The organism is Aeoliella fuhlenseeensis, from assembly GCF_052161615.1.
Classification (GTDB): domain Bacteria; phylum Planctomycetota; class Planctomycetia; order Pirellulales; family Lacipirellulaceae; genus Aeoliella.
In genome coordinates this window covers 2,249,190-2,364,532 of sequence record NZ_CP197417.1, presented here as the reverse complement: position 1 = coordinate 2,364,532, position 115,343 = coordinate 2,249,190, and the positions used below count along the sequence as shown (strand labels likewise).

The following is a 115,343-nucleotide window of genomic DNA, read 5'->3' as shown; positions in this document are numbered from 1 at the left end:
CGCCATCCCCGTCGGCGTCGAGCACCACCATGTACGTCAAGTCGGGGTCAATCGCGGTGCCGCTAAAGTTCAACCGGGCCCGCTCCAAATCGAACTGATTGCGATTGCGAATAGGGCGCGTGATTCCCGCGCTATCGGTCCATGTTTCTTCGTCGCGCGTAAAGCCAATGTATCGAAGTTGAATCCGGCCTCCGACGTACAGCGAATACGGGCGTTCTTCGAGATCGGTCGAGCGAATGAAGATGCCGCGGTCGAACTCGGCACCCACTTCGTAGCCCGGCGTCCACTCCTGCGTTTGGGCCGGGAGAATCCAGTTCAGCGGTCGCACGGCTTGGTCGTTGACCGGTTCGTTGCCTGGGAGAATCTCAGAGACACGAAGCTCCTCTTCGTCGTAAGATTCCACGGCGAGGGACGAGAGCTCGCCAAATCCCCCACCGCGTTGGCCCCACTCCGTCTCTTCAAATGGCCCCTGACTGTGCGCAATTCCGGTAAGCCAGCCGCTCGTCGCGAGCGTCAGCGCGTAAAGGCACATTTTGAAGGGGTGCGAATTCACGACGTCCGTGTCGTTTTAAGCCATAGCCAACTCGCGGCAGGTCCCTCGCCGCGCACTCCTATCTTATCGACAACGAACCAGCGGATTTGCCCGCAGACTCCCCGGTGCCCGCAAAGTTTCCCTCGTCGACCGAGTTGCAGCACCCCACGGCACTAGCGGGGTTTTGTATAATCTCGGACACAGCGGTCCGGTATTAAGATGACATGCGACGGTCCAAGAGACCCGAACCTCACAAAAAACAGGAACATTCCCATGACTTTTGTTCGTACCGCACTTGCCAGTTGTGTGCTTGCCTGCCTTTCTACGTCTGCCACAGCTGAGAACTGGGGACATTGGCGCGGCGAACACGGTAACGGAGTCGCTAGCACTGCAAAGCCACCCACCGAGTGGTCGGACACCAAGAACGTGAAATGGAAGGTCGCCATTCCGGGCCGCGGATCCAGTTCGCCCGTGGTGTGGGGCGACCGGGTGTTTGTCACCTCCAGCGTTCCCAAACAAGGTGGTTCGCCAACGAGTCGGCAGCAATACGACTTCGTAGTCTACGCCCTCGATCGGGCGACAGGCGACATTCTCTGGCAGAAGACCGCCGCCACCGCGACACCGCCGGAAGGGACGCACGAAACCAACAGCTTCGCATCGGCTTCACCGACCACCGACGGCGAGCATGTGATTGCCCACTTCGGTTCGCAGGGCATCCATTGCTTTACGATGGATGGCCAGCCAGTGTGGAATCGCGACCTGGGCGACATGCAGACGCGGAATGAGTTCGGCGAGGGTAGCTCGCCCACGATCGCGGGAGACAAGGTCGTCGTGCCATGGGATCACGAAGGTCCCTCGAAACTATTTGCACTCAATAAGAACACCGGCGATATCGTTTGGGAAGTCGAGCGGGACGAACCCACCAACTGGTCGACCCCGCTCATCGTCGCCCATGACGGGCAGCAGCAAATCATCATGAACGGCCAGAACTACGCCCGGGCTTGCGATCTCAGCACGGGCAAAGAACTGTGGCGGTGCGGTGGCCAAACCGAGCGGCCGGTCGCCTCCGCTGTGGTGCAGGACGACGTGGTGTTCATCACCAGCGGGCACCGCGGATCGTTCCTCGGCGCGTTTCGTCTAGGAGGCGAAGGGGACATCGAAGGAACCTCCAACGTCCTATGGACCTACGACCGCGACACGCCCGATATCGCCTCGCCGCTGCTCTCGGAGGACCGACTCTATTTCTTCAAAGCGAAGACGGGCATCTTGACGTGCCTCGACTCGAAGACGGGTAAACCTCACTACGCCGGCAAACGCACGGGGCTGCGAACTACCTACGCCTCGCCTATAGCTGCGGGTGGTTACCTCTACGCAAGCGATCGCGATGGGACGACGGTAGTGCTACGCGACTCGGAGACTTTCGAACCCGTCGCCGAGAACCGTATTGGCGAAGTGATCGACGCCACCCCCGCACCAGTTGACAATCAACTCTTCTTGCGCGGCGAAGAGCATTTGTATTGCATCGAAGAATAAAACCACGCAGTACTCGATACTATTGCGGCAGCACCGGCGGCGGCGGCAACTGCGGAATCACGTCGGCAGCGCGAAGCGTACTCGCGTAGTGGCGTAGCAACCCATACGTCGATTGAAACGCGGGCATCGAATTAAGCGCCTGATAGCGCGGATCGGTGGCCACCATATCGAAACGAGCCAGGCTCTGATCAATTGCCTCAAGCGGAGGGTGCCCTCCCGGTGTAAAGACCTCGGCCGGTAGTGCCAAGAAACTAGTCCAGGCCGGATCTAAACGCTCGAACAATTCCGGAGATGTTTTGCTAAGCTGATCGCGTAGTACGTCCGATTCCTGAGCCGAGTATTGCTGCGCCAGGAGCGGCGTACCGGCGGGGACGGCGGGCTGGGCTGCGAGGGGCTGCGTGGCCGGCGGAATGGTGGCGGGGTCCACCGGAACGCCGGTCGGCGGACTTAACGACGCCACTAGTTGCACCAATTGGATCGCCATCGGCGGCACTACCGCGGGCTGACCGGGAGCGGGGCTGCGATAGTACGATGCGTTCGCCATTTGGTCGACTTCGATCATCGAACCATCGAGCGACGCACCGAGAAACAGTCCACGGCTTCGCGCGTAAGAGAGAATCTCCGACTGCATTTGAATGTCCGTCGCCGCCGAAGCCTGGCGACCCACGGGTCCTGCGGCCGCCGAGGCGTCGACGCCAAGTGTGAACCGGCGTGTGAGAATGCCATCAATACTCCGGCGAGTCCGAAAGACGAGCACCACGTCCGTCGACTGCACACCGGCTTGCCAACCCACGCTGCCACCTGTCAACGTGATAAAAAGCGGCGCATGCCAGCCGCGATTTTCGTCGCGTACTAGGATCACGCCACGACCAAATCGCGCGCCAAGAATAAATCCCCCTTTGACCACGTTCGGAATAATCGCCACGCCTTCGGCACCCGCGAGCAAGTTCGCTGGAATCGATTGCGCGGGAATCGCCATGACCTCGTTGAGCGTTTGAATCGAAGCGCTCACGATTTGATCTTCGCGCGAAACGACTTGCACTTGGGCAACCGACTCGGGTGTGCTCGTCACCAAGACGCAGGCGGCTCCTAGAAATAGAGACGCATAATGAACGTAAATGCTAGCAGGTCGTATCATGATGTTGGACGTTCCGTGTCGAGAGAGGGGAGCACCGCAGCCCAAGTTATGGTTCACCCCGCCACCGGGCGTCAATATCGAACCTTCCGGTCACTCAGCCTTTGCAGCTGGAAATTGCTGAGAGGAGCGCTTTCCCCCTAGGACACCGCCGAATCTTGCGAACAATTTGGCCCTAACAGAGTCACTTAGCCGATGGCATAATAGAGCCTTGCAGATCGGCAGGGCGGGCCGGGCAGTTTGTGTACTTCGAAGTCGACGACTATGGGACCTTTGCTTGGATTGTGGCGCGACACCTGGTGGGTGTGGATCGTGTTTCTAGTGATCATCGTGGGCCTTGCCTGGTTGGTCACGGTCTACTACCTCGTGTTCCTACCGGTGCTGCCGGGCGTTTTCATCTACTTCGCCTACAACCGCTACGATGCGGCCGGCAATGCGAAACCGGACGTGGATCGCTAATCGCTGGACGGGAAATCAATTCTCGAGCGAATCCAGCTGGATGTTCCCAGAGAACACCTCGGCTCCTTCGGCCTGTTGTCACGCACGTCGAACTCCACCTCGTTCCAGATCGGCACTTCCCAGCAGCGCGAGCGGATCAAGCAGTTGAAGCGGACCTCGCACGCCCCGCGTGTGACGAGTTCGCCACCGGGATTGTAGTCCACCCCAGCCCATCACATCCCGTGATCGCTCGCAGACACGCCGAACTAACGATGAAACCGCCTAAACTACTCCGATTCCTCGCGGCGGACATTGAAGCTCATGAAGTGCAAGCCCGTGTCGGTATCGATCAGGTAGCCACCCGTCGGCACCAAGTAGCGCTGCATTACGTCAAACGGTGGAAGCTCGTTCCGCTCCAGGACGTCGAGAAATCCCGCCGCGGCCCCCGAGTTTTCGCCGAGGGCTGCCAGACCATCGCGAGCCGTGTCCGACTGCGACACTTCGTACCAGTGCTTGATCGATTCGGCCGCGTTCTCGTAGTAGAACATCGCGAGTTCCTGCCCCCGAGTGAGGCGATCAACTCGGCTCTGGATTACCTTGAACTCCACGGAATCCGCCAGCCGCGGGCGAGAATCTTGATGGGCCTCGATCATCGCCGTAAACATCGACTGCGAGCTGCAGAGGATTAGCGTGTCGTCGACGATCGCGAAGCAGGGAGTAAACATCCGTTCTTCCTCAGGACGATCACGCGCAAAGGACGGCGTTTGGAGGTAGTAGGACACGCCACCCAGTTCGCGCAGCTCCATACTGTCCGGATACTTTTCAGCAATTTTGTCGAGCGCCTTCGCGGCCAGAGTCGGCTCCACCAACGTCACGCACAATGCACGTTGCTCGCCCCGCGGTTGGGCTGGCTCGTCGTAGCTGGTGACCAGTGTGGCGCGGCCGGCGAGGTTGTTGATCACCACCTCTTTAAAGTCGATACCGAGGTTGTCAGAAATGTTGCTCTCGATCGACTCTTCAAACGCCCCTTCGTAGCGGAACTGATCGACCAGCTGCACCAACCGCTCGTACACGCCCGGCGCGTCCATATAGGTGGTTGAATAGCCGTAGACGTTGGCGGGGACGTAGCTCGGCGGGGTGACATCGCCCGATTTGAACCGCAGCAGGGTCAGCACGCCCGATCGTGGGTGCCCTAGCAGCAGATGAAGGTGGGACACCATGTCCCACTTCTCGGTGGCGAACGTCATTGTGCCACCGGCTGCAAGTATTCCATCGAGACCTAACGCCGGGAATGTTGCAAAGGCGATCGTGGCCCCCGCGTTGCCACGGAACGCTCGTTTCGCCAGGGCGATCGGATCGATGTAGAACACAATCTGTGGTGGCTCTTCGAGCTGGGTGCTGCACTCACGCAGAATGGTCTGGAAGTTCTTGTTATCCGCAAGGGGTTGCTCGCCGCGAAGCGGCGCGCCCGCGTCGGCGGCTTCGACCTGATCTTCGTCCTCGACGGCGGCTTCGATGATTGGTGTGCGACCCGCCCAGCGGTCTAGTACGTGGCGAAGTAGCGCTTCGTCGTTGCTGCCAACGATGCAAGCTGCCTTCACGAGGTAACCAAACGACGAGCTACGATCGTCACCCTGACGTACAACGGTCAGCGTGTCGCCGTTGACGTCGATCTCTTCGACCACCATGCCTTCGGCCTCCCAGCGCTCGTCGAGGCGCTCGAGGAAGAAATCGAGATCGTCCTGCTCGCCATCAAAGTCGGCGAGCAACAGCACTCCCATCTCGGCCTCACCCCGGTCGATCACGCCAAACGCGACCTCACCCTTGGGGATCCGCGATAGATCCTCCCAGCTGATATTCGCGTCCTCAGGGGCGTTTTCGTCGAACTGCTGCCCGGCGAGGGCCAAGGTGTCCTCGACGAAGGGCGAAACGTCAGGGTCCTGAAGCATCGACCCAAAACCGGTCTGTCGGAACCGCTCGTGCAGCTCCCGGCCATGAGCAACGCGGACAAACATCAGCGTTTCGTGCGGGAATAACCGCATTGCCGAAGGGCGAGGCTCTTCCTGCCCGCTAGCAAGGAGGGCGGGCAGTAGAGTTGCGGTAATAAGGAGAACCGGCACAGTTTGGCGGAGTTTCATACTTCAGGCATTCCTGGCGATCGACAAGGTTGCGGCAACAATTGGTCGGGGAGCCGATGGATACGTTATACTGCATCCGCAACGGCCCTGCTGGGGATACCCCCGTCGGCAGCCCGCAGTTTCCGCGAACTTGGGAGTTTTTCGGCCATGAACCTCCAATCTTGGACAACCGCCGCATTTGCCCTGCTAACCCTGCTCGCCCTGCAGCAGCACGCTTCGGCCCAAGGCATGGGCGGGGGTGGCCAGTCTCCGACCGGCTCGAACCTCACTAGCGGCCTCGGTTTTGGCAACGCCGCCTTCTCCAATGGTGGAATGGGTGGCATGGGCGGCGGTGGCATGGGTGGGGCAGGGGGTGGCATGGGCGCCGGCGGAATGGGCGGCATGGGCGGCGGCCAGGGCCTGGGAGGCCAAGGGGGCGGCATGGGAGCCACAGGCTTTGGTACCGGCGGTCAGCAGCAGGGGGCCTTCATCGGCCGCGATAGCTCTGAAGTCACGGCCATGTTCGAAGCAATGGGCCGCCAAGGCCAGCAAGCCAATAACCGCTCGCAGCGCGGCAATCAGAATAGCAATCGCGGGCGCGACGCCAACGAGGGTGCTGATAGTATTCAGCAGCAGGTCCGCGTGAAACTTCGCATCGGCTTCGAAGTTCCCGATGCCGCCACGAGCCCCATGGCGACGGCGCTCACGCAGCGTCTAGCAAAAGTGCTCGAAGAGCGAGCCATTTCCGACTTCGACTTCACCGTTAACAGCGGCAATGTCATTGTCACAGGAGTGGCGAAGGACGACTTCGAGCAGATGCTCGTCTCGCAACTACTTTCTCAGCAGCCAGGCGTGCTGACGGTTACGAACCAAATGACCGTGGCTGAAGCGATTGCCGTACCGACTCCCCAGGAGTGAGCATCTTCACCGAGGTGCCCATCGGTGTTGGCTGGAAGGCGGCTGGTTCGCCTGGAGCCTGCTCGCCGCCGGTGATTAAGGCCGATCCCATTACCGGCGCTGAGGATTGAGAAGCCGCGGAAGGAATTCGATTCTCGGTCATCATCCCCGGTGGCACGATCGCCGCGCTGGCCGGCACCGTCGTTGCCGGCTTGTTCATCGCTGGCACCGTCACCGGTGCGCTTGGGATAGTTGCGGGCAGAGTTCTGGTGTGAACCTTCCCGGGCTGCTGTGGCTTGGTCCCCGTGCCAATCGACGACGGAGCCGCGTACCTGCCGGGTAGAGCGATGGTAGTGGCCGTTACGCCCAGCTTGTTCGCTGGCTCGGCGAGGGGCTGCTCGAAGTTTGCGATTGTGGCTTGGCTCGCTTCCGGTGTGGAGTTGAACGAAGTCCGCTGGATGGGCGATTCCTTTGGCTCCTTCGCCAACATCGTTTCTTGCCGAACCGCCCCCGTTAGACGCTGACGCGCTTGTTCGCTCACGATGAGCCCGCCCCCCTGGATGGGCTCGAAGCGAGCGATCAAGCTGATATCCGACTGTGGTCCACCTGCGGCATCCCACGGCAGCCACACACTATACGACACACCGATTTCCGATGCCTCCTCGTCCTTGCTCTCGTGCTTGGCAAGCTGCTGCGGCGGAAATACGTAGCGTTTTGTCGGGCAATTGTCGGTCTGTTCGCGACCATCTTCGGCAAACGCGTACACCACCAACTGGCCGGCCACACGAATCGGTTTGTCGGATTTGCGATTGTAGAAGAACAGGCGTCCGCCGAATCCACGCGTGCCTTGCCCGTCTTTATGAAGCACCGCTTCGGTCCAGGTCGAGACCACGCGATCGGGAACGTCGATCTCGACTTCCTCCTCGTTCCACGACTTCATCGGATTCGCCGCGGCCATCTTCTTGCCCATCGACTGACATCCCGACACGAGCGTCAGCAGTCCGCAGGCACCCAGGGCGAGCAACGTGAAATAGTGGAAGCGAGTATTCATGGCATCGACAAGGCACGAGTTACGAAACGTAGAAGCGATCAATTGGCCAGACTTCTTCGAGCTATTTGGTTGGCGGTATCACTTGGACGCCATTCTCGGTGTAGCTCGCGGGCGTCGGCTCCTGATAGGTTTGCCAAGTCGGGTCGGTCGACGATTGCGACTCGGGCAGGATCACTTGAATCCGCTGTGGTGGCGGTACGCTGCCTGGAGGCATGATCGGACCTTCCATCACCGGTTCCGCCATCGTCGGAGTCGGTTCGAGTTGAATCTCCATCTCCTGTTCAGTCGGCACGTGCGTGGGATACAGGCTCTCGGCCTCCGCACCACTCCAATCATCGCACCGGCTCTTTAGCCCGCTCGGTCCGTGCATCCGAATCACGTCGCACAGCACCCAACTCATACGGGCCGATTCCACCTGCTTGATCATCTCGGCGTCGAGTTCGCTACGAATGACGCGTGGTGTGAGGATGATCAAGAGCTCGGTGCGTTCTTCGCTCACCCCGTCGTAGCGGAACAGGTCGCCAATCAACGGGATCTGCGAGAGAATCGGGACGCTACGATGGACGTCGAACGTACGCTTCGTGAGCAAACCACTCAGCACGATCGTCTGGCCCGAAGCCGCGGCAACCGTCGAGTACGCCGTGATCTGGTCGATACGCGGTGCCCGCACCACGCTGCCGTCCACACCGGTGAAGATGGGAATACCTTCGGCTTCGGAACCGACCTGCGACTTCTCGGCCTGAATTTCCATGACCACCATGCCATCGGGGCTCACGCGAGGGCGAACCTGCAGGATAATACCGACCGGTTCGTACACCACGGTGTTCTGCTGACCGAAGGTCGTGATGCTGGTGCCCTGCACCCGCGGCACTCGCTGGCCAACCTGGATAATCGCCTGCTGGTTGTCGAGTGCCGTGATCTGCGGACGGCTAAGAACTTCGAGGCGGCGGCTTTCCTGCAGAGCTCGCAGCAGCGTGCTAACGCTGTTACTGCTCGCCGAGAACACGAAACCACCGAAGCCCAGGTCTGGATTCACACGGTTCAGGGCAAAGTTCGACAAGCCCTGGGCAGCGACGTTGCCCGCATTCGCCAGCGCGTTGGTGCTACCGTTATTGCCAAGCGGCTGATTGTTGAAGTTAAAACCAGGGGCGAGCGACGAGTTGATCACCGTCTGCTGCTCCGTAGTCACCGTCGCACCACCCGCGGTTTGCGACGTGGTCGTGGTGTTAATGGTTTGGAAGTCGTCGATCGCCGAGCGGTCGAACAGCAGCGAGTCCTGCAAGCCGAGCTCGACGCCGAATTCGTCGGTATCGTTGAGTCGCACTTCGGCGATCAGCACTTGGATCATCACCATTGCGGGGCGTTCGTCGAGCTCATCCACCAGGGCGGCGATCTCTTCGAAGTACCTCGGCGTGGCACTGACGATCAGGCTATTACTCACTAGTTCTGGAACGATCACCACTTCGCGTTCGATTTGCTCGAACGGGCTAATGGCCAGTTCCGCGGCGGCTTCCGCCTCGCGTTCGGTCCGCAGCCACTCGTTCAGAGCGAGTGCCACGTCTTCGGCGGGCGAGTTCTTCAAGCGATAGACTTCGGTGCGACGCTGACGAGTGTCGCTGGCGTCGAGCTGCAGCAAGATGGCGTAAACCACTGCTAGGTCAGCACGGCTACCCGCTGCAATGATGCTGTTGGTACGCTGGTCGACCGAGAACTGCAAACGAACCAGCGAGTTTTCGCCCGCTGCCAGGGCCGCGTTGTTGCCATCTTCGGTGGTGCCAAACAGGCCATTGAGCATCTCAACCAGGCTCACGGCGTCGCCATTGACGATCGTGAATACTTTGATCTCGGCTTCGGCGTTAGGCACACCATCCAGTTGTTCAATGAGCGCCTCGATCAGCTCCATGCTTTCGCTCGGAGCGGTGATTACCAGCGTGTTGGCCTGGGCGTCGGCCGCAATGCGAATGTTCGCCAGCACGCCCGACTCCAGCTGACGTTGGTTCTCGGGATCGATGGTTACGAATCGCAGTGCCGACACGCGTGCAGAGACAGCGGTGCCACCTTCTTGAGCTGCTCCTTCTTCGCGAGCCAGCACCGCCGTGCGGAGCACTTCGGCGAGTTCGGTCGCCAGGGCATTCTTGAGTGGGAAAATGCGAACTTCGTCGACTGCTGTCCCGCGAGCGACGTCCACCTTGCGGATCAACGCGGCGATCTCGGCCATGTCACGTGGTCCGGCGTTGACGAAGATCGAGTTCGTCCGAAAATCGGCCACCACCATTGCCTTGGGTTGCAAAGCAGCTGGTGTGCCGTCGTCGTCATCCTCTTCTTCAAGATACGCGTCAATCAATTGCTTAACGTCGCCTGCAATGGCGTGCTGTAAGGGGAACACTTCGAATCGCGTAGTCGGCTCCACCGGCACGTCGATTCGTTTAATCAGATCGACCGCCGTGGTCACGTTTTCGGGACGACCCACCAGCAGTAGCGAGTTGGGCTTGCCGAGCGGCGTGATGCTCAAGGAACCACTACGTGGGCCGAGCACCTGCGAGTACACACGCTCCAGCAGACGAGCCATCGCCACGCTTTCGACGTTCTGTAGCGGATAGACTTCGATCGAAGGGACCGTCTCGGCGCTCACCTGCTCGATGCGGTTGATGATTCCCATCACTCGCTCGACATCGCGTTTGTTACCGCGAATCAAAATGATGTCGAGGCCTTCGACGAACTGCACCTGCACGGGACCAAGCAGTGCCCCCTCGGCGTCGTCGAGCCCCGCTTCGGCAGGATCGCCGGTAAACGGGACGGCCGCCACTGCTTGATCGTCTTCGGATGCAGCATCCTGGCCACCCTGCGGCGCGAAGCCGGGTTGGGGCAGAGTGCCTGGCTGCACAGCGCCCCCGTCTTGAGGCACCGCGCCCTCTTGAGCTTGGAACAACATGCTCGCCATCTGAGCGCGAGCGCGCGGCGTGACCATCGTCCCGCCCGAACGTTGACGAATCACATCGAGCGCTTGCCGCACGGGGGCAGCCGAGCCGGGCTTGGTGGCCACAAGCTGAGTCACGCCGCCCGCCGCAACCGGCGAGTCCATGGCTTGGAGCACGCTTGTCCACGCGCGAACTTGGTTGGCGTCGCCCGAGATCAGCACGTCGCCCGTCGTGCGATTGGCTTCCACTACCACGCCCGCGCCAGGCACCATCTCGGCACGGAACGCAACACGCTGCCCATCCGCACTCGCGGTGGCGGGCAGTTGGCGCGACAGCAGTTGTTCGAGGCGGCGATGGAGTTGATCGCCATTCAGTGTATTCAATTGAAGCCGCGTCGGGCCGATACCAGCGGTTGTTGTCGGTGCGGGAAGCACGCGCAAATTGTCCGTCGCGTTCATCGTCGGTTGCGGCTGCGGCGCGCTCGCGGTGCCAGCAAGCTGCGATACCACGAACTGGTGCAGGCTTTCCGGCCCCATCACCAGGAGTTGGCCGCTGCGATCGTCGAATCCAATCCGCGATCCGGCAGGTACCTGAAATTGTTGAGCCCAAGCCGCCGCCGTGGCACGCTTCTCCGCAGCCACGGGATACGCTCGCAGGTAGGCGTCGCCGCCCGCCACAGGAGCCGCCGCGGGTTGGTCGATGCGCGCAATGGCGTCCTTGATCGTCGCGAGTTGAGTCGCAGTGCCTTGCACCAGCAGCCGCTTCGCTTCGCGGTCGGCAAACACCACGCTACCAGGATTGTTGGCAACGATGCGTCGCGCTTCGGCAGCCGCCGTTTCCAGGTCGACGTGCTGCACGGCGAATGCCTGTTGCTCGACCGCCGGCTGCTGAGCCTGCGCGCAGTTCGCCAGCAGGGCGCTCGCAACGAGTACTACTAGCGCCGGCCACCACGAGGTGGGAACTTGCTTCATGCGGTAGTTGGGGGCTTCCATATGCCGCTTCGCTCGCTTCATGAGACAATCTATTTGCGTTCTACGTGCGCTGTGGGGTTCAACCCTTGGGGGCGCACGTAGCGCCTACGATCTTTCCGGATCGTTACTACCGGAATAATCGGTAAGGTTTACCAAGTCTCGCCAGCTTTTTTGTCGCTGCCGGGAGGTAAAAGAAGCCTTAATTGGCCGAAATAGAGATGGCACTGCTAGCTAAGGCAGCGACTACAGGTTGAGCCAACAGCGCAAAGCGGGCCGCTAGCTGCCGGTGGGAGTCGCGGTGGCGGGCGCAGCGGTAAGCAGGCGGCCGTCGGTAAGCGTGTCGCCAACGCGGATGGCCATGACGCCGGCTTCGGTTTCGACGACCAGCTCCTTTTCGAGCACGTCAACCACGGTCCCCTCGAACAGACCGACCTTCACGGGATCGCCCTTCCGCAGATAGAGTCGCTCGCCAAGCGTCTGCACGGTTACCCACGCTTGATAGTCGTCGCCAATGCTGACAACGCCGGTTAGCTTGGCGTGCTCGGCGTGATTGAACTCGGGGCGAGGCGCTGGCTTAGGTCGCTCCTCGCGAACCACCACCGGCCGTGGTTCCGGCTTGGGTACTGGTTTCTTATAGGCGACAAAGGGGTCGCGCTTGACGATCCGCTCCACGTACTCCTCTGCCGAGGCCAGTGCCAGGCGATCGGACTTGCCCTCGTACACTCCCGTCTCGCGCTTGGTGCCATTCACGGACAGAGCTTCTACGGAGATGGTGACACGAAGGTCGCTAGAATCCTCCATCGGCACCAGGCGCAGTGTGGTGATTTTGTGCAACTGACCACTGCGATAAAAAGCGTCCAGGAAACGAACCACCGACTCTAGCTTGCCGGCGGCGGTCACTTCGTAGCTCAATGAATTGAACGCGTCGTTCCGCTGGCCCGAACGCCTCGGGCTAACATCGTCGATCGTTAGTTTCGCCTCCTGCAGCTTCTCAATCAGCCACGCGCGGTACTGCGACTGAGCGACGGCTAGGTTGCCCGGAAGCGACTGCTCGCGCCAATTGCGGAGCTTGTTGATCGCCACGCGAGCCTGCTGGCGTTCGAGGAAGGCATCCTGTGCCGCGGTCTCCGCCGACGTTTGCCGGTTGAGGGCCATCGTCTTCCACGAGGAGTACTTCTGCCACCCCCAGTTGCCGAACCACAGGGCGACGATCGCTCCGACGATGATTACCAGCTTCTTTTCGCGATCGTTCATCGTCGGTCCTCCTCAACGCGGGTCACGACAATGTCGTCTTGGAATTTCCAAACGTAGGGCGATGACTCGGTATCGGTGACCAGCGACTTGGGATTCACTTGCCGGCGATCGTCACGAAGTTGATTCTCGATGGCTTCAAGCACCGCGTCGTCGCGAACCGCACCAGCTAGCTCCAGCGAGCCACCTTCGCCCTGACGCCCGGCCGCTTGTTTCGCGGTGATCGACCGCAGGATGACATCGCGATCGACATCGAACTTCTCGTGATTGTCCAGTGGCTCGGGCCGGAGCGTTACGGCGACGCGATCGATTTCGTCGAGCCAGTTGACGTCAGTGGCCAGCCATTTCTCGATTTCGGCCGACTGCTTCTGTTCGGGCTCGAGCTTCTTGAGGTCCGCGAGCGTCTTATTGCGTTCGTCATTCGCTGTGGTGATTGCAGTCTCGATGCCATTCACCGTGCTGTAGATGAACCATCCGCCGCCGAGCAGCACCATCGCGGCCAGCGAGCCCGCTAGGGCGTAGGTGCGAATGGGGGCTTTTTTCTCCGGTGGCCGACGGGGCGCGAGGAAATCAAGGGGCACGTCTCGCGACGCGATCGAATGACCACATCCCAACATCCCCGAATACGCCGACGCATCGGCGGGCCAGCTCACGTCACCGGCGACGGTTCGCAAATCAACCGTATCGATGCGACGCGAAAGGGCTCGTGCGGTACGCTCGGCAACGCCAACGTCATCGTCGCTGCCGACGATCCAGACGCGCGAGTCTATCGTGTTGGCGTTCAGTTCGCTCGTCACCGCGGCGATCGTGCGGCGGATCTCGCGCGTGGCCGCCGTGGCGCGGCTTTCGACATCCCCATCCGCAGGGACCGGGATCGTACGAATCACGGCGGGCTTGCCGTCGCGGATGCCAACGAGTTCAAGCTCGCCCCCGCGTAGCGCCGCGATCAGGTGAACTCCGCTCACCAGTTCGGGCTTCGCACGCGTGGCCACCTCTGCCACTCCGCAACCACGCATCACGACATGTTGCAGCGTTAGATGCAGCTTCGTGCAGACATCGCGAGCCATCGCCAGCATCTTTTCAGTCACCCGCGCAGCCAGCACGGTGGCCGATTGATCTTCGATCGCGGGCATCGGCAAATAGTCGATCACGGCCGAGTCGTCCACCGTGGGAAACTCGGTGCTCGCACGCAGGCGGACCACATCGGGCATCTCTTCCGCGGGAACCGGCGGGACACGCAGCAGTCGGCTTTGAACATCCCGACCACCCAGCACCACGGCGACCTTCGCCTTACCCGCTTGCATGCCAGCCACCAGCGGCTTTAGCGCGCTGGCAATGTTCGCCGCGGTCGGGTCGCCATTTAGCTCCGCGGAAGCCGCCTCGCGAACACGCATCGATCCGCCGGATTCGCTCCCGAAGAGCGCGCGGACCTGTCGGTCGTCCCAGTCGAGTAGTAAGAGGTCAGCCATGAAGTTGCGCTATCTTGAGGGTCGGTGGAGCTATGTGAGTAGGTGAGTAGGTGAGTAGGTGAGTAGGTGAGTAGGTCGCTTGCATTACCGACTCACTTACTAGCGCACTCACCGTCTACCATTCTATTCAGCGGGGTGGGGGCGTGCGAACTGTTCACTCCGAAACGCCCAATTGTTCGGCGGTAAAGCCCGATCCGAGGGGGGTTAGGTCGCGAACCGAACTGATGGTCGGCAGTTGGCCCGTGTTGTCGACGATCACTTCCAGACGGGTAAACGGCCCCTCGGCCTCGTAGTAGCCAACGACCTGTGCCCGGTAGATGTCGCCCCCACCCGAAATCAGCGGCATCAATTGCTTCATCTGGTCGATCGTCACCACGCCGGTGGTCAGCAGCCAGGTCTCGTACTTCATGTCGGGCTGGTCGAGCGCTGGCTCGAACGAGCGATTCGCCAGGATGTACTCGACCGTCTGCGGCGGGAACGCCGTCGGCATCGCCATGCTCAGGCCGTCGAGGATCACCCGTGGGGCTTGGTTAATGTTGATTCGACCGGGGATGACGTCTTGCCCGCCGGCGGTGAGGTTCTCCATCATGATGGGAAGGTAAGCCTGCATGGAGCCCGGATCGTCGGCAAAGGCGATATCAACAATTGTTCGCCCTGTCTGGCCACTCTCGACCACGCGGGTCTGCACGCCGATCACGTCGAGGATCGAGTTGATTGGCACCGACCCGCCCTGCTCGTAGTCGAGTTCGAGCGAGGCCGCGTCTTTGCGCTCTTCGGCGGCGCCGCCGGCGCCCTCTTCGTCATCGCCTCCGCCACCCCCTCCGCCGCCACGTCCACCTCCGCCACCCGATTCCGCTTCAGGATCGGCACCTCCAGCGGTCGTCTCGCCAGTCTCTTCGTCGTAGGCACCACCTTGGCGATACGCGATGATGAAGCTGGCCATGTTCTCGTCGAGCACGGTCTTGAGTTGCGTGTGCAGGGCCTCGAGGTCGTCGCCGTTGATGTCGATCTTGGGAGTGCCATCGGCGCGAATGTTCTTCTCGCCACTTCGCAGCGTCAAGTAGGCCGCCCAACCTCGGTTCATACTGCCGGTCGAGTTGTCGACGTTCTCAATGGCGTACATCTGCTGCTCGGCGGCGTCGAGCTGAAAGTTTTGATTTCGATCAAACCCGTATAGCAACTCGGGGGTCACGTCGCGGATCAACAGCAATTGATCGATGCTCTCCAGCGGGCCGTTCTGCGGTTCGTAGGGCGGGTTGAGGCCGGTGTAGTAATCGCGTTCGCAGCCGAACTCGCGGGGCTCGTCGTCTTCGTCGATCCAGTCGAGGATGGCGTCGGCGATCGACTCGGTCATCCCGGGCAGTGACATCAGCAGCGTCCGTCCCAGCTTCGCCTCGGGGTTGCGTGCGTCGGCCACGAGTACCGTGTTCAGATTCAACCGAGCCGACTCGTCCTCAATGCCCATGCGATAGCCGGCGAACTCGCCATAGCTGTCGACCACCGGCGATACCACCGCGTAACGAAAACGCAGTCCGGGTTGCAGAGGGACTTCGCCGTTGATGTCGGTCAGTACCGCCTGCATCGCCGTGGGGTTATTGGTCAGGCCCCCTTGATTGATGACCGTCGCCTCGTCGAGCGTCATCAAGTAACGCACGTATTCGATGCCCGACTCGGCCGCGAGGTTGGTCTGCAGTTGCCGCTCGCCGACGTCGGCCGCTTTGTATTCGGAGAACGACCAGTCGTAGAACGCCACGGAGATGAGCGTCAGCATGACGACGACGACCAGGACCAGCAGCAAGATACTGCCCGCGCGCTGATTACCACGTGCGAAGTTCATTGCGATCCTCCGCTGGTGGATCCGCCAGAAGTCGCCGATGTGGCCCCCGAACCAGTAGTCGAACCCGCGCCTGCGCCGGCACCAGCGATGCTGTTGCTCAGGAAGTTCCACGTGGCGGGGAGAGCGATCGTAATGACGTAGGGGGGAGTCTCCTCGGTCGACTCGCTGCCATCGATGTTGCTGGTGAATGTCTCGACAAACCATATCCGCAGCTCAATCGCTTGGGGCAACTGGCCCTGCATAGCGTACGTGTCCCACGTTTCGAGGAGCGTGGTGCCATCGAAATAGCGGAACTCCATCCGCGAAACTTCCGGCGCGATGAGCTTGGGGTTGCCGGCCACGGTGGCGCCGCTTCCCATCTGATTGGCCCAGTTCAGGATGTCGCGATTGACTTCTTGCCGCACGAGCCCGTTGCCCATTCCGCCGGAGGTGTTTGGACCAGCAAGGCCAAGCGTTGCGGTGCCTTGGCCGAGCGCGTACCGCACGGTGGTGATGCCCGAGACGGCCGTCGGCGCAACGACCGCTCCGGTGGCGTCGATCTCGAAGCTGGGCCGCTCGCGAAGCACGTCGATCTGCAGTTCTTGTAAGTTGCCGTAGAGACCGAGCGGCTGCCGCAGCGGCGGCTCCTGCTGCGTGCTCTCCATCTCCGAAGCGGCTGAGCCACCGGCTCCGCCTCCTCCGCCCGAGCCGCCGCCGCCGGATCCACCGCCACCTCCGGAACCACCTCCGCCAGCAGCGTCCCCGCCACCGCCAGCCCCCAAGCTATCGAGCGAGTCGACGTTGAAGTCGGCCATCGCCTCGGCGAGTTGCATGGCGGTCGAAGTGTCTTGCGGGTTGTAAATGATGCCGCGATGAACGTCGTTGCGGATCAGGGACACCACCCCCTCGACCAGCCGCGCTTGTTCGACACGCTGCCGGCTCACTGTCGCCCGCGACATGCCGAGCGACATGGCCGATGCGAGTAGCGAAAGCAACACCACCGACAAACCGAGCGCCAGGATCAGCTCGATCAGCGAGAAGGCAAGTCGGCGGGTGGGGAACGGGCGACGCACGGGATTACTGGGAACTACTGGAGGAGGATGAAGTGGAGGACGCCGCCGCTGCGGCATCGCTTGCTGCTGCGGCTGCATTGGCGGCTTCGGCCGCCGCGGCTTCTGCGAATTCGGGATTCTGGTACCAGCGGACGAGCTCGCACGCGGGCCGTTCGCCAGGCTCAAGCGTCGTGCCGACAAGCACGCGCACCTGCAACAGTTCCTGCACGGTGGTGGGTTCGACAATGATTTGCACCATCCAGTCACCCAGCGCCTCGGAACTCGACATTTGCATGGGGCCGGCGTTGGTGATCTCGAGGGCTCCGCACTTGAGTTGGTCGAGCACCGACTGGGCGACAATACGCGATTCAAGGCTGTCGGCCGCCGAGGCAGCGTTGTTAAACGACCGGCTCACGACTTCTCCGATCCAAGCCATCGAAACGCCCAGGATCGCAATGGCGAGGATCACTTCGAGCAGCGTGAACGCTCGCTGCGAACTTGTAGATGAGCACGTTCTTCCGACGACGCGTAGGTCGTCGGCTATTTTGGTTTGTAGAAAGGACTTTTTCATCATCGCAGGTCCCTCGCCGAGGGGACATCGTTCACGTCGGCCGTGCAGGTCATGCCGCGGAGCGAGACTTGCACTTGCTTGCCCGAGTCCTCTTCGAGTATTACGACCGCGTCGTAGGAGGTCCCATCGGCGTTGAACACCACCGGTGGCGACCACTGGCCGTCGTCGATGTGCGGCATGGCGGTCGCCCCCATCACGTCAACGTGCGACGCCGCTTCGAGCGACCGGAACAGAATTCCCTCGGGTAGCTCGCCCGTCGCTCCGGCCGGCGAGGCACCTTCTTGCGGTGCCAGCATGTCGCCGACCGACGACAGACGGTAGTCGCGGCCACCGATCACGCAGCTAAACGCCATCCGCTGGCCGCCCGATACCGCCTGCAATCGGGCATCTGACCACGAGGTGCGAACCTGGTCGACTCCCTTGCGGAGCTTCGATCGCAGGATCGAACCCTCTAGCGAGAGCACCGTGAAGCCCGTGATGACCACCAGCAGCGCAAGCACCAACAGCAGCTCGATGAGCGTGAAGGCGGTTCGGCGTTGGTGGGCGGGTTGCAGCATAACTTCTATACACAGGCTAAGCCGCGAGGGGTCGCTCGCGGCTTAGCCAAATAGCTCACTAACTTGGCGGGGACGTTACTTTTCCCAATTGCCGATGTCGTCGTCGCTGCCATCCTGGCCGTCCGGTCCCACGGACCAGATGTCGATGCTGTTGGGATTGTTCTTGCCCGGCGAAGCCAAGCGATACTCGTTGCCCCAGGGATCCTTGGGAACGCTCGTGTCGTCGATGTACGGGCCGGCCCAGTCCTTCTCGTCCATGCCCGAAGGAGCCTTGATCAGGTCTTCGAACGAGGCGGGGTACTGCTTGGTGTTGGCTTGGTACAGCAGGGCCGTCTTCTTAAACGACTCGACTTGGCTCTTAGCGGCCTGCGAGAAGGCCTTTTCCTGCGTACCGCCGAAAATCGAGACGGCCATCGAGCCTAGCACCACCAAGATGGCGAGCACGAGCAGCAGTTCGATGAGCGTAAAACCACGGCGGCGATCCTGCCGGCGAATGCGGGGGGACAACATGATGATCTCTCCTGTATCAATCGTTAAAGGCACGCTACTCGAAGCGAGTAGGGAACGGGGTTCGCAAAAGTTCTCTATAAGATATTCGTGTGAGCCGGGCCGTCCTCGGCCCCGGACCATCGTCATTCTAGCAAATGTGATTCTATCCATTTCTGCTAAGGCTTGCGTCTGGAACGGCTCACACACACTTCGTCATTCGTCATTCGGGCTTCGACATGGGCACTACACGGTGGTTCCCATCTTGAGCACCGGCAGCAGCAGGGCCATGACCACGATCAGGACCACGATGGCCAGGATCACCAGCAGCAGGGGCTCCAGCAGGCGAACCGTCAGGTCGAGCTTCCGCCAAGTCGCCCGCTCCAGCGAATCCGCTATCTGAGTTAACACCGATTCGAGACTATTGGACTGTTCGGCGACCGCAATCATTTCTACGACGTTCTTCGGAAAGTGCCCACTCTTGCCCAGTGGCTCCGCGAGACTCTGGCCCGAACTGATGTTTTCCGAAGCGTTTTGTACGGCTGCCATCAACACTTTATTGCCCGTAGACTCAGCCGAAATGTCGAGCGAACGGACGATCGGCACGCCACCATGCAGTAGCGTCCCCAGCACTCGGCAGAAACGAGCCACCGCTAGGCTGAGGTAAATGTCGCCCGCCATCGGCACCTTGATGCGAAATTGATCGAGCTGCCACCGACCGCGTTCGGTCTTCAGGTGCCGATTCAAGAGAAACCCAGCACCGATCATGCCGGCGAGCAGGAACAGGCCGTACTGCTGCAGGAACGTGCTGAACGTCAGCAGCGCGGTGGTGACGCCTGGCAGTTGGCCCTGCCGTTCGAGGTTGGCAAACAACGTCTTAAAGTTCGGCACGATGAACACCAGCAGGCCGGTAACGATGCTCACACCGATCACCGACAACAGCACCGGATAGGCAAGGGCACCCATCACCCGGCTTTTCAGCTCACCTTGTTGCTCGGCAAACGCGGCGACACGTTCTAGAGCATCCTCCAGGAAGCCACCCTCGCCACCCGCGCGGACGATGCTCACCGACAGCTCGTCAAACGCTTTGGGATTGTGTGCCATCGCGTCGGCGAGCGTGGTACCATCTTCCACGCGACCGCGAACGTCATTCAGCACCGCCTTAAGCTTGGGATGCGAAGTCTGCTCGCTGATCACTTGCAGCGATCGCAACAAGGGCACGCCGCTGCGAAGCAGGGCCGCGAGCTGAGCGTACACCGGCACGACAATCCGCACCGGCACCTTGATCGCCTCGCCACTGGCAGCCGCCGCCATGGCCTTCTTGTCCGCCGACACCTTCACCGGAAACAAGTCCCGCCCCGCAAGCTGCGACAGCGCATCGCGCTCGCTATTGGCCACCAACGTGCCTTCGACACGTTGTCCAGTCATGTTGCGAGCGATGTAAGCGAAGTCGGGCATGGAGGAAGGAGTGAGTAGGTGAGTAGGTGAGTAGGTGAGTAGGTGAGTAGGTGAGTAGGTGAGGCGGAATGATCAACAGGCAAACCCGTTGGTCATTGGTCATTGCACATTGGTCATTCTAAAACGAGTCTCCCTTCGTCACCCGCGCGACTTCGTCGACCGTCGTCACACCCTTCAGGGCCTTTTTCCACGCGTCTTGCCGAAGTGTTTGCATTCCGTCTTTCAGCGCGGCTTGGCGGATTTCCCAGCTACTCGCGCGGTCGTGGGCCAGTTGTCGTACCGAGTCGGTGGTGGGGCAAAGCTCGTAAATACCTTGGCGACCGGCGTACCCAATGTCGCGACAGCGCTTGCAGCCGCGCGGCGTGTAGAGCTTGCCACCCGCCTCTTCAAAGTCGTCCCAAGGAAAGTCCTTGGGCATGTCTTCGCGCTTCGGCTCGTACGCTTGTTTGCACTCCTGACACAACCGTCGCACGAGCCGCTGGGCCATCACTGCTTCGATGGTACTGGCGACCAAGAACGGCTCGATGCCCATATCCACAAGTCGCGTGTAAGCGCTCGGGGCGTCGTTGGTGTGAAGCGTGCTGAACACCAAGTGACCGGTGAGGGCGGCCTGGATGGCATTCTCGGCCGTCTCGTGATCGCGGATTTCGCCCACCAGCACCACGTCGGGGTCGTGCCGCAAGATCGAGCGGAGCGAAGCTGCGAAAGTCAGGCCGATCTTTGGATGGACCTGAATCTGGTTGATGCCTTCGAGCTGGTATTCCACCGGGTCTTCGGTGGTGATGATCTTCGTGTCTTCGCTTTTAATCTCGATCAGCGAACTGTAGAGCGTGGTCGTCTTACCCGAACCTGTCGGACCCGTGACCAACACGATGCCGTGCGGCATGCGAATGTACTGCCCGAAGTCCTTGTAGAGCCCCTCGTCCATGCCGAGTTTTAGCAGCGAGAACTCCAGCGAGCCCTTGTCCAAAAGACGCATGACGATGCTCTCGCCATGAATCATGGGGATCACGCTCACACGGACATCCACGTCGCGGCCTTGCACGCGGATCTTGATGCGGCCGTCCTGGGGCAAGCGTTTTTCCGCTATGTTTAGCCGCGCCATGATCTTCAGACGGCTGACGATCGCGGCTTGGAAGTGATTGATTTCCGGCGGCATCGGCTGGGCGTGCAGGATGCCGTCGATGCGGTACCGAATCTTAATGCCCGAGCCCTGGGCTTCGATGTGAACGTCGCTCGCCCGCGTCTCGACGGCTTCGAGCAGAATCTCGTTCACCAGCCGGATAACGGACGCCTCTTGCGCCTCGGCCGCCAGTTCGGCGTCGTCGGCGTTGATCTCGTCGAGCAGTTGGATCTCGTCCTGCCGCGCGGCGAGCAGCCCTTCGACCGTTTCGCTACCGACGCCCAGGTGGTTCTTGATGCGGTCGGCAATCTGCCGCCGTTCGGCTAGCACCGGCTCGATGTGCTTGCCCGTGTAGTTGGCGAGCTCGTCGAGGCCGTACAGGTCGAACGGATTATTCGTCGCGACGACGATTGAACCATTCTCGCGTCGCACCGGGAAAAGGTCATAGCGATGAATGAGTCGCTGAGGCATTTCGCTCAGCAAGCTGAGGTCGCACTCGCAATGCTCGAGGTCGATCACGTCGACGCCGATCTCTTCGCCGAGCGCCGCCAGCACGTCCTCCTCGCGACACCAGCCGCGATCGACGGCCGCCATCTCCAAACGCTGCGGCCCGCCATTGGCCGCTTCGTTGAGCTGCGTCACCTGTTCGGCGGTTAGCAAACCGCGCTCGACAAGAACTGCGCCTATTTCCACTTGGTCGCGCCTGAAAGTTTAGAAGGAGGGAGTTGCGAAGCCACGAGACTGGCTTCGGGAGGGGGCAGCATTTTAAGGTCTCGCGCTGTCCCTAGGTATTTAGACCCCGGAGACGCGCGATAAGTTTCAAATTTTCTCTATTATGTTCAACCTTGCCCCTCACCACAAACCTTTGTGGTGAGGGAACTTAGGTTGAGTTGCAAAGTCCGGCTGGCCCGGGTATCCGCGTGACCCTAGTCGGCTCAGGTCCCCGGAGTATTCGCTAGCTGAACTCTGGAATCTTCCGGGGCCGGGGCCGGCCCGGCACGCCGGAAGATGCGTTGATTACTTATTCCGGCTGGGGACGACTACCGCGACCGCCGCGCTGGCCGCCAGGGCCACCTTGGCCTTGGCCAAAGCCGCCGCGACCGCCGAACTGCGGCTCGGGCATGTCGAACTTCGACCCCATCATCTCTTCGAGCTTCGCACGCTGCTCGGGGGTCAACAGGCTCTTCAGTTCTTCCTCGGCATCGGCACGCATCTTGGCGATCTTCTCCTGCATCTCTTGCTGGAGCTCCTGGGCCTTGGCGACCATCTCTTCGCGTTGCTCGTCGGTGATGCCAAGCTGCTCGGCCATCGCGCCGCTCAGCGCACCACTCAAACCGCCTCGCTGCACTTGCTGCTGAACGTTGATTTCCTTGAGGCGCTTCATCTGGTGCGGCAGCAGCACTTCGCCCATTCGCTGCTCGCTCATTTCTTCAATCTCGGTGCGGAGCTGCGCGAAGCGCTCGGCGCGCTCCTCTTGGGGAATGTCGCGCATGTCTTCGAACATCGCGCGAACTTCCTCGCGCATGTCTTCCCCCATCGATTGCAGGTCGGCTACTTGGTCGTCGGTGATCTCGAGTTCGTCGCGAACTTCCTGCGTCATTAGCAGGCCTGCCATGCCGCCACCACCGGGGCCACCGAAACCGCCTCCGCCAAACCCGCCGCGACCCTGGCCACCCCGACCGCCCCCGAATTGGGCCATCGCATCCGCACTACACAGGGCCATCGTGGCAAGCAGCAACAGCGCCAAAGGAACCAATCGCAAACGAGTCATGGGTTAGTCTCCAGTACGGGGGTGTAATCGAGCTCCGCGTCGGGCCGGCCGGCCCCGGCGAGCTCTCAGGGTAAGTGTATCAGATGCGCCAACGGCGAGGTCGCGCGGCGGCAATCTATCTAACCCCAAGCAGTGCAAGCGGTTTCGCGCGAAAGAGGTCATCGCGAGATAGCTCCTTTGTTTCCCCCAGCGGTTTCTATTGCCAGTTCCGGGGAAGCGGCGTAAGTTGCTGGTAGTTAAGGCGTTAACTCGACTCAGGCCTGCAAGCTTCACCCGCCATGATCGACAAACAAACCATCGCCCGCGATTGGCTCACCCGGTACACCGGCATGCCCCTGGGCGAGTTCGGCGACTACGTCCTGCTCACCAACTTCCGCGACTACGTCCACCGCTTCAGCCAGCGGTTTGGCTGTAAGGAATACGGCGAGGACCGCCCCATGCAGGCCGCCACCAACTCGGCGGGCCTGTCGATCATCAACTTTGGCATCGGTTCGCCGAACGCCGCGACGGTCATGGACCTGCTGACCGCTTATTCGCCGAAAGGAGTTCTGTTCCTGGGCAAATGTGGTGGGCTCAAGGAGTCGACCGAAATCGGCCATTTCATCCTGCCAATCGGGGCGATCCGCGGCGAAGGCACCTCGAACGACTACCTGCCGCCGCTCGTGCCGGCCCTTCCATCGTTCAAGCTGCATAAGTTCGTCTCGGAGAAGCTCGTCAACCACGGCCTCGAATACCGGACGGGGGTCGTCTACACGACCAACCGCCGCGTATGGGAACACGACGAAGCGTTTAAGCAGCAGCTCCGCGAGTACTCCACGATTGCCATCGACATGGAGACCGCGACGATTTTCGCGGTGGGGCATCGCAACCACATTGCACGTGGTGCTTTACTACTAGTAAGCGACCTACCAATGTCGCCCGAGGGAGTGAAAACCTCCAAGAGCGACGAGGCGGTTTCCCGCGATTGGTCGAGCGTGCACTTAGATATTGGCATCGAGTCGCTCACCGAGATCGACGAGAAAGGCGAGACTATCAAACACTTTACGTACTGATTGCGCGGATTTCCCTCATTTGGGGTTAGCGCCTGCGATTCTCCGCCAAGCGTTAAAATTCGGAGAAAACGCGCAAATAGGCTGGCAACGAGCGCATCTTTGGGTAGTATGTGGTCGGCGGGCTGTTTCACTTGGGGTGCCGCGTGCGCACCCTTTTTCCGGGCGGAAAATAGGCACCTTTGGTTTTTCGTTTTGGGGGCGATATATCGCCACCCGGAGAGGAGTGATGGTCTAATGATCTGTCGTTATTTCTGGACTCTCGCCTGCGTGGCTGGGGTTTCTTTCACAAGCGCAGCACCTGCTGCCGTCTTGATTCACGAGACGTTCGAACACGCGGACGGCAACTTAGTCGGCCAAACCCCGACTCCTGGACCTGGTGCCGCATGGGCGGCTCATAGTGGTGGCGGTGCAAAGCCAATTCAAGTTTCGGGAGGTGTCGCCACAGTGGTGCAAAGCACCGGCTCGGGCGAAGACGTCAATACCGCTTGGACTCCAGCCCTATCCGCGGGACAGACGGTATACGCCGGCTTTGACCTCACCGTGTCAGGGTCGACTTTTAACAATACGAATTTCGCGCACTTCAATCGCACCGCTACGACGTTCAACGGCCGTCTATGGTTGGCACCGACCGTGCCCGCAGGTTCTGGGTATCGACTGGCGGTTTCGGGCGATAACAGCATCACCGATGGCGATGGCGAGGCATTTTGGGGCTCCGACTTGACCGCGGGAGAGCAATACCGCGTGGTAGTCGCGTTCGACTTCGATAGCCAAGACAGCACTTTGTGGGTTGACCCCACAAGCGTGAGCAGCACCAGCGTCGTAGCCACTGATGGAACTTTTTCGGACGCTTTGATCGCATTCGCGTTTCGGCAGGCATCGGATAGCAATTCGACGCAGGTGTTCGACAACTTGATTGTCGCGACCACGTTTGACGAAGCCCTGGGTGCCACGCCCATCCCCGAGCCCAGCACCGTGCTGATGACTCTCATGGCCGCTTCGGCCGTGGGTGCCGTGGCGATGCGCCGCCGTTTGGGTTAGTTCTTGATTTTTCAAAAGCATCCGCGGGCCTGTCTTAGAGCAGGCTGCCAATAGGTTTCAAAGGTCACGCCATATCGTCGCGGTGTGGCGTGGCCTTATACCAATTTACCTTGCTAGGCGAAGCCTCCGAGCCGCGACCGCATGGAAGCGTATCGGTGATCGTGCAGTTCGGCCGACAGCAGCGCTTCGAACCAAACTTTTAAGTCTCAATTTGAGCATTCCCAGAGGAAGAGGATTCATGATGAAGTATTCATTTGCGCTAGCCGCGGCTGTAGGCCTGTTGGCCGGCACAGCAGCACCGCTCGCATCTGCGGCGCCCGGTGACCTGATCATCACCGAATTGATGCACGATCCGCTCGATGAGAACGCATGGGAGTGGCTGGAAGTTCGGAATACTACCAATGCTCCTATCGATCTCAACAACTACTGGCTGGACCGAATTGGGGATAGCGAACCGTCCGCTTCAGCATTGCCGAATGTTCGCAACACTTTAGTTCCCCCCGGGTCGTCCGAAACAATGATCAATACGATCATTCCAGCCGGGGGCGTAGCAGTTCTGTTCGATGGCTTTTTTGGCCAAACAGATCCGCGTACCAACAGCATTCAAGCTTTCAAGGATGCCTGGAGCTTGACGAACGAGATCGTGATCCCTGTAGACTTCTGGCCTGGCCTAACAAGCACCGGCGACAATACCAACATTGGTATCTGGGAGAACTCCACAAGCTATCGCGACTCTTTCGTGGACAACGGGAACGGTGGCCGTGTTATTGGTGACTTCTCGCTTGCAACAGCGAGCGTTGACTACGATGGCACTCTAGCAAGCGGTTGGCCGCCAACGAGCGATGGCTTCTCCATCCAATGGAGCGGCAATGGAAGCAACGGAGACGGCGGACAGTGGTCCAGGAGCGCCGTTGGCACCAGGGGAGCAATTGAAAGCGACGCTTCGTATGTCCCCGCGGGTGGGGCTACGGTGAATAATGTCGCCGACTTGGGCAATCCAGGGTACGTCTTCGGAGCAACACCTACGCCAAACGGCAGACTTATAGTTAGTGAAGTAATGTTCAACCCGGCTTCTGATGACGAAAGTTGGGAATGGATCGAAGTCTACAATAACACTGGGGCTGAAGTGAACCTTGCCGGTGGTGTCTTGGATGACGGCAATGCCAACATCTACACTGAAGCAAACATTGCTGCGGGTATCATCCCAGCAGGAGGCGTAGGAATTCTTTACAACGCCGAACTGCCGCTGGCAGATATTGAAGCCGCCTGGGAACGTCAGTCTGGCAACCCCGATTTTGGTTCGATTGATATCAACTTCATTGCGGTTGCGAATATGGAAGCCCTGAACAACGGCCAGGGATCGTCCACCAGTGCTTCGATTCTAGGACCTGGTGGTTTGAACGGATTCAACGACATTATCTCGGTCTGGTCGAGCTTCGAAGATTACGCGGCTGTTGCTGGTGTGCCGACAGGCGACCCTGCGGGGTTACTCGGTTTGCTGCGATTCTCTCAAGTAGGAACTTGGCCCGTCTTTGAATTCGGAAGTTCGTACAGCCTCACCGATATCTCCGCCCCCGATGCGAATGGCCTGGATGCGAATGGTGGCCTTTGGGCCGCTTCCCTGACCGGTGATGGTCATTCTTACAATGCAAATCCGATATTCGTGGACGGCGACTTATTGGTTCAGGAGGGTGGCGACGTTGGTAGCCCCGGCGTGTTCATTCCAATAACCGACACTGCTCTTGCTGGCGACTTCAATGACGACGGCGTGGTAAACCTTGCCGACTACACAGTCTGGCGTGACAACCTGGGTGCCGATGAGTCGACCATCTTCCCAACAGGTACGGGCGACGCCTCGGGCGTCGTTGACGCTGGTGACTACGCACTTTGGAAGTCGAACTTTGGACTTTCCAATGGTTCGGGAAGTCTGGCCGCCGGAGCGGCTGCTGTACCCGAGCCCAGCACGTTGGTGCTGTTTGGTTTGTTGGGTATCGCCGCCGTGGCGGTTCGCAAGGTTCGTTCGTAACCCTGCCCAAGATCAACAACGGCACAACAGAACGTAAACGGGCGACATGGTGCACTAGCGGCACCATGTCGCCCCCTGGTTCTGGCAACCGCCAATTTGACTGGCAGCGCAGCGATAACGCGAGGCTGCCAAATGTTGGTTGCGAAGTTGTAGGCGCACGATGCTAGTAGGGCTATCATTTGATGGGATACTTGTTGGACAAGTATTCAAGGGTGGCGTTTGACTTCAGGTGGTTTCATTCCGGTCCGCATGTTGAGTAAGAGGAATAGAGATGGAACTGCTCGCAAAAAAGACGACGCGACCACTTGGGTTCACGCTGGTTGAGCTACTCGTTGTGATCGCCATCATAGGCATCCTAGTGGCTCTGCTGTTACCAGCAGTTCAAGCAGCACGCGAATCGGCGCGGCGCATCCAGTGCGTCAACAAGCTCAAGAATCTCGGCTTAGGCTGCCTGCTTTACCACGACGCGAAGAAAACACTCCCTCCCGGCATCTGCGTTCCGATCGGCAGTCAATCGGGAGCCGTATTCAGCTCAAGCTGCCCCCCAGGCGGTTGTCCAGACCAACCAATCCCCGATCGCTGGGGATCTTGGTTTACCTGGATCTTGCCATACATTGAGCAGGAGAATCTCTACGGTCAGCTCGACCTCACCCAACGCGAGTACGCTTATTGCAATGGGCCCAATTCGCCAGGCGCGACCGAGATCGATGTATTCCTCTGCCCGTCAGACTTCATCGAAGAGAAAGTGTTTCAATATAGCGGGCAGTACTACTTTGCGGTCAACAGTTACTTTGGCAACGGCGGTACGCGCGCGTGGCCGATCAGCAATGCTACGTTCAACGGCGTGCTGTTTTACAATAGCAAGATCCCCGCACGACGCATCACCGACGGCACCTCCAATACCATCCTCGCTGGCGAGCGATATAGCCTCGACCTCACTTGGAAAGACACAACCCCTCTGGCAAATTACCGGGGTTGGGCATGGAATAATTACAACTCGGGCCAGGATGTTTTGTGCGATTCGGCATGGCCGATCAACGGAACGTCCGCCCAAATCGGAGCTACGTCCCGCAAAACCAATTTCGGTAGCGGCCACCCAGGCGGAGCCAATTTCGCATTGTGTGACGGCTCCGTTCAGTTTCTCTCACTGGAGTCCTCTGGGGACTTAGTCACGCTACAAAGAATGTCCATGCGTGAAGATGGGCAGATCATCCCAAACCAGTAGACCGAACAACGGAAAGTTTTGCAAATGCAGCGTATCTGCTACGTAAGCATCTTAGGACTGATGCTTGGTTGGATCTCGGGATGCAATACCCAACCCGTTCCCGAAATTGTCCCTGCCGAGGGTATTGTTCTACTTAACGGAAAGCCCCTTGCGAAAGCGCAGGTCCGATTCATCCCCACGATGGATGTGGGGCCGGAGTTCATCGCCACCGCTATCACTGACGATGAGGGAAAGTTTAAGCTCGATTCAAACGGTCAACCGGGCGCAGCTGTCGGCGAGCATCTTGTTGCCGTTTGCGAAAGCGATCCGCCGCAAGAGTTGCTGAGCGAATCCAAGCAACGCGAATTGGCCGTTTATCTGCGATCGCTTCAAAATCGGCCGATCCCGCCAAATTATGGATCACCCGTTGGTAGCGGCTTGTCGGCGACCATCGCGAAGGATGGCGCTCCCATCGAGTTGAAATTGAGTCGTTAGGTGAGGCTCCACTCCACGAGTCTTTCTTGAGATATGCCTCTATTGGCTAATCCGGCAATCGGCGTACCGACTCTACTTGCGTCGCCTCATGCTGCGGGTACGGAAATTGGGAGCTGCACCATTCGAAAGCGCCAGGTAGAGCCAAAACCGCCGCAGCCAAACAGACGTAAACACATGAGCTCCGTCACCTGAGGGAGCCGTCCGAGATAGGGCATCGCTCCCACACAGCCCCGCAGAATTCGTTGCGACCGAAAATTGCCCCAACTACAATTGGTATCTGTCGATACAGTAGTTTCAGCATGGGGGTGGCGGAATGGTCAACGACACTTATCGGGTGGAGGCCGATCGCAGGCAACGTCCAGCTCTCAGAGCCACTGCTACGCGAGCGTTCACGCTGGTTGAACTTCTCGTCGTGATTGCGATCATCGGCATTCTAGTGGCCTTGCTTCTACCCGCCGTGCAAGCCGCTCGCGAGTCCGCGCGGCGGACCGACTGCAAGAGCAACATGAAGAACCTCGCGCTCGCCGCCCTCAACTACGAGTCGGCCCAGCGCAGGTTCCCACCCGCAGCGCAGGATCGCACGGGCAACGCCTGGAGCAGCACGACGACGCCGCCGCCATTGGCACGCCACAACGGCCTCTCGTTCATGCTCCCTTATCTGGAGCAAGGCAACACGTTTTCGTTGATCGACTACGACTGGGACTGGAACAACAACAATCCCACGAGGAATGAGACAAACACCAAACAGGACTTGGCGGGCGTGCTGATCTGCAAATCGTCTCCGCAAGGGCGCGAACGGTTTCACGTCACCGACTACGTCCCGATGAACCGGATTGAGATGATTCCGGGCAAGGCTCCGAACACCACCTACGATCCACCTGGTGGCTCGATTGGCGACCTAGTAAGGCGCGGTGATATCCAGAGCTACGGCAACGCCCCGAACTGGGCACCCGTCTGGGACGGAATTCTGCAAGTCGATCAGCTGATGATGAGCGGTGCCAATGTTAGCACCACCGATCGCCGGAAAGTGACCACCGGCAAAGTGGTGGATGGCCTCTCGAATACCTTTCTGTTATTCGAGTCCACCGGCAAACCGACGATCTACAAGCTTGGCCAAGATATAGGCGAAAACTCCAGCGCCAACAGCGACTTCCGCTGGGCAAGCCAAGCAACCGTCATGAGTTTACAGTTCTACTGCAACCAAAATCAGATCATCAATTGCTCCAATCGCAGCCGGATTTTCAGCCAGCATAACGGCGGGTGTAACTTTGCCTACGCGGACGGATCCGTGCAGTACCACACCGACGACCTCGACCCGCAGACATTCGTATCGCTCTTCAGCATGCGGGGCGAAGAGGTCTTGGCGAACGAGTAGACAAAGAATCCTACCTGCGGGCTTTTTCTCCACCGGCATGCATGATTTCCTCGCTCCCCCATGGTAAGATGTGAACACCCAGGTCCCCCACCTTACCTCGACGTAACTCCTATGCTTCCATCGTTTCGCAACTACGTAATATTTCTATCCGCCGTACTGCTGTTGTCTGGCGTTTCGGCTAAAGCTGAAGAAACTACACCGCTCCGCATCATCACCTTCAATACCGAGATCCTCACCGCCCCTGGCATGCGTGCTGGGCAAGTCGAGCGGTATCGATTTGACTTCGCTCGGGGTGAGCATCACGAGCGGGTTGCCGACATTATCGAAGTGCTTCGGCCCGATATCGTTAATCTACTCGAAGCCACGAGCAAAGAGTCGGTCGATCTGGTCGTCAAGATTCTGCACGAGAAGGGTCTTACCGAGTACACTGGCTACCACGTCGAAAGCAACGACAGCTACACCGGCATGGACGTCTCGTGCATCACTCGCCTCAAGCCCGACAAGATTGATGGCAAAGAAATCCGCACCTACTTCTCGCCTGGCGACGATCCGACCTGGCGGCAGGCCTACTCGTTCACCAGTTTCAGCGGCAGTCGCCAAACCGGCACGTCGTCCATCTCCCGCAATGGCGTTTACTTCTTCACCGTGAACGGGCACAAGCTCGGCTTCCTTGGGCTGCACCTCAAGTCCAACCCCGAAGACGAGTACTCGAACGCCCAACGGACGGCTGAAGCCGAAGTGGCTCGCCGCATCATCCGCGGCGAGATTGAGAAACGCGGTTACATGCCCATCGTGCTGGGTGACCTCAACGACTACGACCCCGACGTCCCCGACGCCGACGACACGCGCGCCCCGAAAACGAAGGTGCTCGCTAGCCTCAAGGACTACGACTCCGAGAAGCCCGGCGCCGAACTGGTCAATGTGGCCGAGCGGATTCCCCGCGCGAAGGACCGCTACACCTCGCATTGGGACTGGAACGAAAACGGTGCCCGCGACCCGCAGGATGTCTACACGATGATCGATCACATCCTGCTTCCGAAGGAACTGATGCCGTACGTCGATCGCGCGTTCATCGCTCGCTGTGTTGGCCTCGAAACTTCGGACCACTATCCCGTGGTCGTCGATCTCAAACTACCGGCCAAAGAGTAGCTGGTTTTCCCAGCGAGTCTTCGAGAGTTCAGGCGGCCTCCGCTATCTGTCCCCGTCAGGCGAATCGACTTATAATCGGCTCCGCATCGCGACCGAGTTTCGCGTGCATTGCTGAACTTTAGCCGAGCCTGGCATGAACTCTGTCGTTTCAATGATCGACCACGCCGTGCTGCAACCAACGCAGCACGACGACGACGTACGCGCCGCCTGCGAACTTTGCAATCGCCTCGGTGTGGCGAGTATCTGCGTCAAACCATCTCATGTGCCGCTCGCCGCCGAGTGCCTTGCGAATTCCAGCGTGCTGGTGAGCACCGTTATTGGCTTCCCCCATGGCGGGACCACAACGGCCACCAAGGTTGCCGAGACCATCGAGGCGTGCCAAGCTGGTGCCCGTGAGGTTGACATGGTCGTGAACCTGGGCAAAGTATTCGCCGGCGACTGGGACTACGTGGCTCAGGACATTCGGGCCGTGGTTGACGCCGCGCGAGCGAATGACGCGATCACCAAAGTCATTTTCGAAACCGGCCTGTTAGACGACGCGCAGAAGATCAAGCTCTGCGAACTAAGCGAACAAGCCGGCGCGGCGTTCGTGAAAACCTCCACCGGCTTCGGCTACGTCAAAGCGGATGACGGCCACATGGTTGGTACCGGTGCCACGGAGCACGACATCGCCCTGATGCGCAAACATACGAGCCCCGCCGTCGCGGTGAAAGCCTCGGGTGGAGTCCGCAGCTACGAAGACGCCAAACGGTTCGTCGAGCTCGGCGCGACACGATTGGGTACCAGCTCCACCCAAGCCATCGCCGACGGCAGCAGTTCGGATGCTGCTTACTAAAGTTATCATCGACTGCAATTGAATGACCAATGACGAATTAACAAGGACCAACGAAGACGGCGTCCCATCCGCTTGCGTCCTTGGTCATTGAAAATTGGTCATTGGTCATTAAAAGAGCTACTCCACGCAATTGACCGTCAACCAACAATTTCCCATCACCATCTAGCGACAGCCTCCAACAACCAATGCTTGATCTGCACGACAAAATCAACGAAGCCGTGTCCACCATTCGCAGTCAGTGGAGCGGTGTGCCGCGTGCTGGGATTATCCTCGGCACCGGCCTAGGAAGCCTTGCTGACCAAATCGAGGTCGAGGCCTCGTTCGAGTACGGCGACATCCCACACTTCCCGGCTTCGACGGCAACCAGCCATCGTGGTCGGCTCGTGTGTGGCAAGCTCAATGGACTGAGCGTCGTGGCGATGGAGGGCCGGTTCCATCAGTACGAAGGCTACCCGCTCAAGCAGATCACGCTCCCCGTGCGAGTGATGAAGGCTCTTGGTGCCGATGTGCTGTGCGTATCGCAAGCCGTGGGGGGAATGAATCCCTACTACAAGCCGGGCGACGTCATGGTGATCGACGACCACATCAACCTGATGGGCGACAACCCGCTGGTGGGCGTGAACGACGACCGCCTCGGCCCGCGTTTCCCTGACATGTCCGCGCCGTACGACAGCAAGCTCATCGACGTAGCGCTCGAAATCGCGCGTCGCGAGAACTTCGTGGCTCACAAGGGAGTGACCGTCGCCGTGACGGGACCGTGTCTCGAAACGCGTGCCGAGTACCGCTTCCTGCGGATGATCGGTGCCGACGTGGTTGGTATGTCGACCGTGCCCGAGGTGATTGTCGCGGTACACTGCGGTCTCCGCGTGTTCGGCGTCGCGGTCGTAACGGACATGTGCCTACCGGACGCTCTCGAACCAGCGAACGTTGAAGAGATCATCGCCACGGCCGGCCGCGCCGAACCCAAGCTACGTGCATTGTTCGAAGGCGTTCTCGCTCACCTCGCAGGTAACTGATGTCCGATACGTTTACGCAAGTCGCCGATGTGGTCGCTGCGGTCGAAGACCACTGGGCGATTCAACCGAAGGTCGGCATTATCCTCGGCTCGGGGCTCGGTGGGCTCGCCGATCGCATCGCCGACAGCGTGACGATCGACTACACCGCGCTCCCCCACCTGCCGCGATCCACCGCCATCGGCCACGCGGGTCGATTGGTGTGTGGCATGCTCGCCGGAGTGCCGGTGGTTGCCATGCAGGGCCGATTTCACGCGTACGAAGGCCACAGCATTCACCAGGTGGCGTTTCCCGTGCGAGTGATGCATGCCCTCGGAGCTAGTACCCTAGTGGTCTCGAACGCCGCGGGGGGACTCAACCCGATGTACCAGGTGGGGGACATCATGGTAATCGATGACCACCTGAACTTGATGCTTCGCAATCCGTTGGTGGGCGAGAACGACCCGAGGCTCGGCCCACGGTGGCCCGACATGTCCGCGCCGTACGACCGGCAGCTTGCCAGCCTCGCGCAACAAGTCGCCCGGCGCAATGACTTCATCTGCCACCGCGGAGTGTACGTCGGCATGCTCGGCCCCACCTACGAGACCCGCGCCGAATACCGCATGGTTCGCCGAATCGGGGGCGACGTGGTCGGCATGTCGACGGTGCCCGAGGTGATCGTCGCGGTGCAGCTTGGCATGCGAGTGCTCGGGCTGTCGACCGTTACCAACGCGTGCTCCCCCGACCAACTCGGCGAAACCAGCGGCGAACAAGTCATCGCCGCCGCAGCCGGGGCATCCGAGAAGCTCATGACGATCGTCGAAGGAGTGCTGGCGGGAATGTCCAATGTTGAATGACCAATGACCAATGACCAATAGACATTGACCAACGGCCCTTACTCACCACTCACCACTCACCACTTACTCACTTACCGCCCACTCAATAACCATGAACCCCACCTTCCTCATAGCCAAGAAACGCGATGGTGGCGAACTCTCCGATGGCGAGATTGCCGACTTGGTGAATGGCTTCGTGGCGGGCGAAGTGGCCGATTATCAGATGGCGGCGTTTGCGATGGCCGTGTGTTGTCGCGGCATGACCATCGCCGAAACCGCATCGCTTACCGAGCACATGCTCCACTCGGGCGTGACGCTCAACTGGCCCGACTCGACGAAGCCGGAAGTCGACAAGCACTCCACCGGCGGCATTGGCGACAAGGTCTCTCTGCCTCTCGCGGCGATGCTCGCCTGCTGCGATCTTCGAGTGCCAATGATCTCGGGGCGTGGACTGGGAGCGACCGGCGGCACGCTCGATAAACTCGAAGCCATCCCCGGCTTCCGCACCAACCTGTCGCTCGACGAGATGCGCGACGTGGTCGAGCGAGTCGGCTGCGTGATTAATGGCGCGACAGAAACCCTTGTCCCCGCCGACCGCCGGTTGTACGCCCTTCGCGACGTGACGGCGACCGTCGAGTCGATCCCGCTCATCACCGCCAGCATCATGAGCAAGAAACTCGCCGAGGGACTCGACGCCCTGGTGCTCGACGTGAAACACGGCAGCGGTGCGTTCATGAAGACACTCGAGGACGCGCGAGCCCTCGCTCATTCCCTCGTCGACACCGGCAAGCGAATGGGTGTCGCCACGGTTGCCTTGGTGACCGACATGAACCAACCGCTCGGCCGGATGGCAGGCAACGCCGTGGAAGTCGACGAGTCAGTAGCCGCGCTCGAAGGCCGTGGCCCGGCTGATTTGATGGAGATCACGCTGGCCCTCGGTGCCGAGTTGCTCGTACTCACCGGAAGAGCGACGAGCCTTGAAACGGCTACCAAGCAGCTTCAAGCGACCATCGACGATGGAACCTCGCTCGCCAAGTTCCGCGAAATGGTCGAAGCCCAAAGGGGCGACCTCGACGCCCCGCGCCCCGTAGCCCCAAGCCACGTCGTGGTGAGCCCGCAGGCCGGGTATGTCACCGCGATCGACACTCAAGACGTTGGCCGCGCTGTGATCGAACTGGGCGGCGGACGGCGACGCCAGGGGGACGTGCTCGATCTGTCCGTCGGCCTCGAAATGCTGGTCCGCCTCGGCGACAACATCGACGAAGGCCAGCCCATCGCCAACGTGTTCGCCGCCGCCGACCAATCGCAAACCGCAAGCGAGATGATTCGCAAGGCGATTACGATTGGCGAGGAGCCAACATCGGCACCGGCGCTCATTGTGGAACGTGTGGAGTAGCGCGTAACCACCTGCTCAGAGCGCATTGTCAATTAGCAGTAATACATTGAAAAGCCGTCTTCGTTTTCGCATTCGCACTTTACTTGCGGGTGCAACGGTACTCTGCATTGCCTTGGCCGCAACCAAGCATTCACAATGGTTTATTCCCATGTCGGGAGGTGAATGGTACTGCGACCCCACAGCAATTGATTCCGACGGACAAGGTGGGGCAGTGGTATTCTGGAGCGGTCGTCAGATTACGGCCGATCTTCGGGTATCGATGCTCAAACATGTTGACTCGGCAGACTTTTCTGGAAACCAAGCTGACCATCTGCGGCTGCCCCTCTCCGGCGACCGCGTAAACAAGATTTACGCCCTAGATGCCATCAACCAAAAATGGGGCATTGCTCAAAATCGCGCGGTCGGAGTCTCCGTTTACCTCGAACGAGATCACTTAACAATCGACACGGGTGGAGGTCGGAAAGCCATCGAACTGCCGGTATTACCGGATGGGGCTCAGATGAGACTTCTATTTGCCCAGGAACTTGGAAGTGGAGTGACCTGGTACGGGCCCGGTACGAGTGGTCCAACTTCCATAGCCTCTGTGGTCTGCGAGCTTCATGAGAAAAGCTTGGTCATTGCGGAAGTCTATCTCGAAGTACAGTACGAATAATTGTTTTAGGGGCGCCTGATCTGCATTTGCCGCGCGGTCGATTGTTTTGACTGCGAGGCCAAGAACTCCTCCATCCGCTCCAGCTCCGTATAAAACTTCACGCTCGGATCAATCCGCTCGGCTTCGAGCCAGTCGAGGCGTTGTTCCATCATCGGTTGTTCGGCGAGTCGGGGCAGGGCGATGCACCACACTAGCGCGATGACAACCACGCCAGCGAAGAGTTGCACCCCCTTCAAGACTTGAGGCGTCATCACTCGCCCCCTGGGGGAAAGAGTACGCCAAACATCAACCACGCCATCAGCAGCGTGAGGCACAGGTTGAGCGTTTGGCCGCACACGTACAGCACTAGCGGCTTGCCACCCTGCATCTGCGGCAGAAGTTGACGGAAGTTGGTTTCGAGGCCGATGCACACAAACGCCAGGCAGAAGAGCCAATTGCGAAGCACCTTGGTCGAATTGCTGATCATCGCGTTGGTGAGCGCTTCGCCCGCTTCTCCCGAGGCGCTTAGCACCGAGAACACGATCGACGCCGCGATGAATCCGAGCACGAACTTGGGAAATCGTTTCCAGATCTCCCCAATGCCGACCCGCTGGCCATCCTCGCGGGCGTCCATGTAGGTGGTCCAGTACACGGCCACGCAAAACGCCACGACGCCAATCAAGATGTTTTGAATCATCTTTACCGTCGCAGCGACTTCGAGCGCCGTATCACCGAGCACCGCACCGGCCGCAGCGACCGCACCCGTGGAGTCGATGGTGCCGCCGAGCCACGCACCGCCAACGTAGGGGTCGAGACCCATCGCGCGGATGGCCATCGGCTGCACGACCATCATCACCACCGTAAACACCAGCGAAAGGCTAATGGCGAGCGACAATTCTTCCTTCTTCGCCCGGCACGCGGCGGCCGTCGCAATCGCCGCCGATACGCCGCACACCGACATGTCGGCCGAGATCACCATGTTGAGCGTCGGCGACTTCATCTTCAGTACCCGCTGACCGAACCAGAACGTCGTGATCAACACGATGGGCGTCACCACCCACGCGACGCCAATGCCGGGAAGCCCGAGCGCAATGAGCCGATGCATGAGCACTTCCGCGCCCAAAAGGACGAGGCCCGTCTTGATGTAAAACTCGGTGAGCACCGCGGGCTTCAAGAAACTCGGTGTTCCCACGGTATTGCTAATGAGCAGCCCCACAACGATCGCCCACAGCGCGTACTCCAGGTTGTACGCCTTAATGACCTCATGCCCAGCGAGAACGAACGACAGCAGCGCGAGAAGGAACACTCCTACAAACGCCGGCACGTATCGCGCGATGCTCACGCCACGAAGCTGCTGTGCGACGGTAAATAGCACGCACAGAACACCACCTGCAACCACGCTCCCTATCACCGGCCACGTCCACCAGGCACCATCGCCGATGAGCGCGGTCATCGGCGAGGCCCGCCACTTAGCGGGCTCGCCCAGATACTCGCCGATCCAATCTCCAAAAACGGCTACCAGCACCAGCGACCCTACGAGCAAGAACCCGCCACACCAAATCGCCAGCCAGTCGTCATGGGCGAGCAGCGGCGAAATCGCGCGCGGTGGGGGATCAATATTTTCGCGTGGAGAGGTGTAAGGCATCGCACTTACTGCTGGGTTCGAAGTCGAGGGTGGAAGATTCCGAGTATCCCGAAACGCCACCTCCGAAGAAAGGGCAGCCAGCCTCGATCGCGGCGAAAAACATCGAGAAAACGTGGACCTGAACTATTTTCACTTTCTTTCAGAATGTGACTAGAAAGCGCGCTTTGGGTATGTTCTCATGAACACGTTCCACTTCTTGAGTGGTTTGTGTTCTTTGACAATTTGATACTGATTTTAGTGAAAACGCCGGCCCATTGGCGCCGGGGTCGAGGTACGTGCGGAGGCTGTGTCATCCTGAGGGAGCCTTAGCGACTGAAGGATCTCGTTCGCCAATTCGCATCGTTGTCTCAAGGACGAGATCCTTCCGGGATCTCCACTCCCGTCAGGATGACAAGCCATTGGATAGCTAACCAGATGGAGTAAAGTCGCACCTGCGGTTTACCCCTGCGACTTTACTCTCGACGGTCACTTGGCGAGTGGCTTCGCAAAGTGCTCACAGAGAAGGAGTTGCGTCGTTAGCCAATCCGGGCTGCAAAGGAGTAAAGTCGCAGTCGATGCAATACTCGCAAAGTGCGACTTTACTACGAGGCGAGTTGGGCGTCGCCCCGCTTACACACTTTCGCCAGCTAGCCAGCCCGTGCTGAAGGCGGCTTGGAAGTTGTAGCCGCCGATCGGGCCGTCGATGTCGAGCACTTCGCCCACCAGGAACAGCCCCGGCGAGCATTTGCTTTCGAGGTTGCTGGAGTTGACCTCGTCGAGCGCAACGCCCCCGGCGGTCACTTCGGCCTTTGCAAAGCCAAGTGTGCCAGTGAGTTCGAGCCGTGTTGCTTTAAGACTTTCGACGAGTCGCAATCGCTCGGCCTTCGACAACTCGGCGGCGGTTCGCTCCAGGGGAATGTTCGACTCGTGGAAAAGTGACTCGACCAGTCGATTCGGAAGCCACGTTTCGACGAGCCCACGCACCTGCCGCCGACCATTGAGGGATTGAAGCTGCTCGACCAGGTGCTCCCGCCGCACGTCGGGCAGCAGGTCGCACTCGGCCAAAAGACCGGCAGCACGCGGACGAGCGGTCACCTCGCGACTCACGTCAAGCACCACCGGCCCCGAGAGTCCAACGTGCGTGAACAGCACGGAGCCGCGGTCCGAAGCGAGGGGCTTTTTCTCGTCGGGCGATACGATCGACACGCGAATGTCGGGGAGCGTAAGACCTGAAAGCTCGTGGGTCCATTCGTTCTTCGTCTTAAGCGGGACCAGGGCAGGGCGAGGGGGAACAATCGAGTGCCCCAGGGACTTGGCCCAGACGTATCCATCGCCGGTGGTCCCACAACCTGGGTACGACTGCCCGCCGGTCGCGATGATGACCTGCGATGCGTGAATCGCCCCGCCGGGGGTATCGACCACGAAACCGTCTGCTGATCGATCGATTGTGAAGACGGGCGTGGAGAGTTCGAGCTTCGCGCCGCTTCGCTGAAGCATGGTGAGTAGCGTCCGCTGCACATCGAGGGCACGATCGGAAGTCGGAAACACTTTGCCGGTGGATTCGACCTTGGTACGGAGGCCTTCGCGATGGAACATGTCGACGAGTTCTTCGGGCCCCAAGGCTGCGAGGGGACTGCGAAGGAAGCGGGATTGATCTCGCGGGAATGCGTCACCGAGTGCACGGCGATCGGTGGCTTGCGTCAAGTTGCACCGCGTGCCGCCAGACATCAGGATTTTGACGCCGGGCTTGGTGTTCTTTTCGAGCACCAGCACTCGCTTGCCGCGCTCGGCAGCGCGAACGGCGGCAAAGAGTCCAGCTGCCCCCGCACCAATCACGACGACTTCGGCGAAGCGATCACTCTTCACCGAGAAGTTCCTCAGGCAACTGCTCGAGGATCTCCTCGGGCGACTGCTCGTCGAAGGGAACTTCCTCGCCGCGCAGCCCGCTGATGGCGTTGGCGGCCGCCTTTTGCTCCGACTCTTTCTTGCTCTTGCCCCACGCCGGAGCAAACCGCCGGCCGCCGACTTCGGCAGCGACTTGGAAGCACTTGCTATGGTCGGGACCCTTCTCGTCGAGCAAGCGGTAGTTGGGTGTGACGCCATGCTCGCGCTGGGCGAGTTGCTGAAGCTGGGATTTGTAGTTGCGACCCATCTCGCCCGCTTCGGCGAGGTCGATCTCGGGACCCATCAAACGGAGGATGAAGGTCTTCGCGGCGCGTTCGCCACCATCCAGGAAGATGGCAGCCACCAGGGACTCGAATACCGCGGCGAGCACGCTCGAGGGAACTTCGGGATGTGTAGTCATTCCCTTACCGAGGACCAAGAATTCTTCGAGTCCCAAAGCAGCACTGACCTTCGCGCAAGTGACGCGGCTCACCACAATGGATTTGAGGCGTGTCAGCTCGCCTTCTAAATGCTCGGGGAATTCGCGATAGAGCTGCTCGCAAACCACGGCTCCTAGAATCGCATCGCCGAGGAACTCCATCCGCTCATTGGACGCGAGGCGATTTTCGGCACCTGACGCGTGCGTTAGAGCCGACTCAAGGAGTTGGCGATCGTTGAAGGTGTACCCAATACGAGCTTGGCAAAGGTCGAGGTACGACTGCACCTCGGGCATAGAATTGGTAGATGACATCCGTTAGAAACCCGCCGGAGCGGCGGTCGCGTAGCTGGACCGGATGGTTTTCAGCCACGTGACTATCACTCCGGACATAGAGAGATCGGAAACTCGACTGTCCTAATGTCAACGAGCATAAACGGTTGAAGCCTTGCGGTCAACTGAAACGCCAGGGTTTGGGGCGCACTCGCGCCGGGCGTTTACGCTTCTCCCGGCGGCCACTAAACTGCGTAACTCGCGTCCGCAAGCCAATTTATAGCGGCGAAGCATGATCAATACCCTCTTGCTCCCCGAACTCCGCGAAATGATCGCCACCAACGATCAGGAGGGGCTGCGCGAATTCGTCTCGGCACTCCACCCCGCGAGGGCCGCAGAGTTCATGGAGGGACTGATCCCCCAGGAAGCCTGGGAGGTCCTGCAAGCCTCGGACCCTGGGCGGCAAGCCGAAGTGTTCGGCTTTTTGCCGGACGCCATGAAGGTCGAGATCCTGGAGACCGTCGCTCCGAAGGAAACCTCGTCCCTGATGGCCGAGCTTCCCGCGGACGACCGCGTTGACTTGATCAACGACGTTCGCTCCGACGTGGTCGAGGAAATGCTGCCGTTGCTCCCGGTAGCGGAGCGTCGCGAAACCCTGCGCCTGATGGAGTTCCCCGAAGGCACCGCCGGCAGCGTGATGACCACGGAGGTCGCCCGGCTGAACGAATCGATGACCGTGCACCAGGCCCTCGAAGCGATCGCGCGGTTGAGCGAGGACCTCGAAACGGTCTACTACAATTACATCGTCGACGAAGACAATCGCCTAAGAGGACTGATCTCCGCTCGACAGCTAGTAGTGAACTATGGCAAGCCGAACGTCAAAGTCTCGGACTTGATGCAACGCGATGTCGTCACGGTTCTGGCGACGGACGATCAGGAAACGGTAGCGGCGAAGGTGGCGAACTTCGACTTCATCGCCATTCCCGTGGTCGACGAGCAGCAACACCTGCTCGGAATTATCACGCACGACGACATCATTGACGTTATGCGCGAAGAGGCGACTGAAGACGCCCACATGGCGGCGGCCGTCGATCCGCTGGACGATAGCTACCTCGACACGCACTGGTTTACGCTAGCGTGGAAACGAGGCATGTGGCTGAGCATCCTGTTCTTCACGGGGCTCATCACGGCCTTTTCGCTACAGAATTATCAAAACGATTTCGCGAAGGTCTCGTGGCTGATCTTCTTTCTACCTCTCGTGATGTCGAGCGGAGGAAATTCGGGAAGCCAATCCGCAACGCTCGTGATCACGGCCATGACCCATGGCGATGTGAAGATGTCGGATTGGTGGCGCGTGATCAAACGCGAGCTATTGATGGGTCTGTGCTTGGGAGGGACCCTGTCGATCGCGGGATATGCCGCGGCCGTGTTACTGCTAAAGGTCTATGCTGAAGCAGATCCAGATTCGGAATTGCCGTTTCAGCCACCGACGTTTACCGAAGTATTGGTGATTCCGATCACCCTCGTTCTCGTGGTATTCTGCGGAACTCTTTGCGGAGGAATGCTGCCGATGCTGTTCCGCCGCTTCGGTCTCGACCCCGCGCTGATGAGCAACCCGTTTGTGGCGGGTATCAACGACATCGCGGGCATCGTCATCTACATGAACGTTGCGATACTGCTACTCGATGCGTTGGGCTAGTCGTTAGCTCTACACATCCAGCACAGGATGTCCGACGTACATCTGCAAAATCTGGCTCTGTACCTTGATGGCGCGAATCAAGACCCAGATTTGCTCTTGAGTGAAGCTCTTCGGATCGCTGTTCGCCAGGTCTTCGAGTTCCTGGGTCATCGCGGCGTGCTGGTCGGTGGCGAGCTGCAAACGCAGGCCGGTTTCCTTCCAGGCGCGGTGCAGTGTCGGACGATCCATCAGTTCGTTGAGGTTGGCGTACTCATTGGTGAGCAACAGGCACAACCGCGCGACATCCTGAGGACTCGCCTCGGGCTGAAGGTCTTCAATCTGTTGGGCAAGACTGTGGCAGTTCATCGCAGGGGCCTTTTCAGCGAGCGGCAGATTCACGGTGCAAACATTCGAGAGTGATTGGGCAAAGGGATCGAGGTCGAGCAGTGACTCGCCGCGAACGTTCAAAGGTAGGTTAGGAATCGCCAACAGCCACCCAGGCCACTGCAAGGCGCGGAAGTCCACACGCTCCAAGTTGCGGTTCCACAACGTTTGGCAACGCGGGGTGTCGCGTGCTGGCTACCCTGAGGTGACAAAACCGCGGCTGGCCGGTGGGGTGTGAATCCATCACGCCGATTTGGCGGGTTGGGACGCTCTACTTTCGGCAAAATCGGTACGCCGGGCGGGCACGCTGGCCTCCGTAAAATCATCAGAAAATCTCTCGTTTTTTGGAGCGTCGCGGCGGGCGGGAAAACGCACTTTGTGGACACCGGCGCGGCAGGGGGCGAGAATGCTCTCTGGCCTCCCGTTGCAGCCGGTTTTACTCCCGAGGTTTGTCCCGCCATGCCACGTTGCCAGATTTGCGAAGCGTATTTAACTCCGCTAGAAGTCGCCAATTCCGATTGTCCGACCTGCCGCCAACGACGCGGAACACCCGCTGATTCTGTTGAGTGGCACAGCGTGGCGAGAATGACGAACTTAGCGGAAGCCGGATATCTAGTGAGCTGCCTGGAAGCCGAGGGAATCGACGCCCGGCTCGTGGAGTCGCAGTCGTTTAGCGCCCTGGGTGGTAGTTGGTCGCATAGCTACGAATTGCAGGTGCCCCTAGAAGCCCGGGCCCGAGCGGCGGAGATCCTGCGTGCGGAGGCGGAGCAGTTTGCGGGCGAAGGGGCCGAATACGACGAATTTGGCGAACCCATCGAGGACGAACCGGTCCATCTGGTGTTCTGGCGTCCGGTCGCCTTGATGGCTCTGGCTGGTTTGGCGACACTGTGGCTCAGCCAGCGTGTGCCAGACCCTAGGCAAAGAACGCTCCCCCACCGCGACGCGGCGGCTCTGGGTGCGGCGATTGAAGCCCTGGGCGAACCACTGGTAGTGAAGTCGGAGACCGGGCAGACGAAGCATCGGCTTCGGTACTTCTCGGAGCACCGAGTTTGGTACCTGGAGTCGGACACCAACGGCGATGGCCGACTCGACCGCCGGCAACGCTTTGCGCTTGACCCCACCGCCCAATAACTACTGCCAACCAACGCGAACTCTATGGCTCGACTCGGCGTCAACATCGATCACGTAGCAACCGTCCGCGAAGCACGTAAGACGAACGAGCCCGACCCCGTGTGGGCAGCCACCCTCGCCGAACTCGGCGGGGCGGATGGCATCACGCTCCACTTGCGCGAGGACCGTCGGCATATTCAGGACCGCGACGTTCGCATCATGATCGAGACGGTGGCCGTGCCCACGAATCTCGAACTGGCGACGGCGGACGAAGTGCTGGCGATTGCGTGCGACCTTCGCCCTACGCAGGCCACGCTGGTCCCCGAGCGACGCGAAGAAGTGACAACCGAAGGTGGTCTCGATGTCGTCGGGCAGCGAGAGCGAGTCACGGCCGCTGTGAAGCGTCTTCAAGACGCGGGCATTGTGGTCAGCTTGTTCCTCGACCCCGATCCACAGCAAATCGAGGCCGGAATCGCCACGGGGGCCGAAGCAATCGAATTGCACACCGGTGCGTACGCCCACGCGTCGGCGAAGGGGAAGGCACTCGACGAACTTGCGCAGCTCCATCAATCGGCGGAACTCATTCGCCAGGCCGGCATTGTGCTCAATGCAGGACACGGGCTCACTTATCGCAACGTGCGTCCCGTCGCGGCGATTGCCGAGATGCACGAGCTGAACATCGGCCACAGCATCATCGCTCGGGCCATCATGGTGGGGCTCGAACAGGCGGTGCGGGACATGAAACGCCTGGTGTCGGAGTAGATTCGGCACCAGCGGCGACCTGCGGTTGTTACGCATGTCGCCCCTAGCCCAGATGCCGCGACTCTCGGTATCATACGCACACTTCCAATCCACCAGCTTGAGGCCAGATGATGACCACCAAGGGCGAGGCGTTTGCAGGACTATCGGTAGCGCTTACCACCCCGCTAAAGAATGGCGAGGTCGACTACGATAAGTTCGGCGAGCAGATTGAATTCCAGATCGCAGCGGGCACCCACTGCCTTTGCCCCGTCGGCACGACGGGCGAATCGCCGACGCTCAGCCACGAAGAGCACGAGCGGGTCATCGCGTTCGTCGTCGAGAAGTGCGCCGGCCGCATCAAGGTGATGCCTGGCGTCGGAAGCAACAGCACGGCCGAGGCACTGCGACTCACGAAGTTCGCCGAGCGCGCGGGTGCCGACGCGGCGCTCCAAGTCGCTCCGTACTACAACAAGCCGACCCAAAAGGGTTTCTACGAGCACTTCAAGGTGCTGGCCGAAGAGACGGGCTTGCCGCAGTGCATCTACAACATTCCCGGTCGCGCGGCGAAGAACATCGAGCCATCGACCATCATTCGCCTCGCCGAGCTCGAGAATATCGCGCTGGTGAAGGAGGCATCGGGCTCGCTCGACCAAGCGTCGCAGATCATCGCGGCAACCAATCTCACGGTGCTGTCGGGCGACGATAGCCTGACGCTGCCGCTCATGGCCGTTGGTGCCCGAGGAGTGGTGTCAGTGGTTGGCAACCTGGTGCCGGGCGACATGCTGAACCTGGTCGCCGCCGCGAATGCCGGCAACTACGACGAAGCTCGTAAGTGGCACTACAAGTTATTCCCACTCTGCCGCGACATGCTGGGCCTTTCGACCAATCCCATTCCGGTGAAGGCCGCAATGCAGATGCTCGGCCGAGATACCGGCGAGATGCTGCTGCCGATGACACCGCTCGACGAAACCGAAATGGCGTCGCTTCGCAAGACACTCGTCGCTTACGGCCTGCTGTAGGACAAGTGGCGTAAGCTTCCAGCTTGCGATGCTTACCCCACTGCTTCGCCAACCAGCTTAGCTCCTTCGTTCATCGGTCCGGCGATGAGGACCGAGAGTTCGTCACCTGTTGATTTCGCCAGCAGCGCGTCCCGCAGTCGAATTGCCTCGACTTTGTTCGGTGCGAACGCGAATACCGTCGGCCCCCACGAACTTTGCCCCACACCCGTGGCTCCGAGCTCTCGCAATTGCGTGACGAGCGCGGCGGTTTCGCGAGTAGAGTAAGCGCCACCTTGCACCGCGGCGAAGCAAAGCCCGGCGAGATGACCGTACTCATAAATAGCGGCGGCGAATCGATCGAAGTCGCCATTCTCGACCGCCGGGGCGAGCTGGTCGAATGCGATCTGCTGCAATTGCTTGGTGGTCCCGAGAGGCACGGGAGGCAACTTCGCAAACGCCGCGCGCTCTGCTTCCCCCGCCATGCCGGGACTGTTCTGCGGTGTGATGAGCAGCACTCGCCACTCGCTCGGCACCTCAACTCGTTTGGCAAGCGTACCGACTTCGTCGCTTGGCGACTTTCCTGCATCTACTAGCAATCCTCCGAGCACGAAGCCGTGCGTCCCCACCGCGGAGCGCAAACCACGACCCGCGGCTAGCGACAACTCGTCGGGAGACTTCTCGCCAATCACAACACAGCACTCGGCAATTCCGCGAGCCACCGCTAAGCCAAGTTGCGTCCCCACGCCGAACCCCGCGTGCTGTGGCGGTTGCTCCGTTAACTCAATGCGGCATGCTGGCAAGGTATCGAGCTTCCACCGAGCGGCGCATGACTTGGCGACCGTCGCGATGCGATCGGCGAGCGGACCTGCGGCTACGAACTGCTCGGCGGGAGAGAAGCGAAGCGTAAGCCGAGGCTTGTCGATCATCATGCCAACGCCGCCAAACTGACGCGGGTGCACAGGGCCCCACGCCCAGAGTCCGAAATGCAGCCGCGAACCGCACTGAATGGCAAACGAAGAGTCGAGCTTCATGGCGGCTTTACGAGTCGAGCATGGTGCGGGTGTCTTGTTCGCTCATTTGATCGTTGAGGAACTCCTGCAACTCGGCGAACGCTTGCCGCTCTGCGCCACCCGCCGTCTTGTCGACGATCGTCGCGTACTCGGCGTAGTGATCGAGCACCGTCTCGACCGACATCAAGTGCAATCGGGTAGCGAGGATCGCCGCCTCGATCACAGCGTGCCGTGCACGATGGAATCCGAAGAAGTCGCAAACGCGCCCTTCGTCCGTCACGCGGCACACCATCTCGGTACGGGAGTTCGAGTCGTCGAGTGAATCGACTTCGAACGCGTACCATCGAACACACTCGGCGAGCCGCTCGGGGTAACCTTCGGGGCCCGGCACGAGCTGGGGTGGATCTTTCAGGCGACCAATCGCGGCACGGGCAATCAGCAACACGTCGTCGGTCACATGCAGAATGCCTCGCTTGGCGCGGCTAAGGTTCTGGTAAGTTTGCGATGACTGGTAGGGGCGCAAGAGCAATCGCGTGATGGGCCAGTCGACTTTAGGCCCCATCGCTGCCACGTGCGTCGACCCATCCTCGTTCGAGGTGGTCACTACGCCTTCGAGCAGCGGGCAGTCGTGGAAGTCGGCCATGATGTCAAAAGGTAACCGGGCGGGTCGGCATCGTCCACTCGGGGGCGGGCGGAGCGAGCTCGGACTTGGCGAGTTCGGCGGGATCGCCCGTATATTCGATACCGGCGATACGCAAAAAATTGGCCAGCATCGCGTAGCCGCACTCCGTGAGCACCGACTCGGGATGAAACTGCACTCCCACCAGCGGAAGCTCGCGATGCGCAAACGCCATCAACGTTCGCTCGTCGATGGTCCAAGCCGTGGGAACAAGAACTTCGGGTAGTGTGGTCACGTCTGCCACCAGCGAATGGTAGCGCCCCACTTTGGTCGGCGTGGGAATGTCTTGGAACAGGCCCTCGCCAACGTGTTCGATCTCCGAAGCCCGTCCATGCCAAGGACGACGCCCGCGAACCACTCGCCCGCCGAGCGCCTGCGCAATGGCTTGATGCCCGAGGCAGACACCGAGCATGGGCGCCTCTTTGTGCAGCGATGCCACCAGCTCCAGCGACACTCCCGCTTGGTCCGGTGTGCAGGGGCCAGGCGAAAGGACAACGGCTTGCGGCTCAAGTTGCCGAACATCGGCGACGCTCACCGCGTCGTTACGCACCACGCGCGTCGGCACCCCCAGCCGCTCGAAATAGCGAGCCAGGTTGTGGACGAAGCTGTCGTAGTTGTCGATGACCAGAATCATAGTCGTGTTACTCGCGGGCCTTCAGCATCCCACGCGCCTTGTGCCAAGTTTCTTCGTACTCGCGCCGCGGGTCGCTTTCAGCAACAATGCCGCCGCCGGCCGACATTTGCCACCAGCCACCACCGGCGGTGATGGTGCGAATCAACAAGTTGCTGTCCATTGCCCCGTCGAAACCAATGTAAGCCAGCGAGCCGCAGTAGGCGCCACGGGCCGTGGGTTCGAGCTCGGCGATGATCTGCATCGCGCGAACTTTGGGCGCACCGGTAATCGAGCCGCCGGGGAACGCAGCGCGGATTAAGTCGATGGGCGTGCATCCCGTCTGCAATCGCCCCTCGACCACTGAGACCAAGTGCTGGACGTAGGCGTACGACTCGAGCCCGCAAAGCTGGGTGACGCGAACGCTGTCGGGCTGGCAGACGCGGGCGAGGTCGTTCCGCAGCAGGTCGACGATCATCAAATTCTCCGAACGATCCTTCGCGCTCTGCGTCAGTTCGTCGCCGGCGAACAAATCGGCTTCGGGCCGCGCGGTGCGGGGGCGGGTACCCTTGATGGGACGTGTTTCCACCGCATCGCCACGCACTTCGAGAAAACGCTCGGGCGAGGCACTCGCCAGTTGGTAATCGCCTAGATCGAGGTAGCCCGCGAACGTCGCCGCGTTGCGCACGCGAAGTCGTTCGTAGAGTTCTACCGATGTGCTACTGGGTGGCATTAACAGCCGCTGCGACAGGTTCACTTGAAAGATGTCGCCCGCGTGGATGTACTCCACCGCTTTCGCCACGGCCGACAAATAAGCCTCGCGTGAGAAGTCGCTGGTAATCCCTTCGGAAACGGGGAACTGCGGAGCCGTGATTTCAACCTTATTTGAACTCGCGACCAAATTCGGCTTCGGCGGCGACGTGAGACGCTCGTAAAACTCGTCGCAACGCGCGGTCGCGCGGCGAAGCCGGTCTTCGGGATTGGAGGCGGGGAAGCCTTGCGAGATGATCCACGCCGCGCCGCTCTGATGATCGAACGCCACGACCACGTCGTACAGGCCCATGGCGAGTGCCGGCACTTGGAACTCGTCGTATTGTGGGCGAGGGAGTTGTTCGAGGCTGTGGCACAACTCGTACCCCAACAGCCCCGCCGCACCACCTTGAAACGGTGGCAGATCGGGCAGCGTCGGCACCTGGAACGGTTCCCACTGGCGGGCGAGTTCCGCGAGCGCGTCGCTCCCATCCGCCGGCACCGTGATCCACTCGAACGGATCGGCCGCGACGAACGAGTAGCGGCCCAAGTCGCGATGGTGCATCGCACTATCGAAGAACACCACGTGCGGTAGCGCGGCTAGCGAGCGAAACGCGCTGAGGCTCGTCACCGATTCGGGCAGCGCGCGGACCACCGGCGTACCGGGGGTGCCCGGCACTCGTTCGAACTCGGAAGTGAGCGGAGCAGCAGTCATTCGCGGGTGGGTCGTTTCGCTTTCAGGTAGTGCCGGGCTTCGTCGCGAGTCAGGTGCCCCCAGTCGAGAGGTTCGTCCTGCTGGTACTGTTTATCGAGCACGACGGCAGTGAGGGCTTTGCACATCTCGTAGCCCAGGTAGAACGCGTGGCTCGCATCGAGGTTCGCCGGCGGAGCGCCACTTGAACCACTTTTCAACAACCGATCCATTAATGCGAAAGGATCGCGATCGGCAAGGTGCAGGGCGTGCGATACCAGATGAACTTCGCCATTGTTCGTGAAAATACGAAAATTGTTGTCCTTGATTTCGGCGGCGAGCCGGTCGAGGTCTTCGGTCGTTGGCTCGGTGACTTTGGGATCACGGAGCGTGACCAGTCGCGTGTCGAGGTGCTTGGGAAGTACACCGTGGTGAATGGCGTGATGCACCAACTGCCGGCCGAGATCACACTCGCGAACACTGGAGCGGGCCCAGTTGATCACTTCGGTCGTAAGCACGCTGCGAATGCCGAGTTCCTGACAAATGGCGAGCAGCATCACGTTGACGCCGGCCGAGTCGACGTCGGTCAGTTCGGTCAAGTTACCGATGCCCATCATCATCTCGGCGTCGGGATAACGGCGACGCGTCGTCATGTACCGTTCGAGGCTCGCGGCGAATCCAAAGCCAATCGGTTCGAGGATCGGATCGATTCGCAGCGGCACGCCGCGCGTGGCAAGGTACTCAATCGTTTCGTCGAGCCCCGCGAGCGTCTTGGGATCGTCCGGAACGGCGACGACTTCGGCCCCCCAGTCGATCGCCGCCTCGCGATTCGAGCTGTTCACCGAGAGCACGAGTTCCGCCCCCGCCTCGACCGCGGGGGCAATCTCACGCGGATCGAGGCTGTCGATCGACACGCGCAGGCCAAGATCACGAACTGCACGCACAGCGTCCGCCACACCAAGCCACGGCCCGCCGGGATCGCAGCCAATGTCGATCAAGTCGGCACCGCTTGCCGCGTAGCGTTTGGCGATCGTCAGGATTTGTTCTAGCGACAGCCGCGGACAGTTGTTGATCTCGGCGAGGATCTGGATGTCGTGCTCGCCGTAGCCGGTGAGATCGCGCTGTTGTCCAAAGTGCTCGGGCAGCCGTCGCAAGTCGCGGGGGCCGAACTCGACAGGGCGTTCGCCGGCGAGCGCGACGATCGGCGCCGCATTACCTTCGCAGTATCCTGGCAAGATGATGCGAGTAGCTTTAGGATCGACGGCGAGCTTCTTGGCGATCCACTCGGGCGTCATCAGCGCCGCGACGGTGATCGGTAGAACGCTGATCGTGTAGTCGAAGTCGAGCTTCGTGGCGAGCGACACCACCGCATCGCGGAGCGCGTGCTCGGCGAGTCGACCGGTGACGAATTGAAGGTGCTCGCGGGACACAGTTGCTACAGTCTTTGGAGTATGCGAAGCGTGGAAGGGCAGGGGGCTACTCGCGGTAGCTCCCCGCGAAGCCGCCGTTGATGGGCAGCACGTGCCCAGTGATGAAGCTGGCCGCGGGCGACGCCAAGTACACGGCAGCCGCGGCGACGTCTTCCGCCGTGCCCCAACGACCGACGAGCGCCTCGCCCCGTGCGCGGCGATCCCAGTAGTCGCTGCCTCCGCCGCTCCACTTGGTGCGAATCCATCCCGGTGCCAGGCAGTTCACGCGAACGGTTGGTGCGAGCGACTTGGCAAGGCTCTTGGTGAACGCCATGACGGCTCCCTTGACCGTGGCGAACATCTCGCCGCTGTCTCCTTCCATGCCAACGTCGGCTTGGTCCCAACCCATATTGAGGATCACGCCATGACCACGCTCGCGCATCTGCTCGCCGATGGCGCGTGAAAGGTCGATGGTCGCGCGGACATCGACCTGCCAGAGCGCGGCAAGCTTCTCGTCGAACGACCAATTAGCCGCTTCGCCCGTCAGCACGTCGACGCCGGCGTTGTTCACGAGGATATCGAGCGGGCCAACCTCCGTGACAAGTTGCTCGCACGCCTTCGGATCGGCCAGGTCGAAGGTGAAATGCCGCCCACCTGCGCCGGTGGCAGCGATCAACTTGCGTACCTCGACCATGCCAGCCGTGTTGCGGCGGGTATGGAGATGAACGTCGGCTCCCGCAGCGGCAAACGCCAATGCGATTGCGCGGCCAATGCCGCTGGAGCTGCCAGTGACGAGCGCAGTTTGCCCCGCTAGTGGCTGCGGGTTTTTGATGTCGGAAGGCGAGGGAGTCATGAGGTTGCCGTTGTTCATCCGCTGGCCGCGGCCTACCATCTAGGAACTGCCGCGAGAACTCAACGAACCTCTACTATACAAGGTCGACCAGACCATGTCGTCGGACCCCCTGCCAACCGATACGATTCGCACCAGCCCACCTGCGAGGGCATGGTGGAGACGGTGGTTTCCGCTGGTGTGGTGGGGGTTTTTGCTGATCCTCGCGGCGGCGATTGTCCTACTCGGCGAGCGAGCCGTCGACTCCGATGTCCGCGTCGTGGCGCTCATCGTGCTGGCGAACCTAGCCTGGTTGGTGCCGCTTGTATGGCTCCTGTTCTCTTGGCCGCCGATCAAGTCGCTTCCTGCCGGCAAGCGGTGGCTGTTGCGCGGCGTGGTCATGGCGGTCGTCGCCGCCGCGTTCTCGAGCATCGATGTCGATTACGATGGTGATGGTAGGTGGAAGGCGCTACGCTTCACGTGGCAAGCGGATCCTGACGAACAACTGGCAACACTTTCCACCACGCGTGTCGCCGAGAACTGGCAGACCACGCCCCAAGACTATCCCCGCTTTCTTGGAAATGGGTACTGGGCCGAAGTCGAAGGGGTGAATCTCTCAGCCGATTGGAAAGCATCGCCGCCAGAACTTTTGTGGAAGCAACCGATCGGCGCGGGGTGGTCGGCGTTTGCGATCGTCGGCGAGTACGCGCTTACCCAGGAACAACGCGGTGCCGACGAGCTCGTGGTGTGCTATCACGTCCCCACCGGCGAAGTCGTTTGGACGCACGCCGACCCCTCGCGGCACGATCCGGGCGACATGCAAGCGGGGCTCGGAGGCATTGGTCCGCGTGCAACGCCGACCATTCACGAAGGCCGGGTCTACACGCTGGGTGCGCGGGGTACGCTAAATTGTCTCGCAGCGCAAAGTGGCGAGGCGATCTGGACGGTGGATCTAGCTACGTTCGGACTGAAGCCACTGGTGTGGGCCGATTCGAGCTCGCCACTCATTGTGCCGGGCGCTGGCCTGGTGGTTGTAGGTGGCGGTCAATCCGCCGACGGACATTCTATTGTGGCGGTCCGCCTAGAAGACGGAAAGCTTGCGTGGCAGAGCGGCCCGCCGATCACGTCGTACGCCTCACCCGTCTACGCCGAAATCGCCGGCGTGCCCCAGATCGTCGTCGTCAACGAATCGTCCGTCGGCGGATACGATCTGAAGAGTGGCGAAGAGCTATGGACATTCGAACAACCCGGCAGTTCGTCCGGCAGCGCCTCGTGCTCGCAGCCCATTCCGCTGCCCGGCGATCAGATTCTCGTCAGCAAGGGTTACGGCGTCGGCGCAAGGCTCGCTCAGATCGAGCGCGACGCCGACGGCAATTTCGGGGCTAAGTTGCTATGGGACAAGACGGTGCTTAAGACCAAGCTGTCGAACTTGGTGATCCGCGACGGCCACGCGTACGGGCTCGATCATACGTTTCTCTCCTGCGTCGAGATCGAGTCGGGCCGAGTGAAGTGGAAGAAACGCCGCTCACCGGACTTTGGGCACGGTCAGGTGCTGCTGGTGGGTGACAAACTACTGGTCACCACGGAGTCGGGCGAAGGAGTTCTGGTCGAGTGCACGCCTAAGAAGTACGTGGAGCTCGCCGCAATGCCGATGCTCGACGAAGGGGTTTGTTGGAACAATCCGGCGCTTTCGGGACCGCTGCTGCTAGTTCGTAGCGACCGCCAGGCCGCGTGCTATCGCCTTCCGCTTGGGGGCGACGCGGCCGACGATTCGGCGAAAGAGTGAAGCAGACCTCCGAAAATGTGCCCCCACTTGGCGATACCTCACGCTTGGGGGAGTGTTAGATGACTCCAGCGGCGGATTTTCCATTTCAGACCTACGTAGCCACTTCCCATGCCTAAAGTCCTAGTGCTTCGACTGCTGTTCGCAGTCGCCCTCGCCCCGTCGCTTGCCGTATTCGCCCAAGGTCCACCGCCAGGAGGCGAAGGTCGCGGCGGCCGTGGCGGGTTCGGTTTTCCTGGGATGCCGGGCTTTGGCGGACGAGGCGAGACGAAGCTGGTCGAGAAGTTTGACGAGAACAAGGACGGTTGGCTAAACACCGAGGAGCAAGCCGCCGCCCGCGAGTCGCTAGCTTCGGGCGACGGGGGCGAAGGAGGCCGTCGGCGCGGACCGCAGTTCGGTCGCCGCGGTGGTGGCGAGCCTCCGAAGCCGGGCCGCAAAGTATCGCCGGACGAAGTCGAACAGTTCGCCGACGAACCGCTCTACTCGCCAGATGTTTTGCGGACCATCTTCATCGACTTCGAATCGAAGGACTGGGAGAAAGAACTCGAAGCGTTCAAAGGTACCGACGTCGATGTCCCCGCCACGGTAACCGTCGATGGCAAGACCTATCCTGGCGTGGGGGTGCACTTCCGCGGTGCGTCGTCCTTCATGATGATCCCGGCGGGAAGCAAGCGCTCGCTCAATCTGTCGTTTGATACCGTCGACGACGAGCAGCGACTCTACGGTTACAAGACACTCAACCTGCTTAATGGCAACGGTGATCCCTCGATGCTGAGCAGCGTGCTCTATTCGGAAATGGCCCGCGAGAACCTGCCGGCTCCCAAAGCCAACCTGGTTGAAGTCGTCATCAACGGCGAAAGCTGGGGCGTGTTCGCCAACGTCCAGCAGTTCGACAAGGTGTTCCTGGAAGAGAACTTTGATTCGAGCAAAGGCACGCGTTGGAAAGTGCCCGGCAGCCCGATGGGCGATGGTGGGTTGCGTTATCTGGGCGATGACTTGGCCGAGTACAAAACACGCTTCGAGATGAAATCGAACGATGGCGAGAAGGCGTGGAATGCGCTCATTGAGCTGTGCCAAGTGCTAAACGAAACGCCGACCGAAGAGCTCGTAGAAAAACTGGAGCCGATGCTCGACATCGACCAAGCGATTTGGTTCCTGGCGTACGACAATGCCTTCGTGAACAGCGACGGCTACTGGACTCGTGCCAGCGACTACTACTTGTATCGCGATGAGAAGGGTGTGTTCCACCTCATTCCGCACGACATGAACGAGGCGTTCCACTCGGGTCGCGGTGGCCCTGGCGGCCCAGGAGGCTTTGGACCTCCTCCCGGCTTTGGCCCCCCTCCGGGTTTTGGACCTCCTCCCGAAGGCGCTACTCCCGAAGGAGCACCTCCCCAAGGCCCACCCCGCGAAGGGGAGGGAGGGCGAGGTGGCTTCGGCCCTCCGCCCGGATTCGGTCCTCCCCCCGAGGGCTTTGGCCCTCCTCCCGAAGGCTTCGGCCCTCCTGGCGAGCGTGGTCCTGAGGGACGCGGTCGCGAAGCGGGACGGCGCGGCGGTCGCGGAGGACGAGGTGGTCGCGGTGGCTTTGGCGGCCCTGGGGGCCCCGGTCACGGTGGCGTGGATCTCGATCCTCTGGTTGGGCTTGATAACGAGCGGATGCCGCTGCGTAGCCGACTGCTGCAAGTTCCCGAACTCCGTGAGAAGTACCTGGAGCGTGTTCGGTTCATCGCCGAGGAGCAACTCGATCCGGAGAAGTTCGCCAAGCGCGTGGATCACTACCGGCAGTTAATCCAACCTGCGATCGAGCAGGACACGCGCAAACTTTCTACCACCGAAGCGTTCGTCAACGCCACGGCTTCGGATGAGAAGGCCGCGGAAGGTTCGCTTCGGCATTTCGCCGCCGAGCGGAGCAAGTACCTGAAAGAGTACAAAGCCCCCGCAAAGCCGGCTCAGGAAGCCAAAGACGACGAAAACTAATTTCGCTCCGGCCCCTTGGCCCGAATGCTTATTTCATAAATTTTTGTGAGGAAACATTTCCACCACCCCGCCGGTCCGGCTATAATGCGGCCCGGCGGGATGGCTACCGGTCCCGCAATCGACGCTCCCTTTCTCCTTAGGAGTACGGACCCATGCCAGGCGGAATGTTGGTTCTTCGCGCAGTTGTTGCCACGTTGTTCGTTAGTTGCCTCGCGAGCGCATCGTGCTCACGCGGTGCCGAAGTGAAGATCGACGTCAACGTCGATCGGCCTACCGTGGCGATCAGCCCCGTGCTCTACGGCTTGTTCTTCGAGGACATCAACTACGGGGCCGATGGTGGCCTCTACGCCGAGCTCGTTCAAAATCGCTCGTTCGAGTACTACCCGGTCGATGGTTGGGCACAAAACAGTCGTCAGTTGCACCCGCTGTTTGCTTGGTCGAAGGTCGAGCGCGAGGGTGGCAAGGCGGAACTCGCGGTGAAGACCGACGAACCGCTCAATAAGAAGAACACGAAGTACCTCGAACTCAAGCTTGCCGGCGACGGTCAGGCCGGTGTTCGCAACGAGGGCTTCGGTGGCATCGTTGTTGAAAAGGGCGCGAAGTACGACTTCTCGGTCTACGCCAAACGCACCGAAGATCATGACGCCCCGCTGGTGGTAACGCTCGAGACCAAGGATGGCGAGGTTCTCGGTTCTGCAACTATCGATGGCATCAGCGACCAGTGGACCAAGTACGAAAAAACCATCACGGCCAGCGACTCGGCCGCCGACACGCAGCTAGTGCTAGTGACGAATGGCGGTGGCAAGTTAATGCTTGACATGGTGTCGCTGTTTCCTCAGGACACCTTCAAAGGCCGCAAGAATGGGATGCGAAAGGACCTGGCTCAGTCGCTTGCTGACCTAAAGCCCGGTTTTCTGCGTTTCCCCGGTGGGTGCATTGCCCACGGTCAGGGCCTCGCCAACGCCTATCGCTGGAAAGACACCGTTGGCGATGTCGCCGAGCGTAAGCCGAACTGGAACTTGTGGGGCTACCATCAGACTTACGGCCTTGGCTACTTCGAGTACATGCAGTTGTGCGAAGACATCGGCGCCGAGCCTCTGCCCGTCGTGCCGCTGGGCGTGGCGTGCGGCTTCCGTCAGCCGTTCGATTTCGCGCCGATGGAAGACCTTCACGAATGGATCGACGACGCCCTGGATCTAATCGAGTTCGCGAACGGTCCGGTGGATAGCGAGTGGGGAGCTCTTCGCGCGGCGATGGGTCATCCCGAACCGTTCAATCTCAAGTACCTCTGCCTCGGCAACGAGGAGCACGACACGCCGGAAGTTCGTGAGCGATTCCCGCTGTTTGTCGACGCGATTCGCAAGCAGTATCCCGACATCAAACTCATCGGTACCTCCGGGTTGGGCCCCGAGATTCCATTGTACGACTTGATGACACGTACCAACGTCTACAGCTCGGACGAGCATTACTACATGCAGCCCGGCTGGTACCTTGATAACGTGCGTCGCTTCGATGCCTTTGATCGTGCGAAGCCCAAGGTGTTCGTGGGCGAGTACGCGTCGGAAGACAACCGCCAATTCAACGCGGTGGCCGAAGCGGCGTACCTGACCGGCATCGAACGGAACGCCGACATCGTCGATATGGCGTGCTATGCCCCGCTGTTCGCCAAGTACGGATCGACCCAGTGGACCAAAGCCGACCTCATCTGGTTCGACAACCAGCAATTGGTGAAGACGCCGAATTACTACGTGCAGCAACTCTTTAGTAGGAACAAGGGCGACGTTTACCTCGACAACACCGTCGAGATGTCCGAGCGTGCCTTGTCCGACGAGAAGTACGCAGGGCGTGTCGGCATCGGCACTTGGCGGACCGGCATTGAAGTTGAATCGGCCTCGCTCGATGGCAAGCCGCTGGACTTCTCGACTTGGGAAGTCGAACAAGGCGACTTCGTCCTCAAGGATGGTGTCTACGCCCAGCGCGACCGCAACATGGAAGCCGCGGTGAGCATTGCCCCCGAGTCGGCGACGGGCGAGAAGTCGGTCTTCAAGGTTCGCGCACGGAAGACCGGAGGGAACGAGGGCTTCCTGCTAGTGTTTGGCCATGGTGACAACGGCAACTACTGGTGGAACGTCGGCGGCTGGGGCAACACCGAACACGCCTTACAGCGAAAAGGTGGTCAAGATCGTCTCGCGGCCAAGCGCGGACGCATCGAAAACAACCGCTGGTACGACCTCCGCGTCGAACTCGAACCGGGCCGCATTCGCTGCTACCTGGACGACGAACTGGTACACGACTACCAGCCTCTGGCTCCCGAGGTGGTCGCTTCGCCCACGTTCGACAAGTCGACAGGCGAACTTTTGCTGAAGATCGTGAACCCTGGCACCGAGGCGGTCACGGCCAAGGTGAACTTGCAAGGCGAACTCTCACTGGGCGACGAAGTCCAGGTGACCACACTCGCCGGAGCGCCAGAGGCGATGAACAACCGCGAGTCGCAGCCCATCGAGCCCGTCGAATCGACCATGCCCGCCACGCCGACGATGTCGATCGAACTGCCACCCACTTCGGTGCAGTTGCTTCGCGTGAAGGTGAAGTAGCACCGTGCGGTGGAACGCCGATCCTCATGGTGGCGGCACAGTGTGCGGATGTTGGCACCCATCGTGGGATATCAGATCACACTGGTTTCGCAAAAGTGGTGTTAATTGGCCCGAAAATCGACGCATGCGCGCGAGCTTTCCGGCTTGTACCTGAGATATCATGGGGCGATTGATGGCAGCAAGCATCCGTTGCCATAGGTTCTTCCATGACCACACAGGTAGCCCCGCACATGAAGTTTCAGTTCCCGTCGGAATCCAAACCAAGCCGGCGTAGCGTTCTGGTGGCGATGTGCTTTCTCCCCAGCCTGCTGGCCTCGCGCTGGTCGACGGCTGCGATGAAGTCTCCCTCCCAGGGATCCTGGACACTGGCAATATTGCCTGACACGCAGATCTATTCGCAGAATTTTCCCCAGCACTTCGACGCGCAAACGCAGTTCCTGGTCGACAACGCCGAGAAGCTGAACCTGAAGTACGTCCTGCACGAGGGCGATATCACCAACCGCAACACAACCGACCAATGGGACAACGCCCTGAAGTCGATGTCCATGCTCGATGGCAAGGTGCCTTACGCGATGGCCCCCGGCAATCACGACTACGGGCCGAAGGGCAACGGCGCGACGCGTGAAAGCTACTTCAACGAGGATCGGTACTTCGGCCCCAACAGCTCCTACGCCGCTCAAGGGTCGATTGGTGGGTTCTTCGAGGAGGGGAAGACCGACAATACCTGGCATGAGTTCGAGGCAGGTGGCAAGAAGTGGCTGGTGCTTGCCCTCGAGTGGGGCCCCCGTGACGAGGTGGTCGAATGGGCCAATAAGGTGGTTGAGGATCACCCCGATCATCAGGCAATGCTGGTCACCCACGCCTACATGTACTACGACGACACCATCTACGACTGGAAGAATAAGGGGCCCAAGCAAAATTGGAACCCTCATGCCTATGGCGTCGAAAAGGCCACTGGTACCTCGGTCAACGATGGTCAGGAGCTTTGGGAAAAGCTCGTCTCAAAGCACCCCAATTTCCGGATGACCTTCAACGGGCACGTGCTCCAGGACGGTGCCGGTTTCCGCTCGACGCCCGGTGAGCATGGGAATCCCGTTCATCAGATGCTGGCTAACTACCAGATGAACAAAGAGGGTGGCCAGGGCGATATGCGGCTGCTAGAGTTCCTGCCCGACGGCAAGACGGTCAAGGTCCGCACCTACTCTCCCGTGCTCGATCGCTACGACGAACGCCCCCATCAGCAGTACACGCTGAACCTCGAAGAGCTGGCCAACTTCACCAAGTAGCAGACCGGAGAGTCGTCCTACGAAACAAGCCGTGGTGTTCCGGAATAGAACACCACGGCTTTGCTATTTACGGCGATGAAATGGTACTTCTAGTGCCGCAGCATGACGACCGGCAAGTGAGCCAGTCGCAGTACGCGCTCGGCGACCGAACCGATCAGTAGCCGGCGGAAGCCGGTGCGGCCGTGCGACGCCATCACGATCGCGTCGGCTTTGATGGCTTCGGCCTGCTCGACGATGCGATGCCCCGCGTCGCCAAAGGCAACGTGAAAGTTCAATCCGTTGTACCGCGGGTCGGCGAAGTACTTGGCAAACGCCTCGTTGACGTTCTTCCGCTGCACGTCCTCACTGAGCGACTCCCAAACCACGCCTGGCGTGGTGACATCCAGATCGGCCGCCACGTGAAGCACGTGCACTTTGTCGCCGGCGTCAGCCATCGCCAGCGCTTCGTCCACCGACTTAATGCTGTCGTCGCTGAAGTCCACCGGCACTAGGAGCACCTTGTTCTCAAACCAGTTTTTCATTGCTAGGGTTCCTTAGCCGCATGTTCGAATACGATTAACTCGAGCCGGTCGTTACCGGAGTGATCTCAGTGCCACTCTCGGCGCCACTTTCGGCATTCGAGGTCGAATGAGCCTCGCGTGGCCGGACCGTTAGCACAGGGCAGTGGGCCGTACGCACTACGGTATCCACAACGCTGCCTAACAGCAACCTGGAAAGCCCTGTCCGCCCGTGCGATCCCATGACCACAAGGTCCACGTCGTGTTCATCGGCAAACTCGATGATCGTCCGCGCGGGGGTGCCGAGCAACAGGTGTCGCTCGAACTCCACTTCGGCCGAGGGTGGCGAAACGGCTTCAAGTAGCACCTGCGACTCGTGCTCGATCTGCTGCGTGAAGTCGGCCAGGTAACCCATGCCGGTGTACTCGGTCGTGTAGGCGGCGCTTTCGTCGACTACATGCAGCAAGTACAACCGGGCGCCGGTTTCCTCGGCCAGGTACGATCCGTAGGCGAGGGCCTCTTCGCTGGACTTCGAAAAGTCGGTGGGGCAAAGGATTGCGCGAAGTTTCATGGCAGTCTCCAATCGAAAAGAGAGGGTGCCATATCGCTTCAAATCGAACGCTTGGCACCCGAGGGTGGGGGTAATCTTTATCAATGCAAGTTCGATGCCAGTCTCCTGAAGCGCCGGACGCTTAGAAATAGGCAAGTTTCCAACTCGCTGGTGAGCCCGCCATGAAAAATCTGTGCGTGTTCGCACAGCATTCCGGCGAAATGACTTGAATTGCGAGACAAGGGACCCCACAATCGTGGACTGGTGCGGAAACAACCACCCTCGCACACGACGGTGGTAGGGAGAGGGTATCGAAGACGGGTGAGGCTCGATGATGGACCAATCGCGTGAAAAAGGCCAACGCGACGACCGCCACGAGCGCGAGGCCCGGTTGCAAGCCATCCTCGACACGGCGGTCGAAGCCATCATCACCATCGACGAGCGCGGACGCTGCGAGTCGATGAACCGTGCCGCCGAACGCATGTTTGGGTTTTCCGCGGACGAGGTGCTCGGCCAAAACATCTGCATGTTGATGCCCGAGCCCTACCGCTCCGAGCACGACGGCTACCTCGAGGCCTACCTCACCACGGGCGTTCGTCGCATCATTGGCATCGGCCGCGAAGCGATCGGCCGCCATAAAAGCGGTCGCGAATTTCCGATGCATCTGTCGGTGAGCGAGATCCTTCTCGAGCGTGGCCGGCTCTTCACCGGCATCATTCGCGACCTTACCGAGCCAAAACAAGCCGAGCAGCGGGTGATCCAAGCCGAACGGCTGGCGCTGTTGGGCGAAGCCACCGCGCGGCTGGCCCACGAAGCCCGTAACGCCTTGCAACGAATCCAAATCGCCGTAGAAGTCGCCCGCAACCTGGAAACTGAAAACCCGCCGGTTCAGCATCAACTCGATGCCATCGAGCGCGCGAGCGATGCGCTGAACGCCCTGCTCGAAGAACTCCGCAACTACGCCGCCCCGCTGCACTTGGAGCGTAAGGCCACTTCGCTTGCGTCGGTGTGGCGCGAGGCTTGGAATTCGCTAGACCATCACCGCTGTAAACGCGACGTTCGCCTGATCGAAGAACTCCCTGACAACCCGATGGAGTGCCGCATCGATCGCTTCCGACTCAGCCAAGTGTTCCGCAACTTGATCGAGAACGCTCTGGCCGCCTGTAGCGATCCGGTGGAGTTTTCCATCTTCGCCGAATCCTCGGCACTCGATGGCGAGCCCGCCTGGCGGGTGATGGTTCGCGACAACGGCCCCGGCCTCAACGACGAGCAGCGGGCCCGGGTGTTCGAGCCGTTCTACACCACCAAGGCCAAAGGCACCGGCCTCGGCATGGCCATCGCCCGCCGCATTCTCGAGGCCCACGGCGGCACGATCGCGGTGGCCGCTAACCCGAACGGGGGTGCCGCGTTTGAGTTGACCGTGCCGGTAAATCCCCCCGTCTCGAAGTAAACGCGGCAACGCGACGCCCACCCCAAGTGTGCGTGTGCCAAAGCGGCGCACTCGCGCGCGACGTTCGCACGCTTTCGCGAAGTTGAAATCGCCCCGATACGCGAAGGCCCGCGTTTTCGCGACCTTTCCCGCGATAGCCAGTTTGGTATGCGAGTTGCCTAACAGAAACCAATGGCAGCCGACACTTCGGTTCAGCGTCATTCGGTCTTGGAGGACTCGGTCATGCTCACGCCTTCAACTACTCCTGATTACGAGCGTTTTTCAGGCTCTCGAATCTTGGCGGAGATGGTGGACGAGAGCATCCACCCCGCGATTGAGCGGGTGGACTGCGATTGGCAAGGCGACGTCCTGACACTGCGGGGAGTAGTTCCTACGTTCTACTTCAAGCAACTAGCGCAGGAGGCCGCCATTCGATTGCAAGGAGTTTCGCGAGTCGACAACCAGATCGAAGTTCGGGCGTCTGGCCGAGATTGGCACAGCCCTTAACAACGAGGGGTCGCCACACCGGCGCTACGCGGCAAGTGGCGACCATCCTCGTTGGATCGCTACGACCTTTGAGGTTGAGGAAAGGAGTTGGACAAATGGTCGGACTAACTGCACCACGGCCGAAGACCGCCCCCACCCGTTGGGAGGGTCCTCGCGCCCTGTACGACGAAATGGAACACATGGTTTCCCGACTTTGGGAGGAAGGCCCCGACGCCTTGTTCGGTGGGCGTCATGTTCCTTCGCTCGACATCGCCGAGACAGACGCGGCGGTCGAGGTGAAGGTCGATTTGCCTGGCGTCAAAGCCAAAGAGATCGACATTCAGCTCAACGGTAACATGCTGACCGTCAGCGGCCAGCGGACCTTCGAGCGCGAGGAAAAAGGCAAAACGTTGCACTACGTCGAACGACGCCAGGGCACGTTTAGCCGGACGGTTTCGCTGCCATGCCCCGTTGAGGAGGATGAAGTGGTTGCCGAGTATCGCGATGGCGTCTTGGTCATCACCCTCCCCAAAACCGAGGCGGCGAAAGCCAAGCACATTGCCGTTAAAACCTGAGGTAGGCGGACCCCGGGTCAATTACGGCTTGTTTCGGGCCCGGAAGCGCATGGGCACTTCCGGGCCTCTGTTATGATCTCGGCTTTTCGCGCAAACTGCGCGTCGGCCACACCGCTATCCATCACCTGCAGGCGTGATAGAATCGACCAATCATGGAACTCATTGGTACCCGCGCCACGGCTCGGCGCATTTTACGGCAGATCACGCCTCCCGTTCGCAAGCTGCTGATGTACTCAGCGCTCTGCTTGATCTTCGCCTACTTCGTAGCGTTCGTGCCCGAGTATTCGGGGCTCTCCGACGCAGGCCATCGCGCGCTGTTCATCCTGGTGCTTAGCGCCGGGCTCTGGATCACCGAAGCCATGCCGGCATTTTCGGTCAGCCTGTTGGCGATTGGTCTTTCGATCGCCATGCTCGGCCAAGACGCCGCCGGCAAACCCGACTGGGAAAAATACATCGCCACGTGGGGCAGCCCCCTGATCTGGCTGTTCTTCGGCGGCTTCGTCCTCGCCGCAGCGGCCAGCAAGACCGGCCTCGACGTTTGGATGGCGGGACAAGTCGTGAAACGGCTCGGTAGTCGCCCCGCCCTGGTGCTGATGGGCATCATGGGTGCGACGGCGCTGCTATCGATGTTCCTCTCCAACACCGCGACCGCCACGATCATGGTCGCCATTCTCACACCGATGCTGTGGGGGGACGAGCAGAACCGCCCCAAGGCCCGCGCGCTGCTCCTTGGCGTGACATTGGCCTCGAACCTCGGCGGCATGGGCACCATCATCGGCACGCCACCCAATGCCATCGCCGCCGGAGCACTCGCGCGCGCCAACGATGTCAACTTCGCCGAGTGGATGGTGTTCGGCATTCCCCCCGCGCTAGTGCTGCTCGGCATCACATGGGGTTACTTGGTGATGCGCTACCTGGGCAGGGGTGCCTTCACATCGTCACCTGAATTCGCCCTCAGCGCCACTCGCACGCGCCCGAATACCCACTACGCCCAAACGCTGCTGGTCGTCGTTACGTTCTTCACCACCGTCATTTTGTGGCTCACCAGCCCCTGGCATGGCCTGCCGACAACGGTCGTCTCGCTGATTCCGATTTGTGTCCTCACGACCACGCTGGTGCTCGATGCCGACGACGTGAAGGGACTGCCGTGGGACGTCCTGCTATTGATCGCAGGTGGTCTCTCGCTGGGCGTCGCCGTGAACGACAGCGGCCTCGCCAAGTGGATCGTCGCCCAGATTCCGCTCAGCGGGCTCAGCATGTTCGCAGTCGCCCTGGTGATGGCCTACGGTTGCGCCTTCCTGGCAAACCTGATGAGCCACACCGCCGCGTCGAACGTTATCATCCCCCTGGCACTGGCCTTGCTCGGCACCGAGTACTCGCGGTACGTCATCCCCATCGCCATCGCCGCTTCGTGCGGAATGTGCCTACCAGTGTCGACGCCACCCAACGCCATCGTCTACGGCACACGACAATTGGATTCCAAGGATCTGCTCTTCGCGGGTCTGATCGTGGGGCTACTCGGGCCCGTGATCGCCGTCGGCTGGACTTCGATTGCCATGCAGTGGGGCTGGTAATGCGTTAACCAGCGATGCCACCAAACGCGAGCCCAACCAGATAAGCCAGGCCCGCTGCGGCGCTACCGACGACGAACGTCTCGATCCCCGCGCGTATCCAGGACTCGTTGATGAACCAACTTTTGGCAGCCCCCACCAGGAAAAACGCGACGCCTGTCATTACGGCACTCGAAGCGTAAGGACTGCCGAGCGTTACGCCGAACAGTGGATGAACCAAGAATGGCAACAGCGGGATGATACCCACCAGCACGAACGCCAGCATCGTGACGCCCGCCGCACGAATCGCCGAAGGGCTCGTCAGTGGCAAACCCAACTCTTCGACCAACATGGTGTCGACCCAACGCTTGTGATCGGCGGTGATCACCTCGACCACGTGCTCTAGTTGCTCTCCTTCAAACCCCTTACCGGCGAAGATCTGCCGAATCTCCTCGCGCTCTCCCTCGGGGTATTTGCGGATGTGTTCCTCCTCCATCCGGCGAGCTTTTCTTCGCAACTCTTCCTCGGCCTTGGTCCCCAGGTAGTTGCTCGCCGCCATGCTGAAGCCATCGCCAACCAGATTGGCAAAACCCAGAATGATGATGACCCCCACCGAGAGCCCCGCCCCCGCCACGCCCGACACCACGGCAAAGGTTGTCACCGTGCCATCGATTGCACCGTACACAAAGTCGCGCAAGTAGCTATGCGCCATTGGCGCCTCGAGCCGAAGGCGAATCCGCTCGGGCGTATGCGCAGCCTTGAGTTCAGCTTTGGAAGTCTGCGGCTTGGAGTGATTTGGCGTCGACATCCATGTATCGTATCCCCCAAGATGCCGGCGGGGCAGGGACGAGCGTGGCATTTAACCCTATTTTGAAAGCTCAAAACGCGAAGCACAGTTTCGAGCCGTCCAACAATCAGCGCCTAAACATCACCTTATAGCGGCAGGGCGCAAGCCCTCCGGCCTGTCCCTGTGACATTACTCCACTACAGATAGAACAGTTAGAGAACAACAGGAGCAAACGGAGAAAACAGAGAAGGACAGGAGAAGAAACCGCTTATCCACGCTGGTGGACGCTAATCAAAAACCTCGAAGCGATCCCGAGGATTTGCACCCAACTTTAACCTTGAATTTCTTCGTTTCCTTCTGTTCAAAATTTATTGGAACAGAACGGAACAAAGGAAACGAAGAAGAATGGGGTTCCATCAGCGAAGATTAGCGTCCATCAGCGGTCCGTCTTCCCGCTAACCTTCCTACGCCCGACCCTAGCGCTCAAACCAACTCGCCCGGCTCGATCTGGTACTTCTCTAGCAGTCGGTACAAACTACGTCGACTTACTCCAAGTGCCTTCGCGGCGCGAAGTTTGTTGCCCCCCGCGTGCTGCAGCGCTTGCACCACTCGCGCGCGGGTTAGGCTAGCGAGGTCGATCTCCGGCGCGACGATCGTTGACGCCGCGGGCGAGTGGCCACCCAACACTTCTGGCGGCAGGTTCTCGCGCCGCAGCACTTCGTCGTCCGAAAGAATCTTCGCCCGCTCGATCGCGTTGATCAATTGCCGCACGTTGCCAGGCCACGAGTACTTGGCGATCGCGTCGCGGCACTCGGCGTTGAACTCCCACCCCCGCCCAGCAAAGTGATCGGCCAGCAGCAGCACGTCGTCGGTCGTTCGTGCCCGCAGCGTCGGAAGCACGATGGTCATCATGTTGATGCGATAGTAGAGATCCTCGCGAAAACGCTTCGCTTCGACCTCGACGGCCAAGTCGCGATTCGTGGCGGCGATCAGACGCACGTCGACGTGGCGTTCCTTGAGCGATCCCACGCGCCGCAACGAACCATCTTCGAGCACCCGCAATAGTTTTGGCTGCAGGGCAGGGGAGAGCTCGCCGATTTCGTCGATGAACAGCGTCCCGCCATCCGCCACCTCGAACAGTCCCGGCTTAGAACTCGAAGCTCCGGTGAACGCTCCCTTCTCGTGACCAAACAATTCGCTTTCGAGCAGCGGCTCGGGGAGCGCCGCGCAGTTGATCACCACCAGCGGCTTGTCCGCGCGGCAACTCGCCATGTGCAGCGCGCGAGCCACCAACTCCTTACCCGTGCCACTCTCGCCTTGAATCAAAATCGGTTTATCACTCGGGCCAGCTCGCTCGACCAGGCGATACACTTCCTGCATCGCCGGCGAGTTGCCAATCATCCGGTGCTTGGGAAGGTCGCGCTCGATGATCGCGCGAAGCTGCGTGTTCTCCTTGCGAATTTTCGAAGCATCGCCCGCCTTCGCCACCACGGCTTCGAGCTGTTTCATCCGTACGGGCTTACTGAGAAAGTCGTACGCTCCCAGTTTCATCGCCTCGACCGCCCGCTCGATAGTCCCTTGCCCGGTGAGCAGGATCACTTCGATCTCGGGATTGTCCTCTTTGATCTTGCCGAGCAGCTCTAGACCGGTCATCCCCGGCATCACCATGTCGACCACCGCCACGGCAAACCCACGCCCGGCAAGCGTCTCGAGCGCCGCCTCGCCACATTCGGCGCTAGCCACGCGGTAACCCAGAGAAGTGAAGTACGACTGCATCGCCTCACGGAGCTCGGTGTCGTCGTCCACGAGCAGCAGGTCTAGTTTGGAGTCTGGCATGGAGGGCAGGTAAGCTGGCGCGGGGAATCTGCGAGGCTGCTACGGAAGCAACCTTTGTCAGGCGAGTGCTGCAACTTGGGTGCCGATGGCAAAATGCGACAATTTCGCATCGGCAAGCGATCCGAACGGGTGTGCAAGCGTGTGCCACACGCCAGTTGCCCACCACCACCGTGCGTTATCGCTCAGTCCATCGTAGCATCTAGGGCCTTACCAGCGAAACTAGCCCCGCGACTCCTGTTTCAGCCGATCGACCAGCATCGTATCAGCGATAAGCTGTAGCACGTGGTACGTGATGATGGGAAGCGCCGCGAGGCCACCAAACATCAGGGCGACTTCCAGCCCGATCATCAGCGTCTTCTGGCTCCCCGAGATCGCCACCGCTAACTGATCGCCCCGCGGTGCCCCCAGAACTCGGCTGCCGTACCAGCCCATCGCGAACAGAAGCAAATGCAGCGCAAGGGTCACCACGCCGAGCCCCAGCCATGCCAGAGGACCGAGTTCCGCGGGATCGATCTCGCGGAGCATCACCCCGGCGCTGATCGCGCTAAAGAACACCATCACCAGGATGCCAAGTTGCGCGACGACGCTGAGCACCACGCGGTACTTGGCCGCAAGTTCAAGCACCAATGTCGAGCGCCTCATCACCTGCGCCGCCGCCACAGGCACGAGCACCAGCACGACGATCACTTCCGAGATTTCCCGCGCATCGACCTTCACGCTCGCGTCCGACAGCAACCACAACCATCCGGGCAGCACCAAGAAGCAGGCGAAGTGAGTCACTAGCGTCACGAACAGCGCGATCGCATCGTTGCCACCACCTCGCCGCGTCCACACCGCCGCCGACGCCTGCGTGCAGGGAACGCTCGCCGCGATGAGTAACCCCATAGCGAGAGGCTCGGGCAACAGTCGCCCCAGCGGCCAGGCGATAAGCGGAGCCACGACCATGCTCAGCACCAGCGCGAGCCCCACGGCATAACCACTCCGCGCCGCGCGGGTGAGCTGAGTAAACGACATCGGTAGCGCGGTCACGAACATCACCACCGCCACCACCCACGACCGCGGAAGGTCCAGCAGCCCCTCGAGCCACGGCGCACCCCCCATCCCGACCGCCAACACCAACCCCAACAGGAGCAAAAACCAGTGGCGTTCGAAAAAGGACATGAAGGGGAGTTCCAACTCAGCAGAAACAGTATCGCGGTGCAGCCCCTACCTTGTCGACCAGATCGCCAGCCCCGTCAAGTGCCTTCACCGCGCCAACCCTCCACTGTTCCCAGTCCGAAACAATTTCCCGCAAAATGGCCACACGTACACGTTGGCCATTGACAACAACGTGTACATCTGATACAATACATCCTGTTAATCGCACGCGTGGGGCGTGCAATGGGTGTAGGCCGTATCAAGCCTGCGCCGATACGGCAATTCACGGCCGGCCATTTTGTGAAGCGTTGCCATCCGTGTCATTTCGACAGGAGCGCAGCGACTGAGAAATCTCGCTTCCAGTAGTACGCGTAACGTCACTTCGAGTCCTGTTACGCGAGTCGGAATGCCTCACTTCGTAGCATGGCCGCCCCGGCCGTGTCCAACATCGCACTCACGTAAATACACGGTCGAGGCGACCATGCTACGCGCTTGGCGTCGTAGCGTCTTTACGCCTTGGCGTGAGGAACAAAACCACGCTGCGCCAAACCAGCTGGCAATTAAAAGGTCAGAACAACTTCGACACTCGAAGCGCCGCACGCGGCGCAGGCTTGATACAGCCTACGCACTCACCATGAGATAACCAACACCAATGGCGAACGAGATCCTTCAGTCGCTGACGCTCCCTCAGGATCACATGACTTCCAAGGATCCATCCTCAGTCCCCCTTCCACATTCCACCCTCCCCCTTAGTAAAGTCGCACCTGCGGGTTACCCCTGCGACTTTACTCTTTTCGAACGAAAGAGCGAACGATGACTTCACCCGAAAAAACACGGCACTTTTTGAAGCTCGCGAGAGACGCGGCAAAAAATAAAGTCGCACTCAATGCAATATCGGGCGGAGTGCGACAAAACGTCGAGCGAGCTACTCGGCCTTCGCAAGATCCGCCAAGCGGCGGGCTCGCACCTTATTGCCCGCTGCCTGAGGGCCTGTGCTTGACTCTAGGAGCTTCTGCGCACCAGCCACATCGCCCTTGGCTTCCAAGGCCCGCGCGCGATTGTACTGCGCACCTTCGCGCCAGTCGTCGAACGCAGCCGCCTTTTCGAGCCAGTTCTCGGCAACCTGGAAATCACCACGGTCAAACGACAACAAACCTTGCCAGTAGGTCGCGTTCTGCTTCGCGGCAGTCCAAGCTCGGCGTACATCGTCGGACTGAAGGGCCTCGATCGTCGCGTCGGTCGGGCGAACCGATTCGCTCGTGTAGAGCCGGCCCGCGTCCCGCTGGTCGTCGATGGTCGTTTCCAAGTTGCCACGGCTGGCGTCGATCGACTGCCCCGAGTCGCCGCGGAATGCGAGCAGTCTTGCCTTCCACAAATTTGGCTTATGCACGAATGGCTCGAACGCCAAAGCCGCCCGCGTCCGCGTGTTGAGCGAAGCATTCAACTGATCGGCGAGGATTTGAAACGGATAAGCCCACAACGTCACCGAACTCACCCCTGGCTGCTCCTTGAGCTTCGCGGCGAGCGCGTCGGCGTCGACGTACATGAACAACGCCGCATCGCCTGTGAGTCGCTCCTCCAGCAGCGCTGCGCGGCGAGACAACGTGAGCGGATCCGCCACGATTTCGAGCTTGAGTTCGGCGAGCTTAGCATCCTTGGGCAGGTACGGTGCGTCTTCCAGGTTCAACTCGTCCAGCAGATCCGGCTTCTCGACCACTTCGCGAAGCGTCGCCGTCTGGCCCGCATCGTTCAGAATCGCCAACCCCATCTGAGGATCGTAAAGTTGCAACTCGTCATCCACGACCGCTCCGCACCACAGCGGGCCTGCATCGCCACCGACGCGAACCAGCACTACCGGAATGCCCTGCTGACGACACAGATCGGCGAATACCCACGCACGACCTTCCGCCGACGCACGACCATGCACGAGCGATTGCCACGGGAGGAAGGGCGGAAGCTTCTCGCTCGGCAGTTCGAGCTGCAAGTTACGAACCGTCCAGTCGAACAAGCGATCGGCCCGCGCCCGCGGCTCGAACACGTCGGCCGTTACCCAGTTGCTAATGTCGCGGGCCCAGGTCGCTTCCTGCAGCAACCGGCCCTCGTACCCCTGAGCTTGCACCGCGCGGAGCTCTTCGGTGGGGAGCGAGAAAGCGGAGCGATCGAGCGCTTCGACACTGGCCAGAAGTCCCAGCTTCTCGTCCTTGCGGAGCGATTCGGGGAGCGTGTCGAGCAGCTTGGTAGGGGTCCACGCGACCGTGGCACCCGTCTGCCGAAGCCACTGGTTCAGACGCTCGACAATCTGCTCGGTGGCCTGCTGATCGGGACTTGGTTCCCACCCCAAGAGCGGCACGCCGCGCACGGCGTATCGTCGCAGGTCGAGCACCAACTCGCTGAATCGCGAGTCGCGATAGCGAAGTACTTCGAGTCGCAATGGAGTGTCGAGCGGCAGTCGCCCCAACTCTTCCTCGTTGAGCGCCGACAAATCGACCATCAGCGTGTTGGAGTCGATCACTTGCGCCACGGGGAGTTCAAACGCCGTGACCGAAAGGATTTCGCCCTCGTCGCTCATCATCTCGTTGACCATCGCGTCGATGACTTCTTGCCGCTGTGCTTCGGGCAGACGCATCACTTCGCGCATCTGCTCGGGCGAGAGTTGCTGGCGCCCTTGATTGAACTCGCTTTGAATCTCCGACTTTTGATTGGCGTACCACTTCACGAAGTCGCCCGCACGCACGCCCACTTCCTGAAACCGAGCATTGCGTCCAGGGACTTGCAGCAGGTTGTAAACCGGCGGGCCGGTGGTGGTCGACGAGACGAGCGCGGCCATCACGTCCTGCCCGTCGCTGCTATGACTGGAGTCGAGGATCACCGACGGCGGGCGGAGCTCGGTAATCGAGAGTTCGGGAAGGTCCGCGAGTTGATTTGCCGCGGTCGCGAGGAGTGTCTGGCTGCGTTCGTTACTGGAAGTGATCTTGCCAGAGCGACCCGACGAACCAACGCGTCGATTGTCGCGATTGCAACCACCTACGGCGATCGATCCAACGACCGCGACGAGCAGCAAGGCCGAGGCGGCCAACTTGCGGGGAGCGTTTTGCATGAGGAGCCCAGTTCCGACTTGCTTGATTCCGACTTATTGAAACTCACTCACCAAAACCGCGCACCAATTCTCGAAGCGCCACGAGTCGTTCGATCATCGCTGGCAGCCGATCGAGCGGCACCATGTTCGGGCCATCGCTCGGCGACTTGTCGGGGTCGGGATGCGTCTCGCAAAATATCGCGTCGCACCCTACCGCTACCGCAGCTCGGGCCAAAGGTTCAACCATCGCTCGATTGCCACCCGTCGTCGCGCCGAGTCCACCTGGCTCCTGCACGCTGTGCGTCGCGTCGAACACCACAGGAACTCCCAGCTCGCGCATCTTGGGGATCGACTGCATGTCGTTCACCAGCCGACCGTACCCGAAAAACGTGCCCCGCTCGCACAGCAGGATGTTGTCGCACCCAGCGGCGGAGAGCTTGCCGACCACGTGTTTCATGTCCTTGGGGGCAAGGAACTGCCCTTTCTTCGCATTCACGGCCTTGCCGGTTCGCGCCGCGGCGATCAGCAGGTCGGTTTGGCGGACCAGAAACGCCGGAATCTGGATCAAATCGCAGACTTCGCCCACCGGTACTGCCTGCGTGGCGTCGTGAATGTCGGTGGTGGTCGGCAGGCCCGTTGCTTTGTTAACCCGCTCGAGAATCCGCAGACCTTCCTCTAAACCCGGACCACGGAACGAATCGATGCTCGTCCGATTTGCCTTATCAAACGACGCCTTGAACACCAGCCCCACGCCCGTACGCTCGGCCATGGCGACCAGCTTCTCGGCGATCGCCAGGGCCGCGTCGGCCGTTTCCAGCACGCACGGGCCGGCGATGACGAGCAGGGGTTCGTCGGGGCCACAACGAAGCGAGCTAATCTGGGCGGGAATATTCGTCACGGTCGGGGCTCGCGGGTTAGAAATCCATTCTGGGGTCGAAATCCTGGCGACTCTCGGATGTCTCAGGCCGTTCGTAAATGATGACCGACCCCCGCCCGACCATCAATCCCGCTTACGGCATCGCTTACTCCCCGGCTGCGAATCCGAGACGCGTGGCAACTTCCGGCGTCACAATGACTTGCAGGCGTTCGGGCAGGGAGTGGATCTCCACCGGCAGCATCCCTCCAGGGTCTCCATCTACCTGGAACGGAATCGATGCGCCATCCGCGCTCTCGATGCGAAATCCAGTTCGACGGGCGGTGTAAACGTGGTCGAGCAAATGATGCCGGCGGGCGAGCACGTGCCCCAGGTACCACAGTCCCGATTGCAGGGTGCCGCGCTCCAGCACGCAGGCGTCGAGCAACCCGTCGGTCCCGACAGCGCCGGGGGCGATCGGCAGGTTCATCGCGTAGCGGGGCAGGTTCATCGCGAAAGCCCAGGTGCCTTCGGCGGTGAACTCTTCGCACGAGTCGTCGAGCGAAGTCACTCGCAGCTTGGGGAATTGATAGCCACCAATCGACTTGAGCAGCGGCAACGCGTAGGCCAAGTGGGTAATATTGCCACGGCGATGCTCGTGAACTTGCCGAACCACCTCGGCATCAAGCCCGGCGCTAAACACGATGGAAAACAGCCGATCCCCGGCCCGCGCTGCGTCGAGCGCCACCACCACGCCACGCGTCAGGAGGTCGACCACGGACTTCGGCGTGCGGAGGTGCTGCAAGTAGCGAGCCAGCAGGTTCTCGGTCCCCAGCGGCAGCACCGCGAGCGGCGTGCCGAGGGGTGTGTGGTTGAGCGCGGCGGCGATGGTTCCGTCGCCACCCGCAGCCACGACACCTCGAAGCGCACCATCGCTCAGCAAGCGCTGGGTCGCGTCGTGGAGTTCGGCAAGGTCGTTGATCACCTCGACTTCGAGCCGTTCCGCGGCGAGCGCCGCGATCACTTGTTCGACGATCGCCCTTCCGCGACCCGCCCCCGCCTTGCGGTTCACCAACATCAGCACCTTCGCCGCCGCGGGGTTGAGCGACCGCGACTTCCTCGGCGGGGCAAAGCTGGCGTGGGGCGTGGCGTCGGGCATACCGCTCGTCGATTTCCTCAACTTGTGTCTCAACTTGAGAACCACCCTGCGGCGTGTGGCTCGAGGTCGACGGTGGCTCGACCCAGGCGAGCGGCACCTCGCCACGCTCGCAAGTACTTGATTCGTAACACCTTACCACGGCCGAGTCTCATTTTGAACCAGCATCACCGCCTATTCGCTTCTGTTCCCCGCATTTGTACCAGGGGCCTTCATCGTGCAGCAGTTTACCCCCGCGAAATGGCGCATTGGGCGAGTTTCCAACGGGACCGCGAAGGAGCACGATTGAACGTTCGAAAGAATTTTCGTCTCACACTAAAGCGTTGTCGCCCAAGTAGTTGCGACGAGCTTAGCAGAGCCAACTCATGGTGTTGTCAGACATGTTGGCACAAGAGGTGCCTTATAAGGGGCTGTGGTTCGACGGCTAACAGAGCTTTCGAACGACCTACAACCTGCTGGCCCGCGGGGCCTCGAATGAATTTTGGTGTGACGGTTGACTTGCCCCTGACCGTCATGCCAGCTCGGCGTGTGTCCGGCTCATTCGAGGCCCGCTTTTTTTGCGCGGTACAAGAGGCCAGCAATCGAGCCAAGCACCACGAACATGGCGATCGATTTTGGCTCAGGGACTTGGGTGGAAGCGAGCACCGTGCCGGGGAGAGATCGCCCCAGATTGTCCCGCCACACGGTGTAGTCAGCGAGATCGACCTTGCCGTTCCCATTGCCATCCGAGTCCAACGTCGTGGCCGAGCCGAACTGGGTTTTCCACCACAGGTAGTCGGCCGCGTTCACAACGCCGCTCGCGTTGAAGTCGCCGGGGAGATTCATAAGCTGGCCGTCACCGAGGTTCTGCTGCATGATGGTCAAATCCGCATTGTTGACCAAGCCATCTCCGTTCGCGTCTGCGGTCAGGTTCGCGGTCGAAAAATCTCCCTGTCCCGCTGTCCAGACTGCTTGGTCCGCGGCGTTCACAATCCCATCGAGATTGAAATCGCCGGTCACCAGCGGCACGCGGACCCATTTATAGAAGATAGGGGGCCGCCAACTTGGGGCGCTCGACGTGCCAAAGTTAGCGATCGGGGCTGTTGCCACTCCCGAATTTACTTGCCCTGGAAAGACGGCAGACGCTGTCGGCAATGTGGCCAATTGGTTCAGAGAGGACATGCCCGTGCTGACTTGCCCAAATACCGTGTAGGGACTCGCTGGATTCCCAAATGCAGAAGAGTTGTCCGTTACGTTGATGAACCAACCGACCGTCGCGCTATCGAGTGCCGCCGTTCGTGCCGCGGCTATTGTGCCAGGAGAATTGGTAAGTCCATTGCTGACGTCGTACTCGTTCTTGATCTGGCCGAACAGCGACTGCATCCCGTAGAGATGCATGGCCGAGGGACTGAAGGGCTGCGGGTAGTAGAAACTGCCGCCTTGGATGAACTTTGCAGATCCCGACGCGGAGCGGTGCGAGTAGGAACCATCGTACGTTCCGATATCGACGTACCGAAGGAAGTTGGCTACGTGCCGTGGAGAGGCCTCGCCGAACAAATCGAGCTCGGCTACGCCCCCGTCCCAATAGAGGCGGACGCGGTGCGTTACTTGAGCCGCATCGCAATCCACCTGAGCAGCGGCGGCGAGTGCGAGAAACGACATAACCACAACCTGAAGCACGCCACGCAGGCGCTGACGGCGAAGAGGGGTGGGCATGTTGTGTATCGCTCTCGGTGTGCTCTTCCAGTTCCAAACCTCCAGCCTACTTGTGCCCCCCCAATCTGTCCACGATTCGGAGAGTGTTCCGCGAGCCAATAGGCTGCTAAAATCCGGCGTTTCCCGCCCGGCGGAGGCTGGGGCTTTTCGCGACTCCTGACCGATTGTGACGACCATGCCGACTTTTTCAGGCCCCGCCTTTCCCGACGTGGAGACCATTCGGTTCGAGGGACCGGATAGCCGCAACCCGCTGGCTTTCCGTCACTACAACGCCGAGGAGCTGGTCGAGGGGAAGTCGATGCGCGACCACCTGCGGTTCAGCGTTGTGTACTGGCATACGTTCCGCAATCCGCTCGGTGATCCGTTCGGCGTCGGTACGGCCGTGCGCCCCTGGGACGATGGCACCGAGTCAGTCGAGAACGCTCAGCGCCGGGTTCGCGTGGCGTTCGAGTTCATGGAGAAGCTCACCGCGCCGTACTACGCGTTTCACGACCGCGATGTTGCCCCCGAGGGAGCCACGCTCGCCGAGAGCAACAAGAACCTGGACGCGGTTGCGAAGGTCCTAAAAGAAGAGCAACAGCGAACCGGCATCAAGCTACTGTGGGGCACGGCGAATCTGTTTTCGAATCGCCGGTACATGCACGGCGCGGCGACGAGCCCCAATGCCGAGGTGTTTGCCTACGCCGCGGCGCAGGTGAAGAAGGCCCTCGAAGTCACGCACGATCTGGGAGGCGAGGGCTATACGTTCTGGGGTGGGCGCGAAGGCTATCAGTGCCTTTGGAACACCGACATGCATCGCGAACTTGACCACCTCGCGAAGCTACTGCACATGGCGGTCGACTACGCCAAGGAGATTGGCTATACGGGTCCGTTCTACATCGAACCGAAGCCCATGGAGCCGACCAAGCACCAGTACGACAGCGACGCCGCGGCGTGTTTGAACTTCCTGCGTCAGTACGACTTGATGGATCACTTTAAGCTGAACCTGGAGACCAACCACGCGACACTCGCCGGCCACACGATGCAGCACGAGCTCGAAGTCGCCGGTTCGGCGGGATCGCTCGGCTCGATCGATGCCAACACGGGCGACGTACTGCTCGGCTGGGACACCGATCAGTTTCCCACCGACATCTACCTCACGACGCAGTGCATGCACTCGATCCTTAAGTACGGCGGACTTACGACCGGCGGCGTGAACTTCGACGCCAAGGTGCGCCGCGAAAGCTTCGAGCCGCTCGACTTGTTCTACGCGCACATCGGCGGCATGGACGCGTTCGCTCGCGGTTTGAAGATCGCGGCGGCGATTCGCGCCGATGGGCGATTGCAATCGATTGTGGACGAGCGTTACTCAAGCTGGTCGTCGCCGCTCGGCAAGGACATCGAAGCGGGCAAGCACTCGCTTGCGAGCCTTGAGAAGCTCATGCTGGAAAAGGGCGAGGCAACGGCCAACGCCAGTGGCCGGCAAGAAATGATCGAGAATCTGATCAACGATTACTTGTAATCGTTAAGCGGCGACGCCACTGGGTACTCGCAGCACGTTGGCGTAGAGTTTCGCCAGACGCTGGGCCATGGCGTCGCTTGAAAACTCGCGCAAAACCCGAGCCTGAGCGCTACCCGCGTATTGCTGCATGAGATCGCGATCGTGGTACAGCGTACGAATGGCGGTGGCGAGGGCTTGTGCGTCCTCACTGGGAAACACAATACCATCGGTTTGATGTCGCACGGCTTCCTTCATTCCCCCGGCGTTGCTCACTACCGGGCAGATCCCAGCCGTCATCGCTTCTACGAGGGCCATGCAAAGCGCCTCGGCCCGGGACGGCATGGCGAACAAGTCCGCCGCCGCTAGTAGCTTGGATGCTTTCGGCTCGTAGCCGCGCAAGAAAACGCGACCTTGAAGCTGCGGCTGCGCGGCGAGTCGCTTTAACCTCGAATCGAGCACGCGACCGACGAGCACGATCTGCAACTGGGGAAGATCCAAGCAGCGTTTAGCCGCTTCGATCAATAGATCCGCCCCCTTCACGCGGCGCAAGTTCGCGACCATCATCACCACGAACGCATCAGGTGCGAGCCCAAGCTCCCGTCTCACTTCGTCGCTCGGCAGCGCCACCTGCGGGGGGCCTACCGTATTGTAAACGACGTGACATCGATCAGCTGGTATTCCCGATGCGACAAGGGAATCGGTCACGGCCTCCGACTCGCAGGCGTGCGCCGTCACCAATGGCGAGTGGTAGGTGATCCATTGCTCAGGATTCCATCGCTGCGGCGGCGTAGCGATTCCGCGATAGGAAACGATCGGTACGCGCGAACCAAGCGTGCTTGTTGCCAGCACGGCGTGCGCCAGTGGCCTGGGATAGAACGCATGAACCAGGTCGGGCTGCGACTCTCGAATTGCGCGGCGAACCTGCTGAATCCCTGAGAGTGCGACCTTGCCACTGCGGTTGTAGGGCAGCACCCGAGCGACGCCCGTCGGCACGTCGCCACCAATCGACATGCTCCAAACTTCCATGCCCGGCTGTTTGGCGAGGGCCGTGTTGATGGTCGATTTCGCGCCGATGGTGAGAATTCGCATGGCAGCGTGGAACCACTAGGCGGCGGAGGTGGCAGTTTGGCGAAGGCTGCTAATCACTTGGCGGTACACGTGGTCGACCGACAGGTCGCGCATGCAAGCGTGGTGCCCAAGCGGGCAGGTTCGCTCCATGCAGGGCTGGCAATCGAGGTTGAGCGTGAGGGTTTGCTCCAGCTCGTAGTGCGTCACCGTGTGCTCGGGCGACGTCGGACCGAAGAGCGAGACCACTGGCTTACCAAAGGCGATGCCGAAGAATCGTGGACCGCTGTCGGTTGTCAGCAGCAAGCGAGAGCGGCGGATGCACGCTTTCGTCAGCCCCAGCGGTACATCAAAGTCGGCAAGGCTCACCACTCGGCGATCGGCCGCTTGGCGGACAATGGCACGAGCGATGTCGCGCTCGGCGGGGCCGCAGTTCACCAAGACGTGTAAGTTCTCTTCGTGGGCCAAACGCCGGGCGACGGCGGCGAAGTGCTCGGCAGGCCAGTGCTTGGCGGCACCAAACGCTCCCCCCGAATTGATCACCACCACGCGATTATTCACGGGCAGCCCCAACACCCGCCACACGGCATCGGCGGCGGCTTCGTCCTCGCCGGTGGTGGCGAGTTCCATCCGCGGCGGCTCGAGACTCCCGCCGCCCGCGTAAGCAATTTTGAGGTACGAATCGATCGTCGCGGCACCACCGGTGTCGACCTTGGTGGTCATCAGCCAGCGGCGAAGGCTTCGTGCCGTGCCAACCCGCTCGCGAGCACCGGCTCGGTACGCCATCCAACCGGTCCGCAGCGAGTTGGTAAACAGAACAATGCGGTCGGGCCTCGCGGCACGGAGCCGGGCAAGGGCCGCCGATTGTCGCAGGTCGCCCTTCTTGGCGTCGGGCGAGTAGAGGATCTCCTCGTCGAGCCATGGCGTGCCTGCAAGAACCTCGGCGACGTAGGGTCGCATAACGCCGATCAGTTGACCATTCTCACCCGCCACACGCCGGAGCGCGCGCAAAGCAGGGGTCGCCATCACGACATCGCCAATCCAGTTGGGCAAGAATACCGCCAGCCGCATCAAGATACTCCTTCAAAGTTTCGTGCGCGGCAGGATAACCGTAGCTGGCGAAAAAGTGCAACCTCACCTCGACGAGCAAACTGTGGGAGGCGTCTCCGACCCCGATTTTGCCTGAGAACGTGCGATGGCCGGGCGACGTATGCTAGCACTCGCGATCGGACTGGGGCGGACTCACCACGTCAGTCCACGAGCTCGCAAATCCGCCACCAGTTGGTCATGGCCCACGTACTGCACGGCGTCGAGCCCCGCGGCGATGGCTCCTTCGACGTTCTCCAGCCGGTCGTCAACAAAAAATACGGCAGAGCCCGGCACGCCCGCACGCTCGACCGCCACGTCGTAAATCCGTCGGGCCGGCTTCATGCTCTGGGCTTCGAAGCTGGTGAGGTGGACCTCGAACGCCGAGTTGAGCACGGGGAACCGCCCTTCCGTGAGAAAACGCCAATGCACCGGGTTGGTGTTCGACAGGATCCCCAGCCGGTGCCCCGCGACGTGGAGCTTGGTCACCAGGTCAAAACTCGCCTGAATAGGAGCGAACATGTCGGCCGCCGCGAGCTCGAACGCCCCAAGGTCGGGTTCGACGCCCAGGTTGTCGCAGAAGTAAGCGAAAAACTCGGGCTCGCTCACTAGGCCATGCTCGAACTTCCACAGCAGGCTCTCCTGCTCGTGCGGCCCGAGGATCAGCCGCGCGACGTCGGCGTAGGGCACCTCGGCCAGCGCGGCGAGTTGTTCGCAGGCCCGCTCGTTGGAGAAGGTCAACAGGACGTTGCCGAGGTCAAAGTAGAGAAATTGCGGAGACATGGGCGGTATAGGCTTCGGGCAGTGGGTGGCTACAATAGCAGACTTCGATTCGACTGTTTTACCTCACTCTGGCATCGATGAGCACTCCCGAGTTACGCCTGGCCACCGAGGCCGACCTGCCCGCGATCAACGCGATCCACGCGCACTACGTCCGCGATACCTGCTCGACGTACGCGCTGGAGCCCTTAACTTCCGAGGCTCGCACCGCATGGTTTACGAGCCGCGCGCCGATTCATCCGGTGACCGTGGTCGAAGGAGAGGGCGAGATCCTGGCGTGGGGGTCGCTTGGCACGTTCCGCGTGCTCTCGGGCTATAACACGACGGTCGAGAACTCAATCTACGTCCACCCTGACCATGTGCGGCGTGGTTTGGGCTCTATCATTTTGCAGGATCAAATGGAGCGTGTCCGTGAACTCGGATTGCACTCCATCATCGCCGTGATCGACAGCGAGCAGGTCGCCAGCATCCGGCTCCACCTGAAGTTCGGCTTCCACGAAGCAGGGCGATTCACGGAAATCGCGCGGAAGTTCGACGCGTGGCACGACACGGTGTTCATGCAGTGGGTGGTCGAGACTTCCTAGTGCGTAGCCGGATTCGCCAGAATTCGGACTTCACTCGCAGCACACCCGAATTCTGGCGAATCCGGCTACGAGTGACTCTTACACGCCGAAGTTGCCGTGGAAGTAGCGCATGATTTGGCCGTCGACGTCGAAGACGTGGGCCAGCAGAGCGGCGCGGACCCACATGCCGTTGCGGGCTTGGCGGAAGTACATCGCGCGGGGATCGTCGTCGATTTCGGGCGGGATCTCGCCGAAGTGCTGGTCGCGCGGAAACGGATGGAGGATCGGAGCGTACGGTTTCATCCTGCCGACGAGCTCGGGAGACAGGCAGTAGCGCGAGAAGTCGATGGCAGCGGAGTGCTCGGAGTCGGCCGCCGTGTCGTGCTCTTTCTGAATCCGTGTCATGTAGAGGGCGTCGAGTTGCTCGATCACCGGCCGGCCATCGAGCTGCTGCTCGAACGAATCGAACTCGTAGAATCGCACGTTCCGCGCTTCGAGCCTTTGCCGCAAGTCCTCCCGCATGACTAGCGAAGGATGATCGGGGGCGATGAACACCAGCCGCACATTCTCGTAGTTGGCGAGCAGCATGGCGAGCGAACGGACCGTACGGCCACGCCCGATGTCGCCGCAGAAGGCGTAGGTTTTGCCGTCGAGTCCCTTGGTCAGGTTCTCGCAGCCGGGAAGCCTTCGCAGGTCTTCGAACCGCGACGTGTGTGCTGAGTCGTTGGGTCCGGCGAAGCTGAAGGTTCGCTGCAACGTGTAAATATCTAAGAGCGCCTGCGTCGGATGCTCGTCGGCACCCGAGCCGGCGTTGATGATGGGCACGCTTCGACTGCCCGAGCGTTCGAGGTCGTTCATCAGGTACGCACAGCTCTCGGCCAGTCGGGCGAGCGGCGACCGCATGACGATCAGGTCGAAGTAGCTGGAGAACATGCGAATCGAGTCGAACCGCGTCTCACCCTTGGTTTCGGACGAAGTCGAGGCGTCGCGAACTTCGTTGCACGTGATGCCCAGGATCTGGCACGCCGCCATGAACGATAGGAACGTGCGGGTCGAGGGCTGCGTGAAGTACAGCATGGCCCGCTTGTGGTGCAGCAGGTTGATCAGAAAATCTTGCCCGGCGCGGTGCTTCGAGATCAGGCGGATGGCGTCGGCGACGCCGCCGAGTTCTTCGAGTAGCTCGACCGAAAACTGGCCGGAGAAGATCACGTGCCGAAGCCGCCCGCTGCGCTCGAGCTCGGGCGTTTTCACTTTCGTGGGTCGTTCGAGACGCCCCGCGTAATGCAACAGGTCGCGTTCGTCCTGAGTGCGGGGAACGTTGGATTCGCTGGCGGGGGGCTGCATGAGGGCGTTCATCGCGCGGGCCTCGGATTGTCGTGGCACTTCCGAAGTTATCGCACACCGCAGCGGGGAGAGTCAACGGGCTCGGATATCGAGAGAGTTTCTTCGTTTAACGCCCAGCCGTAGGCGCCGGCTACTCATGCTTCGGAGGTAGCCGGCGCCTACGGCTGGGCGTTAAACATTTAATCCGCGACGCGCCATCTTGCCTGAAATAGCCACACAATGATCCCCAGTAGCGCGCCGTTGTAGGCGAGCGTGGTCGCCAGGTAGCCGAAGAAGATGTCCATGTCCTTCCAACTCGAAACCTTCGCGTCGGGGGGACGGATTTCGGTGTCGAACTCTAGCGGCAGCGCGAACGCGGCGGCGAAGGGGCTGGTGACGCTGGTGAGTCGCACCACGGCGGCGGCCTCGGTACCGGTGAAGAACGTCTCCGAAAAATACCGCGCCGCGAGCGGGGCGACGAACAGCGTGATGATGATCAGGTAGCTCGCCATCAGACTTTGCGAGGTTTTCGAAAAGATCACCGAGCAGAACAGGGCCGTCATCGCCGTGGTGATGCACGTCAGGGCGAAGATAACGAAATACCCCAGCATGGTGCCGAGGTTTGACCAGTACCCAACTGGCATGAGGCATGCGAGCAGCACGGGCCACATCAAGAAGCTCGACAGCACGCTCGACACACGAAGGCCCGAGAGCAACTTGCCCCACAGCATTTGCCACGGCGTGATGAGCGTCACCAGCAAGAGGTCGAGAGTCTCGCGTTCGCGCTCGTTGCACACGCTGCCCGCCGAGAACACGGGGCCGACCAGCATGTTGAAGAGCAGCACGTAGCCGATGTACCACGGGGCGTATTGCGGGAAGATGTAAAGGCAGACCGCCATGATGGGGAGCGCGAGCAGCATCGAAATCTGAATCACCAGCCGCAGCATTAGAGTGCCTTGGCTGAAGATCTCGCTACGCATCTCTTTGTCGTAGATTGGGTTCGCACCATCTTCGAGCAGCGTGGTTCGCTTGGGCGGCGCGAACAGGCGATCGGGGAACTCGTCGCGCTTGATGTAAAGGCCAACGGCCTCGCGGGCTTCGTTGTCGAGGTCCACCACGTCTTTGCCGCCGCTGCCAAAGTCGGCCGGGTGCAGAAGCCTTCGCGTCGTGGCGAACCAGAACACGGCGGATAATCCTAAGCACACCGCGGGCACGACGGTCGTGGCGAAGAACACCCGCGCGGTGCCTTGGCTTCCCAGGGCGTTCCACACCAGCACGCCGACCATCGCGAGTGGCAAGATCATCAGATAACTCACCAGCAGCGACGCCGAGGTGCGGCTGAAGTAGCTGCTCGCCCACAAGCAGATCATGCCCGACAGCGTGACCGACGAAATCATCGCCACGTACGCACCGATCACCTCGGTGTAGTGCACACCGCCAAGTGGCAAGCAAAGCATCACAATCGGCAGCGAGCAGATCATCAAGATCGCGAGGTGCAGTAGCGCCGCGAGGAGCTTGCCGAGCACAATCGCCCCTGGCCTCAGCGGACTGGCGAGCAGCATCTCGTAACTCTGCCGCTCTTTCTCACCTGTGATCGCGCCGGCCGCAAAGCTCGGGGTCATGAGCGAGGCCAGCATGTACTGCCCGAAGAAGAACAGATTCACCAGCCGCTTCGCTTCCTCCGGCTGAGCAAAATCGAGCGTCTGCGACTGCGGCCACGCGAGATACACCACGCCACCCAATAGCGCCACGTACGCAAACAACAACACAAACGCCCGGAACAGGCGAAGGTTGCTGAGGAGTTCGTACTGGAGGACTGGGTTTTGGGTGAGGTACATGCGAGTTGGGAGTTGGAGAGGATTGCACCTTCTACTGGAGCCCTTGGACGGCACTCAACGCCTTGGCACCCGGTCGCGAAACTTGCGGGTGCGGATGTTGACTGCAAACTTTCGCTAGCTCCAAGAGAGACGCGCGAGGGCGAACTAGAATCGTATTGGCAATCGCTTCGCCGAAGTAGAAGTTACTATCTGCGGCAATCTCGATAAATAGCGCGTCATCTGAAAGACTCGACGATTCAACAAGAAGAAGGATGCTAGCCTCAACATCCTCGTCCTGCTGATGGTAGAAAGTCGCGATCTTCTCGCTCAGCCGTTCCTGGTCTGTAGCAAGCGGTGTAAACGGAAGGTGATAATCACCCAAGTCATTATCGCCGACTAGACACCGATCAGCAGCCTGAACGAAATCCGATAGGCTTGCAAAAACGATTCGCGATTCGCCATCATGTCGAAGATGAAGCACGGAGCCCGCAATTGGCAAGTCGGGAACATAGCAGTGATAGTCGCTCGTATCCGCATCATCGAGAATAATCGCACCGGTCTGCTGGATCAGTGGATGAAACTCACGAAAAGTGGCTGTCAGCTGAGCAACTTCAGCAGGGGGTAACAAGTTAAGTCCAAGCTGAGTTCGTCCTGAATACGCGCCGCTCCTAACTTTCTCGAAGTAGCGTTCTACCTCAATAGGAATCGCTGGCAAGACTTGAAGCAGCGGAGATAGGTCGTCGTTCATTCCTCTGATCCACTACTCGACAATCTCAACCTGTAATTCCATCCGCGTAAATCCTGCCCAATCCGCGTTCATCCGCGTCCTACTTCTTCTTTCATCCTGACCTGCGCCAACTCAATACTTCCGTGGCCGGACTTTGCCCATCACCCGGCTTGGCAGGCCGTGCAATCGCAAGAAGCCTTCGGCGTCGGTTTGGTCGTAGCTGCCGCCGCCTTCCATGCTGGCGATCGCGGCGTCGTACAGGCTATTTGGGCTGGTGCGGCCGTGGATTTCGATGTTGCCTTTGTAGAGGCCGAGCTTCACTTCGCCGGTCACCGGCTTTTGGGCTTCCTTGATGAAGGCCATCAGGGCGTCCATCTTCGGCACGAACCAGAACCCGTAGTACACCATCTCGGCGACTTCGGGCGCGATGCGATCGCGAAGGTGAACCAAGTCGCGGTCGAGCGTCAGCTGCTCCAGCTGCAGATGCGCCGCGTACAGCGCGGTCATGCCGGGGGCTTCGTACACCCCGCGGCTCTTCATGCCGACGAAACGGTTTTCGACGATATCGATGCGGCCCACGCCATTGCGGCCGGCGATCTCGTTCATCGTCTTCACTACTTCGAGCGCCGAGAGCTTCTTGCCATTCACGCTCACCGGAATGCCCGCCTCGAAACCGATGGTCACTTCCTCGGTTTTGTCCGGCGCGTCTTGGGGACTGACCGTCATGCCGAAGTCGATGATCGAGACGCCATTCATGTTGGGGTCTTCGAGATCGCCTGCCTCGTAGCTGATGTGCAGGCAGTTCTCGTCGCTGCTGTAGGGCTTCGACTTCGACGCCTTCACGGGGATGTTCTTGGCTTCGCAGTACTCGATCATCTCGGTGCGGCCGGGGAACAGGTCACGGAACTTCTTGATCCGCCACGGCGCGATGATCTTGATCTCTGGCTCCAGCGCCTCGGCGGCGAGCTGGAAGCGGCACTGGTCGTTGCCTTTGCCCGTCGCGCCGTGAGCGTACGCCTCGGCACCGACTTCGCGGGCCACTTCGAGAATGGCCTTGGAGATCAGCGGGCGGGCGATCGATGTGCCCAAGAGGTAGATGCCCTCGTACTTCGCCTGCCACTGCATGACGGGGAACGCGTAGTCGCGGCATAGTTCCTCTTGCACGTCGACAATGCGAGCCGACGCCGCGCCGCAGTCGTTCGCCTTCTTGATCATGGCGTCGCGGTCTTCGCCGGGCTGGCCGAGGTCGACGTACACGCAATGAACGTCCCACCCTTCGTCCTGCAACCAACCGAGGATCACCGACGTGTCCAAACCGCCCGAGTAAGCGAGCACGCAACTAGCCATGAGATTCGAATCCTAAGCACGAAGGGTTAGAGGGAGGGCGACCGGAAAACGACGCACCGCCACCGATTGTGGTTCGCTCGCGGGGGATTGGCAAGACGCGGGGAATGCGGCCTCGTCCTACACCCTCTCCCCCGGATTGTTTCGGGGGCCGGTTCACACTAGAGGCTGCATTGGGGAAACAATCTGGGGGAGAGGGCCGGGGTGAGGGGGCAGGGCGTGCGAGCAAACTCCCCCCTCACCCTAACCCTCTCCCCCAAATCGTTTGCGATTTCAGCCTCTTCGCCACCCGAGCACCGCGCGCCAACGACTCGGGGGAGAGGGGACTAGATGGAATTAATCATTCCCCCACCATCTCTCCCACCCGGATATCCCGGAACAGCAAATCGGTCGTCGGATCGTGGGCCTGCAGGCAGAACGTGCCGGGCTTGAGGCGCAGGCCGTTTCGCGGGTTCTCGTGGGGCGGGCGGGTGTCGGTCCAGTCGGTCACCTGGATGCCATTCACCCACACGGCGAAGTGCGGGCCGTTGGCGTTCACGGTCACGTGGAACCACTCGTGATCGTTGGCGTTCACCAAGCGGGCGTTGATGCGGCGGTAGATGCCACCGGTGCCACAGTCCTTGGGCTTGGTGCGATCGCCACCCGTGTACTGATTCTGCACCTGGCACTCGTAGCCATTCATCTTGTCGCCCGGGATCGAACGGAAGAACACGCCCGAGTTCAAACCCTCGCCGTTCGTCTTGCATTCGAACTGCAACACGAAGTCGCCATACTCGCCTTCGCTCTCGGCTTGCCCCGCACCGCCGATGATCTCCAGCTCGCCCGCCTTGGTGACCGAGAACTTGGCCGGCCCCGCGAGGTCGGTCTTCCAGCCGGCGAGGTCCTTGCCGTTGAAGATCGGCTTGGTACCCAGCGGCTTGAGCAACACGCGCTCAAAAGTGACGGTGCCTTCCTTCTGCTGCAAACCGATGTATCCCTTAAGTCGAGGGTGTTCGCTGTCGTCGGTAAAGTCGGTAACCAACTCGCCATCGAGCTTCACCTGAATGTGCGGACCCTTGGCGATGATGTGCAGCCGATGCACCTGATCGCTGACTTCGATCTGTTCGAGCTGCCCCTTGGCGTACGTGGCTTTCTTGTGCTCGACGATGCTGCCGGTGGGGAACGGATTCGACGGCGGGGCGATGTTGATCTCGTAACAGTCCGTCGCGGGATTCTTGGGTTCGAGCTCGGTGCGAATGAAAACACCGCTGTTGGCACCTTCTGCCGATTTGTAATCGACGATCAGTTCGAAGTCTTCCCACTCCGGGGTAGTCATCAACCAGCCGGGCTGCTCGGATCCGGCGACGATTCCTCCCTCGTCCTTCGCCGTCCACTTCGAGCCGGCAGTCGCCTTCCATCCGAAGAGCGAGCGATTGTCGAGCTGAATCCAATCGCCTGCGAGCAAGTCATCGTCTAGCCAAACCGCTTCTCGCTCGGCGCCGACTTCGCTCCAAGTCGGCTGCCAATCCTTCGCATCGGGAAACTCCGCCCCCACCGAACCCACGGCGAGCAAGGCAACCAATAGAAGCAAAGCACGATTCATAGCAAACACCGAGTCGGTCTAGGTTTGTTTTTGAAACAGAAGGTAACGAAGAGAACGAAGGAAGGATTCAGGACCGCTGATTAACGCTAATCTTCGCTAATATCTTCATTAGCGTTGATTAGCGTCGATCAGCGGTCCACTCTTCGTTTCCTTCGTTCCCTTCTGTTAATCATTCAATCCACCGGCCTTGGCCGCACGGTTTGGATTTCGAGTTGCACCAAACCGGTCAGTCCGCCGGGGCCCTCCGCGGTGGCGGGGTGGGTGACGTCGATTATCAGTTCGGAGTTGGGCAAAAGCAATTCGCGGATTTCGTGCCGCCATTCTTCGTGACCAGCGTGCGGCGGGAGCGGCGTGCCATTGAGAGAAATCGTGGCCGAGGTCGCCAGCCCCTCGATCGACAGCCACACTTGCTGCCCCGGTTCGAGGCCCGTCGGCTCGTGGAACACCCGGCGGTAGCGGACCGTGCCGCGGAAATCGTCGCCCAACAGCCCCGACCAATCGGCCGGCATCTGCTGCTTCCCCTCGCGCACCGTGGGCGCACCGGCGAGTTGCTCCAGCACCTCCAGCCGCCAGGGACCACGTAGACGGATGAAGTGCATAGTGGGGCTTTAGGCTGTTAGCTATAAGCTGTAGGCCAGAAGCTTTCATGCTTACAGCCTAAAGCCTACAGCTTATAGCCACGGTCATTCTGGTACAAAATGCTGACGGACGGTCACTTCGCGCATCTGCCGACTATCGGGCTCGTAGGCGCGGAGTTTCACCTGCACCGCCCGCAGCGGCACGGGGTAGGGGGGAGAGGTTTCCCGCTCGCCCGGATCGTCGGGGCCGTAAAGCAGAAGTCCCTGACCAGCTGGGTAATCGCCAAAGCTGTCGAATCCGTCTGTACCTTCATCGATTAATGGTGTTCCAGTCGGATTGCCATTCCCAAAGAAACGCCATCCGCCGTTAACAACCTCATCAAGATCCTGATTCACTCCGTCGTTCTCGTAGCCGAAGTTCCACGTGTCGTAGACGCGAGTGAGGGCAGAGTCCACGGGAAGCGATCTATTGTTGGGGAGGCCGGCCAGAGTGGATAATGTGACCGCAGGAAGACTCACGTTGTTCACGGCAGCATGGAGTGCGGCGTATCCCAAATCGGCGTAGGCTCCTTCACGAACTACGAGTGGGTTGTCGTTGCTATTCGGGTCGTTCACGGAAAGATACTGAGCGAATCCGCTCCACCATCCAGCACTACCGGGCCCCACTGCTGTGAAATCAAGCTCGGATTGGCCAAGATCATTATCACGACGCAGCAAAGCACGCCCATTCGTTCGGAGGCCATACACGGGGGCATTAGGATCGAACACCTGCACGTCGAACGCCAAGGCATCCGCTAGCATGAGATCGGCACCAACTCGCGTGGTGCGCTGACCTGTAACGCCTAGGGGAACCAGGCCAGTCGTCACATAGGTTATTTGTCCATTCTCGTTGGTCATTGCACGAGCCGTCGCACCGCCCTCAATTGCGACGAACGGTCTTCCCAGATAGCCGCTGCTGGGATCGGTCACGTTGACACCAAGTACTGACGTTCTCGACTTCAACAAAGTTCCTTGCGCTGACGTCGGAACATTTCCACCAGGGTAGGCTTCTGCGTCGGCATAGAACCGGACCGCATTGCCATCATCAGTAAAGCCCTTAGATACAGTAACATAAGGGAATCGCCGGCCAGCACCTTCGACGTACCCGTGATGCTCAAACCGATTCTTACGGTCGGTAAGGTCAGCGAGGGTGTTGGCAACGATGGTCCAGCGACCGTCATTGCGAATGGTCGGATCGAAATTAATCCGAGCGGAAATATCATACCGCTCTTGAAAGGCTATCAGTGCAGCTAGTGCCTGGGCCTCTGTGACGTTCGCTCGATCAAGAATGCGAAGAACTCCTGGACGGCTCTTCGGTCCACCGCCCACGTCGTAGCGATAATCGAGCCACGGCGCGACAAGAAGCGTACGACGATAAATTGTTCGAAACCCCGCTTCGCCAAAAGAGCTTAGTGCATCGTACTCCTCAGGCGGATTTTCCATGCAGAACCAAACTACTTCTGCCACCGGCGAAGAGATTGACTGCGAAGCCCAAGCGACAAACGGATTCTGCCCTCCACTTGCTCCAACATTGCCGAGCGGTGCCGGCCCCGTAAAAGGCTCCTTCTCATTCCGGGACGTAAACGCAAGCACGTCGTCGTGGTCGCCAAGTCCACCGGCGTTGGTCACCTCACCGTCGAGAACTGGCACGTCGCTCGACGGAATGGTCGATATCGAGTAGTCGATTTCCGGCCCAATAGCAGTGGATGAAGTATTAGCGCCTCCGACGCGACCATCCGTCAACAGACTCGGATAAAAATCCGCGTAAGGCCCTTCCACAATCTCAAAATATCCAACGTCCGACTCCGGCCTCTGCCAGGGGATTACCGGGCAGGTGGCTCCTTCGAGGTCGCGTTGCAGGACGTTTCGCACGTGGCGAAGCTGTGTGCCGACTTCGATTGCCGAGCGGCGTTTCGACACGCTTTCGCTGAGCGTCGCAAACACGCCCACTACCACCGACATCATCACCAGCGTGATGCTGATAGCGATCAGCATTTCGACCAGCGTGAAACCGGCGGCTCGAGGGGCGAGGGGCGAGGGGTGAGAAATGGAAAACGGTCGCGCGGCATGGGCGCGCGATGGGCGCTGGGTAGAAAAGATGGTTACGATCACCTGGGATACCTCGATTCTCGTTGGCCGTGTCGCCCGGGGCCCCTGGCGCGACAGGCCGTTCCTAATTCTCCATTGCAACCCGACGTAAGGTGTTTGTCAAGAAAGAGTTGAAGCGAGCGGGGCGATTTACCTGCCAAGTTCCGCACCCGGCAGCGGGAATAAAGGCAAACACCGGCGACCAATCTAGAACATTCGCCCCGTACGGCGATAATTGGGGGATTCGCGGCGAACTACCTGGCAACCGCAATTCTCTACAATCCTGCCAACCTTCGGACGGCTCGACTATGAACTCTACGTCCCCGGCCCGCGTTTGGATCGCTGCTGTGGCGATCGCCCTCCTCGCCTCGGCACCCGTGCACGCCCAGCAGGCCAAATCGTCGGCCGCGGCCGTCGCCCAGTACAACGTAGCGGCTCGGTACCAGAAGCTGGGCGAGTTCGACCTGGCGCTCGCCGAATGGCAGAAGCTCGCCAAGGACCATGCCCGCGACCCCCTCGCCGCGACGGCCACGCACTACACGGGCATCTGCCAGTTCCAGCTCGCGAAGTATCCCGAAGCGACCAAGTCGTTCGAAGCGTTCCTGAAGTCGAACCCGAAGCATGAACTCGCCGAGCAAGCCGTCGCGAACCTTGGCCTAGCGCGCTACAACCAGGCCCAGAGACTCGAAGGGGACGCCGCGAACAAGCAGTATCAGCAAGCGATCGCCGACTTCGATCGCCTAGCCAAGCAATTCCCCAAGAGCGAACTCGCCCCGCAGAGCCAGTTTTATCGTGCCGAGTCGATGTACGCCCTGGGGCAATTGAAAGAAGCCCAAGCCGCCTACCAAGATTGGCTCGCTAAGAACAAGGAGAACGAACTCGCGCCAAGCGTCTGGCTGGCACTCGGAGTGACGCAAAACGAACTTGGCGAGACGGACGCTGCAATTAAAACGCTCGAAGAGCTGCTCGCCACGACGCCGCCGCAACCGGTGATCGCCCAGGCCACGCTGCGACTGGGCGATGCACTCGCCGCGGCGAACCGTCCGAAGGAAGCAGCCGAGCGTTACGCGGAGGCGATCGCGCTGGGTGGCGACATCGACGCCAGCTACGCGGCGAAGGCGAGTGCCAGCGCATTGTTCAATGCCGGCGAATTCGTCGCGGCCGCCGAAGCCTACGAGAAGCTGGGCGACATCGCCTCGGCCGGCAAGGCGCTCTACCAAGCGGGCGACTACGCCAGCGCCGCCGCGCAGCTCGCCAAAGCGTCCGCCGCCGCCCCCGCCGACGCCGACCTCGCGCACTGGTGGGTTCGTTCGCTAGTCGAAGCAGGGGAACCTGAAGCCGCGATCGAGGCCGCCGATCAAGTTCTCGCGAAGCAGAAGTCCGCCGACGTGCTGCTCGACAAAGCCGAAGCCCTCTACGCCATCGACGCCCGCCGCGGCGAATCGCTCGCCGCCTACATCGTCGCCGCCGATGCGGCGGAGGGAGAACTCGCAGCCGAGGCTCGCAACCTAGCGGCGGCCACGGCCCTTGAGCTGGGTGATCTCGCTGCGGCCAAACAGCAAGCCGGGCTGATTCTCGCAAAGCATGGCGACTCCAGCTTCGCGACCGACGCCCGGCTCACGCTCGCCGAGGCCCAGCTTCAATCGGGCGAAGCCAAAGAGGCGGCCGCTACGTTTGCCGAGTTACTTAAAACAGCCACGGACGAGCAGCGTGCCGATTGGTCGGTACGGCTCGCATGGGCACAGAGCACCGCGGACGACGAAGCGGGCGTTCTCGAGACGCTCGCGAATCTGAACGCACCGCTCGACACGTCGGCGGGTCAGCAAGCGGCGTTCCTCGTCGGCCGCGCGAAGTTCCGCACCGGCGACTTCCAAGGAGCCATCGCCTCGCTCCGCCCCCTCACCGAACAGAACCCGCCAAGCGACTGGACCGCCGAATCGCAATTGCTCGTGGGCCGAGCGCTGCAATCGAGTGGCGACGCGGCCCGCGCGATCACGACGCTCACGCAGTTAATCGACAGCGGGCCCGCCGCGCAGCTCGCCGCCCAGGCGCATTACCGCCGCGCCGAAGCCGCGACCACTGCGAACGAACCAGCCAGCGCCATCGCCGACTACGACAAGCTGGCGAGCACGTGGGCCGACAACCCCCTCGCGCCCTACGCCCTGTACCGCGCGGCGACGCTCGTGATGAAGCAGGGCGAACACGCGGACGCCGCCACGCGGTTTGCGAAGCTCGTCACGGATTTCCCCGACCACGCGCTCGCCACCGAGGCGAAGCTCGGCCAAGCGACGTGCCTCGCTCAAACCGGCGAGAACGACGCGGCGGCCAAGGTGCTCGCCACGCTCGGCACCGACGATCCTCGTGTCGCACTCGCGCTCGGCTCGACGCTCGCTGGGCAAAAGAAATGGGACGAAGCAATCGCGACGCTCGAAAAGGTCACCGCTGCGCCGGGCGAGTTCGCCGATCGCGACCGCGCGTGGTACGAACTCGCCTGGGCGTATCGCGAGGCAGGGCAGGGGGATAAGTCGCGCGCGGCGTTCGAAGAGCTCGCCACGGAGTTCGCCGATAGCCCGCTGCACGCCGACGCCCTGTTCCGCGTCGCCGAAGGTTACTACGAAGCCGACGACTACGCCGAAGCCGCCGCGCGATACACCGCGGCCGCCGACGCCGCGAAGCAGGACGCCGAACTCCACGAGAAGTCGCTGCATATGGTTGGCTGGTCCGAGCAAAAATCGGGTGACCACGCCGCTGCCGCCACGGCGTTCTCCGCGCAACTCGCGGCCCACCCCGACGGCCCGCTCGCGCCGGACGCCAAGTGGATGGCGGGCGAAGCGCAGTTCGCCGCTGAGAAGTACCCCGAAGCCCTCGCTGCCTACACCGCCGCGAAGGACGCAAAGCCGAGCGCCGAATCGCTCGCCCCGCTCGGCATGCTGCACGCCGGGCAAGCCGCCGCGCAGCAAGAAGACTGGCAAGGCTCCATTGATTGGCTCTCGCGTGCCGTGAACGAGTACCCAGAGTTCGATGGGCGGAATGAAATCGACTACGAACTTGGCTGGGCACTTTCGAAGCTCGGCAAGACCGACGAAGCCATGCCGCTGCTCACCAAAGTAGCCGACCGCGATACTTCGCCAGTAGGTGCTCGGGCGCAGTTCGTGGTCGGCGAGTTGCAGTTCGCCCAGAAGAACTACGAAGAGGCCGTGCGGACGTTCTTCAAAGTGGCCTATGGGTACGGCGACGGCGAGGCTCCCGAAGCGTATCATCACTGGCAAGCCGAGTCGCTGTTCGAAGCCGCGCGTTGCCTGGAACAACTCGACCGCGGAAGCGCCGCGAAGAAACTGTATCAAGAACTGGTAGAACGTTTCCCCGAAGAAGCCAAAGCAAAACTAGCCCAAGCGCGACTCACCGAACTCGGCGAGTGAGACTGAAGGAAACCTCCGGGTGGCTGGGGACGAGTTCCGCGAGCCCCCAGAAGTAAAGCACCAACATCACTGGGGGCTCGCAGGACTCGTCCCCAGCCACCCACAACTTGCCAACAACTCCCTCGGCATATTTTATGCGAACCCTCTACTTACTCGCCCTCCTCGTCACGATCACGCTCGGTTCGATCGCGTCGGCTCAGGAAAGTCCGTCGGAAGACCGCGCGAACGCGGTGCTCGGCGCGCCGACGGACGCCGAACTCGCCGAGGCCGCACCACCGCCCCAAGTGCCGTCGATGCCAATCCTCGATCTCTTGATGCGAGGCGGGGCGCTCATGATTCCGATTGCGCTCATGTCGTTGGTCGTTGTGGCGGTAGCGATCGAGCGGATGCTCGCTCTCCGCGATTCGCGGGTGGTGCCCGAGGGTTTGGTCCGCGAGCTCGGTCGTCTTGCCGAGTCGAGCGTGTTCGACCCGCGTCAGGCGTACCAACTTTGTCAACGTTACCCGAGCTCTGCCGCGCGCGTGATTCGCGCGATGCTGCTGAAAGTGGGTCGCCCCCATGCAGAAGTCGAATCCGCGGTGGAAAACGCCTGCCAAGCCGAAACCGACGCGCTCTACTCGCCCGTCCGGACGCTCAATCTCGCGGCGAACGTCACGCCGCTGATTGGTCTCTTGGGTACCGTGTGGGGCATGATCCAGTCGTTCTTCGTCACCTCGCACCTACCCGACTCGGCGAACAAAGGCGAAGCACTCGCCCAAGGTATCTACATCGCCCTCGTGACCACGTTCGCTGGCTTGGTTGTCGCCATTCCCGCGGCGATCCTGGCCCACTATTTCGAAGGCCGCATTCTTCGCCAGCTGCGCGAAGTCGAAAACCTCGCCGCGTCGCTGTTGCCGCAGGTCGAGCGCTACGAAGGCAAATTGCGCCTCGACAAAACACGCCTCGAAAGCGAACCCGCCCCCGCAACCGCCGCCACCCCACAGCGAAGCACAGCTCCAAGACCAGCGACGTAACGCACCGCGAGCGTCCCACCATTGGTCATTGGTCATTCCATCAATTGGTCCTTCCCCCGCCATGCCCGTCACCGTTCGTAAAGGCCTGTCCGAGAACACCCTGAATCTCACGCCGCTGATTGACATGGTGTTCTTGCTGCTGATCTTCTTCCTGGTCGCTACGCGATTCGAGGAGGAAGAGCGGGACATGGCAATCAATCTTCCCAAGGCAAGCGCCGCCGAGCCCACGATCTTTCCGGGCAAGGAGATCTTCGTCACGATCACCCCCACCGGCGAGTTCTTTCTCGACGGCCAGCAATACACCGCGGGCAGTCTAGAACAGAAACTGAAGAGCCTGCACCAAGACAATCCCGGCAAGCAGCGAGTGAAGATTCGCGCCGACGAGAAATCGCTCACCACGCACTTGGTGACCGTGATGAATGCGTGCAATCAGGCGAGCATCCGCGACTATACGATCGCTACCGAGTAACGCGTCACTGAGTAAGTACCCACCGCCCGCCCCGCCTACATGCCCACCAAGCGCCACATCCGCAAGCTCACTCCGCCCAGTTCGACGGCGCTCGACGATCGCGCGAGCACCGTGCAGTGGGTGCTGGGCGTTTGGGCGGCGCTATTGACAGTGCTGATCGTCATGCTCGGCGGCTTCGACGACACGCGATTCTTCTACAACGGCTGGGTGCGACTCCTCGGCATGCTTGCCACGTGGGGCCTTTTGGCGTGGGCCGCGAACTCCAAAGGCCGACGCATGTCGCAGCGGTTGCGACTTGGTGCGGCGGCGAGCCTGGCGTTTCATACGGCGGTGGCCATCGCGCTGTTGTTCGCGCACCTGACGTTCGTGTTCACCGAGCCCGAAGTCGACGTCGTGCGGAACATTGTGATCGAGCCGAAGGAAGTGCCGAGGCTAGTCGACGTCACTCCGCCCGTGGAGACGGAAGAGCCCGCGATCGAGAAGCCGGTGCCGACGGATCAGCTTGCCCAGCAAACGCAGCCCGCCACGAGCCAGGCAAAGTCGTCCCCCGACACGCCCACGCAAGAGAGCACCGATCCGCCCGAACTCGCCAGTAGCGAAGCGCCGCAGTCGCTGGTGCAGCGTCGACCGCGTACGGCGCTCGCGCATCGTGCCAAGTCGCCCGGCGAGAGAAGTCGCCAGACGGAGTCGGCGCAGATGGCAAGCTCGGCCCCCGAGCCACTCGTTCGCCCTGAGCAAATGACGCGCCCCGAGCCAACGGCGACCGCCGCAACCGCCGAGCCCTCGCCCGCCGCGCAAGTTGCCAAGGCACAAACCACTCCGCGCGAGCAGCAAGTAATCGAACCGCAGGAGCAGCTAACTCCTTCGCCCGCGCAAGTCGTCGAGCGACGTTCGAGCGACGCGCCGCAAGTTGCCGAAGCGGTCGCCCAGCGTCGTCCAGTCTCACCGGCGGAGGTTGTTGAGCCCGCGGAGTCGAACCTCGCCCCGCGAGTCACCACGCCCGAGATCAACCAAGTGGCGGCGGAGCCTTCGCGCGTCGAGCGGCCTCGCACACCGATGTCGTCGCCACAGGATGTTCCGGAACCGCAGGAACTACGCACTGCTCCGCCGACCGCGATTGCTCGCCGCGACACGCGTGAGCCGGAGTTGCCTTTGGCTGCGACGCCCACACCATCCGATCGCCGTACGCCCGTAAATGTCGCCGAGGCCGTGACCACCACACCCGAGGCGATCCAACCTGCGGAGACCACGCGTACGGCGTCCGTCACCGAACAATCGATGGAACCGATCGCCGCGGCCATTGGTCGCCGCGAGCTCGTGAGCCCCAGCGTTGCCGAGGCCACCGAAACTCCCCCCGACGCCCAGGCAGCGCAAGCTCCGACGCCCACCCCAACTCGCCGCCGCGACACCGCGATGGCCGCCACGGTCGCGCAACCTACCGAGCAGCCCTCGCCCACGCCGTCTGCCGCCGCGCTCGCCGAGTCGACCCCAACGCCCGAGCCGATCGCCACGATTGTTTCACGTGAAACAATTGGCGAAACCTCGTCGAGCCCCGCCCCGCGAGTGCTCGCCGATTCACGTGGCGGAACGGGTTTGCGGGGCGAAGGACTCAACTCGCTGAACGACGCCCCCGCCGAGCCGACCTACTCGGCTCCGTTCGCCGCGGCGAGTGCGAAGCGAAGTCGCAGCACGCAAACCGAGCGAGGTCCGGCGCTCGCTCCGAATCCTGTGGCGGAAGTGGCTCGGTCGCGAGCCGGTGCTTCGAGCCCGATGTCGACCCTCGTCGCCCAACCGATCCCCGATGCCGTCGCCGCCGGTTCTACCACGCCTGACGACATTAGCGCGTCGAGCAGCGCCGCCATTGAGCGGCAGTTTTCGAACGTCAGCATGGGCGACGTGACCGCCGCGCGGGGCGAAGCCGAATTTGATACCGGACCACCCCAGATCACGCCCGAGCGCGGGGGCGGCCGTGGTGCTCAAGGTGGACGCCTCGCGATGCGCTCGCCAGAGACCTCGCGCGGACTCGGACCTCGGCAAGCCTCGCAAGCTGCCATGGCTCCCTCGGCCGCCGGCGTCGCCGCGGCTCCTTCGCCCGCCAGCGCTTCGCCCTCGGCGGGCGCGGTGGCTCGCGAGCAACTGCAAGCGGGCGGAGCGCCCTCGGCCACCATCGCCGGCCGGCCCAGCGAAGCGGACGCCCCGCGTCTCACGCAAGCTCGCGTTCCTTCGGGTGCAACTTCCGGCGGCGGGGCTTCGTCGCCAAGCGCCGGTCCTCCACCTTCTGCGACGGAAGTGGGCGTTATCCCACCGCGTCCTGGTGGATCGATCGCGCGAACGCGTGACGAGCGTAGCCGTGCCGACGGACCGAGCGTCGCCGGGGCACCCAGCACTCCTTCACCACGCGGCGTCGCGGGGGCGGCTAGTCCTGCGGCCGCCGCTGCGGCAATGGTTGATCCTGTTGCAGTCGCGCTCGTGACGCCGCTTTCATCGGACATGATCGAGCCTTCGGCGGGCGCGGCGGCTCCTTCGACGTCGAGCTCAGCAGATGTCGCACCGAAGCGCGAGACGCTCATGCCCGTGGAACTCGGTGCCGGCGGGCTGGCGTCGGAGCCATCGTTCGACGCGGGCATTCCACAACGCATCGCTCGTCGTCAAGCAAACCCACTCCGAATGACTCCCAGCCGATTTGCGAATCGCAGCGAGGGAGGACTTCCGACGCCACCAGGTCGCCAGCGCAACCCCGCCCCCGCATTCGCCTCGCGCGCCGATCGCATCGACTCCGCGCCGCTGATGAGCCCCGACGATCCGCGACCCAAAACCGAAGCGGCCATCGAGCTGGGCCTCGAGTACCTGGCACGCATTCAGCAACCCGATGGTCGGTGGTCGCTTACCGAGTTCAGCGACCTTCCGGTTTCCGAGGACGAAGTTCCGACCATTCAGGCCGATGGTGCGGCGACGGGGCTGGCGCTCTTGGCGTTTCTCGGTGGCGGTTACGATCATTATGACGACAAGTACCAAGCCGTGATCCAGCGCGGGCTCGACTACCTCGTTGCTCAGCAATCTGAGGAAGGCGATATCTTCCCCGAACGCAACCTTCAGGGCCCCAACGCCACGAGGTTCTACAGCCACGGCATCGCGGCTCTTGCACTGTGCGAAGCGTACGGAATGACGGGCGATCCGGAGCTACGTGCCCCCGCGCAAGCGGCCCTCGACTACATCACGCGCACTCAGCACCCACAGCACCACGGCTGGCGATACACGGTGGGGCTGAACAGTGATCTCTCCGTCACGGGCTGGCAAATCATGGCGGTGCGAAGTGGCGAACTCGCGGGTCTCGAAGTCAGCCAAGACACCTACAGCCGCGTACGGCGTTTCGTCGAAGAGTGTCGTTCCACGGCAGGTGGGCAGGAGCTGTACTGTTACAATCCTTACGTGAATAGCAATCGCGAAGGGATGAAGCACTACAATAAGCCGAGCACTGTGATGACCTCGGTCGGCATGTTGATGCAGCTTTACCTCGGCACGAATCGCGAGAATCGACTGATGCAACGCGGAGCCGATCACTTGAGCGAGAACCTTCCCACCCTCACGGGCGAGTACCTGCAGGCTGCGGTCGGCACGCCGGGCAATCCGCAGCGGGATACTTACTACTGGTACTACGCGACGCAGGTGATGTTCCACATGGGTGGCGAGCACTGGCAGGCGTGGCACGAGCACCTGCATCCGCTTTTGGTCGACAATCAAACGCAGGAAGGTCCGCTCGCCGGAAGCTGGAACCCCCAGAAGCCAGTGCCCGACATGTGGGCGAACCAAGCGGGACGAACGTACGTGACTTGTCTGAACCTGCTGTCGCTCGAAGTGAGCTATCGCCACTTGCCGCTGTATGAGATGACGGGGAAGTAGCACCTTCGAGCCGGGTTGCGTTAGCGCCCGGAGCAGATTTCGAAGACTCCGGGCGCTGACGCAACCCGGCTCAAGCTGCTCTAGATCAACGCGGCTCTAGATCAAATCTAGCGGTGACTGGGGGCGGTTTTGCTTCTTCGAGCAATCGCCGCAAATGCCGCTGATGATCAAGCGGTGGCCGGTGACACGGAAGCCGTATTCGCGTCCCACGGCATCGCGAAGGGCGACGAGCTCGTCACTCGCGAACTCAATGAGCTTGTCGCACTTCTTGCAGTGCAGGTGGTCGTGCTGCGGATAACCATAGTCGTGTTCGTAAACCCGGCGACCCGACAGGTTCATCGCTCGCAGCAGTCCTGCGTCGACCAGTTCGTCGAGCGTTCGGTAAACCGTTGCTCGGCTGATCTTGGCTCCGGAGAGCTTGCTGACATCGGCGATCAGTTCGTCGGCGTCGAAGTGGTCGTGCGAGGCGAAAATCTGGTCGACCAGTTGTAGCCGCTGCTGAGTGACCCGCTTCCCCCGGCTCTGCAAGTACTCGACGAATCGCTCACGTGGCGACGAGGAGACTTCGATCGATTCGAGGGCGTATTCGCTGGACATTCGCAGTTGGCTAGCAGGGAGCCGGAGCCGACTGACGGGCTCCCGCTCGATCCGGTGGCTACTTGGGCCCGCACGGCGAGCCTTCTAGCACAATTCTAGGCGCCAGACCGCATGCCAACAACCGTCGAGAAAATGCGGAGGATCGACGCCGGTCGCCCCCTGAAGGCGAGTTCCTCGGCGATTTCCTACCGCGAGATCGTTACCCGATCGAGTCGAACATCCGGCTCAGAGCCATGTCGAGCTTGTCGGCGGTGTCGTAGTTGCCGCTGGCGATTTGGGCTCGCAGCGAAGTCACTAGGTCGGTGCGAATGCCATCGCTACCCGAGGACTGCGAAGCAGCTAGTGCCGCCGGCGACAGGTCGAGCTGGTCGACGGGCTGCGCCGAACCGGTGGTCCCTACGTTATGAGCACGCTGGTTGAAGTGCGGGCCATTGAGGGCTTGAGTGCCGTGGATTTGTGTGGTGCCGTGAATTTGCATGATAAGGTTCCCGCGGCCAAAAGTGCGTCCGTTCGCGGCCAATTACTAAAGCTTTCTAACTGAAGGGTCAAGGTCAACCTGATGCCAACTTCGCCATTCCATAGTGCGAACGGACTGTCAGGTTTGGGTACGTCGGGGGTCGCTCTCGAGTTCACTTGCGTGGCGGGGAGTCGAATCGCAGGAGAGTTTCGGCTTCGCTGGTGCGATCGCCGTCCCTCGCTGCTCCTTTAAATCGGCGATGCTAGCAGGGCACTCGACATTTCCCTGCGGAGTCGCAATCACGCGTAAGGTGCCGCGTGTACGAGCTTTGCGGGTGCTGCGCGGGCAGGTTAGGATAGGCATGTGGCGACCAGGCAACATGAGCCCGCCTGACCGTCGACGCCATCCGTGCAATCAGCTCTACCCGGCGGACGCCGGCGGGGTAAAACGGAACCGCTAGCAGTTCTGCGGGTTGGAATTACTATCCTCGCCCAATTCCCCATGGTCCGGCATTCCGGAGAACCCCACCATGTTCGCCCGACTAATTGTTGCGAAGCTCGTGATCGCCGCGGCTGGTGCTTTTGCCTCGGCCGAGGATATCCGCGTCGCCGACCAAGGGTTGTTCGAGCGACTCGACGCCGACGGCGATGGACGGCTCGTCGCAGACGAACTGCCCAAGGAGCAGTCCCGCCTATTCGCAAGGCTCGTTCGCCAAGGAGACAAAAATCGCGATGGCGAGCTTAGTAAGTTGGAATGGCAAGCGGCTACGACGCCTCGTCGTCCCGAAAAGCCGATCGAGGAGAAGCGCCCGAACGAACTCCCCGGTGCCGACGCCGCTCGCTTAGTCCTGCTGATGCTCGACACGGACGAGGATGGCGTGTTGACTCGCGAGGAAGCCCCGCGTGACCTTCGCGGCGTCTTTGATCGCATTGTGGAGCAGTACGATCGCAACGACGACGAGCGCATCAATCGCTTGGAACTTGCTCGAGGTGGGCCTCAGCTCACTCGGATGTCGCAGCAAACCGTTCGGCGGCTCGACATTAATGTGGACCGCGAACTCAAAAAGTTCGACCGCCAGCAAGGTTCCGCGGCGATGCGATTCACGGAGGCTCCTTCGCGTGGCGAGTTTCTCCGCGATCCGCAGCAATCGCTCGCCCTGTTCGAGGAACTCGACAAGGACAAGGATGGCCTCCTGGCGCTCGACGAAACGCCCGCGGAAGGGGCGGATCGTTGGAAGCGCCTGTTCCGCCTCGGCGACCGCAATCGCGACGGGCTATTGAGCCGGGACGAGTTTCGCGGAGCTACCCAGCGTGCCGCGCGGCGGATGGAGATGATGTCGGCGGAGTAGGGCTAATGTATCGGAACCTATCCAGCGATTAGGAATACTTCGGCCCGCGGTCGCCAGCGTCGCGATGATGGCGACGTAGCCAGCCGCCGGGCAGGGGACTTGCGTCCCCAGTGGAGCGGCCAAAACGCCAGGTCGCATCTCGCCGAAGTGCGACTTCCAGATCGCATAGTCAGACGCAGTGATTGTGCCGTCGCGGTCGGCGTCGGCGGGCAGGTTAATGCCGGTCTGGCCGAGTGTGTCGCGCCACCAAGTGTAGTCGGCGAGGTTCACGGCACCATCATTATTGAAGTCGCCGGGAAGTCGCATCGCCTCGAAAACCACAGCCCCCTGTCGAACCTGCGATTCGCCTTCGAGAACAAACTGAAAACCTAGATCCGGCGCGCGGTTCGCATCGAACACGTAGCCCATCACGAGCGTCGCGCCGGGCACGAGTGTCGTCGCTCCATCGACGTGCAGTTCCGCGAGCTGGTGGGGCGAGGGATTCGCTTCAAGCCAGTCGCCGTCGTCGGTTTGCTGATCGGCGAGGCTTGTCCATCCTTGGCTATCGGGCACCAAAACGCCCGACGCCGAGACGATACGATAGCCTTCCAACTCGACCGTGAACGCGGTCTCGTTGCGAAGCTCGGCCCGACCGGTTTCAGGGTCGACCACCAAGTTGAGCGTCACGTTGCGGTGCGCGCCAAGATAGATCACCTTGCCTTGCAGCACTTGGCCTGATTCGGTGGTGTACTCGAACAGCAGGTCCTGATCGGGATGGTCGCCAAAGCTCGTGGGCGTGGCAGGGGCGAAGAACTTGCCAAGGGAGAGTTGCACACCCGGCTCGACGACGATCGAACCGGTGTCCTTGAACTCGCCCATCTGCGTGGACGATGAGTTCACCTGGAGCCACCTGCCATTCTCGTGCGTATTCAGCGATGTCCAGTGCGTGGGGTCGAGCTGGCCGGATGCCGACCGCACGGCGTAGCCGTCGAGTGCGACCGATGTCATGCGGGCGTCGTTCACTAGGTACGACTCGCCCGTTTCGCGGTCGATGATCAAGCTCAGGTGGTTGCCCCCCGCGGACGGCAGCGTGTCGATCCAGTTGCCCTGCCCCTGCAGTTGGTCCTGCGACTTGAGCCAGTCCACAAGCCAGATGTTCGAAATAGTTTGCAGCGCGTACGCTTCGCGCGGCACCCAGCTGTCGAATTCGCCATCGTCGTAGATGCGGCCCGTCGGAAAGCGATTCTGCATCTCCTCAATACGTGAAAGCCGCGATTCCGACCAACCGTTTGCGTCGTACGGCTTGCCCGAGTCGTAGCCGAACTGCTTGGCGTAGTAGTCCATCTCCAGATAGATGTCGTAGCGAACAAGGCTCCAAGTGGTTCCCTCAGGGTAGTACTGATCGGGCAGGTACTCGCCGCTCGGTCCGCGCTGGAACATCGTCTGCTGCAGTGGTCCGACTGGGATGCTCGCCATCGCATCGTACACGGTACTCGCATTGAAACCCGCGGACTGGGGAACCGTCTGGTTCGCTAGCGACTGGGTAATGAAAGGCTGGATCGTTAGGCCCGTGGTGGCGTGGTAGTCGTTGTGGGTGCGTCCGTGATTTTGAACGAAGCCCAGCTCGTCGGCGTTGTAGCCCTTGATCCACGACTTGACCGCTTGCCCGTCGAGCACCGTCTCGTTGCCAAGGTCCGATGGCCGCGCGAAGGAACTCACCAACAGCTCACTCCCCTTGGTTCGCCATCGCGGGCTGTTCTGGTGCTCGGGCATCATGGCCACCGCGACCGATAGCACTCGCGAATTCCAGGCGTTCTCCTCGGCTTTGGTATCGCCCGGCGTGTTGACGGTACCATTCGCACTGGTCCAGTAGGGGACGTTGTAGTTCACAAACCGGTTCGCTTCGTGTACCACCATGTTGGTCACTAGGCTTTGTGTCTCGGTGGGCAGGTCGTCCCACATCATCCACGCCCCCTCGGCGAGATTTGCCGTCCACAGCGCCGACTGCCAGACATCGCCCCACTGCACACCGCTGGCGTTGGACTTATGCTCGAGCGCGGCACCGTGGATCATCTCGATCGTGCGGTTTCGGAACGCCTGCTCATCGAAGCCTGTGAGGTCGGCGTCGTACGCCCCCGTCTTTAGTAGCGCCGCGGCACCGTACACCGTGTGGCTCACGGTGCGAATCTCCCGTTCGTTGCCCTGCACCATGTCGTAACGACGACCGCTTGGCGTGGCGGGGTTCGCCACCGCCTGCATGTTCTGGTCGACCCAATTCAGGTTGTAGCCAGCAAGGCGATTGCTCACCGTCCGAATGCGCTCTTGGAACGGCGTGAGCTCGGGCGTCGTAAACCGATCCCAATCGATTGGCACGACGGTTTGAGCCTCGGTGTGACAAGCGATTCCGAGCATCGCACCACAGCACGTCGCGTGAAAGATCGCAATAAGCCAGCGACTAGAACTCCAGCGCAACCACAATGGGTCCTTCGAGTTGCGTGGAGGGGGAGAGTTCGGTACCCAGGATGGTTTCAGCATTGTACTTCGAGGGGATCGTGATGGTGTCGTGAGTCACTTGAATGAGGTAATAGCCAGGGCGAATCATGCCCGCGATTTTGGGCATGTTCGCGGGCAGGTTGTTCGGATCCATTTGCAGGCGCGCGATGCCCGACGAATCGACGATGCCATCGGCCGAAGGGATCAGATCCACCAGAAACGGAGCCGGTCGGAAGACAACCTTCGCACCGGCAAGTGGCTGCCCATTTCGGGTAACTCTGCATTCCCCCGGCAGGACGGCAATCGTGGGGTCGAAGATCGCGGTGCGAAAGCGCGTTTCGAGTTCCTCTGGCGAGATTTTCTTATCTTTATTTGCGTCGCACTCGGCGGCCGCCGTCGCTAGGTACGGCGTCTGTTTCCACTCGTCGGCGGTGAGCGCCCCGTTCTTGTCGACATCTGCCGCGTCCATCAAGCGGCGAGCCAAGTCCGCTGGATCGGCGGCGATCTGCGCGACACTCCCCGGTCGGCTATTGCAGCCCAGGGTGGTAGCTAAAATGCTCAAAGCACAAGCGGATGCGATTCGTCTCATCGAAGGGCAATCTGATGCCTAGGGGAATAATGTCGGTCCGCACGCCGCGGCGCGGCTTACAAGCCAGCCGTTGTGCTAAGCCCGCAGTCGCCACCATCGCGACCGCCGTGTTGGGCGTGAATCAATGGATCGACGTCGTAGTTTATGGACTGCGTCGATCCGTCGCAGAACGACACGATCCAAACCCCCGGATGCGCGCTGCCAAACGTGTCGTAGGGGCCAAGGCCAATCGTGTCTTGCAGCGGCGCACCACAGGCACCGCGGAGCGAGTCGTTGTTGAAGCCGGTATGAAGGGTCTCCGAATCGTTGTGGAACATGCCGGTGTCGTAGGTTTGCGGGTCGAGGAACTTCTCGCCGACGAGGTAGGTCTTTGTGGTGCCGTCGACGATCCGACGGTAGGAAATTTCACCTCGCTGTATCAGTACGCCGTCCGTGGGGCGCGACCAAATGAACGTCTTCAGGTTAGCCGTTTCCGCGATGGTCTTCGGGAATCGGGCAAAACCGAAGCCTGTCTCGCCGGAAGAAACGGAAAGCAGAATCGTACCAACGTTGCCTGCGTAGTCGGTGCGCGCCGTGGAGGCAAGCGTGTTGTAGTTGAGACCCCGGAACACGAACTTGCTATCTCGTTGAAAAAGTCCAGCGGGGCGGCGGCTGGGGCAGTTCATCGTGTCGATGGGGGTTTGCTCGCGGAGCGTCGCGGCGGTCTTCTGCGCGGGAGAGTCGTAGGGGGCCACAGCACCGTCCGAGCCCATGTCGAACAGCGTCTGTTGCTCGATGAAGGGGAGGATGCTGAAGGTCCAACCGCCGGGTTGCGACTTGCCCGCTCCGGCATCGGGATCGCCGGTCCAGTAGTAGCCCCAACCACCCGAAGGGAAAAATTTATAGGTATCGTGGTGCATGATGCAGCCCAGCGCGAGCTGCTTCACTTGATTCTGGCACTGAGTTCGCCTCGCCGCTTCGCGCGCCGCTTGCACGGCCGGGAGCAACAAGGCCACGAGAATGCCAATGATCGCGATCACCACCAGCAGCTCCACTAGCGTGAAGCCACTCCGCGGGTGTAGGCGATAACGCTGCTCGTTCGATGTCATGATTCGATCTTCCAGAGTTGACTTGAGGACACGCCTTTGTTCCAACGCGGGTCGTTCATGAACGTTTTGCCGAGCGCCAACGCATGGCAGCGCCCAGAGCAATGCTGAGTAGCGCGAGCGTCGAGCAGGGGGGGGACGGTACCGAGGTGACTTGCCCCACGCTGGCTAAACTGCCGGCCGACTGACCAAAGTTATTCTTCCACACCGAGTAGTCATCACCCGTGACGGTGCCCGGTGTCAGGTCGTTGGCCAGAACTGTGTTGCTGCCGAGGTTGTCGCGCCATACGGTGTAGTCGGCCAGATTGACCATGCCATCGCCGTTGTAGTCGCCATCGAGTCCGCCGGGTCCGATTGGCGTGGCACTCGACAGCGGGCGGAAAACCACCGCCCCCGCGAAAGGCAGCGACTCGCCGGCGATGAGGAACTCGAATGTCACGCCCTCCTGATCGCCAGCCGGATTGAAGATCTGACCCAGGCCAAATCCATTGGTGGTTTGCAGCTGGATATCGCCCTCGGCCTTCACTTCGGTCAGGCGATTCACGGTAGGGTTGGCTTCGATCCAGTCGCCACCCAGCGTCCCTTGATCGGCGATGCTGGTCCAATTCGCGTTGCCAGTTAGCAAGGAGCCGTCGGACGAACTGACGGAGTAGCCATCGATCTTAACCGTTTGCCACGAATCGTTGATGATCTGGGCCGCGCCGGTCGCATCGATCTCAAGTACCAAGTTATTGAACTTCTGAACGCCGCCGGTGAAGTTCACGGCCCCCGTGACAAGCGTGTTGCTGTCGGTATCGGTGTACTGAAACACTAAGTCTTCGACGGGCGTGCCGAGTGGCGGCTGGCCCGGCTCGTACGGCGCGCCCAGCGAAAGCGTGTTGCCCGAAGCCAGCGTGGTGATGTTGGCGTTGACCTCGGAGAGCCGGCCCGGCGTGGGATTCGCTTCAAGCCAACTCGACGGGTTCACGCTGTGCAAGCTGGTCCAGGTGCTGGGGTCGAGCGACTGCGAACTTGAGCTGATTGTGTACCCATCGAAGTGCATGGCCGCCGCGCCGCCAGGATTGGTGATGGTCGCGCTACCGGTCGTGCGGTCGACGTTCAGCACGAGCACCTGTTGGAGCCCGAGTTCCAGCGTCTTTCCCAGACCGCCGTCTTGGGTCCCGACAACGTACTTCTGACCTAGTGGTACGGCGGGCAATCCCGAGAGGTCGATCGCAGTGAACGCACCGGCAATTGTCGTGGCATCGAGCAAGGTCCAAGAGCTACCAACGGTCGGCGTGTAGCCACCACCGAGCTCCACGCGGTAGGTTCCGTTGAGCGTGGCCGCGCCGTTAACGGTGATGGGTAAGAAGCTGCCACTGGTGATCTCGGTGACCAGCGTGCTGTTCGCCCCCAGAGTAAGTGCCGACGTGGTGATCGAAGCGTTGGGGCCCGCCATGCGAATGAGGCCACTCGTGCCCGTCCCCGAAGTCAGGGTGACGGTCGAGAAGGTGCCACCGCTCTCGACTTCCAGCGATCCGGTCCCCGAGGTACCAATCTGTGTGGCCCCCGAAGTGCTGGCGATCACAACGTTCAGCGAACCGCCGTTCTGGATTTGAACGTGCCCGGAAGTGCCCGAGGCGGTGCCGAGTGCCAGGGCTCCAACGTTCGGCGCCGCGCTATCCACGAAGGCAGTTCCGCCGTTGGCGATGCTGGCGGTCTCTCCGAAGTTGGCGTTGGGCACCTCGTCGCCGAACGGCCCGGTCCAGTTCGAACCGAGGTTCCAACTGCCCGTGATGGGATTCTTCCATTGCACCGCTTGGGCGTTACCGTTGGTTGCCCCCCACACACCAGCCAAGCTGATGCAAGCAGCAAGAGTCAGAAGTTTGCAAGGTTGCATATTGATGTCACCGATGAGCAGTTGCGAAATGAGTTACCGCTAGCCCCGCCTCAACGAAGCTCTACTTCCGATCCTGTCGCCAGGCACGCCCGGTGATGCCATATGCCGCGAGCAGGCAGATCCACGTGGCCGAAGGTTCCGGTACATTCACGCCTGCCGAGAGGTCGATGGTTAGTGGATGTTCTTTCCAGAGGCGGAAGTCGGCGAAGTTCACGATGCCATCCGCGTTCAAATCACCCTCGCCGCGCGTCGAAACCGTCTTGTAGAAGTTGTCGGCGATGATTTGCAGATCCACCATGTCGCAGGTACCCGACTCGTTGACATCGCAGCCTTGAATTTCTGGAGGAGGTCCCATTCCAGGGTTCTCGAACAGCCACGAAATCTGCGAAGCGACCAATCCTTCGTCGTAGATCTGCACCTCATCGACGTCGCCCGTGAAGCGATCGATGTAACCCGCCGACCGTCGCTGTGCTCCAATGCTCAGCGTGTTAAGCCCCGTGGGAAGCGCCATCGTTACGGTGGACATGCCCACTTGCACTCCATCCATATACAACCGCAGTGCCGACGGCCCGTGGTACACCGCCGCTACGTGGTGCCAGGCGCCGTCCGTGAGGGTGGCGTTGGTGTTGGGTGCCTCGGTGGCGTGGAACGTGCCAGGGCGACGAACGGCCTGCAAGTCTTTGCCTTCGGCTGTGGGTTCAGTCCCCAACGTCAGATACTGGTCACTCGCTCCGCGATTGATCATGCCGACGATCGCGCCTCGGTCGACTTGCGTAACCCCCACTCGCACCCAAGCGGAAAGCGTGAGCGGATACTGGGTAAGGAGCTCGGCCGCGTTGCCAGTGACATTGCCAATGAGCGCCTGCGTGCCATTGAACGAGGCGTAACCGCCAAGGATGCCTCCGGTTTCGACAAAGGTCGGACCACCCACTATAGCCCCCAGCGCGGGGGCATTCGCCAAGTCCGAGGCAGCACCGGCCGTGCCGTTGTTCACCAAGCCGGAGGTCCCATTGTCGAGACTCCAATGCGTGAGCATCGCGGCGTGCAATCGATCCGTAGACAAAGCAGTCAGCAGCACGAAGGCGAGCGAGCGAAGAACAATCGAGTGTCGCATCAGATAGGGCTCCTTGAGGAAAGGATCGCGATCGGTAGTGTGTTGTCTAAGCTTCAGGGTCCAAGTCATTGCCACGGCCCACTGCGTGCGCGCAGCGGTAGCACGGACAGGGTTGAATCGAATCGGGATTCCACGGAAAACGCGTAGGAAGGCTACTTGGCAGGCAATTTGGTTGCTGGAGTTTCGCCTGGATCGGAAAGAGTCAGCATGGGATCAATCAGCAGCACATGGTCAAACGAAATGGTGGTGCCACCATCCGTCGAAACAAGCGTCAAGAAGCGATCGCCCGGCGAAAGCTCGAGGCGGATGTCTTCACCCTCCAGGTCGCGTCCAAAGTTTTCGCGGCTGTACTTCAACGCGCCATCGACGTAGATCCAAAAGTCCGCCGTGCGCTCGGGGACGTTCTTCAGTTCTTCGGGTGGCTTGAGTTCTTGGGCAAGGTCAAGGTTCACTAGCGTGGCTTCGAAACCAATCACATCGCTCTTGAGGCCGTGCGTGCATTGCTTCAAATCGAACGTAATACCAACGTTGGGATGCATCCCGATCGCGCCCACACGCGCGGTGCCAATTCGACGGAGGATAAATGGCAAGGTTCCGGTGCCCCAGAAGTCGCCTGTCGTGGTGGGCAATTCGCCCACGCCACGGCGTCGCGCCCAAATCGGCCCGAACGTGACTCCCATTGTCTCCGGCAAATCGATGGCATGCCCCGCCGAGGTCGCGATGGTCCGCGCCCCGTGCGGCGAAGGAACGAACACGCCATCAATGGCCGGGTGGCTCTGTGAGTGATGAAATTTGAAGTCGGTCGGGATGTAGCCCGGACCTTCCGTCCACCGCCAGGGACGTTGATCCCAGGTGCCGGTCAGTGCGTCGATTGCCCCGGCAAGTGCTTCTCCTTTGCCGTCGCCACCGTTCACAAGGTCGACCACGGAGAGGCTATGCTCTTCGAGCAATTGGTCGGCCGTCGTCGGTGCCACGGGGACCACGCGTTCGAAATCTTCCCACTCCACTTCCACACCGGTTGCGAGCTCGCCATTGGAACCGATGCACGCTGTCGCGCCGTGGTCGAGGAATATCGACTCGACGCGGCGGTTCGTCGGATTGCTGGGAGCGACAATCACTTCGCCTTCGAACACTACCACGTTCGTGTTCGAAGCCTCGTCGATCGACACGCCAAACTCGGTCCCTAGATCGACGATCTCTGCCGAAGGCGTGGCGAGGCGGAAGTTGCCATCCTCGGCTCGCCCCGTCACCCGGCCACTCTCGAGAATTGCCGAGTCAGGCCCCGTTGGAATAAGCACCGAGGGGCCATGCATGATCGCAATCGCCCCCGAAGCAAACTCGACCTCGGCGAGGCCCGAGAGCAACTCAATCACCTGCCCGGCCTTCAGTCGCAGTAAAAACTCCTGCGGCCCCGAAGCGTCGCTCCACGTAGCGTCGGGCGTCGCGCGGGTCAGCCTCGCCACCCATGCGTTTTCCTTTTCGGCACCAAGCGTGTCACTTCTGGCGGCGACGCTATCGGGCGTCGCGATCGCTGGTGGTCTCAGCTCTACCACTTCGTCGCCACCGGGCGTGCGATACAACAGCGTCGCCAGTGTCGCCGTGACGCCTAGTAGTACCGAACAGGCAACCATCAACCACCCATTGACACTCCGTTGCGGCGACTTCGACTTTGCACTGCGCTCTTGTTGACGCACATGACGCGGGGCGGTGGGTGAAAGCGACGGTGTCGGCGTTTCTGTCGCGTTCCATTCCAGAATCGCCATTTGCTCGATGATGCCTAAGGCGTAATCACGCACTTCGGGCGATTCCGACAGCATGCCTTCAAGCCGCGCGTGTTGTTTGACATCCAAATCTCCTGCGGCCGAAAGCAGCAGGAGGGAGCACAGCTCGTCGAGTTCTCGTCTTGTGGTGCTCATCGGGATTGCCTTTCCGCAAGCGATCGTTCAATGCACCGGAACAGCAATCCATGAATCCGCGTTAGAGACCGGTATATCGCGAACACCGAACGCGATTGTGACTGGGCAATCTCCGCCGGCTTTTGTTCCTGATAGTAGCGCTGCTCAAGAAGTTGCCGATCTCGGCCCGAAAGCTTCTGCACGCACTCGCCCAGCGCCGCTTCCCGTTCGTCAAAACTCCCGGCCCGCTCCGCCGATTCTTTCGCGAGAAGGTGCAGCACTTCGCTCGAAAGGGCGAACTGGCGGTGATGCGTTTCGCGGAACTTCAGTACCTGTAAGTGAGCGATCCGGCAGCCCCACGCAAAGAAGTTGGTCCCCGCCGAGAACTCGCCGAACTTCTTCCACATGCAGTAGGTCGTATCCTGAAACACGTCGTTCGCATCGTTGACGTCTAGCACCTGCGATCGGATGTAGCCATAGATGCGTCGCGAGTGGCGAGACATCAATGTGACGAAGTCGTCACATCGTGACTGCATCTCCTCCTCGGGAGACGAAATAGGGTCGAAAGCGTTCATGCTCGGATTTAGTTTCGAGTATCCCGCCTGGGATGATCCACTGGTTGTTCGTTGCCGAAAGTGGCTGAAAATGGATAGCGGCGCCCCTGCGTAGCACGCCAAACGCTCACTCCCCGCTTGCGATGCCTCCCGTCCACCAAACGTGCTTTGTCGCAATACCAGTAATACCCGGTGGGGCAGGCCCATTTTACGAAAAAATTTCTCAGAAAGCCGACGCAGCGATATTCGGGACACCGCATGCGGTTTTGGCAGTGATCGGCCTTGGTGTCGCCTGAGTCTCCGACAATGGAGGCGCTCTCTCGGATGGCGGTGGGAGCGCTCACACGTGCAGATGGCACTGTGGGCTACGGGACGTCCGAAGGTGGACGCCCTACCTAAATCGCTCGAGCCGAGCTCAGCAACTTATGTGATGGGCTCATCTGCAGCCTGTACGAGTTTCTTCCGTAGTTGCCGAGCGGAGATGGCCACACTTTTTCGCCATGCGGGACTTTCCTGGATCGCGTCCTTCTCTAAAACTCGTTCCGAAGAATATCCGAAGACGCTCGCGCAATTCCAAATGCCATCGCCAGAGAAAAGTGAAGGTACCGAACCACCTGCGCAAAGCGCTTGGGTCTACGTACATATTCTGAACGCACGTAAACGCCCTAGATGAACCAACTCCAAAGCGGGCATCCCGAGCGCCCCCATGATTGACATGTGAGCCGCGTTTTTCGGCCCTTGGCTGAGAAGCGTCCCCTGCAACAACCCCCTCCGTGGCGGAGGCAATCGACTAGCCATTCTCATGGCCATTGGAAACCCATGGCTTCCGCATTGGGCTAGGGGGACAGCAAGTGCCAGCTCCGAGGCCGCCTATTTCGTTCCTGCGGCTACTTTGGCACCGAGAGCGACGAAAACGGCTCCGGCGGTGCGGTCCATCCAGCGGCTGAAGGCGGGGGTTTCGCGGAGGCGGTGCGAGACCGTGCCCGCCAGCCAGCTCAGGGCCAGCAGCCACACCAGGGCGATCAGGGCGTAGGTGATGCCGAGCACCACGAAAGGGGTGTAGCTTTCGAGCATCTCGCGGCGGATGAACTGCGGGAAGAAGGCGATGAAGAACAAGCCGACTTTGGGGTTCAGCACGTTGGTCAGCACGCCCGAGCGGAAGTCGTTCCAAGCGGTAGTGGTGCCGGTGCTGGGAGTCTCGATGGAGGGGGCGTCGCCAGCACGCTGCACGAGTTTCGAGATGCCGAGGAACACCAAGTAGGCGGCCCCCAGGTACTTGATGAGAGCGAATGCCAGGGCCGACTGGGCGATCAACGCCGAGAGTCCGACCGCGGCGATGAAGGTGTGAACCAGCACGCCGGTGCTGATGCCGAGCGTCGAGAAGAATCCGGAGCGACGACCCTGCGCCACCGAACGATTGAGGACAAAGAAGGTGTCAATGCCTGGCGTCATGCTGAACACGATGGCGGCGAGGATGAATGCCCAGTAGTTGTCGATACCTGCCATCGTGGCGAATCCTCAAAGGGAAAACGAAGTTCGTACGTCGATCGCTTGGTGTGAGGCTTGATTCTAGTGAACCGCGGCTTGTACTAGAACGGTCGGTAATGCATGCATCGCAGTTTGGGATGCGCACGCGATGGGTAGACGCGATTTGTATTCTCTAGGTTCGTGTGGGGCGCTAACGAATTGCGGATGCCAATTTCCGCATGATGTGGCGATGGCGAGTCGATTCAAGGCGGCTTGAAATAAACCGGACGCTAGCGCGTTGCGGCTGATAGCGCTTCGCGAAGCGCCAGCATCTCCCCCCGAGTGGGTGTCCACGATGGTAGGTTTCCTAAACATCGCTATTCTGACGCGCTGAGAAAGGTGCGCAGCCGACGTCCGACCGTCGCCGACTTTCCGCGGTCCTAGTGAGACTTGAGAAGGATAATGAAATGAGTGTTCGATTCGCTGCTTTGACGTTACTAACCATGCTGGCTATTGGGGGAGTTCACAACAATGCGATGGCCGCGCCGAAGGTGGCCGGCCCTTCGATCGACTTCAAAGGAGACTACTTCACGGTTCCGAATGGCAATGGCGTTCCTACCGTCTCTTATTGGCAAACCATCTGGGGCTCGCCCTACCAAGCGCCGACTTGGGGCGCCCCGGCTTCCATTTTCCCGTATCCACCAAGCTTGGGGGACAACGGATTTGGTGCGGTGCTCAATGCGTTCAATGACTTCATTACCGTCGGCAATGGTGGCTCTTTTGGTGGCAGCACCCTTCGGTACGGCGCCGCGGCGGCGTACATCAGCTACGACGACGAATCGACGCCCACTGACAACATGGTGATGACCACCGTCTATGGTCACGACCTGGAGCCCGGAACTCCTGGGGCACTTGCCATTGGCGGTTACGACACCACGGGAATGTTTCCGCAGTTATCCGACGAACACGTAACCGGTGGTTCGGGCACGGTGTACTCGGCCACCCCGGGCCAGTTGGTGCCGATCTTGGAGCTGCCGACGATCTTAGGGGCAGGTGCCGACCTGTCGATTTTCCAAGGCGATCGCAGCCTGTCGGTTTGGGTGTTCCAAACGACCATGCCGTTCGGCGAATTGGTGCCCGAGCCGAGCACGTACGTGATGCTAGTGAGCGCGGCGGTGATGGCCGGCGTGGCCGCACGTCGACGCCGCTCGTAGTTGTGTTTGAGTATTGCAGAGCATTGAGCGCCGGGCTTTGACTTGAGGGTCGAAGCCCGGCGTTTTTTTGTGGGGGGAGTCATGTGCCAAACTACGCATTGGCCGATCTGCGACTGGGGGCTCGCGGGGCTCGTCCCCAGTCACCCTAAGCTCGTCACCACGCAACCCCGAACTCTTGGCGGCTTGGATGGGGATAAGGGGGCTACATAGACTCCTGTTGGCTTCGCGACTCTCACCTTGGTATCGGTGTTGCCAGCGTGCGACGGTTTCGGCGGGGACGCTGGGGCAGGGCGGGCGGTGGGGGCGGTTTGGGGCTTGTTTTGTCGGCCTTTCGGCAAAGTGCAAAAAAAGTTTTCGTTTTGGCGCGAGGTGTGCAGTGAACCTGGAACAAATCGACCGTGTCCACCGTATGTAACTGTGCCAGGTTGCCTTCCCCAATCCGGAGGCCAGCCGGTTGCGGTGTGAAACCCGCCGGGTCCACGGAACACTTAGGGAGGCCCCGATGTCCGCCATCAACGAACACTTTGCCGCATACCCCAACGACTGGCTTCAGCCAGTGCGTTACGACCACGCAGCTTATCGGAGCTTTGCTTCGAAGCTCGACTCGAGTCTCGCCGATTTGGTCGCCGAGCATGGCAGTCGCCGGACGCACCCGGTGCGTTCGACCTCGGTCACGCTGGAGCGACACGACTTGGTCGACTCGCAGACGGCCGACTCGCAAACCGAGACGCCGCCCGAACAGACTTCCTGCTAGAGGTTTGCCAATAAACCCTGCAGCGAATGCTGAGATTCGCTGCACGCTGAGTCTACTCCCCGGCCTCCTTCCGATCCGCTTTCCCCCCTTGGCGGATTCGAAGGAGGCTTTTTTTATGCCCTGTTGCAGGGAACCGCGGCGAAGTATGCTGCAAGGGTTACGTTCAGTTTGACGCCAAGTCGATTTCGGTGCGACCAAGCCCTTTGTCTCAGCACCGTATTGAACAGGAGGAAACAGAGAAAACGGAGAGGATAAGCGCGGAGTCGGAATGGTAGAGCACTAAGTCATCGCTAGTAGCGTTCCTGCCGATCCGTGCTACCAACTCTTAGTTTCCTTCGTTTCCTTCTGTTAGTACTTTTTGAACAGAAGGAAACAAAGGTAACGAAGAGTGTGTATAGAGCGATGGCAGAACAAGATTTGAGGCCAATACCATTCGGAGAGAAGTGAAGATTCGTGTTCGCATCTACTCTGTTACCTCCGTTTCCTCCTGTTAATCTTCTTGATCATCTGGGAACGGTTACCCCTTTACGATCAGCCCCCTTCAAGCAGGTGCGATGAAAGTTCTTCTAGCCAGCCCCCGAGGTTTCTGTGCGGGGGTGAACATGGCGATTGATTCGCTGGAGCTGGCGCTCAAGGCGTTTGGCCCGCCGCTGTACGTGTACCACGAGATTGTCCACAACAAGTACGTGGTGACCCACTTCCGCGAGAAGGGAGTGGTGTTCGTCGACCATCTGCACGAAGTGCCCGAAGGAGCGACGCTACTGTTCTCCGCGCATGGCGTGTCGCCCGAGGTTCGCCAAGCGGCCCGCGACCGGAAGCTGATGGCGATCGACGCGACCTGCCCGCTGGTGACCAAGGTGCACCTCGAAGCGATCAAGTACGCGAAGCAGGGCTATACGATTTTCTTGATCGGTCACGAAGGGCACGACGAAGTGGTCGGCACCATGGGCGAGGCCCCCGAGGCGATCGTGCTGGTCGAAACCCCCGAGGACGTCGCGACCTTGGAAGTCGCCGACGAGTCGAAGGTGGCTTACCTGACGCAGACCACGCTGAGCGTCGACGACGCCACGCGAATCATCCGAAAGCTCCGCGAACGATTTCCGCAGATCGCCAGTCCGCCCAAGGACGACATTTGCTACGCCACGCAGAACCGGCAGGAAGCAGTGTCGCTGTTGTGCGACGAGGCCGACTTAGTGCTGGTGCTCGGCAGCCAGAACAGTTCGAACAGCCAGCGCCTGGCAGAGCTCGCCCGCGAACGGGGCATCTCGGCGCATTTAATCGATGGCGCGAGCGACATCCAGCCTGAATGGCTCGAAGGAGTCCAAACCGTGCTCGTCACCGCCGGGGCGAGTGCACCGGAAGTGGTGGTCGAGGAGTGCCTCGATCTACTGCGTGACCATCACGGCGCGACGGTCGAGGTCCGCACAACGCGCGAAGAGCACGTGGCGTTTCCGTTGCCGAAAGAACTTCGGGCGGTGGTTTTGGAGTAGGGGCGATCGGATGTTCGGAAGATCGATGGCTAACGTGGCTGAAATCACGACGTCTGCTGAGTTTGCTTCTGCGTTAGAGACTGATCGCCTTCTCGTGTACTTGACCGTAACCTGGTCGATACCCGAGCGTCAATCGCGGCGTGTTTTCTATTCGGCCGCACAGACATTGGCGAAACTTCACAAGAACCTATGTGTGAAGGCTCTATCTGTGCCCGAGGACGACGATTGGTGCCAAACTTGGCTACGAGGTCTTGGAAACCCCGAATTTGGCAACGGATATGCTCTCGGAGTTGGTAGCGTACTCTGGTTAGAAGCGGGTGAGCTACGAGATTCCATCGTGAGTTGTAATCAGGTCGATGCTAAATGGCTGGTCGAGCGTACGTGCGCCATTTGGCCCGCGCACCTAGGGTAGCGTCGAGGCTCGTGGAACTCGCCTCAACGCAACCCTAGGCTACGGTGACGGGACCGCTTCGGGGTACGGTAGGGCGGCCCGAACTCTTGCGAGTCCGGCTACCATTTAGCTACTTCACGGGTTCGACTTTCATGTCGAACACGTCGGCGAGGAAGGCCCAGGTGTCGGCTACTTCGTCGATGCGTTTGGAGATGG

93 protein-coding genes (2 of these 93 cut by a window edge) are annotated in these 115,343 nt (G+C 60.8%); 37 read left to right on the top strand and 56 right to left on the bottom strand.

Annotated features, from left to right (window positions below; all coding sequences use genetic code 11):
• Positions 1-532, bottom strand: the 5' portion of a protein-coding gene (locus SH292x_RS09150; RefSeq protein ID WP_442485297.1) for a porin. Its footprint begins 938 nt before the window's first position; only the first 532 of its 1,470 coding nucleotides appear in the window; the start codon lies at positions 530-532; its stop codon lies beyond the left edge, outside the window.
• 273 nt (positions 533-805) lie between these two features.
• Here SH292x_RS09150 and SH292x_RS09145 point away from each other — a divergent pair, with 273 nt between their 5' ends.
• Positions 806-2,065 carry a PQQ-binding-like beta-propeller repeat protein gene (locus SH292x_RS09145; RefSeq protein WP_442485296.1) on the top strand — a complete coding sequence of 420 codons (1,260 nt, stop codon included), beginning with the start codon at positions 806-808 and terminating at the stop codon, positions 2,063-2,065.
• A gap of 19 nt (positions 2,066-2,084) precedes the next feature.
• Here the strand turns inward: SH292x_RS09145 and SH292x_RS09140 are convergent, their stop codons facing one another.
• On the bottom strand, positions 2,085-3,203 hold the full coding sequence (locus SH292x_RS09140) for a lipid-binding SYLF domain-containing protein (RefSeq protein WP_442485295.1): 1,119 nt from the start codon (positions 3,201-3,203) through the stop codon (positions 2,085-2,087).
• A 261-nt stretch (positions 3,204-3,464) separates the two neighbouring features.
• Between SH292x_RS09140 and SH292x_RS09135 the strand changes: the two genes are divergently transcribed.
• The gene (locus SH292x_RS09135) at positions 3,465-3,659 is read left to right on the top strand and encodes a hypothetical protein (RefSeq protein ID WP_442485294.1); all 195 of its coding nucleotides are present in this window, start codon (positions 3,465-3,467) and stop codon (positions 3,657-3,659) included.
• 266 nt (positions 3,660-3,925) lie between these two features.
• Here the strand turns inward: SH292x_RS09135 and SH292x_RS09130 are convergent, their stop codons facing one another.
• The gene (locus SH292x_RS09130) at positions 3,926-5,776 is read right to left on the bottom strand and encodes a hypothetical protein (protein WP_442485293.1); all 1,851 of its coding nucleotides are present in this window, start codon (positions 5,774-5,776) and stop codon (positions 3,926-3,928) included.
• A gap of 147 nt (positions 5,777-5,923) precedes the next feature.
• Here SH292x_RS09130 and SH292x_RS09125 point away from each other — a divergent pair, with 147 nt between their 5' ends.
• Positions 5,924-6,673 (top strand): hypothetical protein, encoded by a 750-nt coding sequence (locus SH292x_RS09125; RefSeq protein ID WP_442485292.1) that lies wholly within the window; start codon positions 5,924-5,926, stop codon positions 6,671-6,673.
• Here the strand turns inward: SH292x_RS09125 and SH292x_RS09120 are convergent.
• From SH292x_RS09120 to SH292x_RS09065, 12 genes are all read right to left on the bottom strand, one after another.
• Positions 6,618-7,703, bottom strand: coding sequence for a hypothetical protein (locus SH292x_RS09120; protein WP_442485291.1), 1,086 nt, complete (start codon positions 7,701-7,703; stop codon positions 6,618-6,620). The genes SH292x_RS09125 and SH292x_RS09120 overlap by 56 nt on opposite strands.
• 61 nt (positions 7,704-7,764) lie before the next feature.
• Complete coding sequence (locus SH292x_RS09115; protein ID WP_442485290.1) at positions 7,765-11,634, bottom strand: secretin N-terminal domain-containing protein; 3,870 nt, start codon at positions 11,632-11,634, stop codon at positions 7,765-7,767.
• 234 nt (positions 11,635-11,868) lie between these two features.
• Complete coding sequence (locus SH292x_RS09110) at positions 11,869-12,846, bottom strand: hypothetical protein (RefSeq protein WP_442485289.1); 978 nt, start codon at positions 12,844-12,846, stop codon at positions 11,869-11,871.
• Positions 12,843-14,312: a hypothetical protein gene (locus SH292x_RS09105; RefSeq protein WP_442485288.1), complete on the bottom strand. Its 1,470-nt coding sequence runs from the start codon at positions 14,310-14,312 to the stop codon at positions 12,843-12,845. Before SH292x_RS09105 ends, SH292x_RS09110 begins: the two co-directional genes overlap by 4 nt.
• A 154-nt stretch (positions 14,313-14,466) precedes the next feature.
• Entirely contained in the window at positions 14,467-16,149 is a 1,683-nt protein-coding gene (locus tag SH292x_RS09100) for a general secretion pathway protein GspK (protein ID WP_442485287.1), read from the bottom strand.
• On the bottom strand, positions 16,146-17,201 hold the full coding sequence (locus SH292x_RS09095; RefSeq protein WP_442485286.1) for a hypothetical protein: 1,056 nt from the start codon (positions 17,199-17,201) through the stop codon (positions 16,146-16,148). Before SH292x_RS09095 ends, SH292x_RS09100 begins: the two co-directional genes overlap by 4 nt.
• A 4-nt stretch (positions 17,202-17,205) precedes the next feature.
• On the bottom strand, positions 17,206-17,754 hold the full coding sequence (locus SH292x_RS09090) for a type II secretion system protein (protein WP_442485285.1): 549 nt from the start codon (positions 17,752-17,754) through the stop codon (positions 17,206-17,208).
• Positions 17,751-18,308, bottom strand: a complete 558-nt coding sequence (locus tag SH292x_RS09085) for a prepilin-type N-terminal cleavage/methylation domain-containing protein (RefSeq protein ID WP_442485284.1) — start codon at positions 18,306-18,308, stop codon at positions 17,751-17,753. The genes SH292x_RS09090 and SH292x_RS09085 overlap by 4 nt, the downstream gene beginning before the upstream one ends.
• Positions 18,309-18,383: 75 nt before the next feature.
• Positions 18,384-18,818 carry a type II secretion system major pseudopilin GspG gene (gene gspG / locus SH292x_RS09080; RefSeq protein ID WP_442485283.1) on the bottom strand — a complete coding sequence of 145 codons (435 nt, stop codon included), beginning with the start codon at positions 18,816-18,818 and terminating at the stop codon, positions 18,384-18,386.
• 222 nt (positions 18,819-19,040) lie between these two features.
• The gene (locus tag SH292x_RS09075; protein WP_442485282.1) at positions 19,041-20,252 is read right to left on the bottom strand and encodes a type II secretion system F family protein; all 1,212 of its coding nucleotides are present in this window, start codon (positions 20,250-20,252) and stop codon (positions 19,041-19,043) included.
• 118 nt (positions 20,253-20,370) lie between these two features.
• Entirely contained in the window at positions 20,371-22,035 is a 1,665-nt protein-coding gene (locus SH292x_RS09070; RefSeq protein WP_442485281.1) for a GspE/PulE family protein, read from the bottom strand.
• A gap of 361 nt (positions 22,036-22,396) precedes the next feature.
• Positions 22,397-23,146, bottom strand: a complete 750-nt coding sequence (locus SH292x_RS09065) for a hypothetical protein (protein ID WP_442485280.1) — start codon at positions 23,144-23,146, stop codon at positions 22,397-22,399.
• A gap of 278 nt (positions 23,147-23,424) precedes the next feature.
• On the opposite strand from SH292x_RS09065, the gene SH292x_RS09060 reads away from it, so the two are divergent.
• The 12 genes from SH292x_RS09060 (at position 23,425) to SH292x_RS09005 (ending at position 36,196) form a co-directional block, all read left to right on the top strand.
• Positions 23,425-24,198, top strand: coding sequence for an AMP nucleosidase (locus SH292x_RS09060; RefSeq protein ID WP_442485279.1), 774 nt, complete (start codon positions 23,425-23,427; stop codon positions 24,196-24,198).
• Between the two features lie 234 nt (positions 24,199-24,432).
• The gene (locus SH292x_RS09055) at positions 24,433-25,236 is read left to right on the top strand and encodes a PEP-CTERM sorting domain-containing protein (protein WP_442485278.1); all 804 of its coding nucleotides are present in this window, start codon (positions 24,433-24,435) and stop codon (positions 25,234-25,236) included.
• A gap of 238 nt (positions 25,237-25,474) precedes the next feature.
• Positions 25,475-27,262, top strand: coding sequence for a lamin tail domain-containing protein (locus tag SH292x_RS09050; RefSeq protein WP_442485277.1), 1,788 nt, complete (start codon positions 25,475-25,477; stop codon positions 27,260-27,262).
• A 271-nt stretch (positions 27,263-27,533) separates the two neighbouring features.
• A complete protein-coding gene (locus SH292x_RS09045; RefSeq protein WP_442485276.1) occupies positions 27,534-28,487 on the top strand; it encodes a DUF1559 family PulG-like putative transporter in 954 nt (317 codons plus the stop codon).
• 24 nt (positions 28,488-28,511) lie between these two features.
• On the top strand, positions 28,512-28,961 hold the full coding sequence (locus SH292x_RS09040) for a hypothetical protein (RefSeq protein WP_442485275.1): 450 nt from the start codon (positions 28,512-28,514) through the stop codon (positions 28,959-28,961).
• Positions 28,962-29,274: 313 nt separating this feature from the next.
• Positions 29,275-30,336: a DUF1559 family PulG-like putative transporter gene (locus SH292x_RS09035; protein ID WP_442485274.1), complete on the top strand. Its 1,062-nt coding sequence runs from the start codon at positions 29,275-29,277 to the stop codon at positions 30,334-30,336.
• A gap of 111 nt (positions 30,337-30,447) precedes the next feature.
• A complete protein-coding gene (locus SH292x_RS09030; RefSeq protein WP_442485273.1) occupies positions 30,448-31,485 on the top strand; it encodes an endonuclease/exonuclease/phosphatase family protein in 1,038 nt (345 codons plus the stop codon).
• 133 nt (positions 31,486-31,618) lie between these two features.
• Positions 31,619-32,320, top strand: a complete 702-nt coding sequence (gene deoC / locus SH292x_RS09025) for a deoxyribose-phosphate aldolase (RefSeq protein WP_442485272.1) — start codon at positions 31,619-31,621, stop codon at positions 32,318-32,320.
• Between the two features lie 185 nt (positions 32,321-32,505).
• Positions 32,506-33,336 carry a purine-nucleoside phosphorylase gene (locus tag SH292x_RS09020; protein WP_442485271.1) on the top strand — a complete coding sequence of 277 codons (831 nt, stop codon included), beginning with the start codon at positions 32,506-32,508 and terminating at the stop codon, positions 33,334-33,336.
• Positions 33,336-34,169: a purine-nucleoside phosphorylase gene (locus SH292x_RS09015; protein ID WP_442485270.1), complete on the top strand. Its 834-nt coding sequence runs from the start codon at positions 33,336-33,338 to the stop codon at positions 34,167-34,169. The genes SH292x_RS09020 and SH292x_RS09015 overlap by 1 nt, the downstream gene beginning before the upstream one ends.
• 91 nt (positions 34,170-34,260) lie before the next feature.
• A complete protein-coding gene (locus tag SH292x_RS09010; RefSeq protein ID WP_442485269.1) occupies positions 34,261-35,544 on the top strand; it encodes a thymidine phosphorylase in 1,284 nt (427 codons plus the stop codon).
• A gap of 46 nt (positions 35,545-35,590) precedes the next feature.
• Positions 35,591-36,196 (top strand): hypothetical protein, encoded by a 606-nt coding sequence (locus tag SH292x_RS09005; RefSeq protein ID WP_442485268.1) that lies wholly within the window; start codon positions 35,591-35,593, stop codon positions 36,194-36,196.
• 5 nt (positions 36,197-36,201) lie between these two features.
• On the opposite strand, the gene SH292x_RS09000 is transcribed toward SH292x_RS09005, so the two are convergent.
• The 4 genes from SH292x_RS09000 to rnc form a co-directional block, all read right to left on the bottom strand.
• The gene (locus tag SH292x_RS09000) at positions 36,202-36,447 is read right to left on the bottom strand and encodes a hypothetical protein (RefSeq protein ID WP_442485267.1); all 246 of its coding nucleotides are present in this window, start codon (positions 36,445-36,447) and stop codon (positions 36,202-36,204) included.
• Positions 36,447-37,820, bottom strand: coding sequence for a YeiH family protein (locus SH292x_RS08995; protein WP_442485266.1), 1,374 nt, complete (start codon positions 37,818-37,820; stop codon positions 36,447-36,449). Before SH292x_RS08995 ends, SH292x_RS09000 begins: the two co-directional genes overlap by 1 nt.
• A 609-nt stretch (positions 37,821-38,429) precedes the next feature.
• Positions 38,430-39,665 (bottom strand): NAD(P)/FAD-dependent oxidoreductase, encoded by a 1,236-nt coding sequence (locus SH292x_RS08990; RefSeq protein WP_442485265.1) that lies wholly within the window; start codon positions 39,663-39,665, stop codon positions 38,430-38,432.
• Positions 39,655-40,434: a ribonuclease III gene (rnc, locus tag SH292x_RS08985; protein ID WP_442485264.1), complete on the bottom strand. Its 780-nt coding sequence runs from the start codon at positions 40,432-40,434 to the stop codon at positions 39,655-39,657. Before rnc ends, SH292x_RS08990 begins: the two co-directional genes overlap by 11 nt.
• 250 nt (positions 40,435-40,684) lie before the next feature.
• Between rnc and mgtE the strand changes: the two genes are divergently transcribed.
• Positions 40,685-42,091 (top strand): magnesium transporter, encoded by a 1,407-nt coding sequence (gene mgtE / locus SH292x_RS08980; RefSeq protein ID WP_442485263.1) that lies wholly within the window; start codon positions 40,685-40,687, stop codon positions 42,089-42,091.
• Between the two features lie 9 nt (positions 42,092-42,100).
• Here the strand turns inward: mgtE and SH292x_RS08975 are convergent, their stop codons facing one another.
• Positions 42,101-42,619 (bottom strand): hypothetical protein, encoded by a 519-nt coding sequence (locus SH292x_RS08975; RefSeq protein WP_442485262.1) that lies wholly within the window; start codon positions 42,617-42,619, stop codon positions 42,101-42,103.
• A 420-nt stretch (positions 42,620-43,039) separates the two neighbouring features.
• Here SH292x_RS08975 and SH292x_RS08970 point away from each other — a divergent pair, with 420 nt between their 5' ends.
• The 3 genes from SH292x_RS08970 (at position 43,040) to dapA (ending at position 45,324) form a co-directional block, all read left to right on the top strand.
• A complete protein-coding gene (locus SH292x_RS08970) occupies positions 43,040-43,585 on the top strand; it encodes a hypothetical protein (RefSeq protein WP_442485261.1) in 546 nt (181 codons plus the stop codon).
• A 24-nt stretch (positions 43,586-43,609) separates the two neighbouring features.
• Positions 43,610-44,326: a pyridoxine 5'-phosphate synthase gene (locus SH292x_RS08965; protein WP_442485260.1), complete on the top strand. Its 717-nt coding sequence runs from the start codon at positions 43,610-43,612 to the stop codon at positions 44,324-44,326.
• 107 nt (positions 44,327-44,433) lie between these two features.
• Positions 44,434-45,324, top strand: coding sequence for a 4-hydroxy-tetrahydrodipicolinate synthase (gene dapA, locus SH292x_RS08960; protein WP_442485259.1), 891 nt, complete (start codon positions 44,434-44,436; stop codon positions 45,322-45,324).
• Between the two features lie 32 nt (positions 45,325-45,356).
• Here the strand turns inward: dapA and SH292x_RS08955 are convergent, their stop codons facing one another.
• The 6 genes from SH292x_RS08955 to SH292x_RS08930 are packed head-to-tail and all read right to left on the bottom strand — an operon-like array spanning position 45,357 to position 51,344.
• Positions 45,357-46,334: a hypothetical protein gene (locus SH292x_RS08955; RefSeq protein WP_442485258.1), complete on the bottom strand. Its 978-nt coding sequence runs from the start codon at positions 46,332-46,334 to the stop codon at positions 45,357-45,359.
• A 7-nt stretch (positions 46,335-46,341) separates the two neighbouring features.
• Complete coding sequence (locus SH292x_RS08950) at positions 46,342-46,956, bottom strand: DUF447 domain-containing protein (RefSeq protein ID WP_442485257.1); 615 nt, start codon at positions 46,954-46,956, stop codon at positions 46,342-46,344.
• A 4-nt stretch (positions 46,957-46,960) separates the two neighbouring features.
• On the bottom strand, positions 46,961-47,626 hold the full coding sequence (locus SH292x_RS08945) for an anthranilate synthase component II (RefSeq protein ID WP_442485256.1): 666 nt from the start codon (positions 47,624-47,626) through the stop codon (positions 46,961-46,963).
• Between the two features lie 7 nt (positions 47,627-47,633).
• Positions 47,634-49,067, bottom strand: a complete 1,434-nt coding sequence (locus SH292x_RS08940) for an anthranilate synthase component I family protein (RefSeq protein ID WP_442485255.1) — start codon at positions 49,065-49,067, stop codon at positions 47,634-47,636.
• Positions 49,064-50,473, bottom strand: a complete 1,410-nt coding sequence (locus tag SH292x_RS08935; RefSeq protein ID WP_442485254.1) for a DUF6513 domain-containing protein — start codon at positions 50,471-50,473, stop codon at positions 49,064-49,066. Before SH292x_RS08935 ends, SH292x_RS08940 begins: the two co-directional genes overlap by 4 nt.
• Before the next feature lie 46 nt (positions 50,474-50,519).
• Positions 50,520-51,344 carry an SDR family NAD(P)-dependent oxidoreductase gene (locus tag SH292x_RS08930; protein WP_442485253.1) on the bottom strand — a complete coding sequence of 275 codons (825 nt, stop codon included), beginning with the start codon at positions 51,342-51,344 and terminating at the stop codon, positions 50,520-50,522.
• Between the two features lie 55 nt (positions 51,345-51,399).
• On the opposite strand from SH292x_RS08930, the gene SH292x_RS08925 reads away from it, so the two are divergent.
• The 4 genes from SH292x_RS08925 to SH292x_RS08910 all read left to right on the top strand — a co-directional run bounded on the left by SH292x_RS08925 (position 51,400) and on the right by SH292x_RS08910 (position 58,921).
• Complete coding sequence (locus SH292x_RS08925) at positions 51,400-53,067, top strand: outer membrane protein assembly factor BamB family protein (RefSeq protein WP_442485252.1); 1,668 nt, start codon at positions 51,400-51,402, stop codon at positions 53,065-53,067.
• A 108-nt stretch (positions 53,068-53,175) separates the two neighbouring features.
• A complete protein-coding gene (locus SH292x_RS08920; protein WP_442485251.1) occupies positions 53,176-55,041 on the top strand; it encodes a CotH kinase family protein in 1,866 nt (621 codons plus the stop codon).
• A 152-nt stretch (positions 55,042-55,193) separates the two neighbouring features.
• The gene (locus tag SH292x_RS08915) at positions 55,194-57,635 is read left to right on the top strand and encodes an alpha-L-arabinofuranosidase C-terminal domain-containing protein (protein WP_442485250.1); all 2,442 of its coding nucleotides are present in this window, start codon (positions 55,194-55,196) and stop codon (positions 57,633-57,635) included.
• Positions 57,636-57,841: 206 nt separating this feature from the next.
• Positions 57,842-58,921 (top strand): metallophosphoesterase, encoded by a 1,080-nt coding sequence (locus tag SH292x_RS08910; RefSeq protein ID WP_442485249.1) that lies wholly within the window; start codon positions 57,842-57,844, stop codon positions 58,919-58,921.
• Positions 58,922-59,010: 89 nt separating this feature from the next.
• On the opposite strand, the gene SH292x_RS08905 is transcribed toward SH292x_RS08910, so the two are convergent.
• Positions 59,011-59,442 (bottom strand): universal stress protein, encoded by a 432-nt coding sequence (locus SH292x_RS08905; protein WP_442485248.1) that lies wholly within the window; start codon positions 59,440-59,442, stop codon positions 59,011-59,013.
• Positions 59,443-59,476: 34 nt separating this feature from the next.
• Positions 59,477-59,989, bottom strand: a complete 513-nt coding sequence (locus SH292x_RS08900; protein ID WP_442485247.1) for a universal stress protein — start codon at positions 59,987-59,989, stop codon at positions 59,477-59,479.
• Between the two features lie 310 nt (positions 59,990-60,299).
• Between SH292x_RS08900 and SH292x_RS08895 the strand changes: the two genes are divergently transcribed.
• The 4 genes from SH292x_RS08895 to SH292x_RS08880 all read left to right on the top strand — a co-directional run bounded on the left by SH292x_RS08895 (position 60,300) and on the right by SH292x_RS08880 (position 64,032).
• Positions 60,300-61,418, top strand: coding sequence for a two-component system sensor histidine kinase NtrB (locus SH292x_RS08895; RefSeq protein WP_442485246.1), 1,119 nt, complete (start codon positions 60,300-60,302; stop codon positions 61,416-61,418).
• Positions 61,419-61,640: 222 nt separating this feature from the next.
• The gene (locus SH292x_RS08890; protein ID WP_442485245.1) at positions 61,641-61,904 is read left to right on the top strand and encodes a BON domain-containing protein; all 264 of its coding nucleotides are present in this window, start codon (positions 61,641-61,643) and stop codon (positions 61,902-61,904) included.
• Between the two features lie 95 nt (positions 61,905-61,999).
• Positions 62,000-62,458 carry an Hsp20/alpha crystallin family protein gene (locus SH292x_RS08885; RefSeq protein WP_442485244.1) on the top strand — a complete coding sequence of 153 codons (459 nt, stop codon included), beginning with the start codon at positions 62,000-62,002 and terminating at the stop codon, positions 62,456-62,458.
• Between the two features lie 152 nt (positions 62,459-62,610).
• The gene (locus SH292x_RS08880; RefSeq protein ID WP_442485243.1) at positions 62,611-64,032 is read left to right on the top strand and encodes an SLC13 family permease; all 1,422 of its coding nucleotides are present in this window, start codon (positions 62,611-62,613) and stop codon (positions 64,030-64,032) included.
• 4 nt (positions 64,033-64,036) lie between these two features.
• On the opposite strand, the gene SH292x_RS08875 is transcribed toward SH292x_RS08880, so the two are convergent.
• The 7 genes from SH292x_RS08875 to SH292x_RS08845 all read right to left on the bottom strand — a co-directional run bounded on the left by SH292x_RS08875 (position 64,037) and on the right by SH292x_RS08845 (position 74,548).
• Positions 64,037-64,816, bottom strand: coding sequence for a VIT1/CCC1 transporter family protein (locus SH292x_RS08875; RefSeq protein ID WP_442485242.1), 780 nt, complete (start codon positions 64,814-64,816; stop codon positions 64,037-64,039).
• A 462-nt stretch (positions 64,817-65,278) separates the two neighbouring features.
• Complete coding sequence (locus SH292x_RS08870; protein WP_442485241.1) at positions 65,279-66,631, bottom strand: sigma-54-dependent transcriptional regulator; 1,353 nt, start codon at positions 66,629-66,631, stop codon at positions 65,279-65,281.
• 219 nt (positions 66,632-66,850) lie between these two features.
• The gene (locus SH292x_RS08865; RefSeq protein ID WP_442485240.1) at positions 66,851-67,792 is read right to left on the bottom strand and encodes a bile acid:sodium symporter family protein; all 942 of its coding nucleotides are present in this window, start codon (positions 67,790-67,792) and stop codon (positions 66,851-66,853) included.
• Between the two features lie 901 nt (positions 67,793-68,693).
• Positions 68,694-70,865 carry a hypothetical protein gene (locus SH292x_RS08860; RefSeq protein WP_442485239.1) on the bottom strand — a complete coding sequence of 724 codons (2,172 nt, stop codon included), beginning with the start codon at positions 70,863-70,865 and terminating at the stop codon, positions 68,694-68,696.
• 43 nt (positions 70,866-70,908) lie between these two features.
• Positions 70,909-71,742 (bottom strand): 3-deoxy-8-phosphooctulonate synthase, encoded by an 834-nt coding sequence (gene kdsA / locus SH292x_RS08855; protein ID WP_442485238.1) that lies wholly within the window; start codon positions 71,740-71,742, stop codon positions 70,909-70,911.
• A 124-nt stretch (positions 71,743-71,866) separates the two neighbouring features.
• On the bottom strand, positions 71,867-72,856 hold the full coding sequence (locus SH292x_RS08850) for a diacylglycerol/lipid kinase family protein (RefSeq protein WP_442485237.1): 990 nt from the start codon (positions 72,854-72,856) through the stop codon (positions 71,867-71,869).
• 534 nt (positions 72,857-73,390) lie between these two features.
• Complete coding sequence (locus SH292x_RS08845) at positions 73,391-74,548, bottom strand: peptidylprolyl isomerase (RefSeq protein ID WP_442485236.1); 1,158 nt, start codon at positions 74,546-74,548, stop codon at positions 73,391-73,393.
• 175 nt (positions 74,549-74,723) lie between these two features.
• Between SH292x_RS08845 and xylA the strand changes: the two genes are divergently transcribed.
• Positions 74,724-76,049 (top strand): xylose isomerase, encoded by a 1,326-nt coding sequence (xylA, locus tag SH292x_RS08840; protein WP_442485235.1) that lies wholly within the window; start codon positions 74,724-74,726, stop codon positions 76,047-76,049.
• A 3-nt stretch (positions 76,050-76,052) separates the two neighbouring features.
• Here the strand turns inward: xylA and SH292x_RS08835 are convergent, their stop codons facing one another.
• From SH292x_RS08835 to SH292x_RS08825, 3 genes are all read right to left on the bottom strand, one after another.
• On the bottom strand, positions 76,053-77,117 hold the full coding sequence (locus SH292x_RS08835; protein ID WP_442485234.1) for a glycosyltransferase family 4 protein: 1,065 nt from the start codon (positions 77,115-77,117) through the stop codon (positions 76,053-76,055).
• Between the two features lie 15 nt (positions 77,118-77,132).
• Positions 77,133-78,164 carry a lipopolysaccharide heptosyltransferase II gene (gene waaF / locus SH292x_RS08830; RefSeq protein ID WP_442485233.1) on the bottom strand — a complete coding sequence of 344 codons (1,032 nt, stop codon included), beginning with the start codon at positions 78,162-78,164 and terminating at the stop codon, positions 77,133-77,135.
• A 171-nt stretch (positions 78,165-78,335) separates the two neighbouring features.
• Positions 78,336-78,962, bottom strand: coding sequence for an HAD family hydrolase (locus SH292x_RS08825; protein WP_442485232.1), 627 nt, complete (start codon positions 78,960-78,962; stop codon positions 78,336-78,338).
• A 77-nt stretch (positions 78,963-79,039) separates the two neighbouring features.
• Between SH292x_RS08825 and SH292x_RS08820 the strand changes: the two genes are divergently transcribed.
• Positions 79,040-79,543, top strand: coding sequence for a GNAT family N-acetyltransferase (locus SH292x_RS08820; protein ID WP_442485231.1), 504 nt, complete (start codon positions 79,040-79,042; stop codon positions 79,541-79,543).
• 78 nt (positions 79,544-79,621) lie between these two features.
• Here SH292x_RS08820 and SH292x_RS08815 read toward each other — a convergent pair whose 3' ends face one another.
• The 7 genes from SH292x_RS08815 to SH292x_RS08785 form a co-directional block, all read right to left on the bottom strand.
• Positions 79,622-80,878 carry an aspartate/ornithine carbamoyltransferase family protein gene (locus SH292x_RS08815; protein WP_442485230.1) on the bottom strand — a complete coding sequence of 419 codons (1,257 nt, stop codon included), beginning with the start codon at positions 80,876-80,878 and terminating at the stop codon, positions 79,622-79,624.
• Positions 80,879-81,045: 167 nt separating this feature from the next.
• Entirely contained in the window at positions 81,046-82,683 is a 1,638-nt protein-coding gene (locus SH292x_RS08810; protein ID WP_442485229.1) for an ABC transporter permease, read from the bottom strand.
• Positions 82,684-82,714: 31 nt separating this feature from the next.
• Positions 82,715-83,410, bottom strand: a complete 696-nt coding sequence (locus SH292x_RS08805; RefSeq protein WP_442485228.1) for a hypothetical protein — start codon at positions 83,408-83,410, stop codon at positions 82,715-82,717.
• 111 nt (positions 83,411-83,521) lie between these two features.
• The gene (locus tag SH292x_RS08800) at positions 83,522-84,736 is read right to left on the bottom strand and encodes an argininosuccinate synthase (protein ID WP_442485227.1); all 1,215 of its coding nucleotides are present in this window, start codon (positions 84,734-84,736) and stop codon (positions 83,522-83,524) included.
• Between the two features lie 337 nt (positions 84,737-85,073).
• Positions 85,074-86,315, bottom strand: coding sequence for a 3-keto-disaccharide hydrolase (locus tag SH292x_RS08795; protein WP_442485226.1), 1,242 nt, complete (start codon positions 86,313-86,315; stop codon positions 85,074-85,076).
• 173 nt (positions 86,316-86,488) lie between these two features.
• Positions 86,489-86,914, bottom strand: coding sequence for a glycosyl hydrolase 2 galactose-binding domain-containing protein (locus SH292x_RS08790; RefSeq protein ID WP_442485225.1), 426 nt, complete (start codon positions 86,912-86,914; stop codon positions 86,489-86,491).
• An 84-nt stretch (positions 86,915-86,998) separates the two neighbouring features.
• Positions 86,999-89,044 carry a PulJ/GspJ family protein gene (locus tag SH292x_RS08785; protein ID WP_442485224.1) on the bottom strand — a complete coding sequence of 682 codons (2,046 nt, stop codon included), beginning with the start codon at positions 89,042-89,044 and terminating at the stop codon, positions 86,999-87,001.
• Between the two features lie 284 nt (positions 89,045-89,328).
• Between SH292x_RS08785 and SH292x_RS08780 the strand changes: the two genes are divergently transcribed.
• The 4 genes from SH292x_RS08780 (at position 89,329) to SH292x_RS08765 (ending at position 97,821) form a co-directional block, all read left to right on the top strand.
• Positions 89,329-92,439 (top strand): tetratricopeptide repeat protein, encoded by a 3,111-nt coding sequence (locus SH292x_RS08780; protein WP_442485223.1) that lies wholly within the window; start codon positions 89,329-89,331, stop codon positions 92,437-92,439.
• A 134-nt stretch (positions 92,440-92,573) separates the two neighbouring features.
• Positions 92,574-93,452: a MotA/TolQ/ExbB proton channel family protein gene (locus SH292x_RS08775; protein ID WP_442485222.1), complete on the top strand. Its 879-nt coding sequence runs from the start codon at positions 92,574-92,576 to the stop codon at positions 93,450-93,452.
• 61 nt (positions 93,453-93,513) lie between these two features.
• Positions 93,514-93,921 carry an ExbD/TolR family protein gene (locus tag SH292x_RS08770; RefSeq protein ID WP_442485221.1) on the top strand — a complete coding sequence of 136 codons (408 nt, stop codon included), beginning with the start codon at positions 93,514-93,516 and terminating at the stop codon, positions 93,919-93,921.
• Between the two features lie 39 nt (positions 93,922-93,960).
• Positions 93,961-97,821: a hypothetical protein gene (locus SH292x_RS08765; protein ID WP_442485220.1), complete on the top strand. Its 3,861-nt coding sequence runs from the start codon at positions 93,961-93,963 to the stop codon at positions 97,819-97,821.
• Between the two features lie 96 nt (positions 97,822-97,917).
• On the opposite strand, the gene SH292x_RS08760 is transcribed toward SH292x_RS08765, so the two are convergent.
• The gene (locus SH292x_RS08760) at positions 97,918-98,418 is read right to left on the bottom strand and encodes a Fur family transcriptional regulator (RefSeq protein ID WP_442485219.1); all 501 of its coding nucleotides are present in this window, start codon (positions 98,416-98,418) and stop codon (positions 97,918-97,920) included.
• A 199-nt stretch (positions 98,419-98,617) separates the two neighbouring features.
• Positions 98,618-98,896, bottom strand: a complete 279-nt coding sequence (locus tag SH292x_RS08755; protein ID WP_442485218.1) for a flagellar biosynthesis anti-sigma factor FlgM — start codon at positions 98,894-98,896, stop codon at positions 98,618-98,620.
• Positions 98,897-99,404: 508 nt separating this feature from the next.
• On the opposite strand from SH292x_RS08755, the gene SH292x_RS08750 reads away from it, so the two are divergent.
• Entirely contained in the window at positions 99,405-100,223 is an 819-nt protein-coding gene (locus SH292x_RS08750) for an EF-hand domain-containing protein (protein ID WP_442485217.1), read from the top strand.
• On the opposite strand, the gene SH292x_RS08745 is transcribed toward SH292x_RS08750, so the two are convergent.
• The 8 genes from SH292x_RS08745 to SH292x_RS08710 form a co-directional block, all read right to left on the bottom strand.
• Positions 100,149-102,614 carry a dockerin type I repeat-containing protein gene (locus tag SH292x_RS08745; protein ID WP_442485216.1) on the bottom strand — a complete coding sequence of 822 codons (2,466 nt, stop codon included), beginning with the start codon at positions 102,612-102,614 and terminating at the stop codon, positions 100,149-100,151. The two genes, SH292x_RS08750 and SH292x_RS08745, sit on opposite strands and share 75 nt — an antisense overlap.
• A 43-nt stretch (positions 102,615-102,657) precedes the next feature.
• Positions 102,658-103,284, bottom strand: a complete 627-nt coding sequence (locus SH292x_RS08740; protein ID WP_442485215.1) for a hypothetical protein — start codon at positions 103,282-103,284, stop codon at positions 102,658-102,660.
• 56 nt (positions 103,285-103,340) lie between these two features.
• Positions 103,341-104,372: a DUF1559 family PulG-like putative transporter gene (locus SH292x_RS08735; RefSeq protein ID WP_442485214.1), complete on the bottom strand. Its 1,032-nt coding sequence runs from the start codon at positions 104,370-104,372 to the stop codon at positions 103,341-103,343.
• Positions 104,373-104,427: 55 nt separating this feature from the next.
• On the bottom strand, positions 104,428-106,248 hold the full coding sequence (locus tag SH292x_RS08730) for a hypothetical protein (RefSeq protein WP_442485213.1): 1,821 nt from the start codon (positions 106,246-106,248) through the stop codon (positions 104,428-104,430).
• A gap of 61 nt (positions 106,249-106,309) precedes the next feature.
• Entirely contained in the window at positions 106,310-107,362 is a 1,053-nt protein-coding gene (locus SH292x_RS08725) for a LamG-like jellyroll fold domain-containing protein (protein ID WP_442485212.1), read from the bottom strand.
• 152 nt (positions 107,363-107,514) lie between these two features.
• The gene (locus SH292x_RS08720; RefSeq protein ID WP_442485211.1) at positions 107,515-109,278 is read right to left on the bottom strand and encodes a hypothetical protein; all 1,764 of its coding nucleotides are present in this window, start codon (positions 109,276-109,278) and stop codon (positions 107,515-107,517) included.
• Positions 109,275-109,832 carry a sigma-70 family RNA polymerase sigma factor gene (locus SH292x_RS08715; protein WP_442485210.1) on the bottom strand — a complete coding sequence of 186 codons (558 nt, stop codon included), beginning with the start codon at positions 109,830-109,832 and terminating at the stop codon, positions 109,275-109,277. Before SH292x_RS08715 ends, SH292x_RS08720 begins: the two co-directional genes overlap by 4 nt.
• 849 nt (positions 109,833-110,681) lie before the next feature.
• On the bottom strand, positions 110,682-111,317 hold the full coding sequence (locus SH292x_RS08710; RefSeq protein ID WP_442485209.1) for a LysE family translocator: 636 nt from the start codon (positions 111,315-111,317) through the stop codon (positions 110,682-110,684).
• A gap of 428 nt (positions 111,318-111,745) precedes the next feature.
• Between SH292x_RS08710 and SH292x_RS08705 the strand changes: the two genes are divergently transcribed.
• From SH292x_RS08705 to SH292x_RS08695, 3 genes are all read left to right on the top strand, one after another.
• Positions 111,746-112,492 carry a PEP-CTERM sorting domain-containing protein gene (locus tag SH292x_RS08705; protein WP_442485208.1) on the top strand — a complete coding sequence of 249 codons (747 nt, stop codon included), beginning with the start codon at positions 111,746-111,748 and terminating at the stop codon, positions 112,490-112,492.
• A 502-nt stretch (positions 112,493-112,994) separates the two neighbouring features.
• Complete coding sequence (locus SH292x_RS08700) at positions 112,995-113,246, top strand: hypothetical protein (protein ID WP_442485207.1); 252 nt, start codon at positions 112,995-112,997, stop codon at positions 113,244-113,246.
• Positions 113,247-113,800: 554 nt separating this feature from the next.
• Positions 113,801-114,736 (top strand): 4-hydroxy-3-methylbut-2-enyl diphosphate reductase, encoded by a 936-nt coding sequence (locus tag SH292x_RS08695; RefSeq protein ID WP_442485206.1) that lies wholly within the window; start codon positions 113,801-113,803, stop codon positions 114,734-114,736.
• Positions 114,737-115,257: 521 nt separating this feature from the next.
• Here the strand turns inward: SH292x_RS08695 and SH292x_RS08690 are convergent.
• Positions 115,258-115,343, bottom strand: partial view of a prolyl oligopeptidase family serine peptidase gene (locus SH292x_RS08690; protein ID WP_442485205.1) — the final stretch only. Its footprint extends 1,981 nt past the window's final position; the window shows 86 of its 2,067 coding nt (coding positions 1,982-2,067); its start codon lies beyond the right edge, outside the window; its stop codon occupies positions 115,258-115,260.

What these genes read in the sequence shown, in the direction of transcription:
- SH292x_RS09145 (WP_442485296.1), top strand. Translation starts at nt 806, where the DNA reads ATGACTTTTGTTCGTACCGCACTTGCCAGTTGTGTGCTTGCCTGCCTT.
- SH292x_RS09140 (WP_442485295.1), bottom strand. Translation starts at nt 3,203, where the DNA reads ATGATACGACCTGCTAGCATTTACGTTCATTATGCGTCTCTATTTCTA.
- SH292x_RS09135 (WP_442485294.1), top strand. Translation starts at nt 3,465, where the DNA reads ATGGGACCTTTGCTTGGATTGTGGCGCGACACCTGGTGGGTGTGGATC.
- SH292x_RS09130 (WP_442485293.1), bottom strand. Translation starts at nt 5,776, where the DNA reads ATGAAACTCCGCCAAACTGTGCCGGTTCTCCTTATTACCGCAACTCTA.
- SH292x_RS09125 (WP_442485292.1), top strand. Translation starts at nt 5,924, where the DNA reads ATGAACCTCCAATCTTGGACAACCGCCGCATTTGCCCTGCTAACCCTG.
- SH292x_RS09120 (WP_442485291.1), bottom strand. Translation starts at nt 7,703, where the DNA reads ATGAATACTCGCTTCCACTATTTCACGTTGCTCGCCCTGGGTGCCTGC.
- SH292x_RS09115 (WP_442485290.1), bottom strand. Translation starts at nt 11,634, where the DNA reads ATGAAGCGAGCGAAGCGGCATATGGAAGCCCCCAACTACCGCATGAAG.
- SH292x_RS09110 (WP_442485289.1), bottom strand. Translation starts at nt 12,846, where the DNA reads ATGAACGATCGCGAAAAGAAGCTGGTAATCATCGTCGGAGCGATCGTC.
- SH292x_RS09105 (WP_442485288.1), bottom strand. Translation starts at nt 14,312, where the DNA reads ATGGCTGACCTCTTACTACTCGACTGGGACGACCGACAGGTCCGCGCG.
- SH292x_RS09100 (WP_442485287.1), bottom strand. Translation starts at nt 16,149, where the DNA reads ATGAACTTCGCACGTGGTAATCAGCGCGCGGGCAGTATCTTGCTGCTG.
- SH292x_RS09090 (WP_442485285.1), bottom strand. Translation starts at nt 17,754, where the DNA reads ATGATGAAAAAGTCCTTTCTACAAACCAAAATAGCCGACGACCTACGC.
- SH292x_RS09085 (WP_442485284.1), bottom strand. Translation starts at nt 18,308, where the DNA reads ATGCTGCAACCCGCCCACCAACGCCGAACCGCCTTCACGCTCATCGAG.
- gspG (WP_442485283.1), bottom strand. Translation starts at nt 18,818, where the DNA reads ATGTTGTCCCCCCGCATTCGCCGGCAGGATCGCCGCCGTGGTTTTACG.
- SH292x_RS09075 (WP_442485282.1), bottom strand. Translation starts at nt 20,252, where the DNA reads ATGCCCGACTTCGCTTACATCGCTCGCAACATGACTGGACAACGTGTC.
- SH292x_RS09065 (WP_442485280.1), bottom strand. Translation starts at nt 23,146, where the DNA reads ATGACTCGTTTGCGATTGGTTCCTTTGGCGCTGTTGCTGCTTGCCACG.
- SH292x_RS09060 (WP_442485279.1), top strand. Translation starts at nt 23,425, where the DNA reads ATGATCGACAAACAAACCATCGCCCGCGATTGGCTCACCCGGTACACC.
- SH292x_RS09055 (WP_442485278.1), top strand. Translation starts at nt 24,433, where the DNA reads ATGATCTGTCGTTATTTCTGGACTCTCGCCTGCGTGGCTGGGGTTTCT.
- SH292x_RS09050 (WP_442485277.1), top strand. Translation starts at nt 25,475, where the DNA reads ATGATGAAGTATTCATTTGCGCTAGCCGCGGCTGTAGGCCTGTTGGCC.
- SH292x_RS09045 (WP_442485276.1), top strand. Translation starts at nt 27,534, where the DNA reads ATGGAACTGCTCGCAAAAAAGACGACGCGACCACTTGGGTTCACGCTG.
- SH292x_RS09040 (WP_442485275.1), top strand. Translation starts at nt 28,512, where the DNA reads ATGCAGCGTATCTGCTACGTAAGCATCTTAGGACTGATGCTTGGTTGG.
- SH292x_RS09035 (WP_442485274.1), top strand. Translation starts at nt 29,275, where the DNA reads ATGGTCAACGACACTTATCGGGTGGAGGCCGATCGCAGGCAACGTCCA.
- SH292x_RS09030 (WP_442485273.1), top strand. Translation starts at nt 30,448, where the DNA reads ATGCTTCCATCGTTTCGCAACTACGTAATATTTCTATCCGCCGTACTG.
- deoC (WP_442485272.1), top strand. Translation starts at nt 31,619, where the DNA reads ATGAACTCTGTCGTTTCAATGATCGACCACGCCGTGCTGCAACCAACG.
- SH292x_RS09020 (WP_442485271.1), top strand. Translation starts at nt 32,506, where the DNA reads ATGCTTGATCTGCACGACAAAATCAACGAAGCCGTGTCCACCATTCGC.
- SH292x_RS09015 (WP_442485270.1), top strand. Translation starts at nt 33,336, where the DNA reads ATGTCCGATACGTTTACGCAAGTCGCCGATGTGGTCGCTGCGGTCGAA.
- SH292x_RS09010 (WP_442485269.1), top strand. Translation starts at nt 34,261, where the DNA reads ATGAACCCCACCTTCCTCATAGCCAAGAAACGCGATGGTGGCGAACTC.
- SH292x_RS09000 (WP_442485267.1), bottom strand. Translation starts at nt 36,447, where the DNA reads ATGACGCCTCAAGTCTTGAAGGGGGTGCAACTCTTCGCTGGCGTGGTT.
- SH292x_RS08995 (WP_442485266.1), bottom strand. Translation starts at nt 37,820, where the DNA reads ATGCCTTACACCTCTCCACGCGAAAATATTGATCCCCCACCGCGCGCG.
- rnc (WP_442485264.1), bottom strand. Translation starts at nt 40,434, where the DNA reads ATGTCATCTACCAATTCTATGCCCGAGGTGCAGTCGTACCTCGACCTT.
- mgtE (WP_442485263.1), top strand. Translation starts at nt 40,685, where the DNA reads ATGATCAATACCCTCTTGCTCCCCGAACTCCGCGAAATGATCGCCACC.
- SH292x_RS08970 (WP_442485261.1), top strand. Translation starts at nt 43,040, where the DNA reads ATGACGAACTTAGCGGAAGCCGGATATCTAGTGAGCTGCCTGGAAGCC.
- SH292x_RS08965 (WP_442485260.1), top strand. Translation starts at nt 43,610, where the DNA reads ATGGCTCGACTCGGCGTCAACATCGATCACGTAGCAACCGTCCGCGAA.
- dapA (WP_442485259.1), top strand. Translation starts at nt 44,434, where the DNA reads ATGATGACCACCAAGGGCGAGGCGTTTGCAGGACTATCGGTAGCGCTT.
- SH292x_RS08955 (WP_442485258.1), bottom strand. Translation starts at nt 46,334, where the DNA reads ATGAAGCTCGACTCTTCGTTTGCCATTCAGTGCGGTTCGCGGCTGCAT.
- SH292x_RS08950 (WP_442485257.1), bottom strand. Translation starts at nt 46,956, where the DNA reads ATGGCCGACTTCCACGACTGCCCGCTGCTCGAAGGCGTAGTGACCACC.
- SH292x_RS08945 (WP_442485256.1), bottom strand. Translation starts at nt 47,626, where the DNA reads ATGATTCTGGTCATCGACAACTACGACAGCTTCGTCCACAACCTGGCT.
- SH292x_RS08940 (WP_442485255.1), bottom strand. Translation starts at nt 49,067, where the DNA reads ATGACTGCTGCTCCGCTCACTTCCGAGTTCGAACGAGTGCCGGGCACC.
- SH292x_RS08930 (WP_442485253.1), bottom strand. Translation starts at nt 51,344, where the DNA reads ATGGTAGGCCGCGGCCAGCGGATGAACAACGGCAACCTCATGACTCCC.
- SH292x_RS08925 (WP_442485252.1), top strand. Translation starts at nt 51,400, where the DNA reads ATGTCGTCGGACCCCCTGCCAACCGATACGATTCGCACCAGCCCACCT.
- SH292x_RS08920 (WP_442485251.1), top strand. Translation starts at nt 53,176, where the DNA reads ATGCCTAAAGTCCTAGTGCTTCGACTGCTGTTCGCAGTCGCCCTCGCC.
- SH292x_RS08915 (WP_442485250.1), top strand. Translation starts at nt 55,194, where the DNA reads ATGCCAGGCGGAATGTTGGTTCTTCGCGCAGTTGTTGCCACGTTGTTC.
- SH292x_RS08910 (WP_442485249.1), top strand. Translation starts at nt 57,842, where the DNA reads ATGACCACACAGGTAGCCCCGCACATGAAGTTTCAGTTCCCGTCGGAA.
- SH292x_RS08905 (WP_442485248.1), bottom strand. Translation starts at nt 59,442, where the DNA reads ATGAAAAACTGGTTTGAGAACAAGGTGCTCCTAGTGCCGGTGGACTTC.
- SH292x_RS08900 (WP_442485247.1), bottom strand. Translation starts at nt 59,989, where the DNA reads ATGAAACTTCGCGCAATCCTTTGCCCCACCGACTTTTCGAAGTCCAGC.
- SH292x_RS08895 (WP_442485246.1), top strand. Translation starts at nt 60,300, where the DNA reads ATGATGGACCAATCGCGTGAAAAAGGCCAACGCGACGACCGCCACGAG.
- SH292x_RS08890 (WP_442485245.1), top strand. Translation starts at nt 61,641, where the DNA reads ATGCTCACGCCTTCAACTACTCCTGATTACGAGCGTTTTTCAGGCTCT.
- SH292x_RS08885 (WP_442485244.1), top strand. Translation starts at nt 62,000, where the DNA reads ATGGTCGGACTAACTGCACCACGGCCGAAGACCGCCCCCACCCGTTGG.
- SH292x_RS08880 (WP_442485243.1), top strand. Translation starts at nt 62,611, where the DNA reads ATGGAACTCATTGGTACCCGCGCCACGGCTCGGCGCATTTTACGGCAG.
- SH292x_RS08875 (WP_442485242.1), bottom strand. Translation starts at nt 64,816, where the DNA reads ATGTCGACGCCAAATCACTCCAAGCCGCAGACTTCCAAAGCTGAACTC.
- SH292x_RS08870 (WP_442485241.1), bottom strand. Translation starts at nt 66,631, where the DNA reads ATGCCAGACTCCAAACTAGACCTGCTGCTCGTGGACGACGACACCGAG.
- SH292x_RS08865 (WP_442485240.1), bottom strand. Translation starts at nt 67,792, where the DNA reads ATGTCCTTTTTCGAACGCCACTGGTTTTTGCTCCTGTTGGGGTTGGTG.
- SH292x_RS08860 (WP_442485239.1), bottom strand. Translation starts at nt 70,865, where the DNA reads ATGCAAAACGCTCCCCGCAAGTTGGCCGCCTCGGCCTTGCTGCTCGTC.
- SH292x_RS08850 (WP_442485237.1), bottom strand. Translation starts at nt 72,856, where the DNA reads ATGCCCGACGCCACGCCCCACGCCAGCTTTGCCCCGCCGAGGAAGTCG.
- SH292x_RS08845 (WP_442485236.1), bottom strand. Translation starts at nt 74,548, where the DNA reads ATGCCCACCCCTCTTCGCCGTCAGCGCCTGCGTGGCGTGCTTCAGGTT.
- xylA (WP_442485235.1), top strand. Translation starts at nt 74,724, where the DNA reads ATGCCGACTTTTTCAGGCCCCGCCTTTCCCGACGTGGAGACCATTCGG.
- SH292x_RS08835 (WP_442485234.1), bottom strand. Translation starts at nt 77,117, where the DNA reads ATGCGAATTCTCACCATCGGCGCGAAATCGACCATCAACACGGCCCTC.
- waaF (WP_442485233.1), bottom strand. Translation starts at nt 78,164, where the DNA reads ATGCGGCTGGCGGTATTCTTGCCCAACTGGATTGGCGATGTCGTGATG.
- SH292x_RS08825 (WP_442485232.1), bottom strand. Translation starts at nt 78,962, where the DNA reads ATGTCTCCGCAATTTCTCTACTTTGACCTCGGCAACGTCCTGTTGACC.
- SH292x_RS08820 (WP_442485231.1), top strand. Translation starts at nt 79,040, where the DNA reads ATGAGCACTCCCGAGTTACGCCTGGCCACCGAGGCCGACCTGCCCGCG.
- SH292x_RS08815 (WP_442485230.1), bottom strand. Translation starts at nt 80,878, where the DNA reads ATGAACGCCCTCATGCAGCCCCCCGCCAGCGAATCCAACGTTCCCCGC.
- SH292x_RS08810 (WP_442485229.1), bottom strand. Translation starts at nt 82,683, where the DNA reads ATGTACCTCACCCAAAACCCAGTCCTCCAGTACGAACTCCTCAGCAAC.
- SH292x_RS08805 (WP_442485228.1), bottom strand. Translation starts at nt 83,410, where the DNA reads ATGAACGACGACCTATCTCCGCTGCTTCAAGTCTTGCCAGCGATTCCT.
- SH292x_RS08800 (WP_442485227.1), bottom strand. Translation starts at nt 84,736, where the DNA reads ATGGCTAGTTGCGTGCTCGCTTACTCGGGCGGTTTGGACACGTCGGTG.
- SH292x_RS08795 (WP_442485226.1), bottom strand. Translation starts at nt 86,315, where the DNA reads ATGAATCGTGCTTTGCTTCTATTGGTTGCCTTGCTCGCCGTGGGTTCG.
- SH292x_RS08790 (WP_442485225.1), bottom strand. Translation starts at nt 86,914, where the DNA reads ATGCACTTCATCCGTCTACGTGGTCCCTGGCGGCTGGAGGTGCTGGAG.
- SH292x_RS08780 (WP_442485223.1), top strand. Translation starts at nt 89,329, where the DNA reads ATGAACTCTACGTCCCCGGCCCGCGTTTGGATCGCTGCTGTGGCGATC.
- SH292x_RS08775 (WP_442485222.1), top strand. Translation starts at nt 92,574, where the DNA reads ATGCGAACCCTCTACTTACTCGCCCTCCTCGTCACGATCACGCTCGGT.
- SH292x_RS08770 (WP_442485221.1), top strand. Translation starts at nt 93,514, where the DNA reads ATGCCCGTCACCGTTCGTAAAGGCCTGTCCGAGAACACCCTGAATCTC.
- SH292x_RS08765 (WP_442485220.1), top strand. Translation starts at nt 93,961, where the DNA reads ATGCCCACCAAGCGCCACATCCGCAAGCTCACTCCGCCCAGTTCGACG.
- SH292x_RS08760 (WP_442485219.1), bottom strand. Translation starts at nt 98,418, where the DNA reads ATGTCCAGCGAATACGCCCTCGAATCGATCGAAGTCTCCTCGTCGCCA.
- SH292x_RS08755 (WP_442485218.1), bottom strand. Translation starts at nt 98,896, where the DNA reads ATGCAAATTCACGGCACCACACAAATCCACGGCACTCAAGCCCTCAAT.
- SH292x_RS08750 (WP_442485217.1), top strand. Translation starts at nt 99,405, where the DNA reads ATGTTCGCCCGACTAATTGTTGCGAAGCTCGTGATCGCCGCGGCTGGT.
- SH292x_RS08745 (WP_442485216.1), bottom strand. Translation starts at nt 102,614, where the DNA reads ATGCTCGGAATCGCTTGTCACACCGAGGCTCAAACCGTCGTGCCAATC.
- SH292x_RS08740 (WP_442485215.1), bottom strand. Translation starts at nt 103,284, where the DNA reads ATGAGACGAATCGCATCCGCTTGTGCTTTGAGCATTTTAGCTACCACC.
- SH292x_RS08735 (WP_442485214.1), bottom strand. Translation starts at nt 104,372, where the DNA reads ATGACATCGAACGAGCAGCGTTATCGCCTACACCCGCGGAGTGGCTTC.
- SH292x_RS08730 (WP_442485213.1), bottom strand. Translation starts at nt 106,248, where the DNA reads ATGCAACCTTGCAAACTTCTGACTCTTGCTGCTTGCATCAGCTTGGCT.
- SH292x_RS08725 (WP_442485212.1), bottom strand. Translation starts at nt 107,362, where the DNA reads ATGCGACACTCGATTGTTCTTCGCTCGCTCGCCTTCGTGCTGCTGACT.
- SH292x_RS08720 (WP_442485211.1), bottom strand. Translation starts at nt 109,278, where the DNA reads ATGAGCACCACAAGACGAGAACTCGACGAGCTGTGCTCCCTCCTGCTG.
- SH292x_RS08715 (WP_442485210.1), bottom strand. Translation starts at nt 109,832, where the DNA reads ATGAACGCTTTCGACCCTATTTCGTCTCCCGAGGAGGAGATGCAGTCA.
- SH292x_RS08710 (WP_442485209.1), bottom strand. Translation starts at nt 111,317, where the DNA reads ATGGCAGGTATCGACAACTACTGGGCATTCATCCTCGCCGCCATCGTG.
- SH292x_RS08705 (WP_442485208.1), top strand. Translation starts at nt 111,746, where the DNA reads ATGAGTGTTCGATTCGCTGCTTTGACGTTACTAACCATGCTGGCTATT.
- SH292x_RS08700 (WP_442485207.1), top strand. Translation starts at nt 112,995, where the DNA reads ATGTCCGCCATCAACGAACACTTTGCCGCATACCCCAACGACTGGCTT.
- SH292x_RS08695 (WP_442485206.1), top strand. Translation starts at nt 113,801, where the DNA reads ATGAAAGTTCTTCTAGCCAGCCCCCGAGGTTTCTGTGCGGGGGTGAAC.